Annotated in this window: 113 protein-coding genes and 2 pseudogenes (1 of these 115 cut by a window edge); 43 read left to right on the forward strand and 72 right to left on the reverse strand. The window is 59.9% G+C overall.

The features are described from left to right. The first annotated feature begins 125 nt into the window (after window positions 1-125). The 3 genes from JL05_RS13410 to JL05_RS13420 all read left to right on the forward strand — a co-directional run bounded on the left by JL05_RS13410 (window position 126) and on the right by JL05_RS13420 (window position 1,073). Window positions 126-323: a glycine zipper domain-containing protein gene (locus JL05_RS13410; RefSeq protein WP_004935148.1), complete on the forward strand. Its 198-nt coding sequence runs from the start codon at window positions 126-128 to the stop codon at window positions 321-323. Window positions 324-337: 14 nt separating this feature from the next. Further along, on the forward strand, window positions 338-586 hold the full coding sequence (locus JL05_RS13415) for a GlsB/YeaQ/YmgE family stress response membrane protein (RefSeq protein WP_004935146.1): 249 nt from the start codon (window positions 338-340) through the stop codon (window positions 584-586). 94 nt (window positions 587-680) lie between these two features. Beyond that, window positions 681-1,073, forward strand: coding sequence for a YidB family protein (locus JL05_RS13420; RefSeq protein ID WP_004935144.1), 393 nt, complete (start codon window positions 681-683; stop codon window positions 1,071-1,073). Window positions 1,074-1,076: 3 nt separating this feature from the next. Here JL05_RS13420 and JL05_RS13425 read toward each other — a convergent pair whose 3' ends face one another. After that, window positions 1,077-2,009, reverse strand: coding sequence for a LysR family transcriptional regulator (locus JL05_RS13425; protein WP_033632694.1), 933 nt, complete (start codon window positions 2,007-2,009; stop codon window positions 1,077-1,079). Between the two features lie 110 nt (window positions 2,010-2,119). Here JL05_RS13425 and JL05_RS13430 point away from each other — a divergent pair. Further along, window positions 2,120-3,171, forward strand: a pseudogene (locus tag JL05_RS13430) (SDR family oxidoreductase). Window positions 3,172-3,215: 44 nt separating this feature from the next. On the opposite strand, the gene JL05_RS13435 reads toward JL05_RS13430, so the two are convergent. The 3 genes from JL05_RS13435 to JL05_RS24860 form a co-directional block, all read right to left on the reverse strand. Further along, entirely contained in the window at window positions 3,216-4,223 is a 1,008-nt protein-coding gene (locus JL05_RS13435; RefSeq protein WP_033632695.1) for an NAD(P)H-quinone oxidoreductase, read from the reverse strand. Between the two features lie 153 nt (window positions 4,224-4,376). Beyond that, a complete protein-coding gene (locus JL05_RS13440; protein ID WP_004935132.1) occupies window positions 4,377-4,586 on the reverse strand; it encodes a hypothetical protein in 210 nt (69 codons plus the stop codon). 511 nt (window positions 4,587-5,097) lie between these two features. Next, window positions 5,098-5,475 (reverse strand): hypothetical protein, encoded by a 378-nt coding sequence (locus JL05_RS24860; protein ID WP_049188334.1) that lies wholly within the window; start codon window positions 5,473-5,475, stop codon window positions 5,098-5,100. A 377-nt stretch (window positions 5,476-5,852) separates the two neighbouring features. Between JL05_RS24860 and cspE the strand changes: the two genes are divergently transcribed. Both cspE and dsrB read left to right on the forward strand, forming a co-directional pair. Continuing rightward, window positions 5,853-6,065, forward strand: coding sequence for a transcription antiterminator/RNA stability regulator CspE (gene cspE / locus JL05_RS13445; RefSeq protein ID WP_004935122.1), 213 nt, complete (start codon window positions 5,853-5,855; stop codon window positions 6,063-6,065). 320 nt (window positions 6,066-6,385) lie between these two features. Then, entirely contained in the window at window positions 6,386-6,586 is a 201-nt protein-coding gene (dsrB, locus tag JL05_RS13450; protein WP_004935117.1) for a protein DsrB, read from the forward strand. A gap of 217 nt (window positions 6,587-6,803) precedes the next feature. Here the strand turns inward: dsrB and rcsA are convergent, their stop codons facing one another. Continuing rightward, entirely contained in the window at window positions 6,804-7,433 is a 630-nt protein-coding gene (gene rcsA, locus JL05_RS13455; RefSeq protein ID WP_004935115.1) for a transcriptional regulator RcsA, read from the reverse strand. 797 nt (window positions 7,434-8,230) lie between these two features. On the opposite strand from rcsA, the gene JL05_RS13460 reads away from it, so the two are divergent. Then, the gene (locus tag JL05_RS13460; RefSeq protein WP_079007628.1) at window positions 8,231-8,872 is read left to right on the forward strand and encodes a GNAT family N-acetyltransferase; all 642 of its coding nucleotides are present in this window, start codon (window positions 8,231-8,233) and stop codon (window positions 8,870-8,872) included. A gap of 13 nt (window positions 8,873-8,885) precedes the next feature. On the opposite strand, the gene JL05_RS13465 is transcribed toward JL05_RS13460, so the two are convergent. Beyond that, complete coding sequence (locus tag JL05_RS13465) at window positions 8,886-10,301, reverse strand: pyridoxal phosphate-dependent decarboxylase family protein (RefSeq protein ID WP_033633632.1); 1,416 nt, start codon at window positions 10,299-10,301, stop codon at window positions 8,886-8,888. Window positions 10,302-10,402: 101 nt separating this feature from the next. Here JL05_RS13465 and JL05_RS13470 point away from each other — a divergent pair, with 101 nt between their 5' ends. Further along, on the forward strand, window positions 10,403-11,278 hold the full coding sequence (locus tag JL05_RS13470; protein WP_033632696.1) for a LysR substrate-binding domain-containing protein: 876 nt from the start codon (window positions 10,403-10,405) through the stop codon (window positions 11,276-11,278). On the opposite strand, the gene JL05_RS13475 is transcribed toward JL05_RS13470, so the two are convergent. Beyond that, a complete protein-coding gene (locus JL05_RS13475) occupies window positions 11,275-12,660 on the reverse strand; it encodes a CoA transferase (protein WP_033632697.1) in 1,386 nt (461 codons plus the stop codon). The two genes, JL05_RS13470 and JL05_RS13475, sit on opposite strands and share 4 nt — an antisense overlap. Window positions 12,661-12,721: 61 nt before the next feature. Then, window positions 12,722-12,883, reverse strand: a complete 162-nt coding sequence (locus JL05_RS25580) for a hypothetical protein (protein ID WP_162837997.1) — start codon at window positions 12,881-12,883, stop codon at window positions 12,722-12,724. Window positions 12,884-13,317: 434 nt separating this feature from the next. Here JL05_RS25580 and JL05_RS13480 point away from each other — a divergent pair, with 434 nt between their 5' ends. Next, window positions 13,318-14,016 carry an MgtC family protein gene (locus JL05_RS13480; protein WP_004935097.1) on the forward strand — a complete coding sequence of 233 codons (699 nt, stop codon included), beginning with the start codon at window positions 13,318-13,320 and terminating at the stop codon, window positions 14,014-14,016. Between the two features lie 245 nt (window positions 14,017-14,261). After that, window positions 14,262-16,961 (forward strand): magnesium-translocating P-type ATPase, encoded by a 2,700-nt coding sequence (gene mgtA, locus JL05_RS13485; protein ID WP_033632698.1) that lies wholly within the window; start codon window positions 14,262-14,264, stop codon window positions 16,959-16,961. 48 nt (window positions 16,962-17,009) lie between these two features. On the opposite strand, the gene JL05_RS13490 is transcribed toward mgtA, so the two are convergent. From JL05_RS13490 to JL05_RS13505, 4 genes are all read right to left on the reverse strand, one after another. Beyond that, the gene (locus JL05_RS13490; RefSeq protein ID WP_004935091.1) at window positions 17,010-17,783 is read right to left on the reverse strand and encodes a DUF3307 domain-containing protein; all 774 of its coding nucleotides are present in this window, start codon (window positions 17,781-17,783) and stop codon (window positions 17,010-17,012) included. 2 nt (window positions 17,784-17,785) lie between these two features. Further along, window positions 17,786-18,382 carry a hypothetical protein gene (locus JL05_RS13495; protein ID WP_033632699.1) on the reverse strand — a complete coding sequence of 199 codons (597 nt, stop codon included), beginning with the start codon at window positions 18,380-18,382 and terminating at the stop codon, window positions 17,786-17,788. Between the two features lie 212 nt (window positions 18,383-18,594). Continuing rightward, the gene (locus JL05_RS13500) at window positions 18,595-18,774 is read right to left on the reverse strand and encodes a hypothetical protein (RefSeq protein ID WP_004935085.1); all 180 of its coding nucleotides are present in this window, start codon (window positions 18,772-18,774) and stop codon (window positions 18,595-18,597) included. Window positions 18,775-18,869: 95 nt separating this feature from the next. Continuing rightward, window positions 18,870-19,979, reverse strand: a complete 1,110-nt coding sequence (locus JL05_RS13505; protein WP_004935083.1) for a YbdK family carboxylate-amine ligase — start codon at window positions 19,977-19,979, stop codon at window positions 18,870-18,872. Window positions 19,980-20,130: 151 nt separating this feature from the next. Between JL05_RS13505 and JL05_RS13510 the strand changes: the two genes are divergently transcribed. The 3 genes from JL05_RS13510 (at window position 20,131) to arsC (ending at window position 22,262) form a co-directional block, all read left to right on the forward strand. Next, a complete protein-coding gene (locus tag JL05_RS13510) occupies window positions 20,131-20,457 on the forward strand; it encodes a metalloregulator ArsR/SmtB family transcription factor (RefSeq protein WP_033632700.1) in 327 nt (108 codons plus the stop codon). A gap of 69 nt (window positions 20,458-20,526) precedes the next feature. Further along, a complete protein-coding gene (locus JL05_RS13515; protein WP_004935077.1) occupies window positions 20,527-21,816 on the forward strand; it encodes an arsenic transporter in 1,290 nt (429 codons plus the stop codon). Window positions 21,817-21,830: 14 nt separating this feature from the next. After that, entirely contained in the window at window positions 21,831-22,262 is a 432-nt protein-coding gene (arsC, locus tag JL05_RS13520; RefSeq protein WP_033632701.1) for a glutaredoxin-dependent arsenate reductase, read from the forward strand. Window positions 22,263-22,284: 22 nt separating this feature from the next. Here the strand turns inward: arsC and benD are convergent, their stop codons facing one another. From benD to JL05_RS13575, 11 genes are all read right to left on the reverse strand, one after another. Further along, window positions 22,285-23,067: a benzoate diol dehydrogenase BenD gene (benD, locus tag JL05_RS13525; RefSeq protein WP_033632702.1), complete on the reverse strand. Its 783-nt coding sequence runs from the start codon at window positions 23,065-23,067 to the stop codon at window positions 22,285-22,287. A gap of 2 nt (window positions 23,068-23,069) precedes the next feature. Continuing rightward, the gene (benC, locus tag JL05_RS13530; RefSeq protein WP_031300652.1) at window positions 23,070-24,095 is read right to left on the reverse strand and encodes a benzoate 1,2-dioxygenase electron transfer component BenC; all 1,026 of its coding nucleotides are present in this window, start codon (window positions 24,093-24,095) and stop codon (window positions 23,070-23,072) included. A 15-nt stretch (window positions 24,096-24,110) separates the two neighbouring features. Further along, window positions 24,111-24,608, reverse strand: a complete 498-nt coding sequence (benB, locus tag JL05_RS13535) for a benzoate 1,2-dioxygenase small subunit (protein ID WP_033632703.1) — start codon at window positions 24,606-24,608, stop codon at window positions 24,111-24,113. Further along, complete coding sequence (locus JL05_RS13540; protein WP_033632704.1) at window positions 24,605-25,981, reverse strand: Rieske 2Fe-2S domain-containing protein; 1,377 nt, start codon at window positions 25,979-25,981, stop codon at window positions 24,605-24,607. Before JL05_RS13540 ends, benB begins: the two co-directional genes overlap by 4 nt. Before the next feature lie 95 nt (window positions 25,982-26,076). Beyond that, window positions 26,077-27,006 carry a catechol 1,2-dioxygenase gene (catA, locus tag JL05_RS13545; RefSeq protein WP_021505768.1) on the reverse strand — a complete coding sequence of 310 codons (930 nt, stop codon included), beginning with the start codon at window positions 27,004-27,006 and terminating at the stop codon, window positions 26,077-26,079. 83 nt (window positions 27,007-27,089) lie between these two features. Continuing rightward, on the reverse strand, window positions 27,090-27,380 hold the full coding sequence (gene catC, locus JL05_RS13550; protein WP_015378320.1) for a muconolactone Delta-isomerase: 291 nt from the start codon (window positions 27,378-27,380) through the stop codon (window positions 27,090-27,092). A 17-nt stretch (window positions 27,381-27,397) separates the two neighbouring features. After that, entirely contained in the window at window positions 27,398-28,513 is a 1,116-nt protein-coding gene (locus tag JL05_RS25385) for a muconate cycloisomerase family protein (RefSeq protein ID WP_015378319.1), read from the reverse strand. A gap of 3 nt (window positions 28,514-28,516) precedes the next feature. Next, complete coding sequence (gene pcaD / locus JL05_RS25390) at window positions 28,517-29,278, reverse strand: 3-oxoadipate enol-lactonase (protein ID WP_033632705.1); 762 nt, start codon at window positions 29,276-29,278, stop codon at window positions 28,517-28,519. An 8-nt stretch (window positions 29,279-29,286) separates the two neighbouring features. Beyond that, the gene (gene pcaF, locus JL05_RS13565; protein WP_033632706.1) at window positions 29,287-30,489 is read right to left on the reverse strand and encodes a 3-oxoadipyl-CoA thiolase; all 1,203 of its coding nucleotides are present in this window, start codon (window positions 30,487-30,489) and stop codon (window positions 29,287-29,289) included. Further along, on the reverse strand, window positions 30,467-31,147 hold the full coding sequence (locus JL05_RS13570; RefSeq protein ID WP_033632707.1) for a 3-oxoacid CoA-transferase subunit B: 681 nt from the start codon (window positions 31,145-31,147) through the stop codon (window positions 30,467-30,469). The genes pcaF and JL05_RS13570 overlap by 23 nt, the downstream gene beginning before the upstream one ends. Before the next feature lie 10 nt (window positions 31,148-31,157). Further along, window positions 31,158-31,844: a 3-oxoacid CoA-transferase subunit A gene (locus JL05_RS13575; RefSeq protein WP_021505764.1), complete on the reverse strand. Its 687-nt coding sequence runs from the start codon at window positions 31,842-31,844 to the stop codon at window positions 31,158-31,160. 243 nt (window positions 31,845-32,087) lie between these two features. Here JL05_RS13575 and JL05_RS13580 point away from each other — a divergent pair, with 243 nt between their 5' ends. Continuing rightward, on the forward strand, window positions 32,088-32,921 hold the full coding sequence (locus JL05_RS13580; protein ID WP_033632708.1) for an IclR family transcriptional regulator domain-containing protein: 834 nt from the start codon (window positions 32,088-32,090) through the stop codon (window positions 32,919-32,921). A 10-nt stretch (window positions 32,922-32,931) separates the two neighbouring features. Here the strand turns inward: JL05_RS13580 and JL05_RS13585 are convergent, their stop codons facing one another. From JL05_RS13585 to fdhD, 3 genes are read right to left on the reverse strand one after another with little or no spacing between them, the layout of a single operon-like run. Beyond that, the gene (locus JL05_RS13585; RefSeq protein WP_033632709.1) at window positions 32,932-33,894 is read right to left on the reverse strand and encodes a Dyp-type peroxidase; all 963 of its coding nucleotides are present in this window, start codon (window positions 33,892-33,894) and stop codon (window positions 32,932-32,934) included. A 34-nt stretch (window positions 33,895-33,928) separates the two neighbouring features. Next, window positions 33,929-34,846: a bestrophin family protein gene (locus JL05_RS13590; protein ID WP_033632710.1), complete on the reverse strand. Its 918-nt coding sequence runs from the start codon at window positions 34,844-34,846 to the stop codon at window positions 33,929-33,931. 58 nt (window positions 34,847-34,904) lie between these two features. Further along, complete coding sequence (gene fdhD / locus JL05_RS13595) at window positions 34,905-35,747, reverse strand: formate dehydrogenase accessory sulfurtransferase FdhD (RefSeq protein WP_033632711.1); 843 nt, start codon at window positions 35,745-35,747, stop codon at window positions 34,905-34,907. 296 nt (window positions 35,748-36,043) lie between these two features. Here fdhD and umuD point away from each other — a divergent pair, with 296 nt between their 5' ends. The 3 genes from umuD (at window position 36,044) to JL05_RS25835 (ending at window position 39,561) form a co-directional block, all read left to right on the forward strand. Then, entirely contained in the window at window positions 36,044-36,478 is a 435-nt protein-coding gene (umuD, locus tag JL05_RS13600) for a translesion error-prone DNA polymerase V autoproteolytic subunit (protein WP_015378308.1), read from the forward strand. Window positions 36,479-36,480: 2 nt separating this feature from the next. Then, a complete protein-coding gene (umuC, locus tag JL05_RS13605; protein ID WP_238545849.1) occupies window positions 36,481-37,833 on the forward strand; it encodes a translesion error-prone DNA polymerase V subunit UmuC in 1,353 nt (450 codons plus the stop codon). A 378-nt stretch (window positions 37,834-38,211) separates the two neighbouring features. Beyond that, complete coding sequence (locus JL05_RS25835; RefSeq protein WP_033632712.1) at window positions 38,212-39,561, forward strand: colicin-like pore-forming protein; 1,350 nt, start codon at window positions 38,212-38,214, stop codon at window positions 39,559-39,561. A 52-nt stretch (window positions 39,562-39,613) separates the two neighbouring features. Here the strand turns inward: JL05_RS25835 and JL05_RS13615 are convergent, their stop codons facing one another. The 4 genes from JL05_RS13615 to JL05_RS13635 all read right to left on the reverse strand — a co-directional run bounded on the left by JL05_RS13615 (window position 39,614) and on the right by JL05_RS13635 (window position 43,409). Beyond that, window positions 39,614-40,030 carry an RbsD/FucU domain-containing protein gene (locus tag JL05_RS13615; RefSeq protein ID WP_019453017.1) on the reverse strand — a complete coding sequence of 139 codons (417 nt, stop codon included), beginning with the start codon at window positions 40,028-40,030 and terminating at the stop codon, window positions 39,614-39,616. Window positions 40,031-40,079: 49 nt separating this feature from the next. Next, on the reverse strand, window positions 40,080-40,844 hold the full coding sequence (locus JL05_RS13620) for an SDR family NAD(P)-dependent oxidoreductase (RefSeq protein WP_021505753.1): 765 nt from the start codon (window positions 40,842-40,844) through the stop codon (window positions 40,080-40,082). A gap of 21 nt (window positions 40,845-40,865) precedes the next feature. Next, window positions 40,866-42,101 carry an MFS transporter gene (locus JL05_RS13625; RefSeq protein WP_228392596.1) on the reverse strand — a complete coding sequence of 412 codons (1,236 nt, stop codon included), beginning with the start codon at window positions 42,099-42,101 and terminating at the stop codon, window positions 40,866-40,868. Window positions 42,102-42,371: 270 nt separating this feature from the next. After that, entirely contained in the window at window positions 42,372-43,409 is a 1,038-nt protein-coding gene (locus JL05_RS13635) for a LacI family DNA-binding transcriptional regulator (protein ID WP_033632715.1), read from the reverse strand. Window positions 43,410-43,704: 295 nt separating this feature from the next. Here JL05_RS13635 and kynA point away from each other — a divergent pair, with 295 nt between their 5' ends. Together kynA and sbmC are read left to right on the forward strand one after the other, a co-directional pair. Continuing rightward, window positions 43,705-44,547: a tryptophan 2,3-dioxygenase gene (gene kynA, locus JL05_RS13640; RefSeq protein WP_015378298.1), complete on the forward strand. Its 843-nt coding sequence runs from the start codon at window positions 43,705-43,707 to the stop codon at window positions 44,545-44,547. 22 nt (window positions 44,548-44,569) lie between these two features. Continuing rightward, a complete protein-coding gene (sbmC, locus tag JL05_RS13645; RefSeq protein WP_033632716.1) occupies window positions 44,570-45,037 on the forward strand; it encodes a DNA gyrase inhibitor SbmC in 468 nt (155 codons plus the stop codon). Between the two features lie 188 nt (window positions 45,038-45,225). Here sbmC and JL05_RS13650 read toward each other — a convergent pair whose 3' ends face one another. The 34 genes from JL05_RS13650 to JL05_RS13810 all read right to left on the reverse strand — a co-directional run bounded on the left by JL05_RS13650 (window position 45,226) and on the right by JL05_RS13810 (window position 84,757). After that, window positions 45,226-47,154, reverse strand: a complete 1,929-nt coding sequence (locus JL05_RS13650; RefSeq protein ID WP_033632717.1) for a type VI secretion system Vgr family protein — start codon at window positions 47,152-47,154, stop codon at window positions 45,226-45,228. A 142-nt stretch (window positions 47,155-47,296) separates the two neighbouring features. Further along, entirely contained in the window at window positions 47,297-48,742 is a 1,446-nt protein-coding gene (locus JL05_RS13655) for a serine/threonine protein kinase (protein ID WP_033632718.1), read from the reverse strand. Window positions 48,743-48,791: 49 nt separating this feature from the next. Further along, complete coding sequence (gene tssH, locus JL05_RS13660) at window positions 48,792-51,449, reverse strand: type VI secretion system ATPase TssH (RefSeq protein WP_033632719.1); 2,658 nt, start codon at window positions 51,447-51,449, stop codon at window positions 48,792-48,794. A gap of 56 nt (window positions 51,450-51,505) precedes the next feature. Then, on the reverse strand, window positions 51,506-52,576 hold the full coding sequence (gene tssG / locus JL05_RS13665) for a type VI secretion system baseplate subunit TssG (protein WP_033632720.1): 1,071 nt from the start codon (window positions 52,574-52,576) through the stop codon (window positions 51,506-51,508). Beyond that, window positions 52,573-54,459 (reverse strand): type VI secretion system baseplate subunit TssF, encoded by a 1,887-nt coding sequence (gene tssF, locus JL05_RS13670; protein ID WP_033632721.1) that lies wholly within the window; start codon window positions 54,457-54,459, stop codon window positions 52,573-52,575. The genes tssG and tssF overlap by 4 nt, the downstream gene beginning before the upstream one ends. Window positions 54,460-54,463: 4 nt before the next feature. Further along, window positions 54,464-55,039, reverse strand: a complete 576-nt coding sequence (locus JL05_RS13675; protein WP_004934985.1) for a type VI secretion system baseplate subunit TssE — start codon at window positions 55,037-55,039, stop codon at window positions 54,464-54,466. A gap of 2 nt (window positions 55,040-55,041) precedes the next feature. Next, on the reverse strand, window positions 55,042-55,863 hold the full coding sequence (locus JL05_RS13680) for a type VI secretion system accessory protein TagJ (protein WP_274519001.1): 822 nt from the start codon (window positions 55,861-55,863) through the stop codon (window positions 55,042-55,044). Between the two features lie 15 nt (window positions 55,864-55,878). Further along, window positions 55,879-56,865 carry a hypothetical protein gene (locus JL05_RS13685; protein ID WP_033632723.1) on the reverse strand — a complete coding sequence of 329 codons (987 nt, stop codon included), beginning with the start codon at window positions 56,863-56,865 and terminating at the stop codon, window positions 55,879-55,881. 28 nt (window positions 56,866-56,893) lie between these two features. Continuing rightward, window positions 56,894-57,667, reverse strand: a complete 774-nt coding sequence (locus JL05_RS13690; RefSeq protein WP_033632724.1) for a PP2C family protein-serine/threonine phosphatase — start codon at window positions 57,665-57,667, stop codon at window positions 56,894-56,896. Continuing rightward, window positions 57,667-59,406, reverse strand: a complete 1,740-nt coding sequence (gene tagH, locus JL05_RS13695) for a type VI secretion system-associated FHA domain protein TagH (RefSeq protein ID WP_033632725.1) — start codon at window positions 59,404-59,406, stop codon at window positions 57,667-57,669. The genes JL05_RS13690 and tagH overlap by 1 nt, the downstream gene beginning before the upstream one ends. Window positions 59,407-59,575: 169 nt before the next feature. Continuing rightward, window positions 59,576-59,938, reverse strand: coding sequence for a hypothetical protein (locus tag JL05_RS13700; RefSeq protein ID WP_033632726.1), 363 nt, complete (start codon window positions 59,936-59,938; stop codon window positions 59,576-59,578). A 192-nt stretch (window positions 59,939-60,130) separates the two neighbouring features. Beyond that, complete coding sequence (locus JL05_RS24870; RefSeq protein ID WP_238545850.1) at window positions 60,131-60,466, reverse strand: T6SS amidase immunity protein Tai4 family protein; 336 nt, start codon at window positions 60,464-60,466, stop codon at window positions 60,131-60,133. Window positions 60,467-60,535: 69 nt separating this feature from the next. After that, window positions 60,536-60,871 carry a T6SS amidase immunity protein Tai4 family protein gene (locus JL05_RS13705; protein ID WP_050501245.1) on the reverse strand — a complete coding sequence of 112 codons (336 nt, stop codon included), beginning with the start codon at window positions 60,869-60,871 and terminating at the stop codon, window positions 60,536-60,538. 16 nt (window positions 60,872-60,887) lie between these two features. Continuing rightward, a complete protein-coding gene (locus JL05_RS24875) occupies window positions 60,888-61,682 on the reverse strand; it encodes a lysozyme inhibitor LprI family protein (RefSeq protein ID WP_033632728.1) in 795 nt (264 codons plus the stop codon). A gap of 13 nt (window positions 61,683-61,695) precedes the next feature. Continuing rightward, window positions 61,696-62,526: a pesticin C-terminus-like muramidase gene (locus JL05_RS24880; RefSeq protein ID WP_230857992.1), complete on the reverse strand. Its 831-nt coding sequence runs from the start codon at window positions 62,524-62,526 to the stop codon at window positions 61,696-61,698. 67 nt (window positions 62,527-62,593) lie between these two features. Further along, on the reverse strand, window positions 62,594-63,076 hold the full coding sequence (locus JL05_RS13720) for an Hcp family type VI secretion system effector (RefSeq protein ID WP_004934962.1): 483 nt from the start codon (window positions 63,074-63,076) through the stop codon (window positions 62,594-62,596). 264 nt (window positions 63,077-63,340) lie between these two features. Next, window positions 63,341-63,724, reverse strand: a complete 384-nt coding sequence (locus tag JL05_RS13725; RefSeq protein ID WP_050501246.1) for a Rap1a/Tai family immunity protein — start codon at window positions 63,722-63,724, stop codon at window positions 63,341-63,343. 67 nt (window positions 63,725-63,791) lie between these two features. Further along, on the reverse strand, window positions 63,792-65,297 hold the full coding sequence (gene tssC, locus JL05_RS13730; protein WP_004934958.1) for a type VI secretion system contractile sheath large subunit: 1,506 nt from the start codon (window positions 65,295-65,297) through the stop codon (window positions 63,792-63,794). 3 nt (window positions 65,298-65,300) lie between these two features. Then, window positions 65,301-65,837 carry a type VI secretion system contractile sheath small subunit gene (gene tssB / locus JL05_RS13735; RefSeq protein ID WP_015378282.1) on the reverse strand — a complete coding sequence of 179 codons (537 nt, stop codon included), beginning with the start codon at window positions 65,835-65,837 and terminating at the stop codon, window positions 65,301-65,303. Window positions 65,838-65,959: 122 nt separating this feature from the next. Next, window positions 65,960-66,991, reverse strand: coding sequence for a type VI secretion system protein TssA (tssA, locus tag JL05_RS13740; protein WP_033632729.1), 1,032 nt, complete (start codon window positions 66,989-66,991; stop codon window positions 65,960-65,962). 23 nt (window positions 66,992-67,014) lie between these two features. Next, on the reverse strand, window positions 67,015-67,734 hold the full coding sequence (gene tagF / locus JL05_RS13745) for a type VI secretion system-associated protein TagF (RefSeq protein WP_004934950.1): 720 nt from the start codon (window positions 67,732-67,734) through the stop codon (window positions 67,015-67,017). Between the two features lie 18 nt (window positions 67,735-67,752). Continuing rightward, entirely contained in the window at window positions 67,753-71,388 is a 3,636-nt protein-coding gene (gene tssM, locus JL05_RS13750) for a type VI secretion system membrane subunit TssM (RefSeq protein ID WP_033632730.1), read from the reverse strand. Beyond that, the gene (locus JL05_RS13755) at window positions 71,388-72,590 is read right to left on the reverse strand and encodes a DotU family type VI secretion system protein (protein WP_004934945.1); all 1,203 of its coding nucleotides are present in this window, start codon (window positions 72,588-72,590) and stop codon (window positions 71,388-71,390) included. The genes tssM and JL05_RS13755 overlap by 1 nt, the downstream gene beginning before the upstream one ends. 21 nt (window positions 72,591-72,611) lie before the next feature. Beyond that, a complete protein-coding gene (gene tssK, locus JL05_RS13760) occupies window positions 72,612-73,958 on the reverse strand; it encodes a type VI secretion system baseplate subunit TssK (RefSeq protein WP_033633635.1) in 1,347 nt (448 codons plus the stop codon). Window positions 73,959-73,998: 40 nt separating this feature from the next. Next, a complete protein-coding gene (tssJ, locus tag JL05_RS13765) occupies window positions 73,999-74,529 on the reverse strand; it encodes a type VI secretion system lipoprotein TssJ (protein WP_050501247.1) in 531 nt (176 codons plus the stop codon). Between the two features lie 29 nt (window positions 74,530-74,558). After that, on the reverse strand, window positions 74,559-75,059 hold the full coding sequence (gene tagV / locus JL05_RS13770) for a type VI secretion system accessory protein TagV (RefSeq protein ID WP_033632731.1): 501 nt from the start codon (window positions 75,057-75,059) through the stop codon (window positions 74,559-74,561). A 48-nt stretch (window positions 75,060-75,107) separates the two neighbouring features. Next, complete coding sequence (locus JL05_RS13775) at window positions 75,108-75,500, reverse strand: DUF4150 domain-containing protein (RefSeq protein WP_004934933.1); 393 nt, start codon at window positions 75,498-75,500, stop codon at window positions 75,108-75,110. Window positions 75,501-75,516: 16 nt separating this feature from the next. Next, window positions 75,517-76,152: a DUF3540 domain-containing protein gene (locus tag JL05_RS13780; protein ID WP_004934929.1), complete on the reverse strand. Its 636-nt coding sequence runs from the start codon at window positions 76,150-76,152 to the stop codon at window positions 75,517-75,519. Between the two features lie 30 nt (window positions 76,153-76,182). Then, entirely contained in the window at window positions 76,183-77,250 is a 1,068-nt protein-coding gene (locus JL05_RS13785) for a pentapeptide repeat-containing protein (protein ID WP_021504098.1), read from the reverse strand. Continuing rightward, window positions 77,247-79,799: a DUF2169 family type VI secretion system accessory protein gene (locus JL05_RS13790; protein ID WP_033632732.1), complete on the reverse strand. Its 2,553-nt coding sequence runs from the start codon at window positions 79,797-79,799 to the stop codon at window positions 77,247-77,249. Before JL05_RS13790 ends, JL05_RS13785 begins: the two co-directional genes overlap by 4 nt. A 171-nt stretch (window positions 79,800-79,970) precedes the next feature. Next, window positions 79,971-80,471: a hypothetical protein gene (locus tag JL05_RS13795; RefSeq protein ID WP_015378272.1), complete on the reverse strand. Its 501-nt coding sequence runs from the start codon at window positions 80,469-80,471 to the stop codon at window positions 79,971-79,973. A 101-nt stretch (window positions 80,472-80,572) separates the two neighbouring features. Continuing rightward, window positions 80,573-80,962 carry a DUF3592 domain-containing protein gene (locus tag JL05_RS13800; RefSeq protein WP_004934914.1) on the reverse strand — a complete coding sequence of 130 codons (390 nt, stop codon included), beginning with the start codon at window positions 80,960-80,962 and terminating at the stop codon, window positions 80,573-80,575. 10 nt (window positions 80,963-80,972) lie between these two features. Further along, window positions 80,973-83,312 carry a type VI secretion system Vgr family protein gene (locus JL05_RS13805; protein ID WP_033632733.1) on the reverse strand — a complete coding sequence of 780 codons (2,340 nt, stop codon included), beginning with the start codon at window positions 83,310-83,312 and terminating at the stop codon, window positions 80,973-80,975. 512 nt (window positions 83,313-83,824) lie between these two features. Next, window positions 83,825-84,757 carry a LysR family transcriptional regulator gene (locus JL05_RS13810; protein WP_033632734.1) on the reverse strand — a complete coding sequence of 311 codons (933 nt, stop codon included), beginning with the start codon at window positions 84,755-84,757 and terminating at the stop codon, window positions 83,825-83,827. 97 nt (window positions 84,758-84,854) lie between these two features. Between JL05_RS13810 and pcp the strand changes: the two genes are divergently transcribed. Continuing rightward, the gene (pcp, locus tag JL05_RS13815; protein ID WP_004934904.1) at window positions 84,855-85,502 is read left to right on the forward strand and encodes a pyroglutamyl-peptidase I; all 648 of its coding nucleotides are present in this window, start codon (window positions 84,855-84,857) and stop codon (window positions 85,500-85,502) included. Window positions 85,503-85,536: 34 nt separating this feature from the next. Here pcp and JL05_RS13820 read toward each other — a convergent pair whose 3' ends face one another. From JL05_RS13820 to ydgT, 3 genes are all read right to left on the reverse strand, one after another. Then, window positions 85,537-86,568 (reverse strand): NADPH-dependent curcumin/dihydrocurcumin reductase, encoded by a 1,032-nt coding sequence (locus tag JL05_RS13820; RefSeq protein WP_033632735.1) that lies wholly within the window; start codon window positions 86,566-86,568, stop codon window positions 85,537-85,539. 84 nt (window positions 86,569-86,652) lie between these two features. Then, window positions 86,653-87,072 carry a universal stress protein UspC gene (uspC, locus tag JL05_RS13825; protein WP_016927278.1) on the reverse strand — a complete coding sequence of 140 codons (420 nt, stop codon included), beginning with the start codon at window positions 87,070-87,072 and terminating at the stop codon, window positions 86,653-86,655. A gap of 197 nt (window positions 87,073-87,269) precedes the next feature. After that, window positions 87,270-87,485, reverse strand: coding sequence for a transcription modulator YdgT (gene ydgT, locus JL05_RS13830; RefSeq protein ID WP_004934895.1), 216 nt, complete (start codon window positions 87,483-87,485; stop codon window positions 87,270-87,272). 1,344 nt (window positions 87,486-88,829) lie between these two features. Between ydgT and flhD the strand changes: the two genes are divergently transcribed. The 17 genes and pseudogenes from flhD (at window position 88,830) to JL05_RS13920 (ending at window position 105,569) form a co-directional block, all read left to right on the forward strand. Continuing rightward, window positions 88,830-89,180: a flagellar transcriptional regulator FlhD gene (gene flhD / locus JL05_RS13840; protein ID WP_004934891.1), complete on the forward strand. Its 351-nt coding sequence runs from the start codon at window positions 88,830-88,832 to the stop codon at window positions 89,178-89,180. Further along, window positions 89,180-89,764 carry a flagellar transcriptional regulator FlhC gene (flhC, locus tag JL05_RS13845; protein WP_016927281.1) on the forward strand — a complete coding sequence of 195 codons (585 nt, stop codon included), beginning with the start codon at window positions 89,180-89,182 and terminating at the stop codon, window positions 89,762-89,764. Before flhD ends, flhC begins: the two co-directional genes overlap by 1 nt. Window positions 89,765-89,909: 145 nt before the next feature. Continuing rightward, window positions 89,910-90,800, forward strand: a complete 891-nt coding sequence (gene motA, locus JL05_RS13850; protein WP_015378266.1) for a flagellar motor stator protein MotA — start codon at window positions 89,910-89,912, stop codon at window positions 90,798-90,800. After that, window positions 90,797-91,861 (forward strand): flagellar motor protein MotB, encoded by a 1,065-nt coding sequence (gene motB / locus JL05_RS13855; RefSeq protein ID WP_033632737.1) that lies wholly within the window; start codon window positions 90,797-90,799, stop codon window positions 91,859-91,861. Before motA ends, motB begins: the two co-directional genes overlap by 4 nt. After that, window positions 91,858-93,861 carry a chemotaxis protein CheA gene (gene cheA, locus JL05_RS13860; protein WP_033632738.1) on the forward strand — a complete coding sequence of 668 codons (2,004 nt, stop codon included), beginning with the start codon at window positions 91,858-91,860 and terminating at the stop codon, window positions 93,859-93,861. Before motB ends, cheA begins: the two co-directional genes overlap by 4 nt. A gap of 32 nt (window positions 93,862-93,893) precedes the next feature. Beyond that, window positions 93,894-94,394, forward strand: coding sequence for a chemotaxis protein CheW (cheW, locus tag JL05_RS13865; RefSeq protein WP_004934876.1), 501 nt, complete (start codon window positions 93,894-93,896; stop codon window positions 94,392-94,394). Window positions 94,395-94,587: 193 nt separating this feature from the next. Next, a complete protein-coding gene (gene tsr / locus JL05_RS13870) occupies window positions 94,588-96,258 on the forward strand; it encodes a methyl-accepting chemotaxis protein (protein WP_033632739.1) in 1,671 nt (556 codons plus the stop codon). 76 nt (window positions 96,259-96,334) lie between these two features. Further along, window positions 96,335-97,959 (forward strand): annotated as a pseudogene (locus JL05_RS13875) (methyl-accepting chemotaxis protein). A gap of 28 nt (window positions 97,960-97,987) precedes the next feature. Continuing rightward, complete coding sequence (gene cheR / locus JL05_RS13880; RefSeq protein WP_025159837.1) at window positions 97,988-98,860, forward strand: protein-glutamate O-methyltransferase CheR; 873 nt, start codon at window positions 97,988-97,990, stop codon at window positions 98,858-98,860. Beyond that, entirely contained in the window at window positions 98,860-99,909 is a 1,050-nt protein-coding gene (locus JL05_RS13885; protein WP_015378262.1) for a protein-glutamate methylesterase/protein-glutamine glutaminase, read from the forward strand. Before cheR ends, JL05_RS13885 begins: the two co-directional genes overlap by 1 nt. 102 nt (window positions 99,910-100,011) lie before the next feature. Beyond that, window positions 100,012-100,401 carry a chemotaxis response regulator CheY gene (cheY, locus tag JL05_RS13890; RefSeq protein WP_004934862.1) on the forward strand — a complete coding sequence of 130 codons (390 nt, stop codon included), beginning with the start codon at window positions 100,012-100,014 and terminating at the stop codon, window positions 100,399-100,401. 10 nt (window positions 100,402-100,411) lie between these two features. Further along, complete coding sequence (cheZ, locus tag JL05_RS13895; RefSeq protein ID WP_004934858.1) at window positions 100,412-101,056, forward strand: protein phosphatase CheZ; 645 nt, start codon at window positions 100,412-100,414, stop codon at window positions 101,054-101,056. Window positions 101,057-101,181: 125 nt separating this feature from the next. Further along, the gene (gene vapB, locus JL05_RS13900) at window positions 101,182-101,415 is read left to right on the forward strand and encodes a type II toxin-antitoxin system VapB family antitoxin (protein ID WP_004934853.1); all 234 of its coding nucleotides are present in this window, start codon (window positions 101,182-101,184) and stop codon (window positions 101,413-101,415) included. After that, window positions 101,415-101,813: a type II toxin-antitoxin system tRNA(fMet)-specific endonuclease VapC gene (gene vapC, locus JL05_RS13905; protein ID WP_019452963.1), complete on the forward strand. Its 399-nt coding sequence runs from the start codon at window positions 101,415-101,417 to the stop codon at window positions 101,811-101,813. The genes vapB and vapC overlap by 1 nt, the downstream gene beginning before the upstream one ends. A 129-nt stretch (window positions 101,814-101,942) precedes the next feature. Next, on the forward strand, window positions 101,943-103,094 hold the full coding sequence (gene flhB, locus JL05_RS13910) for a flagellar biosynthesis protein FlhB (RefSeq protein WP_021504091.1): 1,152 nt from the start codon (window positions 101,943-101,945) through the stop codon (window positions 103,092-103,094). Further along, on the forward strand, window positions 103,087-105,165 hold the full coding sequence (gene flhA / locus JL05_RS13915) for a flagellar biosynthesis protein FlhA (protein WP_033632740.1): 2,079 nt from the start codon (window positions 103,087-103,089) through the stop codon (window positions 105,163-105,165). The genes flhB and flhA overlap by 8 nt, the downstream gene beginning before the upstream one ends. Beyond that, window positions 105,165-105,569 carry a flagellar protein FlhE gene (locus JL05_RS13920; RefSeq protein WP_033632741.1) on the forward strand — a complete coding sequence of 135 codons (405 nt, stop codon included), beginning with the start codon at window positions 105,165-105,167 and terminating at the stop codon, window positions 105,567-105,569. Before flhA ends, JL05_RS13920 begins: the two co-directional genes overlap by 1 nt. 2 nt (window positions 105,570-105,571) lie before the next feature. Here the strand turns inward: JL05_RS13920 and JL05_RS13925 are convergent, their stop codons facing one another. From JL05_RS13925 to flgA, 5 genes are all read right to left on the reverse strand, one after another. Further along, window positions 105,572-105,874 carry a helix-turn-helix domain-containing protein gene (locus JL05_RS13925; protein ID WP_033632742.1) on the reverse strand — a complete coding sequence of 101 codons (303 nt, stop codon included), beginning with the start codon at window positions 105,872-105,874 and terminating at the stop codon, window positions 105,572-105,574. Then, a complete protein-coding gene (locus JL05_RS13930; RefSeq protein ID WP_033632743.1) occupies window positions 105,871-106,242 on the reverse strand; it encodes a type II toxin-antitoxin system RelE/ParE family toxin in 372 nt (123 codons plus the stop codon). Before JL05_RS13930 ends, JL05_RS13925 begins: the two co-directional genes overlap by 4 nt. 229 nt (window positions 106,243-106,471) lie before the next feature. Then, entirely contained in the window at window positions 106,472-106,906 is a 435-nt protein-coding gene (locus JL05_RS13935) for a flagella synthesis protein FlgN (protein ID WP_004934835.1), read from the reverse strand. Window positions 106,907-106,945: 39 nt separating this feature from the next. Continuing rightward, window positions 106,946-107,257, reverse strand: a complete 312-nt coding sequence (gene flgM, locus JL05_RS13940) for a flagellar biosynthesis anti-sigma factor FlgM (RefSeq protein ID WP_004934832.1) — start codon at window positions 107,255-107,257, stop codon at window positions 106,946-106,948. A gap of 129 nt (window positions 107,258-107,386) precedes the next feature. After that, window positions 107,387-108,040, reverse strand: coding sequence for a flagellar basal body P-ring formation chaperone FlgA (gene flgA, locus JL05_RS13945; RefSeq protein ID WP_033633637.1), 654 nt, complete (start codon window positions 108,038-108,040; stop codon window positions 107,387-107,389). Between the two features lie 160 nt (window positions 108,041-108,200). Here flgA and flgB point away from each other — a divergent pair, with 160 nt between their 5' ends. The 6 genes in view from flgB to flgG are tightly spaced (at most 54 nt apart) and all read left to right on the forward strand, a layout consistent with a single transcriptional unit that may run on beyond the window. Next, complete coding sequence (flgB, locus tag JL05_RS13950) at window positions 108,201-108,614, forward strand: flagellar basal body rod protein FlgB (protein ID WP_033632744.1); 414 nt, start codon at window positions 108,201-108,203, stop codon at window positions 108,612-108,614. A gap of 5 nt (window positions 108,615-108,619) precedes the next feature. Next, on the forward strand, window positions 108,620-109,024 hold the full coding sequence (gene flgC / locus JL05_RS13955) for a flagellar basal body rod protein FlgC (protein WP_004934826.1): 405 nt from the start codon (window positions 108,620-108,622) through the stop codon (window positions 109,022-109,024). 13 nt (window positions 109,025-109,037) lie between these two features. Then, on the forward strand, window positions 109,038-109,715 hold the full coding sequence (gene flgD / locus JL05_RS13960; protein ID WP_033632745.1) for a flagellar hook assembly protein FlgD: 678 nt from the start codon (window positions 109,038-109,040) through the stop codon (window positions 109,713-109,715). A 54-nt stretch (window positions 109,716-109,769) separates the two neighbouring features. Further along, on the forward strand, window positions 109,770-110,993 hold the full coding sequence (gene flgE / locus JL05_RS13965; RefSeq protein WP_033632746.1) for a flagellar hook protein FlgE: 1,224 nt from the start codon (window positions 109,770-109,772) through the stop codon (window positions 110,991-110,993). 12 nt (window positions 110,994-111,005) lie between these two features. Further along, window positions 111,006-111,761 carry a flagellar basal body rod protein FlgF gene (locus JL05_RS13970; RefSeq protein WP_033632747.1) on the forward strand — a complete coding sequence of 252 codons (756 nt, stop codon included), beginning with the start codon at window positions 111,006-111,008 and terminating at the stop codon, window positions 111,759-111,761. Window positions 111,762-111,779: 18 nt separating this feature from the next. After that, on the forward strand, window positions 111,780-112,237 hold the 5' portion of the coding sequence (gene flgG, locus JL05_RS13975) for a flagellar basal-body rod protein FlgG (protein ID WP_004934819.1). The gene runs 325 nt beyond the window's last position; only the first 458 of its 783 coding nucleotides appear in the window; the start codon lies at window positions 111,780-111,782; its stop codon lies beyond the right edge, outside the window.

A 112,237-nucleotide genomic window follows, 5' to 3' on the forward strand; every position in this document is an offset into this window, starting at 1 on the left:
GCCGCCGGAAGCCTCCGCATTGAGCGGCAGCGGGCAGATTGCCCAGAGCAAGATCGCGGAGCGGATGGTGCCTGGCGCGAAACATGTGACGAAATTCTCAGAGGGTTGGTCTGTAAGGATTTGACATGTCATATGAAAATGACGATCTAAACGGTGTTGAGCAACCGAGCGACTACGTGAAAACCACCGCCTGCGAAGTGAGCAGCGGTGTAAAAGCAGCGCTCGAGCAATCATGTGCCTGCCTCAAGGATAACCCTTGGGCGGGGATAGGCGCCGGCGCCGTCGTGGGCCTGGTAATAGGATTTCTGTTAGGCAAAAGGTAATAGGGAGAGTAAAGATGGGCATCATTTCCTGGATCATTTTTGGTTTAATCGCCGGTATCCTGGCCAAGTGGATTATGCCGGGCAAAGACGGCGGCGGCTTTATTGTGACCGTTATATTGGGGATCGTGGGCGCCGTCGTCGGCGGCTATATCAGCACCTTCTTCGGTATGGGCCGCGTTGACGGTTTTAACCTGGGCAGCTTTGTGGTGGCGGTCATCGGTGCCCTGGTGGTGCTTTTTGTCTACAGGAAGATCAAAGGCTAAGCAGCCGTTGCTCAACAGGGTCGCCGCGGCGGCCCTTTTTCGTGAAATCAATCCGGCGGTGCGGCGCGGGCCGTACCCGCTAAAGGGGAATATCATGGGTCTGTTCGATAGCGTATTGGGTAACATTCTGGGCGGCGGCGCCAACGGTGGTAAAGGTATCGACTACATCGCCATTATGCAGTGGGTCGAGCAACAAGGCGGCCTGCAGGCCATTTTGGACAAGTTCCGTCAGGGGCAGTTCGGCGATATCGTCGGTTCCTGGCTCGGCAATGGCGAAAATCAGCCGATTACCGGCGACCATGTGCAGCAGGCGTTGGGTAGCGACGCCATCAACCAACTGGCTGAAAAGCTGGGCATCGATCCTGCACAGGCGTCCAGCACCATTGCACAGTTCTTGCCAACGGTCGCGGATGCCGCCTCACCAAACGGTGAAGTTCAGCAAGACAGCAACGAGCTGGGCGATATGGTCGGTAAACTGTTCAAATAATGATTAGGCTCCCGGCGTCTGGCCGGGAGCATTCACTCCGTTAATTCCCTCGATCGCCGTCAACGCCTGCTGCAGATGCGCCACCCAGGCGCGCACTTTCTCCGGAATAAAACGTAAAGCGGGGTAGACCGCGTGCAGCGCCATGGGCGGGTAGCGGTATTCCGGCAAAACGGGCACCAGTGCCCCCGTCGCCAGCTGCTCGGCGATTAACGGCCGTTGGGCGCCGCCGATACCGGCTCCAGCCTCAATGGCGGCCAGCAGCGATAGCGTATTGTTGGCGCGGAACGTGGGCCGCACTGCAACCATCTCGGGGCCGTGCGGCCCGAACAGAGTGAGCGTATCGCCGTCGTTCAAACCGCTGTAACGAATGTGCGCATGTTTAGCCAGCTCCGCCGGCGAACGTGGAGCGCCATACTTGGCCAGGTAGGCCGGTGACGCCACCAGCAGGCGTTGCAGCTCGCCCAAACGTTTAGCCACCATGCCGGGCGCATGCAGTTCACCGAAACGCAGTGCCACGTCGATGCCTTCGCCGATCACGTCGGCGCGACGATCGTCCAGCAGCAGCTCGATGGCGAGGTTCGGATGACGTTGCTGGAAAGCGATGGCCAGCGGCGTGACGTGCAACTGCCCGAACCCGGTCGGGGCATGAATGCGCAGATTGCCCTGTAACTGGTGGTGCTGGCCGTGCAGCGATTCTTCCGCTTCGTCGACCGCCGCCAGAATCGGTTTGAGGCGCTGATAATAACTGCTGCCGGCATCGGTCAGGGTGACCGCCCGGGTGCTGCGAAACAGCAGTTGTGCCCTGAGTTGCTGCTCCAGGCCGGCGATTTGCTGACTGACCGCCGGCTGCGTCAAACGCAGATCGCGAGCGGCGGCCGACAGGCTGCCCAGCTCCGCCACCCGCATAAAGGTTTTCATTGCGTTCAGCTTATCCATGTCGATCTTGCCTCTAGATTTTTCTTATAAGTGTTAGTGTAAACACTCTTCTACCGCAAGTATTGCTAATCAATGACACTCAGGGTATCGACAACCTGAGGAGTGGCAAGATGAATACAAAGCGACAGGCATTGGTGATCGGCGCCAATGGCGTGATTGGGCGCCGATTGATTGAGGAGCTGACCGGCCAGGGCTGGCAAGTGGTGGGCGTCTCGCGCCGGGGGGGACAATCGGCGCCGGGGGTGCGCCACCTTCAGGTTGATCTGCTGGATGCGGCGGCGACGCGCGACGCGCTGCGGCCGCTGAGCGCGATTAGCCACGTTTTCTATGCCGCCTATCAGGATGCGCCGGACTGTGCGGGGCTGGTGGCGCCGAACCTGCAGATGTTGCAACACGTTGTCGAAGGGCTGGAGCCGATCGCGCCGGCGTTGGAGCACATCAGTTTGATGCAGGGTTATAAGGTGTATGGTGCGCATTTGGGGCCGTTTAAAACGCCGGCGCGCGAAAGCGATGCCGGGCATATGCCGCCGGAGTTTAACGTGGCGCAGCAGCAGTATCTGGCGCAGCGGCAGGTCGGCAAACGCTGGCGTTGGAGCGCCATCCGTCCAAGCGTGGTGGGGGCTTCTCCCTCGGCAACCCGATGAATCTGGCGTTAAGCATCGCGGTTTACGCGTCGATCAGCAAAGCGCTCGGGCTGCCGTTGCGCTTCCCGGGTAAACCGGGCGCTTACCACAGCCTGCTGGAAATGACCGACGCCGGGCTGTTGGCGCGCGCCACGCTGTGGGCGGCGACCGAACCTGTGGCGGCCAATCAGGCGTTTAATATCAACAACGGCGATCTGTTTCGCTGGAGCGAGATGTGGCCGAAAATCGCCGCTTACTTTGGGCTGGAATGCGCGCCGCCGCTGCCGATGTCGCTGGAGATCATGATGACGGACAAAGCGTCGCTGTGGCGGGAGCTGGCGCAGCGGCACCAATTGGCCGAACCGGACTATCGCGCGGTGGCCGGCTGGCGTTTCGCCGATTTCGTCTTTTCCTGGGACTATGACATGTTCGCGGATGGCAGCAAGGCGCGGCGCTTCGGTTTCCACCAGTTTGTCGAAACCGAAGCCATGTTTTTCTCACTGTTCGATGAGTTCCGCCGCCGCGGCATCATTCCCTGAACGTGGCATTGGTTTCCCCGCAGCACCGGCCGCGGGGAATGGGCTCAGAACGTCAGCATGATCTTGCCGATGTGCTCGCTGGACTCCATCAGCGTATGCGCGGCGGCGGCTTGCTCAAGCGGGAAGGTTTTAAAAATTTGCGGTTTCAGCACGCCGCGCTCCAGCAGCGGCCAAACCTTTTCGCGCAGATCGGCGGCAATCTGCGCTTTGTCCGCCACGCTGCGCGAGCGTAGCGTCGACCCGGTATGGGTCAGGCGTTTCAACAGCAGCGGCATCAGATTGAGCTCTTTCACCACGCCGTTTTGCGTGCCGATTTGTACGATGCGGCCTTCCATCGCTGCGGCCTGATAGTTTTTGGCGACATAATCGCCGGCGATCAGGTCGACGATGACGTCGGCGCCTTTACCGTTGGTGGCGTCTTTGGTGCGTGCGACAAAGTCTTCGCTGCGGTAATTAATCGCCACGTCGGCGCCCAGCGCCAGGCTGGCCTGACGTTTCTCTTCGGAGCCGACGGTGGTGATCACCTGGGCGCAGAAGGCCTTCGCCAGCATGGTGGCGACCGTGCCGATACCGGAGGTGCCGCCATGGATCAACACGGTTTCGCCGGCTTTGAGATGACCGCGCTGGAACACGTTGACCCAGACGGTAAAGAAGGTTTCCGGCAGCGCGGCGGCCTCGGTCAGGCTCAGCCCCGCCGGCACCGGCAACGCATTGCTTTCATGCACGGTGCAGTATTCCGCATAGCCACCGCCGGCGATAAGGGCGCAAACCCGATCGCCGAGCGCGAAGTGGGTCACGCCTTCACCGATGGCCACCACTTCGCCGGCAATTTCCAGGCCGGGGATATCCGAGGCGCCGGGCGGTGGCGCATAGTTCCCCTGGCGCTGCAGTACGTCGGGGCGGTTAACGCCGGCGGCGGCGATTTTCACCAGAAGTTGGCCCGCTTGCGGAGCGGGCACCGGGCGTTCGGTAACGACCAGAACGTCGGGAGCGCCCGGTTGGCTGATTTCAATCGCTTTCATCGTGCCGGGCAGCGCTGCATTTGTTGACATGGTTACTCTCCTCATCGTGGCGGACGTGGTTATCAGGCGAAACGTCCGCAATAAAGTCTGCTGTTAGCTTAGCGAAATCGAATGAGGCGCGCGTGGTTGAATAGAGCGGTTTTGCGAGGAAGAGGCGAAGCCGCCGCGATGGGCGGCAGGGCATTAATCGTTAGGCGGGATGCGGAACCCTTTTAACGAGACGATGAAGTGTTCTTTTCCTTTGGAGATTTTGGCGCCTTTATCGCACCACAGGCTGGCAAGCTGGAAGAAGTCGTCGCTGCCGATATCGTAAGCCAGTTCGATTTTCTTGGCGGTGCCGGCGCGGATGAGTTTTTCTGCTTCCTGATGGTTTGCAGCTTTAATTATGGTCATGGGCGAAATCCTTGGTGTTAAGCCAGAGCGGATAAACGCGAATCATCATATGGCCATAATGTGACAATTTTGTGATGAAAGCATGACAGCCCGCGAAGGCGCGGCGCGCGATGTGCCAGGCCTTCGCGGTGAAAGCGCGCTGTCGGTTACCGATCGTGCGGGCGGACGAGTGTGCTTTTTTTCTGAGATTTTAAATGCTTGTAGAGGGCGAAGCCCGTAATGCCGGCCAAGACGGCCAGGAGGGCAAGGGATCCTGTGGCCATGAACGTTACCTCCGAATAAGAATGGCAAGGAGGCGTATTTGTGACATTCATCACTTTGTGGGGCAATGAGAGCAATCTGTAATCGGAAGACGCTTTGAGGGATAGGCAAAAAAAAAAGCGCCTATAGGGAGGCGCATAAAGATTTGCAACACAGCTTGTTGTGTTCAACACCAGGAGGAGTGGTGAACTGAGGCATATTCTATGCAGCGGCAAAGGAGGCTGATATAGGTATTACTCCGAAAGCGCCACTACCACTCATACCCCAACTGAATGTTGTAATCGGGATCCTTATTGGTGGAATAGGGATCAGACTGGCGGCGGCGATCGGTTTTCTTCACCGGGCCTTCATACGCGGGATAAGGTTTGGCGCGCGGTTTGCTGCAGCCAGGATGATCGCACTCAATATCGACGCGAAAACCGCTTTTATCTCTCGCCTCTGTCCAGGCAATCGGCGGTTTTCCCGTTTTGGGTGCCGGCCCTGAGGGGGCAGGCGGCTTGGGCGCGGGAACCATGCTGGGGTCGGGGGCTTGATAATTGAGCTCCAGTGCACTCTGCGGAGCGCTGTAAGCGGCAAAGGCCAGCAGGGCGGCGGCACTGACAGCCGGTAATGTAAGCCATCTCGGCATGGTGAATCTCCCTGAATGATTTCGTCAGGCAACTATAAAACAGCAGAACGAGAATTACTATCATTTGCCTTGGGCGTTACGGGCGAGCCAGGCGGCGGCACTATCGGCAGACAGGGTCAAATCCTGTGCGTTTAGCCGAGATTAGCGTCCCATCGCGGCGAAAAAGGTTGCTATTGCCGCTCGCTCATGAGTTAATGATGTCGGCCTGTGGTACAGACCTATTTATGCACGACATTTTGAGTAAAGTAGTTCAAATTTAAAGCGTTATCCCGGATAGCCCTTCTCTGACGAATTTCCTTTCCAGTGCCTCCATAAGTAACTGATGACCGGCTACCTCGCCCATGGCGGCTTACATTTATTATTGAAGGAAATTAGACATGTCTAACATGATCAAAGGTCAAGTGAAGTGGTTCAACGAAGCTAAAGGTTTTGGTTTCATCACCCCAGCAGACGGCAGCAAAGACGTATTCGTACACTTCTCTGCTATCCAGGATCAAGGCTTCAAGACCCTGGCTGAAGGCCAGAACGTACAGTTCTCTATCGAGAATGGTGCGAAAGGTCCATCTGCGGCTAACGTTACCGCTATCTAATTGGCGTTTCCCGCTGATTGAAAAGAACCCGCTGCGGCGGGTTTTTTTATGCCTGCAATTTGGCAGCGCGCAAAAAAAAGCCCGCAAGTCTGCGGGCAAAAGTTCCTTGTTACTTCTTCATTTGCGAGCGCTTCTCTGGGGGGGAAACGCCTGAAGACAGGCTACGCGAGGCCGGCTTAAGATTCTGCGGCCAAACCGTTAAGAAAGTGAAAATCCAGGCGGCTGCTACGCTGATAGCAGAGGCCGGCAGGGCTGGAGCGGTGTCCATCGCCTCCGGTTTTGTAATACACTGACGGCAATCGCAAATAAGGGAGAAGGGTATGCAAGTTAACGATCGAGTGACGGTAAAAACAGACGGCGGCCCGCGGCGTGAAGGCGTCATTCTGGCCGTAGAGGTGTTCAACGAAGGCACCATGTACCTGGTTTCTCTTGACGACTACCCGGCGGGCGTATGGTTTTTTAATGAGATCGACAGCCGTGACGGCACGTTTGTGGAGCCCTGTCGCGAGCATGGGCAGTAACTTGGGCTAATCTCATTAATTTGCTAATGAAATTGTCCATTTTGAGATTATTTCATTGCGGTAAGATTTTTTTTATCGACGGCAAAAAAATACCCGTTGCGCTAGCGGGGGATAACGCAACAGGTATTTTTTTGTGGTTCCAGCGGCTGCTATCCAGATGACATTATCACCGGGTATTTAACGGCTGGTAAAACAGAGCGGGGGCGTTCTCTGTGGTTCAGCGGCTATTGACGAATATTCCACTGGTCAATGTATCGGTCAAACGAACAACGTGATAAATGATCTGCTTGTTGTGCGTTTTTATTTTCCGCTTGATGTTTCCCTTGTGGGAAGAGACCGTTTTGGCCTTTATTTGCATCTGGTCTGATATCTGGATGGTGCCTTGACCGGACATCCACATGCGTAACATGTTTGATTCAGTCTGGCTCAGCGTTACCGGCGTTTGATCCAGAGAGGATTTCTCCGTACGGAGGGACGTTCTCTCGAGATAGTGGCTAAGTAGCTGATTCATAGTCTCTGGCTTGATGGATTTTGACGATATGATGACGTTCTTGCGAACATATAAATAATCGTCGAAATGTACGTTGGTAATGGCCATGAAGATGAAGAATAACGTATCCGGGTGCAGTGAAATCACCCGTTTTATTCGCTCGGTGGCGTTTGCTTCGTGGATGAAGCAGTCCTCGTTAATAAACACCAGGCTCGGATTCAACTTGCTGCATTTTTCATGCAGGCTGTCAATGTCCTCGATGGCATTAATATGGCGCTTCTTCACGCCATGCGAAGTCAGATAGTCGGTTAACCCCAATCTGGTATAGCTGCATGAATCCATGATAATCGTTGGCATATCGCACCCCCACTTAAATCCGTTTTACTGCGGTAATATGAAAAAAAGCCTAAAAAGCCGAAAGGCAAAATGGAGCAATAATTCAGTGTAGCGAGTGTTCTATCAATAAACACGGCGTCACTCAATGATATTTTCATACTAAACTTATTAATTGCATGAATCTATAAGTTTGGCTTAAGTCAGAGCGATCTGCTGCTCGTCCAGCTTCGGCATGTTGAGCCTGATCTGCGCTTGGCGCCCGTGCCTGTCTGCATTGCTTGCCGCGAATCTGTTCATCATGTCACGAAACAAAATTTTAGTTTGCTAGGAAAAGTCTTAAAAAAAATTCATGTGTCGTTTTTTTGAAGTCTTTCAGCGCATTTTTTGAGTGATTAAAAAATGCCCTTCCTGAGGTTATTTTATTTTTTTGTTTAAAAATCATTAAGTTGTGTTGGTTTCCTGCTTTCCATGCTAATGATTAGCACTTCTTTTTTTATCATAACGGCAAACGAAAGTTAACATTATGGCCGGAATGTGTAGCTTATTTGTTGCTATAAATCACCGTTTTACAATGAGTTATCTGGATATTTATTTTACATGAAATAATTTTCGTGAATGTTTAACGGTGATTGAGTGATTTCTCTAAACTATCATCCTGCTGCCCGATCCGCAGGGGAGGAATGGCAGGTCGGAGTTGTCTCTGGCCCGCGTTGGTTTTAACTTGCCTCTCCACCTTTCAAAAACAGGATGTCGCGGTGAGACGGAATCAGTATGGGCAGCCGATAGGCGAAGCCCTCCCTCATTGGCAGCCGGCAGGCATGCCCGGGCACTCGCCACTGCAAGGGCGGTTTTGCCGCCTCGAACCGCTTAACCTCGAGCGCTGGGGGGAGGCGCTTTATCAGGCTTATCAATCCGCCGAGGACGATCGCGACTGGACTTATCTGTTCTGGGAACGGCCGCAGTCGCGCGCAGATTTCCAGCGTTATCTTCAGGCTCAGGCGTCCAGCGCTGACAGAAACACGATGGTAGTGATCGATCAGTCAAACGGGCGTGCGGTGGGAAGCTGCGCTTTTTTGCGCATCGATCCTGCCAACGGCGTGGCCGAACTGGGCACCATCAACTGGTCGCCGCTGATGAAGCGCAGCGCGCTGGGCAGCGAGGCGATTTTCCTGATGCTGCGGCATCTGTTCGACGATCTTGGCTACCGGCGATGCGAATGGAAATGCGATAGCCTCAATCTTCCTTCACGCCAGGCCGCCGAGCGCTTGGGTTTTCGCTATGAAGGCACCTTCCGCCAGGCCGTCGTCGTCAAAGGACGCACGCGCGACACCGACTGGCTGTCGATCGTCGACGGGGAATGGCCGGCGCGGCGCGCGGCGTTTGCCGCCTGGCTGTCGCCGGATAATATCGGCGATGACGGGCGGCAAGAACGGCGTTTGCAGGCCTTCCAACTCGGGTAATACGCCGCGCGCGTTAGGCCGTTTCCGCCAGGCAATGGCGCAGCGAGTCCAACGCCAGCCGGATGTCCTGTTCCTCCGTCATCCAGTTGACCAGTGCGGCTCGGATCCCCGGCTGACCGTTATAACGCGTAGGGGTGCAGCACACCACGCCGTGTCGGCTCAGGCGCTCGAGAAAGCGATCGCGCGCCGCCTCGCTGTCGCCCTGTGGATGGCTGAGTGCGAAGCAGACCACGTTCAAATTCACCGGCGCCAGCAGCTGGAAACCGTCATCGGCTGCCAGCGCCGCCCCCAGCGCCTGCGCCAATCGGACGTTGCGCTCGACGATATCCCGTATGCCGCTGCGGCCATAGGCTTTCAGCGTCAGCCAGAGCGGCAGGGCGCGGAAGCGGCGCGAATTCTCCGGCGTCAGATGCAGATAGTTGTCTGGCCGCAATGTCGGTGCTTCCAGGTAGGCCGAATGGTTCTGAAATACCTGCATTTGCAGATCCAAATGGCGGGTAAATTGGATCGCGCTGTCATAAGGCACGTTCAGCCATTTGTGTGCGTCGACAGTGATGGAATCGGCATGCTGCCAGCCCTCAAGCCTTGGAGCGTATAGCGGCGAGCAGGCCGCCACGCCGCCAAATGCCGCATCGACATGCAGCCAAAATGGATAACGTTCCCGCAGCGTCAGCAGACGCGGCAGGTCGTCGAACGCGACGGTGTTGACCGTACCGGCGCTGGCCAGCACCAACGTTGGCTGGCCGGCGCCGGCGGCGAGCTGCCGTTCCAGTGCTTCCATATCCATGGCTTCTGAGTCCGGCAGGCTGGCGATGGTCGTCAGCGCCTCGCGGCCGATACCGAGCATGCTGAGCGCCTTCACGCTGCTGGAATGTGGATTGGCCGACAATACCCGGATGGAACCCAGCGCCGCCAGGCCTTGTTGGGCGATATCTACGCCGTGCTGTTGTCCCAGCCACTGCCGGCCAATGGCCAGCCCGGTGAAATTGGCCATGGTCGCGCCGCTGACCAGGCTGCCGCTGAACGTTTCCGGCAGGCCCAACAGGGATTTCAACTGTGTCACGGCCGCCAGCTCGATCGTGGCTGCGATGGTATCATGGCTGAGTAGGCTATTTTGGTCTGTCACGCTAACCAGCCAGTCCGCTGCGACCGCCGCCGGGGTGCCGCCGCCGGTGACGAAGCCGAAATAACGCGGGCCGGCGCTGGCGGAAATGCCGGCCTGATAACGTTGCCAAAAGCGCTCCAGCGCCGCCAGGGCGCCTTCGCCGTTTTCATCTAGTCGATCGTCGCCCGGTTGCAGCTGCTGATGCTCGAGCGGCGGGCAGACCGAGCGTTGCTGCAGCCCGGTCAGAAAATCTTCCGCCAACTGGCGAGTGTGGTCGAGGATCTGCGGAAACTGTGCGAGGTCTTGTTGTAAACGTGGGTGCATGGCGGCTCCGAAAGCGTCAGGGATGATGGGGTAAACATAGAACATTTGCCTGCCGGTCAAAATCGATGAAAAATAACCTTTTTGGATAGCCTGGTTAACCAATGATGAATGAACGCATTCCCCTGCATGTCTTGCCGACCTTTGCGATCGCCGCCAGGTTGGAAAATTTGCGCGCCACGGCGCAGCAGGTGCATTTGACGCACGGTGCGGTCAGCCAGCAAATTCAGTTGCTGGAGCAGGCGGTCGGCTATCCGCTGTTTGAACGGCGCGGGCGCGGCGTGCGCCTGAATGCGGCCGGGAAAGAGATGCTGGCGGCGGTGGAACCGGCGCTGCAGGCGCTGCAGCAGGGTATCGCCCGCGCCCGGCGTGCGGCGACAAGCCAGACGCTGCGCATCAGCGTGTTGCCGTCTTTTGCCCATTATTGGCTGTTGCCGCGTCTGCCGGCATTCCATGAAGCCTGCGCCGATATTGCGCTGGATATCGATGCGTCGCTGGCGCTGCAGGATCTGTCGCAGCGTGGGTTTGATGCGGCGATCCGCATCGGCAGCGGTCAGTGGGCGGGGCTGCAGGCGCAGTGTATTGCGTCGGGCGACGTGCTGCCTGTCGCCTCGCCGGATATGGCGCGAGAATGGGGGGCGGCGTTCGAGAACGGTGGCGAAGTTCCCTTGCTGGAACACGACGTCAGTCCCTGGCGCGATTGGTTTAATGCACAAGGGCGCTCGCTGTGCGGGCGGCAACAGGCGTTGTTCAACGATGCCGGATTGTTGATTCGCGCGGCGGAGCAAGGGTTTGGCATCGCGCTGGCGAAAAAGCTGCTGGTGCAGGATGCCCTCGACGCCGGGAGACTGGTGGCGTTGGCCGCGCCCTGTCGCCTGAGCGATGACGACGTTTATCTGGTGTGGCCGCAGACCGCCGGGCTGACGCCGGCGGTCACCCGCTTGCTGCAGTGGCTGCAGCAACAGTTGGCGGCGATTTAGCGGCGTAGCCATTCCGGCTGCGCGGTGCCGAGCGTGGTCGCCGGCAGCGCCCATTGCAGCGTCGTACCCTGCAGGCTTAGCGGGGCGCGCAGGCGTTGCGCGGCCCCCCAGTAAGTCAATTCCGTTTCCGGGTTCTCGTCGGCGGGGCCGGCCGGCGCCAGCGGTTCCGGCCGATAATCTGCCGAACAGGGATGCGCCAGCAGCAGCTGCGCCGTGCGCGCCAGCGACAGCCGCGCGTGGTAGCCGGTGCCGCGGCTCAGGCGCTGCGCCATACCGGTCAGCACCGCCGCCGCCATCAAATAGCCGGTGGCGTGATCCAGAGCCTGTACCGGCAACGGCACCGGCAAACTGGCGCTACGCCAAACCATGCCCGCTTCCGCCAACCCGCAGCTCATCTGTACCAGGCTGTCGAAACCGCGCCGGGTGCGCCACGGCCCGCTCCAACCGTAGGCATTCAGGCAGACGTCTATCAGGCCCGGCGCCAGCGCGCGCCTTTCCTCCGCGCCATAACCCAACTTCTCCAGCGCACCGGCACGGTAGCCGTGCACGATCACGTCGGTGTTTCTCAGCAGATGTTCAAACGTATGGCGATCGTGCGCATTGGTCAGGTTGAGGCGCGCGCTGCGCTTGCCCAGCATGACTTCGTGTTCAACGCCGGGCTCATCCCAACCGTAGGGATCGATGCGCAGCACGTCGGCACCCAAACCGGCAAGAAAACGCGTGGCGATCGGCCCGGCGAGAATGCGCGTCAGATCCAGCACCCGTACGCCGTGCAGCGGCCGGGCGACGGGAAGCGCCCAGCCCGGCGGTGGCGCTTCCGGCTGCAGCGAGGCGTGGATCAGCGGTTCGAGCGCTACGCTTTTGCCCTGAATATGTTGTCGCCACGCGGCCGCCGAGCGCATTTGGGCCGCGCAGCCGCCGGCTTCGATCACCGCTTCCTCCAGCTCGCTTTTTTTCCAGCCCAGCACGCGTTCCGCCAGCGTGCCTTTATCCGATGCCGAACCCAGCACTTGCTCCACCGCTCGCCGATGGTGCGGCGCATTGGTATGCAGGCGTATCCAGCCATCCGTCGTCGCATAGTCGCCGGCCAGCGCGTCCCAGGCCGCAGGCAGCGTCCACCCCAGCGGACGCAGCGTCCAGCCGAACCAGAGCGAGGCCAGGCGTTGATCGACCCAGACCTGCGGCGCGTTGGCTGCCTCGCGGCGAAGCAACTCGGCGCAGGCCAAACCGGCGGCGCTCCAGGCGGCGGTAGCCAATTCGGTTACGGGAAAAGCCGAAGGCAATGCGCCGGTGCCGCTTACGGTTAGCCGGTCGGCGGGGGCGGGGCGCTGCCCCAGGCTTTGCCAAATTTCGTCGAGCAGAGTGTGGATCAGAGGCGTCATCGGCCACTCCTTACGGGTTGTCGGAAATATAGCCTAGCGTAGCCCACCGCCGGCGACCTTGCTAAGGCGCAACGTCGAACGTGCGGCCATCGGCCAGTTTGGCGCGCAGGCTGCGGGCCGCTACGCCGGCGAATGGCTGCGCGCTGAAGTTGGCGGTCAGCGCTTTGTCCCACAGGGCCTGATGCAGCGGCCGGAAGGCGGCGTCGGCGCCCAATGTCGCCATCTTCTATTTGTGACATTGGAATATCATTGCGGTATTCCAGTTTATTTTTCGTTTAATAAATTGGCCTTTACTTCATTACCCGACGTCACTATACTCAGCCAAAATTTCGGTGGAGAAACCCAATTGGACAGTTGTAGTTGTAATAAAATAAATAAGGCAAGCTGACCAATTATCTTCTGATTTGTTGCTTGCCGTTATCGGCGGGCAGCACCCCTCTCCAGTTATTTCTGAGCTGTGCATACCCGAATAAGAAAACGTTTCCTGATGCCAAGTGGCTTCAGGCGAATTGAGTTGGACGTTATTATGGTATTCTGCAGCCACAGCCTTTTCCCTCCAGGCATGACACGCTGATTCGCTGATTTATTTTCAGCGCGTTTTCGCGTGTGCTAAACAGCACATGATTTTATCTCCTGTGGTTAATTAAGGGGAAAGTCATGGCTATGACTCCTTTCGTTTTAAATTTATTGCTGGCGATGTGCCTGGGCGCGGTGATTGGCGCCGAGCGCCAGTGGCGCCAACGCATGGCCGGCCTGCGCACCAATGCGCTGGTGGCGACCGGTGCGGCGGTCTTCATTCTCAGCTCTATGTCCACCGATCCGGCCAGCGCCGGCCGGGTGGCCGCGCAGATCGTCTCGGGTATCGGCTTCCTCGGCGCCGGCGTAATCATGCGTGAAGGGCTGAACATTCGCGGCCTCAACACCGCCGCCACGCTGTGGTGTTCGGCGGGGATCGGCGTCCTGTGCGGCCTGGGCCAGCATTGGGATGCGGTGGTCGCCACGCTGGTGATCCTGTGCGCCAATATCCTGCTGCGCGAGGCCGCGCAGCGCATCAACCTGCAGCCGCACCAGCAGGCGACCGATCTGGAACTGTGCTATCGCATTCAGGTGACCTGCGGCGAGCAGGATGAAATTCTGGTGCGCACCCTGATTCTGCAGGCGCTGAACGGCGTCGCCTTGCGGCTGCAATCCTTGCGCAGCGCCGATATTGCCAGCCCGGGGCAATTGGAAGTGTGCGCGGAAATTACCGCTACGCCGGCCGCGCAAAAAGAAATTGAGGGTATTGTTTGCCGCGTCAGTCTGGAAAAAAGCGTGAGTGCCGTGCGTTGGCGCGTCGCGTCCGAATTACCGGTCTGAGTAATAATATAAATATTGATTAACTTGATTATATGTTCGGTTTTATTCATGAGTACCTTGAATAACGCGGAGCATTAAGGAGGCGTTATGGACGATGACCCCGGAAGGGAAATGATTCTTGCGTGGCTGACAGGGTAATCACGCTATTCAGTCACGCTAATTAAAAAAATTCCACTCTGCGCAGAGTCACCTGTTTATCGGGCGGGATCTCCCTGTGCGCAGAACGAAAATAAGAGAATAGCGTTATGACTCAGATTAATGAAAGAATGCGTCGCCGTGATAAAGACGCGGTGACCTACGCCATTGCGCAAGAGGCGACCAACAGCATCGCCCAAACGCTGGCGAACCTGAAGTGCAACCGCAACGGCTTGACCCAGGACGATGCCGATGAGCGGCTGGAGCAGTTCGGCGCCAACCAGGTCGCCCACGACAAGGCGCCGCATGCCTTGATTCAGTTGATCAAGGCCTTTAACAACCCGTTTATCTTCGTGCTGATGGTGCTGGCTGCGATCAGTTTCTTTACCGATTATTGGCTGCCGCTCCAGAGCGGTGAAGAAACTGAACTCACCGGCGTCATTATCATTCTGACCATGGTCACGTTGAGCGGGCTGCTGCGGTTTTGGCAGGAATACCGCACCAACAAAGCGGCGGAAGCGTTGAAGTCGATGGTGCGCACCACCGCTACGGTGCTGCGCCGCAGCAGCTACAGCGCGCATCCGCTGACGCTGGAAGTGCCGATCCGCGAACTGGTGCCGGGGGATATCATTCAGCTCTCCGCCGGTGACATGGTGCCGGCCGACGTGCGTCTTATCGCCTCGCGCGATCTGTTCATCAGCCAGGCGATTTTGACCGGCGAAGCGATCCCGATCGAGAAATACGATGCCATGGGCAACGTGGCGCAGAAGTCGAGCGAAGGGGAAGTGTCCAGCGAGAACGCGCTGCTTGAGCTGTCCAATATCTGCCTGATGGGCACCAACGTCGCCAGCGGCACCGCCACGGCGGTGGTGGTGGCAACCGGCGGGCGCACTTACTTCGGCTCGCTGGCCAAGTCGATCGTCGGTTCGCGGGCGCAAACCGCGTTCGATCGCGGGGTGAACAGCGTCAGCTGGCTGCTGATTCGCTTCATGCTGGTGATGGTGCCGGTGGTGTTGCTGATCAACGGCTTCACCAAAGGCGACTGGAGCGAGGCGGCGCTGTTCGCACTGGCGGTGGCGGTCGGCCTGACGCCGGAAATGCTGCCGATGATCGTCAGCTCCAACCTGGCGAAAGGGGCGATCGCCATGTCACGCCGCAAGGTGGTGGTGAAGCGCCTGAACGCCATTCAGAACTTCGGCGCCATGGACGTGCTCTGCACCGACAAGACCGGCACCCTGACCCAGGATCGCATCATTCTCGAGCACCACATCGACGTCACTGGCGCCAGGGATAACGAGGTGTTGCACCTGGCCTGGCTGAACAGCTTCCATCAGAGCGGCATGAAGAACCTGATGGACCAGGCGGTGATCCGCTTTGGCCGCGGCAAACCGGGGATCGAAGCCCTGGGCCGTTTCAGCAAGGTGGATGAGCTGCCGTTCGATTTCGTGCGCCGCCGTTTGTCGATCGTGGTGGCGGACGAAAATGGCACGCAGCAGCTGATCTGTAAGGGCGCGGTAGAGGAGATGCTCGAGATCGCCACCCACGTGCGCGAAGGCGACAAAACGCTGGAACTGGACGACGCGCGCCGTGCGGCGCTGCAGGCGCTGGCCCGCGAGTATAACGAAGACGGTTTCCGCGTGCTGGTGCTGGCGACGCGCGAGCTGGATGCGCAGCGCCCGGCCGAACCGCTGAGCGTGGCCGACGAGCGCGACATGGTGGTGCAAGGGCTGCTGACTTTCCTCGATCCGCCGAAGGAGAGCGCGCAGCAGGCGATCGCCGCACTGCAGGAAAACGGCGTGACGGTGAAGGTGCTGACCGGCGACAACCCGGTGATCACCTGCAAGATTTGCCGCGATGTCGGGCTGGAGCCGGGTGAGCCGCTCTCCGGGCTGCAGATTGAACAGATGGATGACGAAGAGTTGGCGCGCGAAGTGGAACAGCGTACGGTCTTCACCAAGCTGACGCCGCTGCAAAAATCGCGGGTGCTGAAAATGCTGCAGAGCAACGGCCATACCGTCGGCTTCCTCGGCGACGGCATCAACGATGCGCCGGCGCTGCGCGATGCCGACGTCGGCATTTCGGTCGACACCGGCACCGACATCGCCAAGGAGTCGGCGGACATCATCCTGTTGGAAAAGAATCTGATGGTGCTGGAAGAGGGGGTGATCAAAGGGCGCGAGACCTTCGGCAATATCATCAAGTACCTGAACATGACCGCCAGCTCCAACTTCGGCAACGTGTTTTCGGTGCTGGTGGCCAGCGCCTTCATCCCGTTCCTGCCGATGCTGGCGATCCACCTGTTGATTCAAAATCTGATGTACGACATTTCCCAGCTGTCGCTGCCGTGGGACAAGATGGACAAAGAGTTCCTGCGCAAGCCGCGCAAGTGGGATTCCAAAAACATCGGGCGCTTTATGCTGTGGATTGGGCCGACCTCGTCGATCTTCGATATTACGACCTATGCGCTGATGTGGTACGTGTTCGCCGCCAACAGCGTAGAACACCAGGCGCTGTTCCAGTCCGGCTGGTTCATTGAGGGGCTGCTGTCGCAAACGCTGGTGGTGCATATGCTGCGCACCCAGAAGATCCCGTTCATTCAGAGCACCGCGGCGCTGCCGGTGTTGCTGACCACCGGGTTGGTGATGGCGCTCGGCATCTACATTCCGTTCTCACCGCTCGGCGCCCTGGTTGGCCTGCAGCCGCTGCCGTGGGAATACTTCCCGTGGTTGGCCGCAACGCTGGTCAGCTACTGCGTGGTCGCGCAGTTGATGAAGCGTTTCTATATCCGCCGCTTTGGCGAGTGGCTCTAAGCCGCCTCGGCGTTCACTTCGGGGGCGAAATTTTTCGCCCCCGCACCGCTACAGCAGTTTGTTGACCAGCAGGCCGAGCATGATGGTCAGCGTGAAGGAAAACAGCGTGCCGAGCAGCACATACTCGGTACGCATCTTATCGTCGCTCTGGCGCAGATCGCCGAAACGGAAGATAGATTTGGCCGCCAGTAAAAAACCGATCGCCGGAATTTGCCCCAGCAGCACGAAGGTCAGGATCAGCGTTCTTTCCAGGTAGCCAATCTGTTTGCCCGCGCGCAGCAGCGAGTCGTTGTCGGCCTTGGCCGAAGGCGGCATTTGCGGCGTCCAGTGCGCCAGCAGTTGCCCAATCAGCAGGCTCATCGGCAGATAAATCAGGCTGTAGGCCACCAGCACCAGGCCGGTTTGCCAACGCCCCAGCTGCCGCCCCAGCGCGGCGAGCAGTTCACCGGCATTCGGCGTCAGCCCCAGCCACAGCAAGGCGATCACCGCCAGATGCAATCCCTGATCGAGCAGAAAGCTGCGGGCCGGGCTCAGACGGTTCATCGCGGTGACTTTCAGCAAATCGATCAGGTAGTGGCTGACGGCGATGGCCAGCAGGCTGGCCAGCACCTGCAGTGAAGAAAGCCCGCCGTGCAGCAGGCCGAAACCGGCCACCGCCCAGGCGGCCAGCACCCCGTGCAGCAACGCGTGCAACAGCAGAAAACGCGAACGCGCGCGATGTTGGATTTTATCTTCCACCCAACTCAGCGGCTGCAGCGGAAAATCCGCCAGCAGATGGACGAGCAACAGCCAGGCCAGCAAAGGCGCATAGGTCAGATCCATGGTCAGACGATCCTGTTAATGGCGTGAATAAACCGCATGATTTCCTCGTAGGCCGCGCGTTTCAGCGCGGCGGAGACCGTGGAGGCGGCTTTTTGCAGCTGGTCCGCCACGGCGGCGCCGCTGTCGGCGAACATTCTCGCCTGAACGATGCGCGCTTCGGCCTGTGACAGGCGGCCAATCACATGATCTAACATCGGCAGCAGATCGCTGACAATGGTGTTTGTCCGATCGTTGTCGGTTTTCAGAGCCAGCCGGCAATTTTTTGCCATGGCGTCCAGCGCGCTGCCGGAGTTGATAAAGGCGCTGCCGTAACCGGCGGCGTCGGGCCGTTGGCTACCCAGCCCGACGGCGATGCGCGCATCCCAGTGCGCGGCGCCCATCGCCCGCAGCGCGAGGCGTATGTACACCGCCAGCAACAGCCCGTCCTCCGGGGCGGCCTGCGCCTGGAAGGCATCGCCGCGAAAGATTTCCACCTGATGCAGCCGCCCGTCACGCCGCAGCCGATCGAGCAGGTTATGCAGCCCATTGAGGTAGTTGACGGTGTCTGATCGGCGGGAATCGACCAGATCGCCGCTGATTACGCTGATTGGCGTCGGCATGGCGTGTTCCATTATTTGCGGAGGGATGACTATAAATTCGCACCTGGATACGAATATGTCAATAATTCGCCTCTAGGTACGAATTTATGGGGTTTTCGCCTGTGAGGGCGAAACGGGCAGGATGAGGAACGTGGGATGAACGGCCGGGAATGCGCGGGCCTGCCAGGCTCGCCACCGGCGGCGTAGAGGGGAAATGGCCGGCAACCGGCTGTTCAGAAGCTTTTAACCAGCACGTCACGCGGCATTTCGCTGCCGTGTTTCAGCAGATGCTCAAACGATCGCTCGCTGCTTTTCAGCTGCTGCAAAAACTCCTGCGGCGACAGATCGTGCTTTTTGCCGCTCATGTAAGCCAGCGCCAGTTCTTTTGCCTGATAGCGGGAGAAGTTGTACATGGTGTCCTCGATACGGTGAATGTCAGTGCTCACGATTGTAGCGAAAGAGCACATAATGAACAGCGGCTTTGGCGTATGGAATCGATAGCCGAAACTTAACTTGCAGGCTGCAACAGCTCATCGCACAGGCGCTTGATCACCTGAGCTTGCGGCAGGCCGTTGTGCAACATCTGGCGGATATGCTCCGAATCGCTGATGCCCTGGCGGACATGGCGCTCGACGGCCTGCAGCAGGGCACGATCCTCCCGTCGCTCGGCAAAACCGCTCAGCGCTTCGAGAGTGTGCAGGATGTGGGCGGTCAGGCTGCTGCGGCGCAGCGTCGCGGGATCGACGTATTCGGCGGCAAAGCCGCTGCGATAGGCGTTGATCTTGTTGTAATTGGTGAAGGCATCGTATTCCGGCGCGATCGGTGAGCGGTGCTGCAACAGAAAATCGGCCAGCAGGCGGCAGTAACCGACCAGCAGCACGGCGTGGGTGAGGCGCAGCGGTGTATCGCAGATGCGGATCTCTACCGTGCCCAGCTCCGGTTTTGGCCGCGCATCCCAGTAAATATCCTTGACGCTTTCAATCACGCCTGCGGCATTCAACCGTTCGTAGTAGGCGTTGAATTCATGCCAGCTGTAGATGTGTTCCAGGCATCCGTAGTTGGGGAAGGAGTTCTGGGCGCTGAAGCGGGAACTGGCAAAGCACGTGTCGACCCCCTGATACAGCGGCGACGAGGCGCTGAGCGCGATCAACTGCGGAAAGTAGGGCGTCAGCGCATGGCACAGGTACATCGCTTCGTCCCCGTCGTTGACGCCGAGGTGAATGTGTTGGCCGAACACGCAGGCCAGCTTGGAGAGATAGCCAAAACGGCTGGCCAGCTGCCTGTAGCGCGCGTTGTCGCTGATGACCTGCTTGCGCCAGTCGTTGCTCAGGTGGCGGCCACCGCCGCAGACGTCACAGCCCAGGCGCTGCGCGCTGCGTCGGACGGTATGGGTCAGGGCGCGCAGCTCGGTGTGCAGCTCATCGAGATCGCGGTGCACCGAGCTGTTCAGCTCCACCATCGATTTGGTGAGCTCATGCTTGACGCGCCGGCGGTCGCCGACCGCGCTGACCACCCGATCGGCTCGATCCGTAAGGTCGTAGTGCTCGGCATCGACCAGCTGTAACTCTATTTCGGTGCCGATGGAGAGCCTTTCCGAACGTTTGAATGTGAGCGGCATGGTACCTCCTTCCTGCAAGAACGGCATAAAGATAAGTATATGTCTCGGTGAGGAGGGCAACGTTTTGCATTTTATATTTGTTTTTTCGCATGTGAAGCTGGTATCTTCACGAGCGAGTTGTGGTGAAGAGAAAGGTTAACGGGAGTGTGACATGTCGTCATTGACGCCGCTGAAGCTGTTTAAAAACCTGTCTGACGAGACGCGTCTGACCTTGGTGCTGCTGTTGCGCCACGCCGGTGAACTGTGCGTGTGCGAGCTGTCGGGCGCACTGGCGCTGCCGCAACCCAAGATTTCAAGGCATCTGGCGATGCTGCGTGAAAGCGGGCTGCTGCTCGATCGGCGCGAGGGTAAATGGATACATTATCGCCTGTCGCCGCATATGCCGGCCTGGGCGGCGGCGATTATTGAGCAGGCTTATCAGTGCCGGCCAGAACAGATGACGGAGTTAGCGCAACGCGTGGCGAAAGGTTGCCCGTAACGGTAAAAAATTTACGCAAACACATATGAAAAATCGAATATGTAAACTTAAAGGGGCGGAAGGACAGCGATGATAGTGGCAGGGGCGATCTTTATTCTGACGTTGATCTTGGTCATCTGGCAACCGAAGGGGCTGGGTATTGGCTGGAGTGCGTCGATCGGGGCGGGATTGGCATTATTGAGCGGCGTGGTGCACGTCGGCGACATCCCCGTGGTATGGCAGATAGTCTGGAATGCGACTGCGACCTTTATCGCCGTCATCATCATCAGCCTGTTGCTGGATGAAAGCGGCTTTTTTGCCTGGGCCGCCTTGCACGTCGCGCGCTGGGGCAACGGCAAGGGCCGCTGGCTGTTTACCTATATGCTCCTGTTGGGCGCGGCGGTGGCGGCGCTGTTCGCCAATGACGGCGCCGCGTTAATCCTCACGCCGATCGTGATCGCCATGCTGTCGGCGCTCGGTTTTCGTCCTGCGGCGGTGCTGGCTTTCGTCATGGCGGCGGGTTTTATCGCCGATACCGCCAGCCTGCCGCTGGTGGTGTCCAACCTGGTGAATATCGTTTCGGCGGATTTCTTCCACTTGGGCTTTACGGAGTATGCGGCGGTGATGGTGCCGGTCAACCTCGTCGCCGTGGCGGCGACGCTGGTGATGTTGCATTTGTTCTTCCGCAAGGATATTCCGCCGGGCTACGCGTTGACGCGTTTACCGGTACCGCGGGAAGCGATCCGCGATCGCGCGACGTTTCGAGCCGGTTGGGCGGTATTGGCGCTGTTGCTGATCGGCTTTTTCGCCCTGGAACCGCTCGGCGTGCCGGTGAGTTTGGTCGCCGCCTGCGGCGCGCTGGTGCTGCTGGCGGTAGCGAAACGCGGGCGGGCGATCGATACCGGCAAAGTGCTGCGCGGGGCGCCCTGGCAGATCGTGATTTTCTCGCTGGGTATGTATCTGGTGGTCTATGGGCTGCGCAATGCCGGCCTGACCGATCTGCTGTCCGGCGTGCTGGATGCGCTGGCGCGGCAGGGGCTGTGGGCGGCGACGCTCGGCACCGGCTTCCTGAGCGCGTTTCTCTCTTCCGTCATGAATAACATGCCGACGGTTCTGGTAGGGGCGCTGTCGATCGACGGCAGCAGCGCGGAAGGCGTCATCAGGCAGGCGATGATTTACGCTAACGTCATCGGCAGCGATCTCGGCCCCAAAATCACCCCGATCGGCAGCCTGGCCACGTTGCTGTGGCTGCATGTGTTGGCAAGGAAAAACATCGTCATTACCTGGGGCTATTACTTCCGCGTGGGACTGGTGATGACGCTGCCAATTCTGTTCGTCACCCTGGCCGCGCTGGTGCTGCGGCTGTCCGTTTTGCCATAACCGGAGCAACTGACATGAGCGACATCAAAATTTATCACAACCCGGCCTGCGGCACGTCGCGCAATACGTTGGCGCTGATCCGCAACAGCGGCGCTGAGCCGGAGGTGATTCTGTATCTGGAAACGCCCCCCAGCCGCGAACGGTTGATTGCGTTGCTGGCCGACATGAACATGACGCCGCGCGCGTTGTTGCGTAAAAACGTCGAGCCTTACGCCGAGCTGCGGCTGGACGACGGCGCCTGGAGCGACGATCAACTGATCGACTTCATGGTGCAACAGCCGCTCCTGATCAATCGCCCCATCGTGGTGACGCCGCTTGGCACGCGCCTGTGCCGTCCGTCGGAGGCGGTGTTGGAGATTCTGCCGGATCCGCAGCGCGGCGCCTTCAGCAAAGAGGACGGCGAGCCGGTGATCGACGCGCAGGGCCGCAGGATAACCAAAGGCTGATCGCTGCGGCCCTGCGCCTGTTTCATCCCAAATCGCCGCCGGCGACCGGCAGCACCGTTCCGTTAATGTAACTGGCTTCGGCGCTGGCGAGGAACAGAATAGCGGCGGCTTGTTCATCGACGCTGCCGTAGCGGTGCATCAGACTGCTGTCGAGCGTTTGCTCAACCACCTGCCGATACCACCGTTCCTCCTGCTGCGTCGGGGATTCGCGGTTGCGTGGCGTCAGCCGCGGCGGCGCTTCGGTGCCGCCCGGCGCCGTGGCGTTGATGCGAATGCCGGCTCCAGCGTATTCAAAGGCCAGTGATTGGGTCAGGGCGTTGACGCCGCCTTTGGCTGCGGAATAGGGAACGCGATTGACGCCGCGCGTGGCGACCGAAGAAACGTTGACGATCACTCCGCTCCCCTGCGCCAGCATATGCGGCAACGCGGCGCGGCAACCCCATAGCGTCGGGAACAACGAGCGCCGAATCTCCGCCTCAATCTGTTGCGGCGCATAGTCGGCAAATGGTCGCGCCCAGATGGTGCCGCCCACATTGTTCACCATAATATCCACGCGCCCAAAGTGCTGTTGCACCTGATCCAGCGCCTCGCGTGCTTCTTCCCAGTGCTCCAAATCGGCCTGCAGGGCGATGATATCGGTGCCGCGTTCGCGTAAAACGGCTACGACCTCCTCCAGATAGGGGGTGCGATCGATCAGCGCCAAACTCGCCCCTTCCCGAGCCGCGCGTTCGGCCACCGCTTTGCCGATGCCTTGAGCGGCACCGGTTATCGCCATTACCTGGCCGCTGAAACGTGACTTATCCATGGTCAACTCCTCTGATCGGCCTGGCTGGGGGCGAACTTCTCATAATGGAAGCTATTCGGGATAAAGGCGCGTCGCTGGAAATCGCCAAGCACCGCTTCCACCATCGGCGGCGGCCCACACAGGTACACGTCCAGGTCACCCTTATTGAGCAGGCTTTCGTCGAGATGCTGGGTGACATAGCCTTTATGCGGCGACAGCGACACCTCACTGGCTACACAGCTCAGATAGCTGAAATTCGGCAGGCGCCGGCGATATGTCTCCAGCTGTTCCAGCTTGACCAGATCGTGGTCATGGGTGACGCCGTAGATCAGATGCACCGGCTGTTTGCTGCCGCCGAGTGCCAGATGTTCCAGCATGGAAAGGAACGGCGCCAGCCCGGTGCCGCCGGCCAGAAATAACATTGGCCGCACCGGCGTGCGCAAATAGAAACTGCCCTGCGGGCCGCGCAGACGGATCGCGTCGCCGGGTCTCGCCTGTTCAGTCAGATAACGGCTCATTATGCCGCCGGGCACGTTACGCAGCAGAAAAGAGAGTTGCCGGCTACCGGGCGGCGAACTGAACGAATAGGCGCGGCTGACCACGCTACCGGGAACGTCGATATTCACATATTGTCCCGGCAGGAACGCGATGCCCCGCTCATCATCCAGCGTCAGGCAGAACTCGATGGCGCTGTCCGACAGGGCGGTGGCGGAGGTGACGGTGGCGGTAAACATTTCGCTGGCGGTTTTACACATCGTCGAGGGCATCGGCACCTCAATGACGCAGTCCGAGAGCGGCACCATCTGACAGGTCAATACCCGCCGCTGTGCGGCTTCCTGCTCTGACAGCGCCTCTTCCAGGTAGTCATCGCCCAACTGATACTCTCCTTGCTCACAGTGGCATTTACAGGTGCCGCATACGCCGTCCGAGCAGTCCATCGGCAGGTTGATCTTTTGTCGGTAGGCGGCGTCGAGTACTCTTTCATTCGGATTGCATTGAATAAAGCGGCTGACACCGTCTTCAAAATTAAGGGCAACGGTAAAAGACATACCTCACCTCCTGTATTAAAGATGATAAATATCAATAACATGATTGATATAGTCATTATCCAGACGAATTTTTTTGCGCTTAATTTGCAGCGCATCCCCGGTAAGATCTATCCACAAACGGGTTGAGCCGAAATAAGTGTCCGTGTGGTTGTAGCGGTGATAGAAGGTGGCCCAGTGGTAGTTCACCTCGGCCTGTTCCGCACCGGAGGATAACAGCTCCACGTTGCTGATAAGATGCACCGTACGCGGCTCCGGCATGCTGCTGGCGGCTGAGCGTTCGGTTTTTATGCGGTAAACGCGATCTTCCAGGCCTTCGCGATTGGCGTAATAAATCAGCGAAATCTCGCTGTGGGGATCCGTCGTCTGGCGATCGTCGTCAGCCCAGGCCGGCATCCAATATTCGACCTGCGGATGGTAGCAGGCCAGCCAGTCATCCCACTGCCGGTCATCCAGCAGGCGTGCTTCGCGGTACAGAAATTGTTCCACCCGCTGTTGCAGGTTACATGTACTCATTGCGCCACCTCGTCGTTTCGTTGCTGGCGCTCCAGCTGGCGCAGCAGAATGTTTTGCCAATGATGATGCTGACTGAGATACAGGGCTTCATCTTCCGGGCGGGGGCCGGTCATGTCAGGCACGATCCCCAGCGCTTTGGCGTTGTCGTCAGCCTGGCCCTCCAGCCAGCGGGTAGCGCCGCGGCTCAGATCGCTCCAGGGCATGTTGCCGGCGTTGAACCCCAGCTGGCAGGCGCGGAATTCCTCCAGGTCGTCCGGCGTACCCATGCCGCTGACGTTGAAGAAATCCTCATACTGACGAATGCGCAAGGCTCGCTCGTCGGCGTTTTCGCCCTTCGGCGCAAAGCAGAATACGGTCACTTCGGTTTTATTGACGGCAATCGGGCGCACTACGCGCAACTGGCTGGAAAGCTGGTCCATGATGTACAGATTGGGGTAAAGGCACAGGTTGCGGGTTTGGTTCACCATCAGGTCGGCACGGTGTGCGCCGAACGCGTCGTTCAAACGGGTGAAGTGCCGATAAATGGGGCGCGACTCCGGGTTCAGCACCCGGGTCCACAACAGCAGATGACCATTCTTGAAGCCGTAGGCTCCGCCGTCGTTTTTTGACGACCAGCAGTTGGCGTCCATGGTTTGGGTGCCGCTGGCGGCATCCCGATGCGCCATGGTGGAGACATAGTTCCAGTGCACCACGCTGACGTGGTAACCGTCCGCACCGTTCTCCATCTGCAGTTTCCAGTTGCCGTCGAAGGTGTAGGAGGATGAGCCGCGCAGAACTTCCAGCCCGCTCTCAGCCTGATCGATGATGAGATCGAGGATCTGCCGCGTTTCGCCCAAATAGTCCTCCAGCGGTTGCACCTCATCACTCAGGCTGCCGAACAGAAATCCGCGATAAGACTCAAAACGCGGCAGCTGCTTCACATCATGTGAGCCGTCCTGCTTGAAACAGGGAGGATAAGCGCCGGTTTTCTCGTCCTTGGCTTTCAGCAGGTGGCCGGCGTTATTGAAGGTCCAGCCGTGGAAGGGGCAGGTGAAGGTACTTTTATTGCCGGCCTTGCGGCTGGCCAACATCGCGCCACGGTGCGAGCAACTATTGATCATGGCATGCAGCCGCATGTCTTTGTCGCGCGTGATGATCACCGGCTGACGCCCAATGGTGAGCGTGTAATAATCGCCTGAGTTGGCGATTTGGCTTTCATGCGCCAGATAAATCCAATTGCCTTCGAAAATGGCTTTCATTTCGAGTTCAAACAGCGCCTCATCGGTAAAAATACCGCGATTGCACTGATATATGCCATTTTCTTTATCAATAATTAAAGCGTGATTTATTTTTTCTTTCAGCTTGGATATTGTCGGATTCAATAATGAATGCATATTCATGGCCTCATGGAAAATGGATAGACGGGGCAGTGGGCAATCAATAACCGATTGCCCGTTATTAGCGTCGCTATTCTTTTGTGCGAAAAATATTAATCTTGCAGCGCGCGAGGGCGATTTATTCTGTTCTGTTCGATGCGGTCCGCCGCGGCATAAAGCGTAAAATCAAACTGCACTTCGGTATGCGGGCCGGGCAGATCGCGTTTTGCCGCCAGCGCCGGATCGGTGATTTTCACCGGGTTGGCGATCAGCTCATCGCGGGTAGCGAAAGCGAAGTCATCCCACAGATAACGGTCGCCATTGAGATTGATTTGCGTCGTCAGGTGTTTATGCGCCGGTGCGGAGACGAAGAAATGAATATGCGCCGGACGGTTGCCGTGGCGCCCCAGTCGATTGAGCAAAGCCTGGGTGGGCCCGTCGGGTGGACAGCCGTAGCCCGACGGCACGATGCTGCGCGCCGCGTAGCGGCCATCGGCGTCGGTGGTTATCCGCCGGCGCAGGTTGAAGCCGCTCTGCGATTTATCGAAGAAAGAGTAGTTGCCCAACGTGTTGGCGTGCCAAATATCAACCACCGCCCCCGCCAGCGGCTTGCCGTCGGCGCCTTTGACCTGGCCGTGCAGCCACATCACCTCGCCGTCGTCGTCGCCGTCATCCATCCGCGCGAAGCCGGCGCTCACTGGCGCATTGGCCACATACAGCGGCCCCTCGATGGTGCGTGGCGTACCGCCGCTCAGCCCTTGTTGGCGCTCGCGCTCGTCGTCGCGCAGATCGAGGTAGTGTTCCAGCCCCAAGCCGGCGGCCAGGAGCGCCGCCTCTTGACGTTCGCCCAAGACGTGCAGATAGTTGATCGCCTGCCAGAATTCTTCAGGGGAAATATCATAGCGATCGATGAGCTGACAAATATCGCCCAGCAGATGATGCATGATTTTTTTGAAACGCGGATCACCGTTGTCATTAGTAAAACCGCTGCTGATTTCCAGCAATTTGATAATGTCTTGACGTTGATTGAAGGATATAGACATTGCGAATTCCTCATTGCTTATAATGTAGGTTATACAGAGAACAGGAATTAACAGCTAACCTTGCGGGTTATTATCCCGGTATTTTATTTGTCATCGTCGCGGATCGATGACGGGTGTCGGCATAACGCCGTTACGCGAATTTTCATATAAGGGTAAAGCGGCAGGGCGAATAACAGCTCGTGCAGCTCGGCATTGCTTTCCACATCGAAAATGCTGACATTGGCGTAGCTACCGGCTACGCGCCAAAGATGTCGCCATTTTCCGCTCGCCTGCAGGGTTTGCGAATATGCTTTTTCGCGCGTTTTTATTTCGTCGGCGAGCGCTTTAGGCATATCGAGCGGTAATTTCACGACCATTTCAACTTTGAATAGCATGGCGTAGTCCCTCGTGGTTATTTGCGTCGATAAAAGCGCAGTTTGTCTTCATCGATATCGACCCCCAGGCCCGGGCCTGACGGCAGACTGACGTGACCGTTGGCGAAACGCAGCGGCGTGGTGACCACGTCGTCTTTCAGCAACAGCGGGCCGAACATCTCGCTGCCCCAGTCCAGCTTCAGCGTCGACCAGGCGTGCAGCGAGGCGACGGTGCCCAGCGTGCCTTCCAGCATGGTGCCGCCATAGACGCCGACTCCGGCGGCCTGTGCGACCTGCGCCAGTTTCAGCGCCTGCGCCGGGCCGCCGGCCTTGGCTATCTTCAGCGCGTAGGCGCCGGTAAAGCCGCCCGCAGCCAATGCATAACCGTCGTGAGCGTCGGCCACCGCTTCGTCGGCCAGGATCGGCAGAGTGAAGCGCTGACTGAGCCGGATTAACGCCGTGCGATCCCATTGCGGCACCGGCTGTTCGACCAGATCGATGCCGATCTGCTGCAGCGCCGCCATTCCGCGTACGGCGGTGGCGGCATCCCAGGCCTGGTTAACATCGACGCGAATGCTGATCTCCGGCCCCAGCGCTTGCTTGATAGCCTGGGTGTGGCGCAGATCTTCCTCCAGTGGCCGGGCGCCGATCTTCAACTTGAAGGCGCGATGACGGTCTTCCGCCAACAGGCGTTGCCCTTCGATGATATCTTGCTGCGTATCGCCGCTGGCCAACGTCCACAGCACCGGCAGGGTGTTGCTGAGCGCGCCGCCGAGCAGGGTGCTGACCGGCAGGCCGAGGCGTTTGCCCTGGGCATCGAGAAAGGCGGTTTCCAGCGCCGACTTGGCAAAGGTATTGCCCTGGACCTGGCCATTCATCAACGCAACCAACGGCGCCAGACCGCTGAAGCTTTTGCCGCTCAGCAGCGGCGCGAGGTAGCCGTCGATCGCCGACTTGATCCCCTCCGGGCTTTGCGGGCCGTAGCTCAGCCCGCCGATGGTGGTGGCTTCCCCCCAGCCGATCAGGCCGTCGGCGCAGGTCATGCGCACCAGCGTCAGCGTTTGGCAGCCCATCGTGGCCATCGACAATTTGTGTGGCCGAATAGTGGGAATATCCACCAGCCAGCTGTCGATGCGTTCAATGCGAAGTTCCATGCTTCATTCCTTTTCAGTAAGAAACTCGACAACGCAGCGGTTGAAGAGATCCGGACAGGCGATGTTGGAAATATGCGATGTCGGCAACCGCCGCAGATCGGCGAGTGGCGCATTGGCGACTAAAAACTCGGCGTCCGCCACCGTCGTGACCGGATCTTGCTCACCGGCAATCACCCGCATCGGCCGCGTCATCAAGGCAACCTCGGCGCGCAGGTCGGCCTGCGCCAGCGCCTCGCAGCAGGCGGCGTATCCCTGCGGATTACCGGCCGCCAGGGCCGCCACCAGCGCAGCCACCTGCTCGGGGTGGCGCTGCGCGAATGCCGCGCAGAACCAGCGCGCGGGTGAGGCGGCGGCGATCGGCGCCAACCCGTGTTTCCGTACCTGCTGCGCGCGTTGTCGCCAGCCTTCGGCGTTGCCGATGCGGGCGGCGGTATTGGCGACCACCAGCCGTCCGATGCGCTCGGGGTGATAACGACTGAGCCAGAGCCCGGTCAATCCTCCCATCGAAATGCCGCAAAAATGGGCGTTCGGCGCATCCAAATGGTCGAGCAGGGCGATGACGTCTTCAGCCAACTGCTGCAGTTGCAGCGGCGCTTTCGCCAACGGGGTGGCTCCGTGGCCGCGCTGGTTGTAGCGCAATAGGCGAAAGCGTTCGGTCAGCGCCGCCAACTGCGGTTGCCACATCTCGAAGGTGGTGCCCAGCGAGTTGGACAGCACCAGTAGCGGTGCGTCGGCCGGGCCGTCGAGGCGATATTCAATATCCATGATTGACCTCATACCCGTTCGATAATCAGTGCAATGCCCTGGCCGACGCCGATGCACATGGTGCACAGCCCGTAGCGCCCGCGCGTTTTTCGCAGTTGCCAGGCGGCGTTCATCACCAGCCGGCCACCGGAGGCGCCCAGAGGATGGCCGAGCGCAATCGCGCCGCCGTTCGGGTTCACCTGCGGCGCATCGTCGCGCAGTCCCAGCTCGCGGGTCACCGCCAGCGCTTGCGCGGCGAAGGCTTCGTTCAGTTCGATCACGTCCATCTGTTCGAGGGTCAGGCCGGCAATATGCAACACTTTGCGCACCGCCGCCGCCGGTGCAAAGCCCATGATCGCCGGTTCGATGCCGGTGACGGCGCTGGCAATGATGCGTGCCATTGGCCGCAGGCCATGGCGAGCCACGCTGCGCTCGCCGGCCAGCAGCAACGCGCAGGCGCCGTCGTTCAGGCCGGATGCGTTGCCGGCCGTAATGCTGCCCTGCGGGGCGACCACCGGCCTGAGTTTTTCCAGTGCGGCTAAGGTGGTGGCGCGCGGATGTTCGTCCTGGTTGAAGGTCAGCGGCTCGCCTTTCTTCTGCGGGATAAGCACCTCGATCAGTTGGTCGCTGTAAAAGCCGCTTTCCTGTGCGGCGGCGGTGCGTTGCTGGCTGCGCAGGGCGAAGGCGTCCTGATCGCGACGGCTGATACCGAATTGCGACGCCACGTTTTCGGCGGTCTGCGGCATCGTGTCCACGCCGTACAGCGCCTGCATCTGTGGGTTGATAAAACGCCAGCCCATGGTGGTGTCTTCAATCTTCATCGTGCGGCTGAAGGCGCTTTCCGCCTTGCCCATCACATAAGGCGCCCGCGACATGCTTTCCACGCCGCCGGCGATCATCAGCTCGCTCTCGCCGGTTCTGATGGCGCGCGCCGCAGCTGCTACCGCATCCAGGCTGGATCCGCACAGGCGATTGATGGTGCAGCCGGGCACCTGCACCGGCAGGCCGGCGAGCAGCAGCGCCATGCGCGCGACATTGCGGTTGTCTTCCCCCGCCTGATTGGCGCAGCCGAACAACACGTCGTCCACCTGGCTCCAGTCGAGCGTCGGATGGCGTGCCTGCAGCGCTTTCAACGGCAGAGCGGCCAAGTCGTCGGCGCGTATGCCGGCCAGGCTCCCATTGAGGCGACCGAAGGGCGTGCGGACGGCGTCACACAGATAAGCTGGATTCATGGCGCGGTTCCCCGTGTTGAAGGGTGAAAGTCAGTTCGACCGGGGTGACGTCCTGCAGTTGTTGCGGGGTCAGGCCGGCAAATATTTCACGCACCACCAGTCCCTGGGGAGTGACGTCCATCACCGCCAGATCGCTGTAGATGCGGTCGATGCAGCCGACGCCGGTTAACGGATAGCTGCATTGGCGGACGATTTTGCATTCACCCGTTTTGGTCAGGTGTTCGGTCATCACAAACACCTGGCGTGCGCCGATCGCCAGATCCATCGCGCCGCCGACCGCCGGAATCGCCCCCGGTGCGCCAGTGCTCCAGTTCGCCAGATCGCCGCGTTCGGAGACCTGATAGGCGCCCAGCACGCAAATATCCAGGTGGCCGCCGCGCATCATGGCGAAAGAGTCGCCGTGGTGGAAAAAGCAGCCGCCTTTCAGCAGCGTAACCGGTTGTTTGCCGGCATTGATCAATTCCGGGTCCTCTTCGCCCGGCGTTGGCGCCGGGCCCATGCCGAGAATGCCGTTTTCGCTGTGCAGGAAGATCTCTTTATCGGCCGGCAGATAGTTGGCGATCTGGGTTGGAATGCCGATACCGAGATTGACGTAGGCGCCTTCGGGAATATCGCGCGCGATGCGCTCAGCCAGCTGTTGATGGGTCAGTTTGCTCATGATGCGTTCCTTAAGCCGAAAGCTGGGCTGCACGGGGAGAAGAGGGCACCAGACGCTGCACGAAGATGCCGGGCGTGATGATGTTTTCCGGATCCAGTTCGCCCAACGGCACCATATGGTTGACTTCGACGATGGTGCAGTTGGCGGCCATCGCCATAATCGGCCCGAAGTTGCGCCCGGTTTTGTCATAGCGGAGGTTGCCCCAACGGTCGGCTTGTTCTGCCTTGATCAGCGCGAAGTCGGCCTTCAGCGGCAGTTCGAAAACGTATCGGCGGCCGTCGATCTCGCGGGTTTCCTTTCCTTCCGCCAATTGGGTGCCATAGCCGGTCGGGGTATAAAAACCGCCGATCCCGGCGCCGGCGGCCTGGATGCGCGCCGCCAGATTGCCTTGCGGAACCAGCTCCAGTTCCAACTCGCCGCGGCGGTAGAGGTCGTCAAACACCCAAGAATCTGCCTGCCGTGGGAAAGAACACACCACTTTGCGCACACAGCCGGCTTTCAGCAGAGCCGCCAGGCCAAAATCGCCGTTACCGGCATTGTTGCTGATCAGCGTAAGCGCGCGTGGCCGGCGACGGATCAGCGCATCCAGCAGTGCGTAGGGCTGCCCGGCCGGACCGAATCCTCCGACCATAAGGGTGGCGCCATCCGGAATATCTGCGACGGCGGCGTCTGCGGACGCCATGCTTTTATCTATCATCAGTTCTCCTCAAGGCTCGGTTAGGACGTTGCGCCAACAACCAGCGGGTTTGAAATTAACCTAGAGGATGAAAAAAGCATCAGCAAGTGCGAATATCAGAACATTGTGCGATTATCGGTGCATTGAGGTTTTAGGTCTGCATTTTGTGATGCAGGCGGCTAAATTGGCATCGGATGTGATACGCAGGGCTTTGCTGCCGTATTGAGCGTGTAAATTGAGAGCAGATACTAATGGGAGGCCTGAATGAGTGAAGTTCCTGAATTTGGCACCGAAGAACTGCGTCGGCTGCAGGAGATCGGTGATTTAAGCAACGACCAGTACAAGGGCGATCCTAATTTTATGGCCTCGCTGGCCAGAGGGCTGGAGGTGTTGCAGGCCTTCAAGCCACAGTATTCGCAGATGTCGGTGTCAGAGATCAGTCAACAAACCGGCATTCCGCGCGCAGCGGTGCGCCGTTGTTTGTATACCCTACGAGCGCTGGGATTCGTGCATTGTCCCGATGGGCGCCACTATCGCTTGCTGCCGCGTGTGCTAACTATCGGTCACGCTTATCTTTCCTCTTCCGAGCTGGCGAAGGCGGCGCAAAACTCGCTGGACTATCTCAGCAAATTGCTTAATGAATCCTGCTCGGTGGCGACGCTGGATGGCGATAACATTTTGTATATCGCCCGGGCCTCGGTTAAACGCATCATGACTATCGATCTGGGGCGCGGCAGCCGTCTGCCGGCCTATGCGACGTCGATGGGGCTGGTGTTGCTCAGCGCGCTGGACGAGGGAGAGCTGGAGGATTATCTGTCGCGGGTCACTTTCGAACCGCTGACCGAGTTTACCGTCACCTGTGCGGAGCAGCTGCAGGAACAGTTAGCCAGAGTTCGCAGACAGGGGTATGCCATCAACGATCAACAGTTAGAGATCGGCCTGCGTTCCATTGCGGTGCCGATGCATTCACGCAAAGGCGGGGTTGTGGCGGCAATGAACGTCGGCGTCAATGCGTCGCAGATCTCGGCGGCGGAGCTGCGCGAACGAGTGCTGCCGCAGCTGCAGCGCACGGCGATGGAGCTGGCGCTGCTGCTGTAGGGAGAACGGATTAATGCAGTTCGGCGCCGCTGCGATCGGCCAGCGCTTCCAGCAGCGGGGCGGAAGGCACGAAGAACAGGGTACCGGTCACCGCGCGGCTGAAATCGAGCAGCCGATCGTAGTTGCCGGCCGGGCGGCCGATAAACATGTTTTCCAGCATCTGCTCGATCGGCTGCGGGGAGCGCGCATAGCCGATAAAGTAGGTGCCGAACTCGCGCAGGCCGGGGCGGCCGAACGGCATGTTGTCGCGCAGAATTTTCACCTCGTTGCCTTGCTCGTCGGTGATGGTGGTCAGCGAACTGTGTGATGACGACGGTTTGACCGCTTCATCCAGCTCGATGTTGGACTGCTTATGGCGGCCGATGATCTTCTCCTGCGTTTCCACGCTGAGCGAATTCCAGCCCTGCATGTCGTGCAGGTATTTCTGCACCAGCACATAGCTGCCGCCGCTGAACGCCGCGTCTTCGTCGCCGATCACCGTGTAATCGAAGGCTTCATGCCCTTCCGGGTTCTCCGTGCCGTCGACGAAGCCGATCATGGCGCGCTGATCGAAGTAACGGAAGCCGTGCACCTCCTCGATCACCGTCACGGCGTCGCCTAGCTTGCCGATCAGCTGAGAGGCCAGTTCAAAACACAGATCCATTTCATCGGCGCGGATATGCAGCAGGATATCGCCGGGCGTGGCAACGGCGACGCGTTCCCCGCTGCCGATCGGGCTGAACGGATGCAGCTGGCGGGGGCGCGGCGCGCCGAACAGCGTATCCCAGGCCTCGGAGCCGAAGCCGCAGACGCAGGTGAGGTTGCCCGCCGGCGCGCGTTTGCCGACCGAACGCACCACGGCGGCGATGTCGCCGCACCAGGCGCGAACCGCCGCCAGATGGGCGGGAACGGGCGACAGGGTGGCGACGATAAAGATGGCATGGCGCGTCACCGGCGTGAATACGGCTTGCGGCAGGGGGGTATTTGCATTCATTGCATTCGGCTCCAGTGTGTTCGGGTGAAATAGCTCAGATCAAATTAAAGTGCTCGTCGGGTTTCATCGGCGGTGGCAGCGGGCTTTGGCCATTCATTTCCAGCAGGTTGCGCTCAATGGTGTTGCAAATGGCGTTTAACGGCAGATGGTTGGCCGACACGCCGAACGGATCCTCCAGCTCTTCGGCCAGTGAGTCCCAGGATAAGAAGGTATAGGAAATGAACACCGAAACAAACGGTGTCATGTAATGCAGATCGGTCACCAGGGCAAAAGGCAACAGGCTGCAGAACAGGTAAACGGTGCGCTGCAGGATCAGGGTATAGGCGAACGGCACCGGGGTGCTGGCGAGCCGTTCGCAGCCGCCGAGGGCGTGGGACAGCTCGCTCAGCTTGTTGTCGAGCAGCTCGAAAGTGATGTCGCTCAATAGCCCCCGTCGGCGCAGCTTGCCGATCTCCTGGCCCAGCATCAGCAGGATGCGGTTGGTCGGCATCGGGCTGGCGATCACTTCGGCCAGCTCTTTGCTGCTGAGATTGTGGTACAGATCGGCGGTGGGATCGGTGGCGCGCAGCTGATGCTTCAGGCTCCAGCTGAAGGCGATCAGCAGCTTGGCGACCTTTTGCTGCACCGCCGGTTCGTCCGGCAGCAGGCTTTTGATCTGGCGCAGCAGGGATCGCTCGGTAATCAGCAGCGAGCCCCACAGGTTGCGCGCCTCGACAAAGCGGCTGTAGCCGGCATTATTGCGAAAGCCGAGAAAAATCGCGATGGCGATGCCCAGCAGGCTGAACGGCGCGATGGTCAAATGCACGCCGAGCTGTTCGTACCATTGGTAGCTGATCACCGCCACTATCGACATCAGCACGTTCAGCGACAGGCGAAAGGTGATCTTTGACAGCACGGAACCGTGCCAGGCGAACAGGCGAAAAAACCAGTTCTGGTGCGGGCGGATTATCATAACGTGGGCGCTTCCTGGTGTCCTGCTATTGAGAATAGTCGATTCTTATCCGGCGGGGTTAGGCCGCCGTTGTCGATTGCCAGAGCCGCTGCGGGTGCGTATAGACGGTGGCGCGCCCCGGCTTGCTGAAGCCCACCAGCGTGAGGTTGCTGCGCTCGGCCACCTCCACCGCCAGGCGGGTGGCGGCGGAAACGGCGAACAGGATCTCGACGCCGCACATGGCGGATTTTTGCACCATTTCGTAGCTGGCGCGGCTCGACACCAGCGCCGCCCCTTGCAACCACGCCTGTTGGCTGCGATAACCCAGCAGTTTGTCGAGCGCCACATGGCGGCCGACGTCTTCACATCCGCCGTTGAGCGCGCCGTCCGGCTGGATCCAGGCCGCCGCGTGGGTGCAGCCGGTCAGTTTCCCCACCGTTTGCACTTCCTGCAGCTGCGCCAACGCCCGATCGAGCAGCGCCAAATCGAAACGCTGCGTGAAAGGCAGCGGCGCGATGGGCTGAGCGACCTCCTGCAGTTGCTCGACCCCGCAGACGCCGCAGCCGGTGCGGCCGGCCAGGCTGCGGCGCTTCTCTTTCAGCTGCATAAAGCGGCGGCTCGAGAGTTCCACATGCACTTCAATGCCATTGCAGGCCGGTTGCTGGCGGATGTCGTAGATATCGTCGGGGGAGGCGATGATGCCTTCGGACAGCGAAAAACCGATGGCGAAGGCCGCCAGGTCTTTCGGCGTCGCCATCATCACCACGTGGGAAATGCCGTTGTACACCAGGGCAACCGGCACTTCTTCCGCCAGCCAATCTTGTTGCGCCTGAGCCAGATCGTTGCGCTGCCAGACCGCATGGCGAGACAGGCAGGCCTGTTCGATGTCGTCGGTTTCTGCGAGGAGTAGGTGCTTGTTCATAACGTTCTCGTGACCGTCGGTGACGAGGCGCCGACGGGGATGAATGCTTATTGAGCAGGTGTGGGCATTATACAGGATTCTGATCCCGCTCGCGTAGGGAATCACGCCCTGCAGGTTATCCACAGTTTTAGTGGATAACGTGTGCGCAAGGCAGAGTGAAACCGTTAGCAGGCGTAAAAAAAAAATCACTCAGAAAATTATTATATTACGCGGGAAAGCGCGATCCGCAGGGGGATTTGGGGTTGCGCGCGTTCGCGTTTTGTTTATGCTTTACTGTATAAATATACAGTTTGGTTATGATTATGCTGAGCAATTCAAGGTTGTATGCTTTTTCACCAGGTGAGTCTCTGACGTTACCGCTGTTTGCCGATCGCGTGGCCTGCGGCTTTCCTTCCCCGGCGCAGGACTATGTCGAGAGCCGGCTGGATATCGGCAAGCTGCTGGTGCGGCATCCCAACGCCACCTACTTTGTACGCGCCAGCGGCGAGTCGATGATCGACGGCAATATTCAGGACGGCGATCTGCTGATCGTCGACAGCGCCCTGACGCCGGAACACGGCAATATCGTGATCGCCGCCGTGGACGGTGAATTCACCGTCAAAAAACTGCAGCGCTACCCCGACGTGCGGCTGTTGCCGATGAACCCCGCCTATGCGCCGATCGTGTTCAACGACGAGGCGCAGTTGGAGATCTTCGGCGTGGTGACCTTTATCGTCTACGCGGCGCTGTAACCATGTTTGCCCTGGTAGACGTCAACAGCTTCTACGCCTCCTGCGAAACCATCTTTCGGCCCGACCTGCGGGGGCGGCCGGTGATCGTGCTGTCCAACAACGACGGCTGCGTGATCGCCCGCAGCGCCGAGGCGAAGGCGTTGGGCGTGTCGATGGGCGCGCCTTATTTCAAAATCAAAGAGGAGATGCGCCGCCGCAACGTCGCGGTGTTTTCCTCCAACTACGCGCTGTACGCCGACATGTCCCGCCGGGTGATGGACACGCTGGAGGAGATGGCGCCGGCGGTGGAGATTTATTCGCTGGACGAAGCCTTTCTGCGGCTGGACGGCGTGGCGCACTGCGAAGCGCTGGAACCGTTCGGCCGGCGGGTGCGCGATCGCATCCGGCGCGAGCTGCATTTGACGGTCGGGGTCGGCATTGCGCCGAGCAAGACACTGGCTAAACTGGCCAACTTCGCGGCCAAGAAATGGCGCGGCACCGGCGGCGTGGTGGATTTATCCGATCCGGTGCGCCAGCGCAAGCTGCTGGCGTTGATCCCGGTGGAAGAGGTGTGGGGCGTGGGGCGCCGCCTGACACGCCAGCTGCAGGCGATGGGGATCCACACCGCGCTGCAGCTGGCGGATTGCGATACCCGGCTGGCGCGTAAAACCTTCAGCGTAGTGCTGGAGCGCACGATACGTGAACTGCGCGGCGAATCGTGCCTGCGGTGGGAAGATGAGGCGGCGGCGAAAGAGCAGATCATCTGTTCCCGCTCGTTCGGCCAGCGCTTGACGCATTACCCGCATATGCGCGAGGCGATCTGCAGCTACGCCGAACGCGCCGCCGAAAAGCTGCGGCAGGAAAAGCGCTACTGCCGTAACGTGTCGGTGTTTATCAAAACCAGCCCGCATTCGGCGGGCGAAGGCTATTACAGCAATATGGGCACCGCCCGGCTGCAAACCCCGAGCAACGACAGCCGCGACATCATCGCCATGGCGGTGCGCGCGCTGGAGAGCATCTGGCAGGAGGGGCGACGTTACCTGAAGGGCGGCGTGGTGCTGGGGGATTTCAGCGCCGCCGCCATGGCGCAGATCGACCTGTTCGACGACTGCCCGCCGCGCCGCAACAGCGAGCGGCTGATGGCGACCCTCGATCGCCTGAATCAGGAAGGGCGCGGGCGCGTATGGTTCGCCGGGCAGGGGATCGTCAAACCGTGGCAAATGAAGCGCGAAATGCTGTCGCCGGCCTACACCACCCGGCTGGCGGATATCCCGCTGGTGCGGCTGGGGGAGCGGGAGCCGCGTGATGCCCCACGGGCTGCTGCGCGGCCCAATCCGTCGAGACCTAAGGGAATAGGCGATAATAAGGTAGGGTAAGTATGGCATGATCTGATGGCCGACGAGCTTCACCGCGTTTACTCCCCCGAGTTCAGAACCCGGATGCGTCGCTGGCCGCCTGGCGGCTGAGCGCGTACAGCCTCTCTTATTCACCATTCGCCGTTTTGCGCTGTTTGATCACATATGTCCCTTGGATATTTCAGTCTCTAACGCCTGTATTGCAAAAGGCGCGCATGCGTTGGCTCGTTGATTGTTTCACCGACCAGACAGCCGCCATCCGTTGTCCTTATTTCTGCAGTTTTTTATAAATGACGGGCAGCTAAAAACGGTTTGCCGATAGGGATAATGCGCGTGTCAATCCGCGTTAAACGAGAATATCGGCATCTTAAAAATAAAACGAAATAAGGATGAAAGCATATGCCTGGATTTAATTATGGTGGTAAAGGAGATGGGACTAACTGGAGTTCTGAACGCGGTACGGGCCCTGAGCCGGGGGGTGGCGATAAAGGCCATTCCGGCGATCGCGATCGCGGCGGCGCCGGCGTTGGCAACAGCCCGGAACAGCAACAGATAGCGGCGATCCAAAACGATCCGGCGCTGCGCATGAAGCTGGAGGCGGTGATTAAGGCGGCGCGCAGAATTAACCCGGATGCGAAATTGCATATTGAAAGCGTCAGCCCATCCGGCACGCTGAGCCTTTCCGCCACCGGTTTGACGGCCGAGCAGGCGAAGCACATTGGCCTGGGGGGGCTGGTGATGGGGGTCAACGCCAAGGGGGTGACAGTGGCGATCGGGGATATCGAAACCGGCCATGCGCGCAAGCCCTCAACTCCTGGCAAAGGCGGCAACAATGGCCTGAATGCCGGGCAGATCGGCGCCTCTTCGTTAGGCAGTTTCGTGACAGACTCGCATCGCGATCGGCCCGTCAGCGGCTGGCATGGCAACGGCAAAACCGGCGAATTCTCGACGACCCGCACGACCGGGAGTTACTACGGTTTTCATCATTTGAAGGTGGAAAAGCAAGACGGAGTGGCGACCTACAACCTCTACTATAAGGCCAATAAGAACCGGCCCGCGTTTATCGCCGTGGTGAGAGGGGATAACCTGAATGCCATGGAGGTGAAATATGCCAACGGCAAACCGGTAAAATCGCCCGGCTCGGTAAAAACGATCGTTAAGGAATTCGTCGAATATCAAAATGCGGAATTAAAAGCCATCAAGGATGGCGTCAGCCTGGCCGCAGGTATCAATAAAGATATTGCGGAAAAGATCGGCGCGAAATACGCCAAACTCGCCAAGGATTTGGAGGCGGGAATACAAGGAGAATATATCCGCAACGTGCAAGATGCGGAGAAAACCTACGAGCAATTGACGAAGGGCCTGAACAAAAAGCTTAAGGCGCAGGACAAAGCGGCGATTGTCACCTGGCTGAAAATGATCGATGCGGAACAGTATGCCCGCAATGCGCGGGTATTGGGCAAGGTCTTCACCGGGGTGGATTGGGCGATCAAAGGCGCGGATCTGGTAAACGCCGCGATTGAAGGTTTCTCAACCGGCAACTGGAAAGCGTTCCGCAACCAGCTCGAAGCGTTCGGGTTGTCGATCGGCGCAGGGTATACGCTCTCCGCTATCGCCGCGTTTTTCGCGCCGACGCTGGTGTCGTCGACGGTGGGCATTTTCGCCTTCGCTTACCTGTTTGGCTGGGCCACCAGCTATATCGATGCGGAACGTGCGGGGGAGCTGGAGAAGTGGGTCGCTGACCTGTAACGGCATGAGGGGGCTGGCCCCCTCATTTTACCCCTCACACCCTCTACCTCTTTTACACCACCGGCGCCACCGTCAGCAGCAGATTGGCGAAACGGCGCTGTTCGCCGGAGGCGATCACCAGCAGCGTTCGATCCGATTTGACCGCGGCGTAAAACGCCTCGCGCGGCAGGTGTTCGACCGGGCAATGTGCCGGCAGCAGCTGCCGGTATTCGGCTTCGATGGTGTTGGTGAAGTCCGGCGGGCAGGCCATCAGCGCCGCGCTTTCCACGTTGATGCAGGCCAGCAGTTTTTCCAGGATTGGCGGGGCGGCGAGCGTGCCGGGCGCCAGGTTCAGATAGACCACGGTGGCGTCTTTCGGCGCGTGCGTCACGCAGGCGTAGTTGCCGTCGGCGATCAACACCTGGGTTTTATGCCCGCATTGCGCCAGTGCGGCGAGCAGCGGCGGGTGAGTGATGGCGGATTTGATCATAAAGCGATTCCTGAATGGGCGGGCGGCAAGCGCGCCGCCCGCAGCTGAATTACATGCGGTAGATGCCGCCGTTGATGTCGAGAGTCGCGCCGGAGATGAAACCGTCGTATTCCGCCGCCAGGAAGGCGATGGCGCGCGCCACGTCGTCCGGTGTGCCTGCGCGGCCCAGCGGGATGGCGCGAACGGTTTCCTCCGCCGATGCCTGGGTGGTGTGGCGATTGTGGAAACGGGTGCCGAGGATCAGGCCGGGCGCCACCGCATTCACCCGGATGCCGTGCTCGCCCAGCTCCGCCGCCAGCGAGCGCGTCCAGGTGAGCACCGCGCCCTTGGTGGCGGAATAGACCAGCGAGCCGGCGTGCCCGCCGGCGCGGCCCGCCTGTGAGGCCAGGTTAACGATGCTGGCGCCGTCCGGCGCCGCTTTCAGGTGCGGCAGCGCGCTCTGGGTGACGTTCAGCATGGTGGTCATGTTCACGTCGATCACGGTTTGCCAGAAGGCGCGGTCGATCTCGCCCAGCCATTTGCGCCCGACGATGCCGCCGACGTTATTGATCAGGATATCGATGCCGCCGAGCAACTCGGCGCCGGCCGAGACGCAGCGCAGCGTTTCGTCGGTGTCGATGAGATCGGCGTAGCCGTAGGCGGCCTTTTGCCCCAATGAATGGGCCAGCGCCACCAGCGCTTTGGGGCCGCTTTCGTCGCTGTGATAGTGAAAATAGATGTCGCACCCGGCCTTGATCAGTCGCTCCGCGGTGGCGCGGCCGATGCCCTGTTCCGCCCCGGTGATAAAGACCTTTTTGCCCGCAAGATCGCCCATGATTGACTCCTTATTGGTTCGTTAAGAATTGATGACGCCTTCACGCTGTTTGGCGCAGTAGAAAATGCAGATCAACCCGGTGGCCAGCAGGCACGAAGCCAGGAAAAACAGCCCCGGCGCGCTGCTGCCGGTCAGATCGTTCAGCACGCCCACCGCATAGGGGGCGACGAAACCGCCGATATTGCCGATGCAGCTCACCACCGCCAGTCCGGCGGCCGCGGCTGCGCCGGTGGATATGTTGGCGGGCATGGACAAAAACGGCGGCACGGCGGTGTAAATGCCGATGGCGGCGATGCACAGGAATGACAGCGCGACGAACGGATCGTATTTAAAAAATGTCACCGCGCCCATCAGGCCGATGGCGGCGATCACCATGCTGAGGCCGGCGAACACGCCGAGTTTTTTGGTTTTGCTGGCCCACAGACTCCACGGATAGACCAGCAGCGCGGCCAGGCCGTAGGGAATGAGCGCCAGCAGGCTGACGCGGAAGATATCGCCGCCGGAAATGGCGCTGATGATCGACGGCAGCCAGGTGCCGAAGCCGTAAATGCCGCACACCATGCCGAAGTTGAGCAGCGCGTAGAGCAGGTATTTCTTGTTTTTAATCCCTTTCAGGAAGTCGCCCAGCGTGATTTTAGAGCCGGATTTGGAGCGGCCGGCGTTGCTCATCAGCCAGGCCTTTTCCTCCACGTTCAGATAGCCGACATCCTTGGGCGAGTTCTTGATCAGGAATGGGATCAACAGGCCGATGACGATCGGCGGCAGCCCTTCGAGGATGAACAGCAGCTGCCAGGGGGCGAACCCGAACCAGTCATGCTGAATATTGAGAATAAAGCCAGAAATCGGCGAGCCGACCGCGTTGGACAGCGGTTGGACGATGATGAACATGCCGAGAATTTTAGTGCGGTACTTTTCCGGGAAAAACACCGTGAAGTAATACACCACCGAGGGAAAGAAACCGGCTTCGCACACGCCCAGCATAAAACGGCAAATATACAGCTCCAGCGGCGTGCGCACAAAACCGAGCAGGGTCGCGAAGATGCCCCAGGAAATTAATATTCTGGCGAACCAGATGCGCGGGCCGAATTTTATGGTGCCGGCGTTGCTGGGTATTTCAAACAGGAAATAGCCGATAAAGAAAATCCCGGAGGCGAAGCCGAAGGCCGAGGCGGTCAATCCCAAATTATCTTCCAGCGCTTTGGCGGCGTAGGCCATATTGTTGCGGTCGAGAAAGGCCAGGAAATACAACAATATCATGAGGGGCACAATATGCAGCGTCAATTTCCTGATGGCGCTGCGTTCAATATCCTTTGGCATTATTTTTTTCATCATGGTTTTTCCCATGTGGTTAATCGGAATAATAGCGGCCCGGCCCAAAGCAATGAGCGGAGAGCTGAATAACGACGTTGCGTGCATAAAAGCGTCGCGCCGTTTATTTATTGCGACGATTCTATTTTTTCTGCTTTTAGCTGTAACGATCCGGACGATGCCGACTGCGCATCGTCTGGGAAAGCCGTTTTTACTCTATTAACCGGCGGTTTTGACCGAGCGCCGGCTGATGACCGTCGGCGGGAAGAGAAACTCGCCGGGCGGTTGCGAATCATTGTTGATGCGGCCGATCAGGCGTTCGACCATCAGCTGTGCCATCTCCGCCAGCGGCGGCCGGACTGACGTCAGCCCCGGTTCGGCCAGGCCGGCCAGCGCGATATTGTCGATGCCGATCACCGAGATGTCTGCGGGCACCTGGACGCCGGCGGCGCGCAGGCCCACCATCAGCCCGATGCCCAACGCATCGTTAATCGCCACGATGCCGTCCGGGCGCGGCGCCAACGCGAGAACGCGCGGCGCCAGCGTCAGCCCCAATTCGAACATTTCCGTGTCGCCGTAGGCGCTGGTGGCCTTGCCTTCGATCACCCGTTGGCGTTCACTCAGGCTGTGCCCCAGGGCGCTCAGAAAACCGTCGATCTTGTGGCTGCGCCCGACGGTCAGCGTCGCTTCGGTGGCGAACACGATGTGTCGGCAGCCGCGTTCGAGCAGGTGCTGTGCGGCCAGGCGCCCGGCGGCGATATTGTCCATCGACACGCTGTCGAACAGCCGGTTATCGGTGGCCATCGGCTCGGCAAACGGGCTGTCGTAGCTGACAATCTTCATGCCGCGCTCGGCGGCCCGAACAAAATGGGTCTGGCGAATGTCGCTCGCCGCCACGATGATGCCGCGCACGCCGTGCAGGAACATATCGTCGATAAACGCGGCCTCCTCCTGCTCCTGGCGGTAGGCGTTGCCGAGCAAGACCCGGTAACGGTGAGCCCGCGCCGCGCCGTCGACCGCATGCGCCAGCGCCGAAAAGCTCGGGTTAACGATCGACGGCAGCAGCAGGCCGATGATTTTCGCCTGCGGCGCGGGTGCCGCCGCCGATTGAGCCGGCCGGTAGCCCAGGGTCGCCATCGCCCGTTCGATGCGCTCACGGGTCTGCGCGCTCATCTGGTGACTGCGATTATTCAGCAGGTTCGACACGCTGCTGATGGACACGCCGGCCAACCGCGCCACATCACGAATATTTGCCATTTGCCGATACCTTGCTGCCTGCCGTTAGCCTGCAATCTATAAGGGAAGCCGGCCGCAGGCAAGCTGCAACCGGGGCGGCGCGCGCATGGGATCGCGCATTTGTGAGAGTCGTCAGGCGGCAGCCGTGTTGTTTACTAAACAACAACGGGGGTGGGGCACTGTGTTAACGCAGATGAGTGAGATCTGCGAAGCATCTCTCGTTTATCGCCCTTCGGGGCGGCGGGTTCTGTACTATTGTTTTCTCTTTGCGGCACGTTCCAGGCCGATGGGGCGCTGGGCGCAACGGAGATCACAGATGAACAAACGGGAATTAGAAAGCGCGATTGTCACCGATTTTTCCAAACGCATGAGCTATGGCGACTACCTGTGCCTGGACCAACTGCTGGACTGCCAGCACCCGCTCTCCAACCCGCCGCATCATGACGAAATGCTGTTCGTGATACAGCACCAAACCTCCGAACTGTGGATGAAACTGATGCTGCACGAGCTGCAGGCGGCGCTGCGGCTGGTGCAACAGGACAAACTCAGCCACTGTTTTAAAATCCTCGCGCGCGTCAAACAGATCCAGCGGCTGCTGTTCGAGCAGTGGGCGGTGCTGGAAACGCTGACGCCGTCGGAATACGTCGAGTTTCGTGACGTGCTGGGCAGTTCGTCGGGCTTCCAGTCGCACCAGTACCGGTCGATCGAATTCCTGCTCGGCAACAAGAACGCCGCCATGCTGGCGGTGTTCAGCAACGACGCGGAAAAGCACGCCGCGCTGAAGGCGATCCTCGAAGCGCCGAGCCTGTACGACGAATACTTGCTGTACCTGGCGCGCCACGGCTTGCCGATCCCGCAGGAGTGTCTCGAGCGCGACTGGACGCAGCCCTATCAGCGCAACCCGGATCTGCTGCCGGCGTTTAAAGTGATCTACGACAACCCGCAAACCTACTGGGAAGCCTATGAAATGGCGGAGAAGCTGGTGGATATCGAAGAGAGTTTCCATCTGTGGCGTTTCCGCCATATGAAAACGGTGGAGCGGATCATCGGCTTTAAGTCGGGCACCGGCGGCTCCAGCGGCGTCAGCTTCCTGAAAAAGGCGTTGGATCTGACCTTTTTCCCCGAGTTGCTGGATGTGCGTACCGAAATTGGTGCCTGAGACATTGTGAGGGGGAAGGGCGATGAGCGTGAGGATTATCGATAAGGCGGCGGAGAAGGTGGTGGGAGTGAGAGTCGTGGGGCCGTATCCGCAGACCATCCCGCAGGGCTCGCAGCAACTGCTGGCATGGCGGCAGCGCCACGACGTGCCGTTCGGCAAATGGCTGGTGCTGTACTGGGACGATCCGGCGGAAGTGGTGCCGGAAAAGCTGCGCGCCGACGTGGTGATGAGCGTGGCGGACGATTTCGCGCTGCCGGCGGGCAGCGCGGGCGTCACCGTGCAGACGCTGCCCGCCGGGCAGTATGCGGTCTACCACGTGCGCATCAGCGATGGCGATTTCGAGCGGGTGTGGGGCGAGTTCTATCAGAAGCTGCTGCCGGCCAGCGGCTACCAGCCGGTTGAGGGGGTGAGCTATGAACACTATCTCAACGACTGCGAGGCCGACGGCTATTTCGACCTCGAGATTTACCAGACGGTGAAGAAGTGGTGAGGGGGAAATGATAGAGAGGGCTGAATCGATGGGCGGTACAGATTCAGCCCGTTGTGTTGGCTTAACGTCGGTGATTTTGCCGCCAGCCTATTCATCTCCTTGCCAAAAGGGGTTACAGCGGACGGCGTTTTTGCCGGTACTGCCGCCCGAGGGGCGGCGTTAACCGGCTTTCCTGGCGTACCAATTACCTACTCTTTAGGGAACAGCTGATCGACGGCGCTCTGGATCGCCGCCTGATGGCCGCCGCCTGGTGCGGCGGTGCGTGCGGCGCCGCCGGGCTGGTTGAGATCCAGCTGGCCGCCGGTATTGATCGCGCCATCCTCTTTCACCGTGATATTGAAACTGGTGCCGGTGATGTTGATTTGGCCGTCCGCCAGCAGTTCGATCACGCTTTCGCCGCATTCGAGCCGCAGCGATTCGCCGGAGCCGAGGGTAAAGGCGTTGACTACGGCGTCGCTGCGCGTTTTGCCGGTCAGCGCGGAGGATTCACCTTTGACACCGGTCGCCTGATTGAGCACTACCCGTTTGATCTGGTTACCGCCCACCAGGTGGGTGTGGTCGTTAGCGATGGTGTGGCTCTCATCGTTTTTCACCTGGGTGTCCATGTTGCGTTCCGCCTGGATCCACACCTGTTCGGCGCCGGCCTTGTCTTCGAAGCGCAGGGCGTTGGCGTTGTCGGCGGTGCCGTCCTTGGTGCGGCTCATAAAGCCCATCTGGGTGGCGGCGGCCGGCAGCGCCCAGGGCGGCATGCTGGCTTCGTTATAGACGCGCCCGGTGACGATCGGCCGATCCGGATCGCCGTTGATAAAGTCCACCACCACTTCGTCGTTGACGCGCGGGATCTGCACGCCGCCGTAGCCCTGGCCGGCCCAGGCGCTGGAGACGCGCACCCAGCAGGAGCTGCCGTCGTCTTTTGGCCCGAAGCGATCCCAGTGGAACTTCACCTTGATACGGCCGTATTTGTCGGTCCAAATCGATTCGCCGGCCGGGCCGACCACCCGGGCGGTCTGCGGTCCGTGGGTTTTCGGCCAGGTAGCCTGCTGCGGCGGGTGCCAGGGCACGTCCGCCGGCAGCACGGTGAAGTCGATGCGGTGTTCGCTGCTCTGATCGTCGCCGCTGGCGTAGCGGTTCTCTTTCAGATGGTAGTTGGCCTGCAGCGTCAGATATTCGCGGTTGTCGTCGGCGTGCGGGGCGTTATACAACGTAAAGGTGCTGCCGGGGGCGATGCCCAACGCGGTGGCGGAGCCCCGAATTTGCTGATGCTCGGCCTGCCAGGCCTCCTGGCGCACGCGGGCGTAGAACTCGCCCTGCTGATGCTCGGTGTAGCGGCCCGGCCAGTCGTAAACGTCGATCTGCCCCGGCGTGGGTGAGACCGGGTTTTGCCGCGCCTGGAACAGCCAGGCGTTCGGCTTGCGAAAATCGTAGTCGTCCAGGCTGTAGATGCCCGGCGTGACGCGATCGGACAACGTCCACTGGCTGATGCCTTCCTCGCTGGTGCTGCCGCCAGACGGTGTCAGGTGGTAGGGGATCATCTCGTAGCCGGGATAGGGCTGGTGGTGGTGGGGCGCATCCCCGAGCACCAGCGTGTGTTTGCCCATCTCGTGTTTGAAATAGTAATAGATGCCCTCCAGCTCCATCAGGCGGCTGATGAAGTTGAAGCTGCTTTCGTTGTACTGCACGCAGTAGCCCCACAGGCGATAGTCGCCGGTCAGCTGATCTTCCAGCTGCACGTTGTGCTCCGCCAGCAGGGTCTTGACGATCTGCGGCACCGTCTGTTCCTGGAAGATGCGGAAGTTGCGGTCTTTGGTCATCGGCCACAGATCCGGCTGCACGTGCAGGTTATACACCGCGTAGCGCGTGCCGCCGATCTCTTCGCTGCTGACGGCGATGGCGGTGATCTTGCCGTTCAGGTAGCGCGGGGCGCTGAGAAAGCCCTGGGTCGGGATCTCCAGCGTCAGCGGTTGGCCGAGCAGCGCTTTGCGATCGAGCCGCGCGTCGGTGCTCAGCAATTCAATAGAGAAGTCGAAAGGAGTGGAAAGCGCTTCGATGCCGTCCAGCGAGCGGAACAGCAGTTGATCCTGGCCCAGCGGCGTGTGCGCAATAATGCGATCCAACATGAGAACATCCTCTGTGATTGACGTCATCCCCTGCATACTCCGGCCGTTGCAGCGGCTTTGCCGCGCGGCCAATGAGGGGGCGGTGGTGCGTCAGTCTCATGAAATAGGGAAAACCCCGCCGCGGCGGAGTTTCAGAACGGGATTAACCTGCGGTGGCCGGGTTGACCAGCCAGGTGCCGGCGGTGTCGATGCTGAGCTGCTGGCGGCGCAACCGATCGTTGTGGCGGATCTCCAACTGATAGCGGCCCGGCGCCAGGTTCAGGCTGGCGAAGCCGTTTTCGCCCGGCGTCACCTGCTGCGGCTTGCCGTCGAGGCTGACCTGTTCGCCCGGCTGCAGTTTGAAGTACACCAGCGCCACCGGCTGCGGTGGCGGCGCCGCTTTTTCAGGTTCCGCCGCTGCAGGCTGCGCGGTTTGCGGCGCGCTCGGCTGCTCCGTCAGGGTTTTCTGCGCCGGTGACGCCACGGTGTTTTGGGCGACGGCCTGGGCATCGTCCTTGCCGCCGCTCAGCCAGGCGATCGCGCCGATCACCAGCAGCGCGGCGACGCCGGCGCCGGCCATCATCGGGCGCGAGAATTGGGTGCCGCGCGCGGTAACGGCGCCGGCGGCGGCCGCAGCGGCGGCCGGGTTGGCGGCGACCAGCAAGTTCTCCGGCGCGGCGGCCGGGGTGCTGATGATTTCGTTTTCATCGGCGATCGGCAGATGCAACAGCTCGGCCATTTCATCGATGGTCTGCGGGCGGTCTTCCGGCTTCAGCGCCAGCGCGCGATCGACGGTGCGCAACAGCTCCGGCGAGTAGCCGGCGGGGCGGCGCTCGGCCAGCGGCTGGTAGCTGTCTTCGATGCTGCGCACCACGCTGACCGGCGGCGGCGAACCGACGATCAGCGTGTGCAGCACGGCGCCGAGCGCGTAGATATCGGTCCACGGCCCCTGTTCGCCGTCGCTGTTCTCAGTGTACTGCTCGATCGGCGCGAAGCCCGGTTTGAGCATGATCTCCGTTTCGTCCGACAGGTTGCCGATCTCTTTGCGCGCCGACCCGAAGTCCAGCAGCACCGGCAGCTGGCTCTCCTGGATTTGGATGTTATCCAGCGAAATGTCGCGGTGCAGATAGCCTTCCTGATGGATGGTGTTGATGGCGCTGAACAGCGGCGGCAGCAGCCGACGGATCCACGCCTCGTCGATTTTTTCCGGCTGCTGCGCCTGCAGGTTTTTCAGCGTGGTGCCGCTGTAAAACTGGGTGCCCATATAGGCGGTGCCGTTCTCTTCCCAGAAGCGCAATACGTGCAGCAGGCCGGGATGCGAGAAGCGCGCCAGCAGACGCGCCTCCTGAATAAAGCTGTTCAGCCCGGCCTGGAAAGTTTTGCTGAAGCGCTCGCCGCGCAGCCCGATGCTGAGATCGTCGTTGCGTTTCGCCAGCGAGGTCGGCATGTACTCCTTGATGGCGATGGTGCGTTCCAGTTGGTGATCGTAAGCGCGGTAGACGATGCCGAAGCCGCCTTCGCCGATCGCTTCCTGGATCTCGAATTCGTTGAATCGATAGCCGCTCGGCAGGCTGTTCGAATTCGGTTTGGTTATCCCGGTTCCCGACATAGTGATGACTCTCTGTGTTCAAAGGGCCGCCGTCTCGGCGGCCGCGGCGTTATGCCTGAAATTGACAAATGAATTCGTGGTTCTGCAGCGCGATATGCAGCTGGCGATAGCGCTGGTCGTTGGCGCTGCCGGTCAGCAGGGTGTGGCTGATCTGCGGCAGCAGGGTGTTGGTCAGGATGGCGTCAACCATGCGGCCGCCGGACTCCACCTCGGTGCAGCGGCTGACGATCTGCTCGATGACCGCGTCGTCGAAGGTGCAGACGATGTCGTGATTCTCCGCCAGGCGGCGCTGAATGCGGCCCAACTGCAGGCGCACGATGTTGCCCAGCGTGGCGTCGGTCAGCGGGTAATACGGCACCACCAGCAGACGGCCAAGCAAGGCGGCAGGGAACACCGACAGCAGCGGCTGGCGCAGCGCGCCGCTCAGCGCCTCCGGCTCCGGCAGCAGCTCCGGATCGCTGCACAGCCCGGCGATCAGATCGGTGCCGACGTTGGAGGTCAGAATGATGATGGTGTTGCGGAAATCGATATGACGGCCTTCGCCGTCCTCCATCCAGCCCTTGTCGAACACCTGGAAGAAGATCTCATGCACGTCCGGATGCGCCTTCTCGATCTCGTCCAACAGCACCACGCTGTATGGGCGGCGGCGCACCGCCTCGGTCAGCACGCCGCCTTCGCCGTAGCCGACATAGCCCGGGGGCGCGCCTTTCAGCGTCGAAACGGTGTGCGACTCCTGGAATTCGCTCATGTTGATGGTGATGACGTTCTGCTCGCCGCCGTACAGGGTTTCCGCCAGCGCCAGCGCGGTTTCGGTTTTGCCGACGCCGGAGGGCCCGGCCAGCAGGAACACCCCGACCGGCTTGTTCGGATCGTCCAGCCGCGCCCGTGAGGTGCGCACCCGGCGGGCGATCAGATCCAGCGCATGGCGTTGGCCGATCACGCGCTGGTTCAGGGTGTCGGAGAGTTGCAGCACCGCTTCAATCTCGTTTTTCACCATGCGGCCCAGCGGGATGCCGGTCCAGTCGGCCACCACCGCCGCCACGATGTTGGCGTCGACGGCGGCGAAGATCAGCGGCGCTTCGCCCTGCAGCGCGCTCAATTGCTGCTGCAGCTCGCTCAGTTGGGCGCGCAGCGCGTCGGCGTCAGGGCCCGCCTCCGTTTCTTCGCCGGCAGGCTCCTCCGCTTCCTGCCGGTGCAGCTGGGCGCGCAGCGTGATGATCTCTTGGATCAGCGTCAGCTCTTGCTGCCAGCGCTCGGTCAGCTGTTCGAGCTCCAGGCGCAGCGCGGTCAGCTGAGCTTCAATCTCCTGCGGGCGCAGGGGATCGCCGATGCCGACCTTGGCCTCGCGGCGGGCGATATCCAATTCGATCTGCAGCGCATCGATGCGATGGCGGCAGTCTTCAACCTGGGCGGGCTCGGCGTGTTGGCTGACCGCCACGCGCGCGCAGGCGGTATCCAGCAGCGCCACCGCCTTGTCCGGCAACTGGCGGGCCGGAATATAGCGATGGGACAGCCGCACCGCGGCATCCACCGCTTCATCCAGCAGCAGCACGCGGTGGTGTTGCTCCAGCGGGCTGACGGTGCTGCGCAGCATCAGCAGCGCTTTGTCTTCGCTCGGTTCGTGCACCTGCACCACCTGGAAACGGCGGGTGAGCGCCGGGTCTTTCTCGATGTATTTCTTGTATTCCGACCAGGTGGTGGCGCCCATGGTGCGCAGTTGGCCGCGCGCCAGCGCCGGTTTCAGCAGGTTGGCGGCGTCGCCGGTGCCCTGGGCGCCGCCGGCGCCGATCAGGGTGTGAATTTCGTCGATAAACAGGATGATTGGCGTCGGGCTGGACTGCACTTCGTCGATCACCGCCTGCAGCCGTTTTTCAAACTCGCCCTTAACGCCGGCGCCGGCCTGCAGCATGCCGATGTCCAACAGGCACAGCTTCACGTCGCGCAGCTGCGGCGGCACGTCGCCAGCCACGATGCGCAGCGCCAGGCCCTCCACCACCGCGGTTTTGCCGACGCCGGCCTCGCCGGTCAGCAGTGGGTTGTTCTGGCGGCGGCGCATCAGGATATCGATGATTTGCCGGATCTCTTCATCGCGGCCGGCCACCGGGTCGATCTCGCCGTCGCGCGCTCTGGCGGTCAGATCCTGGGCATACTGCGCCAGCACGCTTTCACCGCTGCGCGCCGCGCCGGATGCGTTCTCGGCGCGGCTTTCCGCCGGCGCATCCTCGGCGTTTTCCGCCGAGTGAGCGGTAATGGCGGCGAACTGCTCCATCAACAGATCGGTGTTGATGCGCTCGAACTGCGGGGAAATGGCCTTCAGCAGATGGCGCAGGCTGTAGGTTTTCAGAATGCCGAGCAGCAGGTGGCCGCCGCGGATGCGCGCCGCGCCGAATTTCAATGAGCCATAGACCCAGGCGCGTTCTACCGCGCTGTCGATGTGCTCGGACAGATCGGAGATGGCGCTGGCGCCGCGCGGCAGGCGATCGAGCGCCTCGACGATGTCGCGCGCCAGCTGCGCCTCGTCCAACGCGAAGTGGCGGACGATCTGCTGCAGATCGCCGTCCGGCGATTGCATCAGCTGATGCAGCCAGTGCGCCAGTTCGACGTAGGGGTTACCGCGCAGCTTGCAAAACGCCGTCGCACTTTCCAGAGAGGTGAATAACAGGCTATCCAGTTTGCCAAATAATACCGAGCGGCTGATTTCAGACATGGTTTTCCTCAGGTCTCAGGGTGGCCTGGCGCCGCAGGGCGCCGGCCGAAATAGGGTCAGAACGGGTTTTCCAGCGGTTCAGGGCTGAAGATCAGATCGTCGAGATCGCGCTGTCGCCGATGGTCGGCCAGCCAACTGCTCAGGCCCAATCGCTGCGCGCCGCCGAGCTGGATGCCGTGCGCCTGTTCCTTCGCCAGGATCAGGCGCACTTCCCAGACGAACTCGATGCCCAGATATTGGCGCACCCAGTCGCGCAGTTGCCGGCACAGATCGGCGCCCGGCAAGAAACGGTCATAGTCCTGCTGCGGCATCGGCCCCAGCTCGATGCGGAACTTGTGCTGGATATCGCGCACCGCGATGCCGAGAAAGGCCGACTCGCCGAGCCGCGGCGCGCCGCGTCCGGCCTTGAGCCGCGCCTGCTCGCGCGGCTCCACCCGCAGCCAGTGCGGCACGTTTTCGACGATGCGCACCGGCACCTTGAAATACTGCTGCAAAATCTTGCTCAGGCCTTCCGGATCGCGGCTGTGGCGAATCAGATGACCGGCCATAAAATGCTTGGCGTGGGCGTTGATGCTGTCGCGCTCTTGCTGCGCCGGCTGGCCGATGCCGATCAGGCTCGACAGGTACTCGTCGAAGCGCCGGTTGTCCGGGCGATCCAGCGATACCGTCGGCTGCGCGTCGGCCCAGGCGCGGTAAAACAGCAGCGTCAGGCGGTGATGGAACAGGTTGGTGAACGCCAGCAGGGTGGTGTCCTGATGGTGATACACCCGTTCGCGCACGTATTCGGTCAGGTGCAGCGGCAGCGGCCCGTTGGGGCCGAACAGGCCGAAACTGAAGATCGAAACGTCGTGCAGCGAGCCGTTGGCGCGCGGCGTCACCTGCGCCAGCGTGGAGGGCGCGAACGACAGCGACGGCTCCTGGCCCAGGCGCAGCATCTCGTGGCGCGGCAGCGGCGCGCGCCCCAGCAGGTAGGGTTGGCCGCCCTGGGCGTCGATGCGCCGCAGCAGCTGAAACAGATCGTGTTTGTAAGGCGCGCTGCGCAGCCGCGGCCAGAAGTCGTCCGGCAGGCGATACAGCGCGTTGATCTGCGGCGGCGCCAGTTCGGTGGCGATCATTTCCGCGCTCATATCAGCGTCCTTTTGCCCATGCGCGCCTGCCAGTGGGCGATTTCGCCGCGCTGCTGGCTGGAGAGCGTCATCTCGGTGAAGGTGTTCATCGCCACCAGGCGCGAGAACAGGCGCTCCAGCACGCTGCCGAGCAGGTAAGGGCTGTTGCCGGAGAACGCCTGTTCATCGACCGTCAGATCGATGGCGATGCCGCGTGCGAATACGATGGGGCCGGGCTCCGGCACACGCCGATAGACCGGCCGCAGGTTGCAGTGGCGCACGCCCTGGATCTGTTTGGCGATCGCCGGCTCGCTCAGGTTGCCGTACAGCCCCAGCAGCTGGCGCAGGCTGGCGGCGCCCTGTTCCGGATCGCCGTCCATCATGCTGAGGTAGTTCAGCTGCAGCTGGCTGATCAGCCGCCAGGTGATCATCCCTTCGGCCAGCGCCGGGCGCGGCGGGGTGGGGCCTTTGCGCAGCGAGACCTGCTTGATCGGGATCGAATCGGGCATCACGAAGTTGCCCTGATCCTGTTGCAACAGCATCAACGGCAGGTCGCGGCTGGTGCACAGCACGTCGGCGGTGAGGTATTTCAGATCGCTGTGCCACGGCGATTGCCGTTCGTCCACCAACGACACGAACACTTCTGAACCGGCATAACCGGTGCGGGTGCCGTAGCGGCGGGCGTGTTCCGACAGCGTGCGCTGTTCGCGCCGCAGCGAGAAGTAGGCGCCATAGTTGCCGTCGTCCGCGCTCAGGGTGCTGTAAAACGGCCGAAACTCTTGCTCGTAGCGTTTTTCGCTGGCGCTGCCGCCGAGCCGCTGCACCGAAAACACTTCGTAATCCAGCGGCCGGATATTGTCGACCACCAGATGGTATTCGTGGTTTTTTTCGTTGATCGCGATGCGTTCGGCGACCTTCGGAAACAGGTTGATCACCGGCGTGCAGTGCAGCGCCAAATGGGCGGCGTCGACCACCCGTTCCAGCGCGGCGTCGTGCCGATCCAGCAGCACCACGATCTCGAACTGGCGCAGCCCCTTTTTCCCTTCGCGCACGCTCTGCAGCAGCGGACGCAGACCGTTGACGCTGAAGAACTGGAAGCGCGCCGGGAAGGCGAAATACTCCTGCAGCAGCCGGTAGCCTTCAAAGTTGCGCAGGTCATTGGGCAGCAGCGCCTGCTCGGCGGCGAAGCCCTCCTGCCGCAGCCCGTCCAGCGCCAGCGCCCGCCGCTGCGGTTGCGGTTCCACCGTTTGGCAGACAAGCCCGACGCTGTGCTGCATCAGCAACTCCAGCAGCTGCTGCGCCTGCATGTCCGGCCCGGCCAGGTAAAACATCAATTGATCCAGCTGCAGATTGTTGAGCGTCACACTTTCGTAGCACTCGAGGCGAATGCGCAGCGCGCTGACGCAGCCGCTGTGCTGCAGCCCCAGCGAGGCCAGCGGGATATCGGCCGGAATGCCGCCCAGCTCGACGCCGGCGATGCGCACCGGCTGCAGCGTGACGTCATGCGCCGTGGTGTAACTGCAGGTGATGCCGCTTTTCTTCAGCGTCTGGCTGTCCATCATGGTGCCGCGCGGCACCACGAAGCCGTTGCTGATATCGCCCTTGCTGCTGTCCGGCTGCAGTTCGGCGATCGCCATCGACGGCGTCGGCGACAGGTAGTTGGGGTAGATGATCTCCAGCAAGCGCTGAGAAAAACGCGGGAACTCGGCGTCCATTTTCAACTGCACGCGCGAGGTGAGGAAGGCGAAGCCTTCCATCAGGCGCTCGATATAAGGGTCTGCCACGTCGATGCCGCGCATGCCGAGACGGCCCGCGACCTTCGGGTACTGTTCGGCGAACTCGGCGCCCATCTCACGCAGATAGGCCAGCTCGCGGTTGTAATAATCTAACAGTTTACTGTCCATCGCCTTACCCTATGTCTTTCAGATCGAAGTGGCCGTTTTCCAGATCCACGTCGGTACGGAACAGAAACTCCAGCGGATAGGGCACGCACCACAGGCGGCCCTTGATTTCGATCGACAGCACGTTGTGCAGCTCCAGCGAGCCGGTATCCGAGATGCAGCGCACCTGCAGCCCCTCGGGCAAAATGCGCGGCTCGAAATGGAGAATGGATTCGGTCAGCGCGCGCTGAATGTCGAGCCATTCGATGTCCGACATGCGCTTGCCCGCCAGCGAGGCGATGCCGTAATTCAGGGTGGAGCGCCGCACCTGCGGAAAATCGCCGAGATCCAGATTGGATTCGCTGTTGACGCAGTTGAACAGCCACTGCAGATCGCGCAATACCCGGCGGCGCAGCTCGCTGTGCGACACCAGGTTGCGCACCTGCGCCTCCTGCTTTTTCTGCGGTTCGTCGTCGGTCAGCATATCGAGCAGCACCGGCTGCATTTTGTCGCGCGAGGTCAGGCGTTCGCTGTCCTGACGATAGCGATAGCCCTGGTGGCGCAGATCGCCGCCGTCGTAGTGGGGTGGGCGCTTATCGTTCATGGTCAGGCGCTCGCGTCGAAGCTCAGCTGCCGCAGGCTGTGCAGTGGGAATTCATCGCTTTCGCTGAGCCAGGTTTTCAGGCCCAGCCCCGCATAGTGGGTGCCGTCGCCCAGCGGTTGCCATTCGGTGCGTTTGCCGAGCAGCAGCGCGTCGTCGCTGCCTTCGGGTAGCGGGTAACGGGCGGGCAGTTGGCACACCTGTTCGCGGCCATCGGTCAGGCGCACCAGCGCATGGCTCCACACCAGGTCGATGGCGCTCTGCGGCGCCTGAAACTGGATCGCGGCGATGTCGGCAAACGGCAGCCAGTAGTAAACGCCGTTCAGCGCCAGTTCGCATACTGGCCCGAGGCGGCCGTCACAGTCGGTCAGCCAGTCGAAACGCAGCTGCCGTTCTTGTTCGCCTTCGGCCAGCGTTAACCGCCCGGCGCCGGCCGGGGCGGCCTCCAGCGCTTCATCGCGCAGCGCCTGGGCCTGTTCGGCCGCCCCTTGCACATCCTGATGCAGCGCCTGCACCATTAGTTTCAGCCAAGGCTGATCCTGCCGCAGCAGCGCCGGCGCGGCCGTGCCGGCAAACACCGCTTGGCGTTGCAGCTCGGCGTTGACTGACTGCATCAGCAGCAGCGTGGTCGGTTGGGCGATCGGTTTCAGCGCCTGCCAGGATTTCAGCTGCGCGTTGGCGCGCGTCCAGTTGCCGCTCAGGCACAGCAGTTGCACCAGCGCGGCGCGCAGGTCGGCATCCGCCGGTTTCGCCTTGATATCGTTTTCGACGGCGGTGATGGCCGCGCCGATCGACTGGCCTTGCAGCATGCTTGCTAATGATTTCACAGGCTTTCCTTATAATCAGTGAGTGGCGCCGTTAACCGACAGATAGCTGCCGCTGGCAGGATCAACGCGGTCTGCGGCCAGCTTTTCCACCAGTTTGAAAGTCAGCGGGGCGGGGGCGCTCAGCAGCGGCTGCCAGGCGGTTTGCGCCTGCTGCACGCGCTGTTTGATCTTGTTCTCGTCGGCGGCGTCGACGCGCGGCATTTCAACGATCGCTTCACCGTTGAACGCCCAGGCGTGCAGCTTCGGTTCGAAGTTCAGCAGCAGGAAGCTGCCCGGCGCCTGCGGGTTGCCGCCCAAAATGAGCCGTTGGGCGTTGGCGCTGACGACGGTCAGCGCGCGATCGCCGCCGTTAACCTGCGCCAGCGGGTAACCTTGTAGGAACCACAGCGTCGGCGTGAGGGTTTGGCCGCCCTGTTGCAGCGTGACCGCGCCGCTGCCCTGCAGCCAGCCGTCCTCGCCGCAGCGCAGCGCGGCGCCGGCGGGAATGAACAGCGAGCCGCCGTTGGCCTCGTCACGCCAGAAGGTGCGGAAGTGGCAGCCCTGCGGCAGGCTGAAACGCTGAGCCGGCGCGCTGTCCGCCTGCGGAGAAGTCACGGCCACCGCCGCAGGGATCGCCGGTTGCGGCGGGGTTTCCTGCGGCTCGGAGGCCTCTTGTTTGACCACCGGTTTCCAGCCGCGCGTTTTGGCGGCTTCGCCGCTGGCCAGTTTCTCTCCGCGCTTGTCGGTCAGCGTCCAGGGCAGGTGGCCGGTTTTCGGGCACTGCTTTTCCAACAGATTGCCGACGCGCGGCAGAAAGTCGTTCAGCACCGCCGGATCCTGGCTTTGCGCCGAGACGATACGCAGCGGGATGCTTTTGCCGCACCAGCTTGCCGGATTGCTGTTTTTGACGTCATCGATAAACACTTCCAGCTTCTGGCTGGGGGAGTAAACCAGGCGATAGTTCATCGCCTGCGCGGTCGGCACCGCCATCAGGGCGACGAGCCCCGGCATCCAATATTTCATAGTGAACCTTGCTGTGAATGTGCGCTGCTCAGTCGCGGCTCAGAAACCGCTCCGCATCCGCCAGCGAATGCAGCAGGGTGGTTTCCTGCGGTGAGCCAATCCAGACGGCGATAGCGCTGTAGTTATCGCTGTTATTGTTTTTCTTCCATGCCTGCTGCATCAGGGCGATCCACTCGCTGGGGGAGTTGACCATGTGCAGCGACTGTTCCAGTTCGGTCTGGCTGAAGCTGTGCCAGAAGCCGTCGGTGCACAGCAGGAAAACGTCGCCGTCTTCCAGCTGCAGCACGTCACTGTACGTGGCGTCGCGCTCTTCGTTGAGCCCCAGCGCGAAATACAGCAGGTTGCTGTTGATGCCGTTGGTCTGGTAGCCGGCGTCCTGCATCTGTTGGATCAGGCTGTGGTCGGTGGTGACGGCATGCAGGTAGCCGCGGCGGAACAGGTACAGGCGGCTGTCGCCGGCGTGCGCCCAGTAGGCCAGCTGGTAATCGCGATCGATAAACAGACTGACCAGCGTGGTGCCCATCTTGCTGTATTCGTCCGACTGCCGCTGCTGCTGGTGGATGGCGGCGTTGGCGCTGGTGATGTGCTGACGAATGCTCTGGGCGTTCAGGTGCTTTTCGCCGTCGAAGTTTTGCAAAATGGTGTCGCGTGCCAGTTTGGCGGCGATATCGCCGCCCGGAAAACCGGCGATGCCGTCGCACACCACGAAGCAGGCGGCGCGGTTGCCGAGCACCTCGCCGGTCTGATCCTGGTTGGAGGCGCGGCCGCCCTGGTTGGAGGTAGAGGCTATGGTGATATTCATTACGCGTCCGGTTTGGTCTGTGAGTCTTTGTATTGATTCACTTCAACGTCATAGGCGTGCAGGAAGGCTTCGCCGAACAGGGTGTGGAAATCGTCCTCGATTTCGCCGGAGGTTTGCTGATAGTTCTTCACGAAGTAGTCCCACAGCGCGGCCTTGCGGTTGGCGGGCAGCGACAGACGCGGCGCCACGCCTTCCTTGCGCGCTTCTTCTTCGAGACGCTCCGGGTTAAACGACTGCAGCATGGCGGCGATGATGGCGCGAATACCGGCGATCATCCCCAACTGGTGCGCCTGCAGGTCGATCAGCGCGTCGCGCACCGCCTGCTCCGGCGGCATAAAGCCCGGCATCTGGCTGCCGAACATCTGCATCAGCACCGTTTTGCCCGAAGGCAGCAACTTGAACGGGTTGTTGGCTTCGTCGAGGATCATGGTCATCTCGGCCTTCACGCCGCGCTTGAGGATCGAGCGGGATGAGAGCAGGGCGACGGTGCCTTGCGAGAATAGGCTCAGCAGGCGCCCGGCCAGGCGGATCTGTTGTTCGTCGAAATGCGGCTGCGGCTGCAGATCGTCGAGACCGATGCCTTGCAGCAGCGCCGCCAGCAACGGTCCTTCCAAGGTGTCGCCATTCGGCGCGGCAGCGTGCTGCCGCTGGGCGGACTGGTAGGCAACCGGATCGATGCCCAGGCGGTTGCCCTGGCGCGGACGCGGCGGCTGCGCAGGCGGCTCCTGCGGGCTGAACTGCGGCGCGGGTTGGGATTGCGGTTCGGGCATCTGCACGGGCGGCGGCGTTGGCTGAGGGCGCGGCGCTACCGGCTGTGCGGCGGCCGGAGCCGGTGCTGGCGGCGGGGACGGTGGCTGTACCGCTTCCTCCGGCTGAGCCAGCGGCACGGCGCCGCCCATCAGCAGCCCCAGCGGATCGTTGCTGTTCAGCGTCTCTGGCGAAGCGGGCGCGGATGAGCCGCCGAACAGCGCCAGCGGATCCAGCTCTTGTTCCGGTTGCTGCGCATTTCGGGCCGGTGTTGCCGGACGCGTCGGCGCAGCCTGCTCCGCCAGCAGCGCGCTGGGGGTGGTGTCGGCCAGAATGTGTTCGCGTTCAAAAGTGGTGTCGGTATTGAACAGCGCCGCCGGATCGGTTTGCTGTTGCTGCAGTTGGCGCAGATCGACCTCGCCCGCCAGCTGCGCCAGCGGATCGGCCGGGTTCAGCTCGCGAGTGGAGGTATCCAGCAGCGGATGATTATCCGGGCTGGCGACCGGCGGCGGTGCGGCGGCCGCCGGCGCGTTCGGCGTAAACTCTTCCACCAGGCTGTCCCAGATTTCGTTGGGGATTGGCGCGGCGGATGGTTCTTTGGCAGCGGCAACAGGGGCTGCCGCCGCAGCAACGGCGGCGACCTTGGCCACCGGTTGAACCTGTGGCGCGGCGTGTTGCTGCAGCGCGCTGACTTCAATCTGGTAATCGTCGATGCCGAGCACGTCGCCATCCTGCAATTCAACCTGGCGGCCGCGCTCCAGCGGAATGTCGTTAAGCAGCACGCGGGTGACGTTGCCGCGGTTGGTGATGCGGCATTCGCCGTCAGCGGAAATATGCACGATAGCCTGCAGGCGGGAAATGGCGCGCTCTTCGTCCGGCAGCACCAGGTTGTTGTCCACGCTGCGGCCGATGGTGCCGCCCGGCGGCAGAAAATCGCAACTGCTCTGCGGCGGAACCTGGCCGCTTTTATTTTTTACAATGGAAAATCGCATAAGGCATTCCTGCTGATTAGATCTTATGGCCAGACAGTGGAACTCGATAACTGGATGAGTTTGACTTAATTTCTTTCCTAAGAGAGATCTTTGAATGTGAGTGACTAATTTTTGGGTTAACGCATTATATGATCGAAAACTTCAATGTAATAACGTGAGGCTGTATATGTCAGGTGATGTCTTTGCTATTATTCGCATTATTCTTAGTCTTTCTTTTGTAATAGAGGTTAGTTGGTAATTGAGACAGGTAAGTAAAGGCGAATATAATACTGGCGTACCACACCTCATCATAGTCTTGAAATTTTATATTGAGCATTGGATCTAGTATCTCAGAACCATAGTTAAACACTAAACCCTGGATGATGCTTGCAAATAAATTCACTATGGTAGCCATCACAAAAAGAGAATAGGATTTTTTATTGTTGGTTTTTTGTTTTAGGTGATAAAGCCCGACAAATACTAAGACTGACAGGAAAAAGTATAAAAACACAAATGAGTAAGAGTAGGTGGAAAGTGTGACGTCATCGATCACTGTTTTTTCCTTATCCCAATGCTCTAAAATTCCATATGGTTTGTACTGAGTAATAGAAAGCCAAGGAATATTTTCCCAATGACTGATGATTAATGGTGCCGGTATATTTTCAAGTAATAAATTATAAGTGATAAAAATGTAATTAATTTGAGGATGATGGCTGCAAAAAAATGAATTCTATCACTGCGGCTATTACTTTGAGTAACGTTCAAAAATGGTTTCAGCTTCACTGGCGTTCTGCAGTGAAAGACAATCTAAAGTGTAGTAAGTCCCTTGAACTGAGCCTTGGCTGTTTTTATTTGCGTACTGTTCAGCCAGTTTTTCACCTTGTTCAAATGCATCCATCGGCAGTTTACTCAATTCTAAATAGGCGGAAGCGGAACGGAAGGCGTCTTGTTTGGTTTTTTCTGAGTCAGTAGACTTCCCAATGCAACGGCTGACTAACCAATTTTTATATAGTGCCTCTTGCGATAAAGCATTGAGCGAGTTTTCAGCAAGGGCTACATGGCTTCCGAGCAGCAGAAACATTAAAAAGTACGTGTATCTTCTCATCCGAGATAACCTTTGATATGAGCCGTCGTTTGAGCAACTCTGATATCAGTTGTCGTCTTTCCCTTGGTATTTCTTGATGATAGCTTGCAACGCTTGGCTATGTACAAGATCGATGCACTTGGCCATCGTCATCGGCTCTCCAGACATGCTGTCATAGGGCTTTGCCAGAAATTCTTTTGCCAGCGCCCTGACAGCGGTATGCGCTTCCAGAGAATAATCGCCGAACTCCATGTAACCCCGAGCGGCGGCGGCGGCATCGTTTTTGACTTCTTTTGCTGAGTACCCCTCGGCGATGCAAACGCTAAGCGCGTAGTTTTTGAGGTACTCAGCAGGGGAATACTTTCCGTTGGCGGAAGCTTCAGTATTCAATACCGCCAACATGAGTAGGAATACAGTTTTAATCGTATGATGTGAGTTCATCGATTCGTTTTTGCATGGTATCGGCCAGGCAGTCTTTGTCATCACGGCATTTATCCCTTTGCAGTAACCAAGATTTTTGCGTGCTGTTTAAAGTGGCTACCAGTTTTTTATCTCCTGCATCGGCCGCCTGCTTTTTTGCCAACAGCCAAGCTTGAGAAACGCTTTTGTCATAGGCGGATAAATTGAAGTCTGAGCAGATAGTTTTTTCAACAACGCTTGTAGATTTAGCACAGTCGAAAGACGCTGCAGGTTTAGGATCTTTCGGTAACCGTTCTAATTGCAGTAGCGAACCATCGTACCAATTAACCAGCATTTTTTGTGGATTGAGAGCGGCAAAGCTGGAGCCTGCACCATTATCGGCTGGGCCGAATGATCCGGAGTGACAAGCGATCTTGAAAAGAGAGACTTCTGCTTGGCCGTTTTCTTTCAATGCATAGTTTTTAGCCGAGATGCTTTTATCTCCGCCCATCGACTTGCCGATGAATTGATTTAGCGTGCTTCTCTCAATAGTTAAGGTTGGCGCTGTGCAGACGTCTTTTTCCGGCAGATTGTTTTCTATTGATTGAGCGGAAATATTGATCACTCTTCCTAGTAATCGAGGGTCGTTAAATTGATAGCTAAGCGTGCGGGTAGTCTCATTGTCTATGTTGACCTGAGTCACTTGCCATAAGCCATCAATAGTTGATGATGTTGGGGCATTAACGTTTTTTTCTGCTGCACATGCAGTAAGTGAGAAAAATACGCTACTAATTAAAAATGCAGATAATTTCATTGTGGCGAATTCCTTAGCGATAGTTTCCATTTAAATAGAGCTCGACTTCGTAATTTCTTCTGTTTATCAGCCCTTTCATCACTTTTCCACCTGAGGTAATGGCACGTTTTATTTCTGTCATTGCATCAGATATTTTGCTCTGATTAATGAATGCTGCGACGTTGTTGAGTCGACCACCTGGATTATAAGCAAAGGAGACTAACGCATCAAACTCTTGTTGTGTGAGTGGAACAAGAATTTTATTCCTAACAGCTCTTTCATAGGCAGGTACTATAAATTTAAGTAGTTCCGTTTCCTGTGTGTCGGTTAAAACCACTAAATTGTGATTTTCTTTCGCGAAATCTTTAGCTTGCTGATGATGTAACCCGGCGGCTGCACTGATTTTATCTGCAGTTGCGTTGTCTAATCCAATCGCGATCATGGTATTTTTTATTGATTCTATAGAGCGAGCTTTCATATCATAACCCGGCCCCAGAGTGACCCCGCTTGCACCGCCAGGCCAATGTAGGTGGTTACTTACTCCGCGCCATGCTTCAATGTTAAAGATAAACCTTAAACCGCTTTGTGAAATGCCCATAGCTCCGGGACCTTGACGACCTGCACTACCACCGATAGGAGGTTGTGGTGCTCGAGTTTCGACGTGTGAACCCAGGGCTAAGAATGTTTTTCGACCAGCGATGCCGTCAACATGCAGACCTTTTTTACGTTGCACTTTTTTTACTGCTAATTCAGTCTTTAGACCGAATATGCCATCAGAGTTAAGAATAGCCCCCTGTTTATTAAGCAATTCTTGCAATGATTTTACGTGATTTCCTCTGTCACCTTTTCTAATCGCTTTCATCATGATTTCCTTATCTAAAAAACATCGCTTGCCAAACCAACCTCCCCATAATGGGGAGGTTGTATAACAATTAAGCTTCGCGGTTTTCCTTGATGTTCCAACCTGCGCTGCTTTCGGCGCCTTTGCCGCCTTTGTCGCTCTGCTCCCAGTACTGCTGTTTCACTTTCGCCGCCTGGAAGGAGTAGGTGACGCCCACGGTGTCTTCGCCGCCTGCACCAGTGTACTGCACGGCGGTGACCAGCACGTCTTCCAGGGTGATTTTTGCGTATTCAACCTGGGTGCCGCCCGCCTTGCAAACCGACAGCTCAATCTTGGTCAGGTGTTTGCCGCTTGAGCAGTGTTTCAGCAAGGCCGGGGTTGACTTGTCGATCAGCGCGTTGACGTGCAGATCGTTGAAGCACACTTTACCGGCGCCGCCGCCGCCGCCAACGCCCATATTGCCTGGTTGAGAGGCGCCCCAGGAGAAAGAAGTAATGTCGGTCCAGCCTTTGTGATTCGAATCTTTGGATTCGCCGCTGGCACCTTCAACTTTCAGGAACATATCAATAGCCATAGTTTCTTCACTCTTTATTAAGGGTTAACAGTAGTATTAACGTTACGTTGAAAAACTCAGGTAATAGCAGCAGGAATTGCAAGTGTGGTAATGCATTACCAATTTATATCCTTGTGCCATGCACCTTCTTAAATACCGAAAACTATCGGTACGGGTTACCGAGCCATTATTAAAATGATAATGGCTCAATGCTTAATTATTTCGCGTTGTCTTGGTTCCATGTTCGTTCTGGGTTGCCTACGATAAGCTGACGATATAAAGGTTTCATGCTTTGCCTCCTTTGCAGGGGAAGCGAGTCGCCAGAGCCTCTTCAATCAGGGGGGCAGCCCTTTCGTGCAGGCGCGCAGCGGGAAGTTTATTAAAGAGTTCGAACACAAACTCCTGCAGAGTGGCGGTTTGTAGCTGGCTGTATTGGCACCAGCTTTTTCCTTCCGTCGCGTCCAGCACGCCCAGCAAATAAATTCGCGCTTTCTCTTTTTCCTGTTTATCTGTACTGCGATAGAAACGGAAAAAGTCGCTGCCTGGCAGATTGACATCATCGGACGTCAAATGCGCTATCGATGTCTGCTCTGCGGAAGCTGGCGGCGCGGCGGAGAGCGAGCAGACGACCGCCAACAGCGATGCCAGATAAAACCGCTTTGCCTTCATCTTTCTTTCCCTGTGATGAGGTTAATGTATCAGCCAGGCCGCACTACCGCGGCCTGACTTCAGTCCATCAGGACGCGTCGTTTTGTTTCAGCGAAGGCAGCTTCGACACCAGGCGCAGGGAGACGGTCAGGCCTTCCAGCTGGTAGTGCGGGCGCAGGAAGAACTTGGCGCTGTAGTAGCCCGGGTTGTCTTCGATCTCTTCCACCTGCACTTCCGCCGCGGCCAGCGGTTTGCGCGACTTGGTTTCCTGCGAGGAGTTGGCCGGATCGCCGTCCACGTAGTTCATGATCCAGTCGTTCAGCCAGCGCTCCATGTCGTCGCGCTCGCGGAAGGAGCCAATTTTGTCGCGCACGATGCACTTCAGATAGTGCGCGAAGCGGCAGCAGGCGAACAGGTATGGCAGGCGCGCGGAAAGCTGGGCGTTGGCTGAGGCGTCGGCGTCGTAGTATTCCGCCGGCTTCTGCAGCGACTGCGCGCCGATAAAGGCGGCGAAGTCGGAGTTTTTGCGGTGCACCAGCGGCATAAAGCCGTTTTTGGCCAGCTCGGCTTCGCGGCGATCGCTGATGGCGATCTCGGTCGGGCACTTCATGTCCACGCCGCCGTCGTCGCTCGGGAAGGTATGGCACGGCAGGTTTTCCACCGCGCCGCCGGATTCCACCCCGCGAATGGCGGTGCACCAGCCGAACTCTTTGAACGAACGGTTGATGTTGGCGGCCATGGCGTAGGCGGCGTTGGTCCAGGTGTAGTTGCCGTGGGTCGCGCCGTCGGTATCTTCTTCGAAGTCAAACTCGTCCACCGGATTGGTGCGGATGCCATACGGCAGGCGCGCCAGGAAGCGCGGCATCACCAGGCCCAGGTAGCGCGCGTCTTCCGATTCGCGCAGGCTGCGCCAGGCGGCGTATTCGGTGTTCTGGAAAATCTTGGTCAGATCGCGTGGGTTGGAGAGCTCCTGCCAGGACTCCATCTGCATCACGCTCGGTGCGGTGCCGGCGATGAACGGGCAGTGCGAGGCGGCGCCGATCTTGGCCATTTCGCCCAGCAGCTCCACGTCCTGCGGGCTGTGATCGAAGTAGTAGTCGCCCACCAGGCAGCCGAACGGCTCGCCGCCGAACTGGCCATATTCTTCTTCGTAGATTTTCTTGAAGATCGGGCTCTGATCCCAGCCCACGCCTTTATAACGCTTCAGCGTGCGGCCCAGCTCCTGCTTGGAAATGCTCATGAAGCGGATCTTCAGCATCTCGTCGGTTTCAGAGTTGTTGACCAGGTAGTGCAGGCCGTGCCACGCGCCTTCCAGCTTCTGGAAATCGTCGTGGTGAATGATCTGGTTGATCTGCTGCGACAGCTTTTCGTCGATTTCCGCGATCAGCGCCTGGATGGTGCGATAGGCGTCGGAAGAAACGGTGACGGTATTTTCCAGCGCCTGCTGCGCCAGAGTTTTCACCGCGTTCTCGACCGCTTCTTTGGCCTGATCGGTCTTCGGCCGGAACTCTTTGTTCAACAGCGCGCTGAACTCATCGCTGGAAAAAGTCTCGGTGGTTTGCAACGCATTTTGTTGCTGAGGCGAGTTGCTCATCGATTAATCCTCACGCTCGTTGTTGTCATCGTTAACCGCCGGCTTCGGCGCGTCGGTCAGGGATTTCAGCAGCGCCGGGTTTTGCAGGATCTTGGAGATCAGCTCCTCGGCGCCGTTCTTGCCGTCCATGTAGGACAGCAGGTTGGAAAGCTGGGTGCGGGCATCCAGCAGATTGTCCAGCGCGTCGACCTTGCGGGCGATAGCGGCGGGGGAGAAGTCTTCCATGCTTTCGAAGGTCAGATCGATGTTCAGCTTGCCTTCGCCGGTCAGGGTATTGTCAACCTGGTAAGCGACGCGCGGCTTCAGCGATTTCATGCGCTCGTCGAAGTTGTCGACGTCGATTTCCATGAACTTGCGCTCTTCCACGCTGGCTTGCGGATCGACCGCTTTCCCCACCAGATCCGCCATCACGCCCATCACGAACGGCAGCTGGATTTTGCGCTCTGCGCCATAAATTTCGACATCGTATTCAATCTGTACGCGCGGCGCGCGGTTGCGGGCGATGAATTTCTGCCCGCTGCGGGATTTCGAGTTTGACATGATTTACTCCATCTAATGGCGATTGGGAACGCGCCTCGTCCGGCTGGGAGAGTCAGGTTCTGATTCGGGTCTGCGCAGGGGCAGACGGTATCGGGTGTCGTCAAGAGAACAAAAGTCGGCGGCTAGCTGTTCTCCTCGTGGTCGGGGCGACCGAGAATGGTCTCCAGTTGGTTAAGCCCATCGGGCGCCAAATCGCGGACGATTTGCATAAAGTCCAGCGCAATCAGCCGCTGGACCCGATCGATCATCAGCGGCGCCGGGTGGCTTGGCTCATGAAGACGAAAATAGTTTTTCACCTTGTCCAGCATCAGCTGGGCGTCGTCGCGCGACTGGATCTGCGCGCTGCGCCAGTTGAGTGGGGCAGAGGCGCTCTGCACGGCGGCCGGTGGTTGCTCAGCGGCGGTTTCCTGTGTGGCGTCCGCTTCGGTGGCGGCCGGGGCCTCGCTCTGGCCGGCGAGCGCCACCAACGAAAAGACCTTGGTCAGCGCGCTCATTTCCGGCAGCGCGCTTTCACCCAGATGGCGGGTCACTTCGCTGCGGATGGCGGCCAGGGTGTTGGCGATGTGCATCACCAGCGCGCCTTCGGGGCGATCCTGCTGCGCCAGTTCATCCTGCAGCCGCGCACGGCCGCCGGGAAAGTTGGGGCACTCTTGCTTGCTGCCGTCGAGCAGGGCGCCCGCATCGCGCAGCGAGATTTCACCGGCGGCGCTTTTCAGCAGCGGCGCGGCGCGCACGCTGGCGGCCAGCGCGGCCTTGTCGCCAAGGTCGGCCAGCGCGTTGATGCGAAACAGCGGGTCGGCCTCGCCGTCGAACTCCAGCGGCGGCTGCAGAGCATCCCAGTAGCGGAGTATCGCCTGGTGGATCAGCGTCAGCCCGTCGGCATAGCCCGGCAATCCGCGCAGCTGGGTCCAGGCGCGGGTGAGATACAGCATGACGCGCAGGTCTTTGGTGCGTGCCAGCAGCGAGCTTGCGAGGCGCTCGACCTGCACCCAGTCCGGCGCCTCTTCCGGAATGATGGTGCTGCCGAACTGTTGTTCGGCCTTGCCGGTGGCGGCGCGCGCCATGGCCAGAAAGTCGGCGTCGTATTCCAGGTTGTCGCCGCAGGGTGTGTCCGCGTCAACCGGGGCCAGCAGGGTATCGGTGTCGATAGCCATAAAATTTCCTTCAACGAGCGATGTTAATCAAACATTTGCGGGTACTGGCCGCCGCGGCCGGGGCGCGCCCAGCCGTTGGGCTCGAACAGCAGTGAAAACAGCTGCACGGTGAGGTTGCCGCTGTGCACGTGGGTGTAGAGCGGGTGTCCGTCGGCCTGGTTGGTCCACCAGAAGCTGGTGTACTGCGCCGGATCGAAACAGTCGGCGGCCTGTTGCCAGCCGAGGCCCGGTACGTCCGGATGCTGGAACCCGATAATCGACAATATCTCGGAGTCCGCTTCCGCCGGCGGGCTGGGCAGCGCCGGGATCGCCTGCAGCGTGCGGTCGATCTGTTCGGCGGAGAAGCCGTTGCGCACACCGTTCAGCAGGGTATGGCCGAGCTGTTGGTACCAGCTCGCCGCCATGTTCAGCTGTTGCGGGCGCCAATCCTGTTGGCTGAACAGGCGCAGCGCGCAGATGGGGTAACGCCGCCCGACGCGGTCGCGCGCCGGCAACAGGCAGCCCATCTGCACGTACTGGCTGCCGAGCGTGGCGGGGATCACGAAGTTCCACACCGGCGCGTTGCTGAACGGGTGATCGTTTGGCCCCTGCGCATCGCGCTGCAAATTCACCAGCCCGTTATGGAACCAGTGGGCCCAGTTGTTGATCACCGGGTCAGGCAAACGGCGTTGCAGGAAGTCACCGGCGGAAGGAAGTTTGCCGTACCAGCCGATGCTCGTCGGGGCGCTTGAATCAGTGCTCATGGTCATGTCCTTTCGGGGCTACGGGCACGAGAAGGCCGGCAGTTGGAACGGATTGCGAATGCTGTTGGGCGTGAACTCCAGCGTGACGCGGTGGCCGTCGAGATTGAACGTCGCCTGACGGCCGAGGCCGCCGGTGCCCGAAGACTGCGCCATATCCACCAGGCGGTTCAGCGCCCACGGCCCGCTGGTCACCAGGCTGGCGGTGGTGCCGTTGGCCAGCGCCAGCTGCAGATGCACCTGGTTGGTATTGCGGGTGCCCGGCCAGCTGACCACCAGCGGTACCTGCGGGCCGTGGCTGTATTTGAACAGCTGCCCGTCGATATCCAGCGTCAGGTTGAGGATGTCGTTATCCATCCGCACCGGCCGCACGGTCACGCGGTACGAGGGCGTCGCGGTACCGTTGGCGAAGAAGGCGTCGCGGATGCGCTGCGCCTGCTGGAACGAACGCAGGATGCCTTCGCCGCCGGGCAGCGTCTTGCCGTCCACGCCGGGGGTAAAGCGCCAGTTGGCGCGGGTAGTGTCGACCTTGCCCTGCAGGTTGTCGCGGAAGAAGCTGTCCATCAGCCCGCTGTTCGGCGCGAACATGCGCGCCAAATCGTCCGGCGTCACTTCCTGGCGCGCCCGGGCCACCAGCGGATAACGCCCGGCGATCGCCTGGCGGCAGAAGCTGCCGACCTCGAAGCTGATGCGCTTTTTCACGTTCTCCATCTCTTTGCGCTGGGTGTCGCTGCTGGCGCCGATCGCCAGTGACAGCAGCATCTGTTTGAACGGCACCGGCAAGCGGCCGGACTCGGCCTGCAGGCGCGGGATGATGTCGCTCGGCGGCGCCGACATGCCGCTGTTGGCCGCGCCTTGCACCGCCGTCAGGTAGCTGTACAGCTCATCGACCTGTTTCAGCACGCTGTCGAAAGGGATCGCCTTATTGCCTTCGCCCTGGCTTTGCGCCAGCTCCAGCAGCGGCGCGAAGTGCGCCATCACCAGCTGTTCCGGCTGGGCCGACACGTCGCCGTCGGCGTTGGCCGGCCGGTTGGTGAACAGCGCCTCCAGCGTGCGGTTGGCGTTTTGATTCAGCCTGTCTTCGGTTTTGGCCAGCAGCGAGCGGGAATCGGCGTCGCTTTTCTCGTCGCGCAGGGTGACGTTTTTGCTGACGTTGACCAGCAGGTTGCGCATCGGCGACGGGTTGCCTGACAGCAGGCGCGCGCTGCTGATGCGCTGGGTCAGGTTGCCGATGTTGGCCAGTTGGATATCCCCCAGCAGCTCATCCCAGGCGCTGATGAAATCCTGCATGTACAGCTGGCGGATGGTCTTGGTCAAATCGGCGCTCTTCTGCTCCGGCGTCTGGCTGTTCAACACCCAGACGTCTTCCTTGCGCAGGGTATCGGTCACCGGATCGATGTTGTCGTTGAACGCTTTCCAGTACCCTTGCGAGGTGAACAGGCCCGGCACGCCGTCGGTGACCGGTTTGCCGCTTTTGCGGCTGAACGCCAGCTCGGTCTGCGGGCCGGCCAAATCGACCAGGCTGACCGGCTTGATGTCGGTCTGTTTCAGCAGCAAGCGCTTGAGGCGGCCATAGACGCGCTGCGACAGCGGCGCCCGATTGATGGCGGCCTGCGCCTGCGCCACCAGCTGTTCATCTTTGGCGTAGGGCGAGGCCTGGATCTGCGCATCCAGCAGTTGGCTCAGGTGCCATTCGATCTGTTGCAGCTGTTTTTGGGTGCTGCCCTGCGGCAGGTTGCGCTGCAGGTTGAGCATCACCCAGGCGCGCAGGAATTTGCCGTCGTACTGCTTCGGCAGGTACAGCATCTGGTAGGCCTTCAAAGCTTCATAGCTGAAGTCCGCGTCGCCGTGGTTGTCGTTGCGCAGCGTGGTGGCGATCTGTTGCGCCACCTGCGGCAGCAGCAGCTCTTTCAGCGCTTTTTGGTACAGGGCATTGCCGGCGTCACCGACCTGATCGCCGCGGAACAGCCCCATGCGGTAAGTGAACGGCGGATCGTCCAGCGAAAAGTTCTGGCTGTCCGGCAGGTGCAGCAGGCTGTTGAGGAACGGCAGCAGCGAGAACATGTCGCCGTTGCCCACCTGCGTCAGGTTTTGCCCCTGGCGCTCGACGCCGGGCACCTTGGCGGCCACTTCCGCCAGGTAGGCCTTGTTGTTGCCGTAGCTGGTGAACCAGAGCATCGCCAGCACCGCCAGGATCACCGCCAGCGCGATGTAACCCGCCCAGTGCAGGGCGCGGTTGCGGTATTCCCACCAGCGGTTGCTGCCCGCCAGCCCGGACTCCTGGAAGATCACCGATTCCAGCGTCTCTTTCAGGAAGAAGCTCTGGCCCTTGGCCGCCGGGATCGGCGTTTCCTGGCCCACGCTGTCCCAGGCCGCGTTGGCCTGCGCCCCTGAGTTGGCCGTCGGCAGCTGCAGGTAGCGGTTCAGTTCGCCCATCACCCGGTCGAACGGCAGCCCCTCTTGGGTGCCGCTGGTGAAATAGATGCCGCGCGGGGTAAAGCGGGTTTCAAAACTGGAGGTGGCGAACACCTGTTCCAGATAGTGGCCGAGCAGCGGGCGCAGCGCGGCGAATTCCTGCGGGAACAGATAGCTTTCGGCGCGTTGGCGCGCGTCGTGCTCCATCAGCAGCGTATCCGGCAGCGCCGCATCCAACCGTTGTTGCAGCAGGGCGTATTGCTGTTCGAAGGCGGCGTTCAGGTTGAAGTCCGGCTGCCGCGAGCGTTCGTAAGGGAAGGTGAATCCCCAGATCTGGTCGCGCTGCGCTTTGTCGAAGCTGCCGAAATAGGCCATAAAGCCGTTGAGCAGGTCGGTTTTGGTCACCAGCACATAGACCGGGAAGTGAATGCCCAGCTGTTCGTGCAGTTCGATCAGGCGTTTGCGCAGCGCGCTGGCCTGGGCGGCGCGCGCTTCGGCGCTGTCGCTCAGCAGATCGGCGACGCTGATGGTGACCATCACGCCGTTGATTGGCTGGCGGGTGCGATATTTTTTCAGCAGCGCGACGAAGCTTTGCCATTCGCCGGCGTCTTCTTCGCGCTGGCTTTCCTGGGTGGTGTAGCGGCCGGCGGTGTCGAGCAACACGGCGTCGTTGGTAAACCACCAGTCGCAGTTGCGGGTGCCGCCCACGCCGCGCAGCGCGGATTTGCCGAAGCGATCCGCCAGCGGGAAGTGCAGGCCGGAATTGACCAGCGCGGTGGTCTTGCCGGCGCCGGGCGCGCCGATGATCACATACCACGGCAGTTGGTACAGGTATTGGCGGCTAAAGCGGGTCATCCAGCGGTGTTTGCCGTCGCCCTGGCCCGGTGCGAAGCGCGCCTTTTTCAGCAGCTGCGCCGCTTCGTCGAAGCGCTGCGCCAGCTGATCGTCTTGTTTAACCTCTGGCTTGCCGTCTTCCGCCGGCACCGTTTCGGCGGCGCGCAGGTTGCTCAGCAGGCGGCTGTTGAACCAGGCGCTGTAGAGGCGCGGGATCAGGCGGCACAGGAACCAGATCAGGTAGATGACGCCAATGGCGATCTGGCGGTTAAGTTCCGGCTCCAGCGGGCGATAGTCGCCGATGGCCACCAGCGGGCCGATCATCCAGATGATGAACGCCAGCGCGGTAATGCCGACAAAGCCCCACAGCAGGCGGCTGGTGATGATGGAGAATAACGTACTGAGCATTACTTTCCGGTTCCTTGCGGCAAGCCGTTGATTTCCGCCTGGGTGTTTTCCGGGGCGACCAACAGCGTAATTTCTACCCGGCGGTTCAACGCGCGGTTCACTTTGTTATCGTTCGGCGCGACGGGGTTGCTCTCGCCGCGGCCCTCGGCCTTGACCCGTTGCGGGTTGGCGAGGTGTTTTTGCAAGCGGGCGCTGACCGCTTCGGCGCGCGCCAGCGACAGCTCCCAGTTGGAGGCGAAACGGGCGCTGCGGATCGGCAGGTTGTCGCTGTAGCCGGTGACCAGGATCTTGCCGCTGACGCCGTTCATGGCGGCGGCGATGCGGTCGATGACCGGGATATAGTTGGCGCGCACCGTGGTGGCGGCGGAGTCGAACAGCCCGTCGCCTTTCAGGATCACCACGCTTTGCTGCGCTTCGTCGCGCACCACCACCAGCCCTTCGGCGATCTCTTTGCGCAGGAAGCTTTTCAGGCTCAGCGTCGGCGGCGCGGCCGGCGCCGGGTTACCGATCGCCACCTGCGGCAGATTGGTTTGGTAAATCGCCGCCAGCACCGGGCTGGTGTTGTCGCCCAGCCGCCAGTTGAGGGCGATGAACAGCAGCGAAGCCAGGAAGCCGGTCAGCGCCACGCAGGCCCACAGCGGCACCAGCGGCCGCCACAGTTTCTGCTGTACCGGCAGATCCAGCGCATGAGGCGACAGCGGCGGGGCATAGCCGCCGCGCACCGTCCGGATCAGCTGCAGCAGGCGCTGCTTCATGGTTTCCAGCTGAGAACGGCCGTTTTCCATGACCCGATAGCGGCCTTCAAAGCCCAGCAGCAGGCAATAATTGATCAGTTCCAGCAGGTTGATGTGCTCACGCGGGCTCTGCGACAGCTTGGCCAGCAGCTGGAAAAACTTTTCGCCGCCCCAGGTTTCGTTATGGAAGGTCACCAGCAGCCCGCTGCCGGACCACACGCTGTTGCTGCCCCACGGGGTCAGCGCCGCCGCTTCATCCAGCGCGGTGCACAGGCAATAACGCGCGCCGATGATCACTTCGTACGGCAGATTGGCGCGTTGGCCGCGGATCTCGAAGCGGCGCATTTCGTCGATCAGCTGTTGGCGCAGCTGCGCCGGGTTGGCGTGCGTGGCCGACTGGCGGATCTGCGAAATGGCGTTCAGCAGCGGGTTGGCGGCGTCCACCAGCGGATTGGCCGCTGGCGCCATGCTATTTTCCTGAGTCATAGGTTACCGGTCCGTATGGCTGCGAATCGCCCAAAATTCCATGTCCAGCCCCGGGAACTCACCGGCCAGATGCAGGGCGAAGGCGCTGGATTTTTCCATCTGTTTCCACAGGTCGCCGCCTTTTTCCAGCTCGAAATAGGTGTAGCCGGCGTGATAGGGGATCTGACGCGGCGCGGCGGGCATGGTGCGCAGGCCGATGCCCGGCAGCTGCAGCTGCACCAGATCGCGGATGCGCGTGACCGGGGCGATCTTCATCTGCGCCGGGAAGTGGGTCAGCAACACCTCGGCGGCCACGTCGGCGCGCACTGCCAAGACGAAACCGAAGTCGCGCATCATTTTGGTGTCCTGCACGGTAGCGACGTTCAACCCGTGGGATCGTTCGACCAGCGTCAGCTGAATGGCGTTGTCTTCCAGCACCACCGACAGGCCCTGACGCAGCAACAGCATCAGCTTACCGAAGCACAGCGCCAGGTTGTCGTGGTCGTACACCGGCAGGCGGCCTTCCGGGGTGCGCTGCGCCGAGAAGCTGGCGAGCTCTGTGGCGAACTGCAGCCAATCGGCGAACAGGCGTTCCGGGTGCAGATGGTCGAGGTGATAGGCATGGCTCACCTGGCCAAGATGACGGTTGATCAGCTGCAGCAGCATGAAATCGACCATTTCGGAACTGCCGCCGCGGCCCGGCTGCAGCAGGCGTTGGCTCATCTGCTGGCTGCGCTGCTGCAGCAGGCCCTGCAGGTCGTTGATGAAGGTTTTCAGTACCGGGTTGCCCTGGCAGTTCAGCATCGGCGGGATTTGCGCCGTATCAAGACGCAGGCTGTTGTCGCCGCGCTTTTCCAGCACGCGGGTAACGCCGAGCGCCGTCCATTCGGCGTTCAGCTCGCTCTCCAGCATCAGCCGCAGGCGCAGGCGACCGAATTGCAGCGCCGCGCTGCCCACCGAGACGGCGTTGAGATCGTCGACTTCGTTCTCGTAAGCCAGATAGCGCGCCAGCGCCTCCGGGCTTTCCTGAAAGATCACGTCTTCACGCCCTGCGCGGTAAGTCGGCAGGGCCAGCACCACGTTTTCACCGGTCTTGTTTTCGGTGATGCTCAGCGGCGCGGGCGCCTGCTGGGCACCGGCAAAGCGAAACGGCGTGCCGTCCGGCATGATGCCGCTGGCGGCGTTGAGCGCAATCTTGCCCTGGCGCAGCAGCGTTTGGTCCAGATCCAGGGTCAGGAACCCCCAGAAACAGCCGCTGTGGGCCTGGCCCCAGTTGCGCATATAGCCTTCGAGATAGTTTTCCGCCTGCTGGAAATGGTGAGGGCGTAAAAACATCCCCTCAGTCCAGACAACCTTATGAGCATCTTTCATCATCACACCTATAGTTACTTCGCTTCAGCGCAGCGGTAGATCAGTCGACCTTTTTTACGGGGCGCAGGCCATTCACGCCCGCGACGATATGCGCTTCCAGCTCATCCGGCGAGAATTGCCATACCTTGTAGAAATTGGTTTCGGTGGGTTCCGGCAGCGGCAGCGAAATGCGCCAGGCCTTGCCGTCCAGGTTTTGATACTCGGCGATCACGCCGATGTAACGCGCGTCCAATGCGCTTTGCCCGCTGAGCGTCTTGCCGGTCTGGCCCGGCGTCAGGAAGAACTGATCGCTGTCCAGCAGGCTATTGCCGAGCACGCTTTTGGCGTCGTTTTGCAGACTGAAGAAGTCGGCATCCATGAATTCCGCATCCGAACGCAGCAGCAGCACGCGAATTTTTATCGGCGCCGGTTGCGCGCCGGCGGCGGCGTTGACCTGGCGATCGGCATCGAACACCAGGCTGTAGCGCGACGGCACGCTTTTGGCGGAAGACATGCAACCGCCGAGCGCCAACGCGCCCAGCAGCAGAAACAGCATCCCGCACCAGCGGGAAGCGATAGGGGTCGTCATCATGGGAATCTCGTCGCCCGCAGGCGTACTGACTACTGGAGGATCCAGGTGGCTGAGCCGGCGTTTTTACACGCCTTGCTGTCGCCGCCGACTTTGACGCAGTCCTGTTTGGCGGCGCGCGCGCGGCGCGGCAGATCTTTGCGCAGCGTTGATTTGTAGCGCGCTTCCGGCACGCCGGCGTTGGCCTGGATATAACCCACCAGGTCGCCGCCGCGAATGGCGGAGATCGCCAGCCAGTTGTTTTCCACTTCGCCCAGCGCGTAGAACGCGGCGGCGTTGTCCAGGCTGCCGACGGCGGTGCCGGTATAATCGGGGCTGCTCATGATGCTGGCGGCGTACAGGCTGCGGTATTCCTCACCGATCGGCTTGAACTGTTTCGGCGCGCTCACCGCGGCGCGGTGTTTTAGCGTGACGCCATTGACTTCACTGCTGACGATGGCGTCGTTATTGAGCGCCGGCGGCGGTGGCGGCGGGGTGGAGCAACCGGCAAGCGTCAGGGCGGTCAGCAGCGTCAGGGTAATCCGTGTTTTCACAATGTCCTCTTTTTCTTGATTGAATGGCTGTGTAATAAGGCGCCGTCATCAGGGCGCAAGCAGCAACACTTTTAATTGGCTCGGCACGATGCGCATGCCGAGCGCGTTGGTCGAATTCTGCAGGCTGAGGCTGGTCAACCGGGTGGCCGGGGTGCCTTTGAGCAGCACGGTAAAGGCGCCGGTCAGGTGGCGGGACGGCCCCATCACCGTGCCGGAAGCGACGCCGGTGGCCACGCCGGGGTTGTCGCCGTTGGTCAGGGGCGTCACCGTCGCCATGTTGTGCGCCGGGGTGCCGACGAACAGAATGTTGAACGCATTCGGGATGGCGGTCGGCGCCAGGGCGATATCCGGGTAAGGCACGGGCACCGGCGCCGGGCTTGGCGTCAGACAGACGTCGGGAAACGCCAGGTCCACGCCGATCATTTGGCTGTTGGCAAACATAAAAGGCCTCCGCAGGTTATCCGACGTGGATTTGTTCCGAATCCAGCTTGGTGATGTCTTTCGAGGTAATCAGCGTGTTGCGGGCATGAATGCGGGCGTAATCTTCCGCCTGGTAATCCAGCTGCCCGGCGCGCACGTGCTCGGTCTGGCGCACTTTGCGAAACAGCGAATGGCTGATCTGGCTGACCGAATGCCACAGCGACTCGCAGCGTTTGCCGACCAGGCGGCTGAGACTGACGAAGGCAGACAGCTCTTCGCCGCTGTATTTCATCTTGTCGACGTGGCAGTCGCCGCTGTTCGCTTGCAGCGTCATGGCGTCGCCGCTCAGGTTCAGCGCCTGCGCGCCGTGCAACGACAGCGAGCCGTTCGGCGTTTCAATGTGCAGATCGCCTGCGACGCAGAGCCGCGCCGCGCTTTGCGGCTCTGCGCGTTCGAGGACGGCGATCGCCCACAGCTGGTGGCCGCAGCCGGCGACCAGCACGTTATCGCCGAGGGCCGGCGTCAGCAGGCAGCTCGCCGCCCGGCGGCAATGCCAGCCGCGGCCTTCGCACTCCACCACCAGGCTGCCGTCCGGCAACAGGTTGACGACCAGGCCGGCGGCCTGCTGGGGCGGTGCGATGTTGACGGCGCGAGTTGTGTTGGCAACGCTCATGGTGATCCCCTCGTGAAGTGGTCAATGCATTCAGATTCGGCTCTGGCGCTGTGCGCTCCAGGTTTCGGCGGCGTACAGTTCTTCGTCGCGCTCGAGGATCCCGCTGCGATCGCCCCAGCGCGTTTGCTGCTGGTGGGCGCGGTGCATGCGGGTGCGCATAAAACGCGCGCGCCGGAAATCGGCGGCGCCGATGTCGGCGTAACAGAAGTCGGCGTAGGTCAGGTCGCTGTCGCTGAAATCACAGCGCGCCGCGCGGCTGCGCTGGAACACGCATTGATACAGGCGCGCCTGGCTAAAGTTGGCGGCGTCCAGCGTCGCTTCGCTGAAGATCGCCTGATCGAACTGCCCGCTGCGGCACTGCGCGTGGGTCAGATTGGCCTCCAGCCACAGTGACTGCTGCGCTTGCACGCCCGTCAGGTTGGCGCGCAGCAGCGAAGCGCCCTTGAAGTTGCTTTGACGCAACGTCGCCTGGCTGAAATCGACGTCGTCCAGTTGGTTATCGGTAAACTGGCAGGCGATGAGGCGCTGCCCGGCATAACTTTTGCCGCGGTGGTCACATTCGAAAAACGTGACGCGGTCGAAATCAACCCCTTCAAACCTTGTTTCACAGAGATTTAATCGAAAGAACGTGACAAGTGACAGCCTCGTATGACTTAAATCTGCGCCGTCGAGCGGGCTTTCGTAAAAGGTGGTGCGATCGTGCTGAGTGGCGGAAAAATTCGCGCCGGCCAATTGGCATGACATCCAGTGGCTTTGGTTGAGCGACAGCCGGCTAAAGTCGCTCTGTTCAAGCCGGCAGCCGTTGAACATCGTCAGTTCGATATGGCTCTCGCTGAAGCGGCCGCCCGCCATGGCGCACTGATTGAAGGCCGTTTGCTTCAGGTTCGCTCGCGCAAATTGAGCGTGTTCGAGCCGGCAATCGCTGAAGACGCTGTCGCGCAGATCGCAATCGGAGAAGTTCACGCCGTTCAGGTTCAGTTCGTTGAACATGCCGCCGGCCAAATCCATACCGGCGAATGACAGGCCGTGCAAATCCTCACCGGCAATCAGCTCGCCGCGTTTCACGCGCTGGCGTATCTGCTCAGGTTTTGACGTCATACTTCCTTCCCGTTGTGGCGAGGCAATGTTTTCACCCTGGCGGTATAGGCACCGTCGAGCCGGGTTGCCTGATCCACTTGCGACTGCGACAAATCGGCCCGGAACAGATTGGTGCCCTGCAGATCGGCGCCTGACAGCACGCATTTTTGCAGGATCGCCGCGATGAAATTGGCGTCGCGCAGGTTAGCCTGGGACAGATCGCAGCGAATAAACAGGCTGCCGCTGCCGTTGGCCTGACGGAAATCGGCCTCGTTCAGCCGGGCTTCCGACAGGTCGCAGTTGTCGAGGCGCGCACGGCTGAAATTAGCCCGCTGCAACGGCATCTGGCGCAAATTGCACTGGTTCAGCGTCGCGTCGCCGAAATCCGCCTGCGGCAACAGCGTCTTTGCCGCGAAGGCGCAGGCGGTGAGGCGTGCGGCGCGGAAGCTGAGGCTTTGCGTCTCGGTATCAACCCAGGCGCAGCTCTCTAGCCGCGCCCGATCGAAGTTCACCGCCAGCAGCCGGCATTTGACGAAGCTGACTTTGTCGAGCCGGGCGTGGCTGAATGTCAGCTGCTCCAGTTGCAGCTCCATCAGCGTAATGTTGGCCAGCGTGGCGCGGTTGAAGTCACACTGCCCGAGCAGGGTTTCGTACCCCAGCAAGTCGCGTAACGACGCCATCGTGAAATCGCAGCGTTGAAACAACGTTTGCTGGATGTTGGTTTCGTGCAACTGCGCGCCGCCGAAATCCGTCGCTTCACATTTCGCCAGGGCCAAGGAGGCGTGGCTCAAATCGGCCTGCTGTAAGACGGCGCCGCTGAGATCGGCGCGCGCCAACATCGCCTCGCGAAGATCGCAACCCACCAATTGGGTTTGGCGCAGATCGGCGTTTTCCAGCAAAGCGCCGCGCAAGTTAGCCTGGCAGAGATCCATGCCGGACAGATCGGCGCCGGTGAGATCCAGGCCGCTGAGATCCTTATCGCGCAGCATGGCGGCGGCGACACGTTGGCGAATGATTTGCGCCAGATCGCCACGCAGGCGCAGTGCAGGGCTTTGCGTCTGTGCCGACATTAAATACATTTGGTGCAGCGCGCGCTCGCTTTCCCCCAGCTGTTTGTCGCTAAATGCGTCGGGATGCCTGCGCGCCTCCTGGAACAGCAGATCGCGTTGCTGCTGGTAGCTTTCCGCACCGGATGGCGGAACGTGATCCCCACCGGGGTTGAGCGGATCGATACCCTCGGCTTGCGTCAGCTTGAGCATGTCCTGATACTGCGCCTCGGCCTGGCTTTCCAGACGCTCGACGAATTCGGCGAGCTGGTCCAGCTTCGGCGGCGCCTCTTGCGACGGGCGCGGGAAAAGTTCATCAATGTCTTGCCCCTCGCGCAGCAGACGCTGGCGATGCTCTTCGCGTTGCTGGTGCTCGTAGGCGGCGATATTTTCCGCCATCGGGCTTTGCTGCGTCGGCGTTTCCGTATCCAGCCAGGCGCCGATGCACGCCTCCGGCAGCAACTCTTGCTCACGAAAAGCGTGCAGAGCACCCCGTTCTTTATCCAGCCGCTGGGCCAATACCTGCCGATAATGCGCGGTGGAGCGGGGCTCGCCTTCGGTTTCCAGGGCCGGCATCAGCTGCATCACGTCGGCCGCATCGTCTTCATTGATGCGCGTGCTGCCCTGATAAATCAGCAGCATCTGTTCCCGATGGGGGAAGAACCAGACGGTGGTGTGGCGCATCGCGATCTCTTCGAAATGCGTTTCGCCGCCGCGCAGCCGGTTGATGAAGCAGCGTGCGCGCCACGGCGGCAAATGCCCTTGCTGCACCGGGTCTGAAGGGTGCATGTTCCAAATCCGATAGGCGGCCCGGGGCGGCAAGCTGTCGCGTTGAGGAAACTGCTGATCGCTTTCCGCCATGTTGAACAGGCGCCAGTCGATATCGTTGGCGAAGCCGGGAAAGCCGTTTTTCAACCAGTCGGCGTCGTAGTTTTTGCCGATGCGGGAGAAGCGGCGCGGCCAGGTGATATCCAACGCGTCAAAGCTTGCCGGTTGCGCGCTTTGCCGAGAAGACGCAAGGCGCCCCTGTAGGGATTCAACATTGGGTAGGCGATGGATGCGGCCTTGCGGAAATGTTTCTGGGGTGGCGCCGATGCCGTGCGGATTATCGGCGAACTGTGCGCCGCCGTAAGCCCGGCGCCAGTCCAGACGCATTTCTGCAAAAGGGAGGGGAGTAGAGGGACGATCGTTGATCCAATGGCGATCGCCGAAAACCACCAGCGTTTTTTCCAGCGAATCAAGCTGGATCTTCACGGCGCAAGCGGTTTTGTCTTGTTGATGATGGGTGTAGGCATTGCCGGTGGCGAGAAACTCCGCGCAGGCTTTTGGGATAGCCAAATCGAGCACGCCGCCGCTCAACGTGAGTTCGTCGGCGGCCAACTGCCACAACTCCGGTTCGGGACGCAGGCGCGGGGCGGCCCCCATGTCGGCCAAGGCCAAAACGGAAACGCCCAGATGGTTTTGCCCTTGCCAAGAGAAGGGACGATGAAGCGCGCTGAGGCGCAGAGGTTTTACGACTTTCATTGTGTGTGTAAAGCTTCCTGTGGATATCAGCCGGCAGCCAGGCTGCTTGCTCAAAAACAATCCGTTTTTCGGTTTAATAGATATCAGGCTATGTCACAACAGATGAAGAAAACGATGCGGCGTTCAGAGCCGATCGCCAATGCGGGGAGCGCCCCGCTTCGAAATGGATGATCAAGAGGACAGTGCGTTGTCCTTTCCGCTTATTCCACGAGCCAGCAGCACGGCGGCCACGGACAACGCCGCGGCGATCGCCTTGGCGATCAATTGGCCGGCGCTCTCCAGGTGATAGGGCGCAAAGAAGCCGATGTCATTGGTGCCCAGGATCAGCAGCGCGGCGAGCGCCGCAAAACAGGGCAGCTCTATCGCCAGCGCCAGTCTGCCGGTGGGCGCCGCACCCAGGTAACTCATCAAAAAGCCGGGAAAAATCAGCAATCCGATCAGTTCTGCGGGGGCATTTACCGCAGACATCACCTGCTGGTTGTATTTCAGGAGCGCCAGCATCAGCGCGACAAAGATCAGCAGCCGCACAGGCAACGTGGCCGCTCGGTTGGCCGACAAAAAGGTTTTGCCGATCGCAGCGAGCAATACGCAGCCAACCAGGATGCCAAAGAAGGTAAACAGGACTTGCCCCCAGAGGCTGTCCTGCGTCGAAAAGGCAATGAACGTGCCCATCGTGACACTTCCTTATGCAAGGTGATTTCGCGAACTGATGAACGATAAGCCGTTTACGGAACGTTGAAATCGGATCGCGTGATTGAAGGGATGCTTTTCGCTCAAAGTCGGGAAAGCTCTTCGATCACCGCTTTTTTGGGATTCTTCGGATCGTACTTTATCGCGATGAAATGGCCCGGCTGATAACGCGGCAGATCCACGACGCTGATCGGGCCTTTCGCCACGGCCGTATGGTTTTTCCCGTCTTGGGCGATGTACTTGACTTCGACTTCGCAGACCGGCCGATTCCCGTCCCACAGGTTGGTCTGGCGAATGCTGACGATTTGCCCTGAGGCGGAAATACCGTTCTCCATCACGCTGAGGGAAGAACCGATATGTTTGAAATAACCCCAGATATCGACCGTGATGAATTTGAAAAAGCCCACCAGGCTGAGAATGGGAGCCAATAAAATCAAACCGATAACGGTGAAAACATTTTTGGCCTTCGACATGGGAGTCCCTTTACAAGAAGATCGCCAGCGCCTTGGTGCTCAATCGTAAGGCACCGTTGGTCACCAGCGCGCCAAGCTGCGTGAACGTCATGGGATCATTACTGAGCTTGAAATTGGTTTTGCTGATCGACAGCGGGTTGTGCGAGATATCCAGCATCGTGTGTTTCAGGCTGGCTCCTGTCAACGCAAGATTTGAACCGTAAAAGGCGAAGTTGGCTCCGGTCGCCACCCATTTCAAGCCGTGGCAGTTATCTTTCCAGCTCGGAGTTTGCACCGATACGCCGTCCGCGCTGGTGATATTGATCGTTTTCGCCTTGATGGTCAGCGTGCCGGTGATCGTGGTGCTCTGATCGTTTTTGTAGGTCTCGGTGACATCCCCGGTTACGGTGGCGGTTTGGCCGCCGCCTTTAATCGTCAATTCCTGCCCGCCGGCGGTGATGGTGGTGTGCTGCCCGCCGGAGGTGATGTTGACCGTCTGCCCTTGCTTGATGGTGCTGGTCTGTTGCCCCTCGGTAATGTCGAGGGTCTGGTTGCCTTTCACCGTGACATGCTGGGTTTGCGTAATGTTTTGCGTCTGCGCGCCGTCGAGCTTGAAGGACTGATTGCCGGTGATGTCGATTTTATCGCCGCCGTCGATAATCGTCAGGTCGCGGCCGCCTTTGATGTTCACCGTCTGGTGAGCGTTCAGGTTGGCGGTTTCCAGCCCATTGACCGTTGTGGTGCGTTTCGCTTTGTACAGGAACGTGGCGTCGCCGGTGACGGTGTCGTCCTGCTGGCGACCGATGGTGGTGGTGCGACTGCCGTCAATATTGACGTTCTTGTCGTTCTCCACCGTCATGTTCATGTTGCGTTCGGCGTGCATGTCGAAAGATTCGTTGCCGGGCGAGTCTTCCAGGAACAGGAAGCTGGCGTTGTCGACGCCGCCGCCTTTGCTGCGGCTCATAAAGCCCATTTTGGTGGCGTCGCCGGGCAGATCCCACGGTGGCATGCTGTCTTCGTTGTAAACGCGGCCGGTGATGATGGGGCGATCCGGATCGCCGTTGATAAAGTCGACCACCACTTCCTCACCGACGCGCGGGATCTGGATCCCGCCGTATTTCCAGCCGGCCCAGGCGCTGGAGACGCGCACCCAGCAGGAGCTGGTTTCGTTGCCGCTGCCGTGGCGATCCCAACGGAATTTGAGTTTCACCCGGCCATATTTATCGGTCCAGATGCTTTCGCCTTCCGGGCCCACCACTTCGGCAGTTTGCGGGCCATGGGTTTTCGGCCAGGGCGTGGTGCGCGCCGGGCGCCAATTGATATCCGCCGGAACGACCTGAAATTCGGTTCGCTGTTCGCCGACGTCGTTATCGTTGCTGGCGTAGCTATTTTCCTGCATGAAGTAATGTGCGCTGACCACCAGGTAGGTGCGGTTGTCTTCCATACGCGGCGCCTGGGTCAGTTGAAAACGATAGCCGGGCGCAATGCCCTGCGAATTGCCTTCGCCGCTCATCTGCTCATGCTGCGCTTCGAACTCCTGTTGGCGAACCTTGACGTAAAACTGGCCATGGGCGTGATCGGTATAACGGCCGGGCCAGTCGAACACCTCGGCTTTGTCCTGAGCGAATGAGGCGGGATTTTGCCGGGCCTCCAGCAACCGCGCGCGCGGCTTGCGAAAATCGTAGTCATCCAGGCTATACAGGCTGGGCGTGATGGCGTCAGAAACGCTCCAGCTGTTGATGCTGTCTTTGTTTTCCACCAGGCCGCCTTCCGCGAGCTGATAGGGAATGCTGGCGTAGCCGGCGAGTTCCTGATGGGCCGCCGGCGCGTCAGCCAGCACCAGCGTATGGCCGTCTTGCTGGTGCGTGAAATAGTAATAGATGCCTTCGTGTTCCATCAGACGGCTGATGAAATCGAAATCGCTCTCCTGGTACTGCACGCAGTACCCCCAGATGCGGTAGTCGTAACTCAGGCGGTTATCGATTTTCACCTGATACTGCCCCAGCACCTGAGTCAGGATGTCGGGAACGGTCTGTTCCTGGTAGATGCGAAAATCGCGGTTTTGCGTCAGATACCACAGCGTGGGGCGCAGCACGGCGCGGTAGATATAGTAACGGTTGCCGCCGGCTTCTCGTCCGGAGAGGGTCATGCGCGTGATATTGCCGTTGAGATAACGCGGCGCCAACGGATTGCCCCGCAGTTCCAGCGTAATTTTTTGTCCCAGCAGCGCTTTCAGATCGAGCCGATTGTCGGGGCTGAGCAGCTCGACGTCGAATTCGAACAGGCCGGCCAGTTTTTCCTCACCGGAAAGGCTTCTGAACAACAGCTGATGGGCGGGCAAAGGCGTGTGCGCAATGATAAGACGATCCATACTATTCCCCGGTTTAGGCATAGCTACCGCACGAGAATTGACGCGCGATCCCGATGGCGTATCTGTCACGAATGGAGACAGGAACTGACGAAAGATTTAACAAAGTTTACACAAAGGCACGATTTGTGCAGTCTACAATAGAGCACTGCATTTGCAAAATAGCCTTGTGGATCAATGCTCAATTCGTTAACTCGCTCACGATCTTGTTTTTTATTATTTAAAACATATAGATGCGCATAGATCATTTTTTATCTCAAATTATTGGGGAATTGGTAATACCAAAAAGTAAATTTGTAACACATAAGCCAACGTGCTTATAAAACAACTCTTTTTTTGCGTAAAAAAAGTCACTGACTGTTTTTTATCCTTACCATTTGCCAGTTAAAGATGATCAAATATATAAATTTGGCGAATGTTAATTCGGATGATTCCTATTTGGTGGGCGTTCCAGGGCCCACCGACGGGCCTGGGAACATGCGTTTGAACGGTTGAAAATGCAGCGAATGTCGCCGTTAGCGTGGAGAGAAGGCGAAGGAGAGTTGCCCGATAAGCTCGCAGAGCCAGATTAAAGCCGGGTCGCGTTGCGCCTGCCGGCCGGCGATCAGCTCAATGGGGAAAGGCGCGATGGCCAGCTCGTCAGGCAGCGGGAGAATGCGTACGCGTTGCGGATCGGAAAAATGCCGGGCCGCGCTGGCGGCCAGCGTGGCGATCAGATCGCTGTCGGCGACCACCGCCGGCAGAGCGGCAATGTGTGAAAAGGTCACGGCAACGCGCCGTTGGCCGCCGATTTCCGCCAGACGCCGGTCGACCAACCCTCTGGCAGAGCCGTCGTCTGCCGGTGCGTACAGCCCATGCGGCAGGCTGAGGTAGCGCGCCAGATCCCAGCGGCCATCCGCCAGCTGTGGGTGTGAACGGCTGGCGATACACACCAGATGTTCTTCAAACAACGTGCGCACATAGTGGCTTTCCGCACCGGAAAGGTGCCCTCCCAGCGCGATATCCACCTCCCCGCTATCCAACTGACGGTAAATATTGTGGCGATCCAGGCGCGAAACGCGAATATCGATGCCGGGTGCGGTCTGACGCAATCGACTGATGATGGCGGGCAGCAGCAAGATATCGGCATAGTCGCCGGCCGCCAGCGTAAAACGCCGCTGCCCGGCGGTGGCCGGGTCGAAACGGGCAGGGGGCGCCAACGCCAGATGGATCTGTTCAAGCACCCGCTGTATTTGCGGCATCAACTGGTGGGCGCGCGGCGTGGGGGCCATGCCGCCGCCGCTGCGAACAAACAGCGGATCGTTCAGAAGAATGCGCAGCCGCGCCAATGCATTGCTGACGGAAGGTTGCGCGCGATTAAGACGCCGGCCTGCGGCGGTGACGTTGCGCGTCTGATACAACGCATCAAACACCACCAGCAAGTTGAGATCGACGCTGGATAAATTCATTTTATGAATACTCTATATACAGATAATCCATTTCCAGAATCATACTGCGTTCTTTAGGCTGGAAGTACACGAATTTAGCCTTCAATCAGGGGAAATGATGAACAAAGTTTTGATCACCGGCATTGAGCCGTTCGAGGGGGATGCGGTGAATCCCTCCTGGCAGATTGCGCAGGCGTTGGCCGGTGAACATATTGCCGGCGCGGAGATTGTGGTGCTCGAGCTACCTTGCGTATTGGGCGTAGCCAATCAGCGGTTGATCGCGGCAATTGAGGCATTGCAGCCGCTGGCGGTGATTTGTCTGGGGCTGGCCGGCGGCCGGGCCGAGATATCCCTGGAACGGGTGGCCATCAATCTGATCGATGCCCGCATTCCCGACAATGCCGGTAAACAGCCGATTGACGTGCCGGTGGTTGCCGGCGGGCCGGTGGGCTATTTCAGTACGCTGCCCGTCAAGGCCGCGGTGCAGCAACTGCGCCGGCAGGGGATCCCCGCGGCGGTCTCTTATACGGCAGGCACCTACAACTGCAACCACATTTTTTATGGTCTGCGTCACTATCTGGAGACGCAGCATTCGCGGGCCAGGGGCGGGTTCGTGCATATTCCGTACAGCCATGAACTGGCGGCAGCGCACCCGGGCAAGCCGAGCATGGCACTGGCGACGATGGTGGAAGCGGTGCGCACTGTCGTTCAGGTGACGCTGACGGTAGAGGAAGATGTGCGATTCGGCGACGGCGCCGTACATTAAAAGCAGGGCGCGGCGTACCACGCCCTGCTACGGATTATTCGTCGGCGACGTGGATCACCAATTTGCCGAAGTTTTTGCCCTGCAGCAGGCCGATAAACGCCTGTGGCGCCTGCTCCAGCCCGTCGACGATGTCTTCGCGGAACTTGATTTTCCCCTGTTCGACCCAACTGCTCATTTGTTGCAAGAACTCGTCAAAGCGTGAGCCGTAGTCGTCGAAGATGATAAAGCCCTGCATACGGATGCGTTTGCGCAGGATCAGCCCCTCCAGCAGCGGCAAGCGGTCCGGCCCCGCAGGTAACCCGGTGGCATTGTAATGGGCGATGATGCCGCATACCGGAATACGCGCTTTGGTGTTCAACAGCGGCAGTACGGCGTCGAACACCGCCCCGCCGACATTCTCGTAATAGATGTCGATACCCTGTGGGCAGGCGGCGGCCAACCGTTCGGCAAAGTCTGGGGCGCGGTGATCGATACAGGCGTCGAAACCCAACTCTTCCACCACATAGCGGCATTTTTCCGCACCGCCGGCGACGCCGACGACGCGGCAGCCTTTCAGTTTGCCGATTTGGCCGACCACCGAACCAACCGCACCGCTGGCGGCGGCCACCACCAGCGTTTCACCCGCCTGTGGTTGGCCGATGTCGAGCAGCCCCATGTAAGCGGTAAAACCGGGCATGCCGAGCACGCCCAGTAGGCGGGAAGGGTGCGGCAAATGCGGGCCGAGGTTGCGCAGGCCGCTGCCGTCGGACAGCGCATATTCCTGCCAGCCGTCATACCCCAATACCCAATCGCCGACGTTGAAATCGGGATGCTGTGAGGCCGCCACGCGCGATACCGTACCGCCCACCATCACCTGACCGATCTCCACCGGCGGCGCATAGGAGGGGGCATCGCTCATGCGTCCGCGCATATAAGGATCCAACGACAGATATACGGTGCGCAGCAGCAGTTGGCCGGCGCCGGGTTGCGGTGCGGGGACGGTATCGAGACGGAAGTTCGCCGCTGTCGGTTCGCCTTTCGGACGCGAGGCCAGCAGGAAGCGGCGGTTCTGTTGAGAAGGGGACATCGAAAGCTCCTTTGTGGTGCGGCAAACAAGGTCCGTTAAGCCTAGTGCAGGAGCGCTGAGGCGACGTGACCGAATGTGCTTAGCTCAGAGCGGAACGATCAACACGTCGATATGACTGATATTGATAAAGCGGGCGGCGGAACAGGAGACTTTGTTCATCATGCTGTCTCGGTGATTGCCGCAGAGCAGCAGGTCAAACGGCTGACGGCGGCTGGCGAATGCCAGGCTGTCACCCAGCTCGCCATGCACGATCAGCGTATCGGCGATAGGGTAGCCGGCGCGTTGGCGCAGTTCCTCCATAAACAGCCGGGTTTCTTCTTCCATCAGCGAGCGCAAATCGCCCAGCATCGGCCCGGCGAAATTATTGTACATTTCCGGATTGGCGAGGGTGCTCAACAGGGTGATGCTGCCGCCGTAGGGGCGAACGATGGAGACGGCCTTTTCCACCAGGCGGTGGCTGTCAGGGGCAACGGCGACGGTAACCAGAACGTTTTGATACCCCATATCCGACTCCTTGTTGTATCCATCGTGTTTCAGGCTGCTGCATCGGCGGCCTTGGTGGAAGTACTGCGTCGGATAAAGGGTAGAACCTGGCGGGGGGAATAAATGTGTTTCATATCACGCGCGGCAATAAAAGCTGAATGTGCCCCGGTTATATAGCAATAAAAGATAAAACCGTTGCCGCACGTAATTTCACTAAATTAAAGCACCTGTGCCCACAGCGTTTTCGGCACCTTGCCCAGATCGAACAATTTACCGGCAACCAGCTCGGCGCGACGGTGGTCGGCGGCACGGTACATATTGCTCATTTCCGTATCGTTTTCAATGGAGTAGTTCAGTTTGTCGTACACCTTCTCCAGGCTGTCCAAAGAGGAGCATTTACGAAATGTCAGCAGATATTCGAGCGTATCGGTCATGATTAAAATATAGCCTGTTAATAGTTAAAGCCGGGTGAATAACACATAGCGACTCACGGCGACGCCGTCGAGGCAGCGATGTACGACCTGACAAAAATCATTTCAATTAGATAAATTGCACTGGGTAATGATGTCGCGCCGCCCGTAGCGGCGCTTTGGTAAATCATAATATGCCAGTGCGCCGTCAGCAATCTCAGCCTGCTGATTAATGGAGAAATAGGGAAAGTCTCAGGGCGGTTGACGGCCGACGCGTCGTCGTTCGTGCTGTGGGCAAGCGCACGGTGCCATGCCGGGCCTCTTTTGGGTGATTTTTTCACCCGGCCGTGGCGCCGTCGCGGCATTGGACGATGTTTGTCGCCGCTGCTTGCGTTGAAAAGCCGTTTTTTTCGATGAAAAAATATGAACAGTAAAACAAAACTGCGTTTTATTTTATGACAATGAAGTAATGAAAGCCAAAGCCATGTAAATAATCTCTGGGGGGAGGGGGAATTATCTCGGCGTCAGAAAAAGAAATAAAAAGCATTAAAGTTTTATGAATTGCTGCCGATATAACGTTTTGGGGGAATTTAACTCAAAAAAAGCACTCTTGCATCGTGCTAATACGGAAACATATCGTTACGTCTGTTGGCTTGTTCACTACGCCTGCGAATCATTGATAAGCCATAATCACCTGATGTTGAAAATTAGAACAGCCTCAGGCTGAAGGCTTAAGTCAAATCCGATAGCTAATAACCTCATAGTTTACATTGGTTATTTTTCAGCTTGGATATTTTTTAGCAACTCAAATGGTTATTTATACTGAGTTTGTTGCCTATATGCAGATTTTTGTTCTGTTATTTTGGTTTGGTGATGCTTTTGTTCGAATTGATCTAAAAAAGATAATTTTTTGGCGGATAAACATTGTTTTTAAGACGTTTTTTTACCTATGGCTGTTTTGTGAGCAAAATGACGGTCAATAAGTGAGCGTATTTGGGCGTATTTGGCTTAATTATTTTTTATTTTTGTGATCTATGTCACATTGTATTTAAAATTGCCTCTCACTTACATTGTGTGTGCTAATGGTTCGGGGGTAGAGTTGCGCTGCTTTAGGAATAATCTTATTAAATTTGTAAAAATAGTTTCATGGTGACTAAACACTATCGAAGCAGAATGCTGTACATCCATACACGTTGGTTTACGCTCGTAGCAAATACTGAACAGTGGTCGAATTTAGCGATTGTCGAAAATTATAGCAGTCGTTTTTGAGAGATTAATTTGCCAACTTTGGGAAACAACCCAAGTCACGGGCGATAAAATTTATCACCCAGCGTATGTTTTTAAACATAGTCTGTCGGGATGGGGAATATGGGTACGTCTGAATTACTTAAGCATATTTATGACATCAATCTGTCATATTTACTTTTAGCACAGCGTTTGATCAACGATGAAAAAGCGTCCGCAATGTTTCGCCTGGGTATTGATGAAACCATGGCCGATGCGCTGGCGCAGCTGACTTTGCCGCAAATGGTTAAACTGGCCGAGACCAACCAGCTGGTTTGCCACTTCCGCTTTAACGAAAGCCAGACCATCGAACGCCTGACCAAAGAGTCGCGCGTCGACGATCTGCAACAAATCCATACCGGCATTTTGCTATCAAGCCATTTACTGCAAGAGCTATCGAGTAAAGACGCTAGCCCGACGAAGAAAAGAGCCTGATGATGGTTGAGAAAAGTATCGTTCAAGAAGCCAAGGACATTCAGCTCGCCATGGAGCTGATTTCGCTGGGAGCCCGATTGCAGATGCTGGAGAGTGAAACCCAGCTCAGCCGCGGGCGCTTGATTAAACTTTACAAGGAGTTACGCGGCAGCCCGCCGCCAAAAGGAATGTTACCGTTCTCAACCGACTGGTTTATGACCTGGGAACAAAATATTCACTCGTCGATGTTTTACAACGCTTACCTGTTTTTGATGAAAAGCGGGCAGTGCAGCGGCGTGGAGGCGGTGATCAAAGCCTATCGCCTCTATCTCGAGCAGTGTCCGCAGCAGGCCGGCGAGGCGCCGTTGCTGGCGCTGACCCGCGCCTGGACGCTGGTGCGCTTCGTCGATAGCGGCATGTTGCAGCTTTCCGCCTGCAGCTGCTGCGGCGGCGCATTTATCACCCACGCGCACCAGCCGCTGAATGGTTTCATCTGCAGTTTATGCCAACCCCCATCCCGCGCCGTAAAAAGACGTAAACTTTCGCCGCAACTGGCCGATATTATTCCTCAACTGCTGGACGAGCAGGTCAAACGCGCCATCTGAGCCGCCACGTTGCCGGCTCTCGGCAATGAATACCGACGTGTGATACGCAGGGGCGGCATGCCGCCCCCAGACATGCAGCCTGGTCTGTCGCGCCAGGGCGCGTTTGCCCCACCTTCCATCCACATTGTTAATTTAAGGAATGCGTGTGCTAGTTATTTTGGGTTATCTCGTGGTATTGGGTGCGGTGTTTGGCGGCTACCTGATCGTGGGCGGTCATCTCGGGGCGTTGTATCAGCCGGCGGAATTTCTGATTATCGGCGGGGCGGGCGTCGGCGCCTTCATCGTCGGCAACAACGGCAAAGCGATCAAAGCCACGCTGCGCGCGCTGCCGCGGCTGATGCGCCGTTCCAAATACAACAAAGATCTGTATATGGATCTGATGGCGTTGCTGTTCCGTCTGCTGGCCAAATCGCGCCAGCAGGGCATGCTGTCGCTCGAGTTCGATATCGATAATCCGCAAGAAAGTGAAATTTTCTCTAATTATCCGCGCATCCTTGCCGATAACACTCTGGTGGAGTTCATTACCGACTATTTACGGCTGATGGTGAGCGGCAATATGAATGCGTTCGAGATCGAAGCGCTGATGGACGAAGAGATCGAAACCTACGAGCAGGAAAGCGAAGTGCCCGCCGGCAGTCTGGCGATGGTGGGCGACTCCTTGCCGGCGTTCGGCATCGTCGCGGCGGTGATGGGGGTGGTGCACGCCCTGGCTTCGGCTGACCGTCCGGCCGCTGAACTGGGCGCGCTGATCGCGAACGCCATGGTCGGTACTTTCCTCGGCATTTTGTTGGCCTACGGCTTCATCTCGCCGCTGGCGACGTTGCTGCGCCAGAAGAGCGCCGAAAACGTCAAGATGATGCAGTGCATCAAGGTCACGCTGTTGTCGAGCCTGAACGGTTACGCGCCGCAGATCGCAGTCGAGTTTGGCCGCAAAACGCTGTATACCACCGAACGTCCTTCTTTCGTTGAGCTGGAAGAACACGTGCGCCGCGTGAAAGCGCCGGCGCAGCAGGCGACGGAAGAAGAAGAAGCATGAAACAGAATCATCCGGTCGTTCTGGTCAGAAAGCGCAAGTCGCATCATGCCGCCCATCACGGCGGCTCCTGGAAGATCGCTTATGCCGACTTTATGACGGCGATGATGGCGTTCTTCCTGGTGATGTGGCTGCTGGCGATCGCCAGCCCGCAGGAGCTGACGCAAATCGCCGAATATTTCCGTACGCCGCTCAAGGTTGCCCTGACCAGCGGCGACAAGAGCAGTTCCGAGAGCAGCCCCATTCCTGGCGGCGGCGACGATCCTACGCAGCAGCACGGCCTGGTGAAAAAACAGGTCGATTCGCCGGACTCGCGCGCCGAAGAGCTGCGCCTGAACAAGCTGCGCGAAAAGCTGGATGAGTTGATTGAGTCCGATCCGCGCCTGAAGGCGCTGCGCCCGCATCTGCTGATCAACATGATGGACGAGGGGTTGCGCATTCAGATTATCGATAGCCAGAACCGGCCGATGTTCAAAACCGGCAGCGCGCAGGTCGAGAGCTACATGCGCGATATTCTGCGGGCGATAGCGCCGATCCTTAACGACCTGCCGAACAAAATCAGCCTGTCCGGCCACACCGATGATATCCCTTACGCCACCGGCGAGCGTGGCTACAGCAACTGGGAACTGTCGGCCGATCGCGCCAACGCCTCCCGGCGCGAGCTGATCGCCGGCGGCCTGGCGGAAGGCAAGGTGCTGCGGGTGGTGGGCATGGCGGCCACCATGAGCCTGAAACAGCATGGCGCCGATGACGCGATTAACCGTCGCATCACCGTGCTGGTGCTGAACAAGCAAACGCAAGAGGGCATCGAGCACGAAAATGCCGAAAGCAACGCGATGGATATCGCCCAGCCGGACAGCCTGAAGCAGCTGGCGCCGTCGGCGACCGCACCGGCCAGCCAAACGCCGGAACCCTCGGCGACGGCCCCGGAACCGGTGGCGCCAACGCCAGGCGCTCCACCGCAGGCATCCCCGGCGATAGCACCGGCCGATCAGGCGCCGGAACCACCGGCGTCCGCACCCGCACCGACTAACCGCGACTCACAGCCAGAGGTGACCCCGTGAGCATGGACATTAGCGATTTTTATCAGACCTTCTTTGATGAGGCAGACGAGTTGCTGGCCGACATGGAGCAACACCTGCTGGAGCTGGATCCGCTGGCCCCCGATATCGAGCCGTTGAACGCCATCTTCCGCGCGGCGCATTCGATCAAGGGCGGCGCGGCGACCTTTGGTTTTTCGGTGCTGCAGGAAACCACCCACCTGCTGGAGAACCTGCTGGACGGTGCAAGACGCCAGGAAATGAGCCTGAGCACCGAGATTATCAACCTGTTTCTGGAAACCAAAGACATTATGCAGGAGCAACTGGACGCCTATAAAACCTCGCAACAGCCTGACGCTGAAAGCTTTGAATACATTTGTCAGGCGCTGCGCCAGCTGGCGTTGGAAGCGCAACAGCAGCAAGAGGCGCCTGCGGCTCAACCGGCCGTTCAACAGCCTGTCGTTAAGCCATCGGCCGCGCCGGCGGCGATCGAGGGCGGCATGCGCATCAGCCTGAACGGGCTGAAAGCCAGTGAAATCCCCTTGATGTTGGAAGAGCTGGGCAACCTCGGCGAGGTTAAAGATCCGCATCAGACGGAACACAGTCTGGACGTGACGTTGCTCACCTCCGCCAGTGAAGACGACATCAGCGCCGTGTTGTGCTTCGTGCTGGAACCGGAACAAATCAGCTTCTCGACGCCGACCCAGAGCGAACCGGCCATCGCAGAAGCGGGCTTACCGGAAGTGGCCGCCTTACCGGAGCCTGCGCCGGTCGCGAACGCCGCGCCGCCTGCCGCGAAACCGGCCGAAGCGCCAAAAGCGCGCGCCAAGGCGAGCGAATCCACCAGCATCCGCGTGGCGGTGGAAAAGGTGGATCAGCTGATTAACCTGGTGGGCGAGCTGGTGATCACCCAATCGATGCTGGCGCAACGCTCCGGCACGCTCGATCCGGTGAACCACGGCGATCTGCTGAACAGCATGAGCCAGCTGGAGCGTAACGCGCGCGATCTGCAGGAATCGGTGATGTCGATCCGCATGATGCCGATGGAGTACGTCTTCAGCCGCTACCCGCGGCTGGTGCGCGATCTGGCCGGCAAGCTGAATAAACAGGTGGAGCTGACGCTGCAGGGCAGCTCGACCGAACTGGACAAGAGCCTGATCGAACGCATTATCGATCCGTTGACGCACCTGGTGCGCAACAGCCTCGATCACGGTATCGAAGAGCCGGCTACCCGTATCGCCGCCGGCAAGTCGGCGGTGGGCAATCTGGTGCTGTCGGCCGAACACCAGGGCGGCAACATTTGTATTGAAGTCATCGACGACGGCGCCGGGCTCAACCGCGAAAAAATTCTCGCCAAGGCGGCTTCGCAAGGGCTGGCGGTCAGCGACAGCATGAGCGACGAAGAGGTCGGCATGCTGATCTTTGCGCCGGGCTTCTCCACCGCCGAGCAGGTGACCGACGTTTCCGGCCGCGGCGTCGGCATGGACGTGGTGAAACGGAATATTCAGGAGATGGGGGGCCACGTCGAGATCCGTTCGCAGGCCGGTAAAGGCACCACCATCCGCATTCTGCTGCCGTTGACGCTGGCGATCCTCGACGGCATGTCGGTCAAGGTAAACGACGAAGTCTTTATTCTGCCGCTGAACGCGGTGATGGAGTCGCTGCAGCCGCAGGCGGAGGATTTGCATCCGTTGGCCGGCGGCGAGCGTGTGCTGCAGGTGCGCGGCGAATACCTGCCGCTGGTGGAGCTGTATCGGGTATTCGAAGTGGACGGCGCCAAAACCGACGCCACGCAGGGCATCGTGGTGATCCTGCAAAGCGCCGGCCGCCGCTATGCGTTGCTGGTAGATCAGCTGATTGGCCAGCATCAGGTGGTGGTGAAGAATCTGGAAAGCAACTACCGCAAAGTGCCGGGCATCTCCGCCGCGACCATTCTGGGCGACGGCAGCGTGGCCTTGATCGTCGATGTCTCGGCGTTGCAAACCTTGAACCGTGAAAAGCGTCTGACGGACGCCGCCGCATAATAATGAGTTTATTGATTTAAAAGGTGAATGATATGGCAGGATTGGCAGCCGTCAGCAAATTGGCTGGCGAAACGGTAGGGCAAGAGTTTCTGATTTTTACCCTGGGCAACGAGGAGTACGGCATCGACATCCTCAAGGTGCAGGAAATTCGCGGCTACGATCAGGTGACCCGCATCGCCAACACCCCGGCGTTCATCAAGGGCGTCACCAACCTGCGCGGCGTGATTGTTCCTATCATCGATCTGCGGGTGAAATTTTCGCAGCAAAGTGTTTCCTACGATGAAAACACCGTGGTGATCGTGTTGAACTTTGGCCAGCGCGTGGTGGGCATCGTGGTTGACGGCGTCTCCGACGTGCTGTCGCTCACCGCCGATCAGATCCGTCCGGCGCCGGAGTTCGCGGTGACCCTGGCGACCGAATATCTCACCGGCCTCGGTTCGCTGGGCGAGCGCATGCTGATCCTGGTGGATATCGAAAAGCTGCTGAGCAGCGAAGAGATGTCGCTGGTCGACAGCGTGGCGAAAAGCGTCTGATTTCAGACTCAAGGGGCGGGGCGCCGCCCCTTTAATCTTCATTTTCCCTGATCTGTCGCGATGGCCTCAGCCGCGCTCGGAACCCCCACTAAAAATAGTTACTTTCCCGCATAAAGTTTTGCCGCACGGCGCCGATAACTCTCACATTCAACGTCATCAGAGCCTGTCTGCGCGGGCTTCAACAAGGGAAATCATGTTAAATCGTATGAAGGTGGTCACCAGCCTGTTGCTGGTGTTGGTGCTGTTTGGCGCCTTGCAGTTGATTTCGGGCGGACTTTTTTTCTCCTCGCTGAAAAGCGATAAGGAAAACTTTACCGTCCTGCAAACGATCCGCCAGCAGCAGCTGCAGCTGAGTGAAAGCCGCGTTGACCTGCTGCAGGCGCGCAACTCCCTGAACCGCGCCGGTATCCGCTACATGATGGATACCAACAAGATCGGCAGCGGCGCCACCATTGATGAACTGCTGGCCAAGGCGAAGGAAGAGCTGGGTGAAGCGGAAAGACACTACGCCGCGTACGAGAAAATTCCTCAGGACCCGCGCCAGGATCCTCAGTCGGCGGAACGCCTCAAGCAGCAGTACGATGTGCTGTACGGCGCGCTCTCCGAGCTGATCCAACTGCTGGGCGAAGGCAAAATCAACGCCTTCTTCGATCAGCCTACGCAGAGTTACCAGGACAACTTTGAGCAGAGCTACAACGGTTATCTGGAGCAAAACGGCAAGCTGTACCAAATCGCGGTTGACGGCAGCAACAGCTCCTACAACTCGGCCATTTGGACGCTGATCGTGGTGCTGGTGGTGGTGCTGGCGGTGATCGTACTGGTCTGGACCGGTATCCATCACATCCTGGTGCGCCCGCTGAACCGCATGATCGACCACATCAAACAGATCGCCGCCGGCGACCTGACTCAGCAGATCGTCGTCAACAGCCGCAACGAAATGGGCGTGCTGGCGGCCAGCCTGAAACACATGCAAAGCGAACTGATCGAAACCGTCAGCGGCGTGCGCCAGGGTGCGGACGCCATCTACAGCGGCGCGTCTGAAATCGCCGCGGGCAACAACGATCTCTCCTCCCGCACCGAGCAGCAGGCCGCTTCGCTGGAAGAGACCGCCGCCAGCATGGAGCAATTGACCGCGACGGTGAAACAGAACGCCGAAAACGCCCGTCAGGCTTCACAGCTGGCGCTGAGCGCTTCCGAAACCGCGCAGAAAGGCGGCAAGGTGGTGGCCAACGTGGTGCAGACCATGCACGACATCGCCGGCAGCTCGCAGAAGATCGCCGATATTACCGGCGTGATCGACGGTATCGCCTTCCAGACCAACATCCTGGCGTTGAACGCCGCAGTGGAAGCGGCGCGCGCCGGCGAACAGGGTCGCGGCTTCGCGGTGGTGGCCGGTGAAGTGCGCAACCTGGCGCAGCGCAGCGCGCAGGCGGCGAAAGAGATCAAAGGCCTGATCGAAGACTCGGTCAGCCGCGTCGATATGGGCTCCGTGCTGGTGGAAAGCGCCGGGGAAACCATGGGTGACATCGTCAACGCCGTCACCCGCGTGACCGACATCATGGGCGAAATCGCCTCGGCTTCCGACGAGCAGAGCCGCGGTATCGATCAGGTTGGCCAGGCGGTAGCGGAAATGGACCGCGTGACCCAGCAGAACGCCTCGTTGGTGGAAGAATCCGCCTCGGCGGCGGCGGCGCTGGAAGAACAGGCCAGCATGCTGACCCAGTCGGTAGCGGTATTCCGCCTGAGGTCGGAAGGCCAGGAAGAGTTTAAAGCGCCTGTCACCAGCAAGGCGACGGTAACACCGGTAATCAATCATAAGAAAATGAACGCCAGCGATCTGCAGGATAACTGGGAAACGTTCTGACCGGTATCGGGCCTCTCTCGCAGAGGCCCTTTTCCCTACGTAGGCCGGTCGCCGGCCGGCTGCAAGGAGGTTCACAGTGTTTAACCGAATCCGTATCTCTACCAGCTTGTTCCTGTTGTTGATGACCTTCTGCGTTCTGCAGTTGGCCAGCAGCGGCCTGTCGTATTCCGCGTTTCGCTCCGATAACCACAACCTCGACATCATCACCCTCGGCAGCCAGCAGCGCGATTCGCTCAGCCTGAGCTGGGTGTCGCTGTTGCAGGCGCGCAATACGCTGAACCGCGCCGGCACCCGCGCGGCGCTGAAACTGCCGCAGGAGCAGGTGAACGAATTGATGAGCAGCGCCCGCAGTTCGCTGCAGAAGGCCGATCTCTATTTCAATCAGTTTATGGCGGTTGAACGCAGCAGTGAACAGCAGAACCAGCAGACGGCCACCACCAAGGCCAGCTACGAGCGGCTGCGCGGCGCGCTGCGTGAGCTGATCGGTTTCCTGGAAAAGGGCGAGCTGCAGGCGTTTATGGATCAGCCGACGCAGAAAACCCAGGACCTGTTTGAGGCTGACTTCGTGCAGTACCTGCAGTTGGTCAACGGTGACATCAGCGAGGCTCGAGACGCCAACCAATTCTCCTTCACGCTGGCGGGCCTGATGCTGGCGGGGCGGTCTTGATGCTGATCGTGGTGACCGGCAGCGCCATGTGGTGGTTGCGCACCATGTTGGTACAGCCGCTGAACCAAATCCGCAGCCACTTTGAACGCATCGCCGCCGGCGATTTGGCGACGCCGATTCAGGTGTATGGCCGCAATGAAATCAGCATGTTGTTCGCCAGCCTGCAACGCACGCAGCAGTCACTGATCGGTACCGTCGGCGCGGTGCGCGACGGTGCGGAGTCGATTCTGATCGGCCTGCAGGAGATCGCCGAAGGCAATAACGATCTCTCTTCCCGTACCGAGCAGCAGGCCGCTTCGCTGGAAGAAACCGCCGCCAGCATGGAACAGCTGACCGCGACGGTGAAACAGAACGCCGACAATGCGCGGCAGGCCTCTCAGCTGGCGCGCGACGCTTCGGCCACCGCGGCCAAGGGCGGCGAACTGGCCGGGGACGTGGTCACCACCATGCACGATATCGCCAACAGCTCGCAGAAAATCGGCGCCATCACCAGCGTGATCGACGGCATCGCCTTCCAGACCAACATTCTGGCGCTCAATGCGGCGGTGGAAGCGGCGCGCGCCGGTGAACAGGGGCGCGGTTTCGCCGTGGTCGCCGGCGAAGTGCGCAACCTGGCGAGCCGCAGCGCGCAGGCGGCGAAAGAGATCAAGGTGCTGATCGACGAATCGGTCAGCCGCGTCAAACACGGCTCGGTGCTGGTGGAAAATTCCGGCGCCACCATGCAGGACATCGTGCGTTCGGTGACGCGCGTCACCGACATCATGGGCGAGATCGCGTCGGCTTCGGATGAACAGAGCCGCGGCATCGAGCAGGTGACGCAGGCGGTGACCCAGATGGATCAGGTTACCCAGCAGAACGCCGCGCTGGTGGAAGAGTCCGCTTCTGCCGCCACCGCGCTGGAAGAGCAGGCCATTACCCTGGCCGACGCGGTCGCGGTATTCCGTCTGGCGGACGATAACTTCGTCGCGCCAGGTAACAGCAACAACGCAGTTTCACCCGTGGTAAAGGAAGCCCAAGATTGTCAAACCGCATAAGCAGCACGTTTTACTCCGGTGAGGCGGCATGAAACAGGCGCCGTCAACTTCTAACCGGGATACTGCGTCGATGTTGACGCAAATGGTGCAGCGCCTGCCGCTGTCGGACGTGCATTTTCGCCGTATCAGCCAGTTGATTTATCAACGCGCCGGCATCGTGCTGGCGGAGCATAAGCGCGAGATGGTTTACAACCGCCTGGTGCGCCGGTTGCGGCTGTTGGGATTGCACGATTTCGGCGATTACCTGGCGCTGCTGGAAAGCGATCCGAACAGCGCGGAATGGCAGGCGTTCATCAACGCATTGACCACCAACCTGACGGCATTTTTCCGCGAGGCGCATCACTTCCCGATCCTGGCGGAGCATGCGCGCTCGCGGCCGAACGGTTACAGCGTCTGGAGCACCGCGGCCTCGACCGGCGAAGAGCCGTATTCGATCGCCATCACGCTGAGCGATGCCCTGGGGCAGCGGGCCGGCAGTTGCCAGGTCTGGGCCAGCGACATCGATACGCAGGTGCTGGAAAAAGCGGAGGCGGGCGTTTACCGCCAGGAAGATCTGCGCACCCTGACGCCGACCCAAATGCAGCGCTATTTTCTGCGCGGCACCGGTCCGCATCAGGGGCTGGTGCGCGTGCGGCCGGAGTTGGCGGCGCGAGTGAACTTTCAGCCGCTGAATCTGCTGGCGCCGGAGTGGGCGCTGCCGGGGCAATTCGACGCCATTTTTTGCCGCAACGTCATGATCTATTTCGATAAGGCGACGCAGGAGCGCATCCTGCGCCGCTTCGTTCCCTTGCTTAAGCCGGGGGGGCTGATGTTCGCCGGCCACTCCGAGAATTTCAGCCAGATCAGCCGGGATTTCTACTTGCGTGGGCAGACCGTGTATGGGCTGACCAAGGAGAGGTAATGAGTAAAATCAGAGTGTTATGCGTAGACGATTCGGCACTGATGCGCCAGCTGATGACGGAAATCGTGAACGGCCATGCCGACATGGAAATGGTGGCGACCGCGCCGGATCCGCTGGTGGCGCGCGATCTGATCAAAAAATTTAATCCTCAGGTGCTGACGCTGGACGTCGAGATGCCGCGCATGGACGGGCTAGATTTCCTCGAGAAGCTGATGCGCCTGCGGCCGATGCCGGTGGTGATGGTCTCTTCGTTGACCGGCAAAGGCTCGGAAATCACGCTGCGCGCGCTGGAACTGGGCGCGGTGGATTTCGTCACCAAACCGCAACTCGGCATTCGCGAGGGCATGTTGGCCTACAGCGAGCTGATTGCCGAGAAGATCCGCACCGCGGCCAGAGCGCGCCTGCCTCAGCGCTCCAGCAGCCCGGCGCCGGCGATCCTCAGCCATGCGCCGCTGCTGAGCAGTGAAAAACTGATCGCCATCGGCGCCTCCACCGGCGGCACCGAAGCGATCCGCCAGGTGCTGCAGCCGCTGCCGGCCACCAGTCCGGCGCTGTTGATCACCCAGCACATGCCGCCGGGTTTCACCCGTTCGTTCGCCGAACGGCTGAACAAGCTGTGCCAGATCACGGTGAAAGAAGCGGAGGACGGCGAGCGCGTGCTGCCGGGCCACGCTTACATCGCCCCGGGGGACCGCCATCTGGAGCTGACGCGCAGCGGCGCCAACTATCAGGTGAAGCTGCATGACGGCCCGGCGGTCAACCGCCATCGCCCATCGGTCGATGTGCTGTTCCGCTCGGTGGCGCAATACGCCGGCCGCAATGCGGTGGGGGTGATCCTCACCGGCATGGGCAACGACGGGGCGGCGGGGATGCTGGAGATGCACCGCGCCGGGGCTTATACCCTGGCGCAGAACGAGGCGAGCTGCGTGGTGTTCGGCATGCCGCGCGAGGCGATCGCCAGCGGCGGCGTCAGCGAAGTGGTCGAGCTGGACAGAATGAGCCAGCGAATGCTGGCGCAGATCGCCGGCGGCCAGGCATTGCGCATTTGATTTCAGTCCGCAGGGTCTTCCCGGCGGCGATATGACCCAGGTTCGCCGTGCGGCGGCCTGCGGTGTTGCATCATTAAACGGTTAACTATTTCAGGAGTAACAATGGCAGACAAGAACCTCAGATTTCTGGTTGTGGACGACTTCTCCACCATGCGTCGCATCGTCAGAAATTTGCTCAAAGAGCTGGGCTTCAACAACGTCGAAGAAGCTGAAGACGGTGCGGATGCGCTGAACAAGCTGCGCGCCGGCGGTTTCGACTTCGTGGTGTCCGACTGGAACATGCCGAACATGGACGGGCTTGAGCTGTTGCAAACCATCCGCGCCGACAGCGCGCTGGCCGCGATGCCGGTACTGATGGTGACCGCGGAAGCCAAGAAAGAAAATATCATCGCGGCGGCGCAGGCCGGCGCCAGCGGTTATGTAGTGAAACCATTTACGGCGGCGACGCTGGAAGAAAAGCTCAACAAGATTTTTGAAAAATTGGGCATGTAAGGAGAGGGCGATGAGAGACATTCCAATGCCTGCCAGCGATGCAGCGACCGCGGGAGAGATCATCTCCCGCATCGGCCAACTGACCCGAATGCTGCGCGACAGCATGCGCGAACTGGGGCTCGATCAGGCGATCGCCCAGGCGGCAGAGGCGATCCCGGATGCGCGCGACCGTCTTGACTATGTCGTAACCATGACGGCGCAGGCGGCGGAACGGGCGTTGAACTGCGTGGAGGCGGCGCAACCGCGCCAGGCGGAGCTGGAATCCGGCGCCAACGCGTTGAAAGGGCGCTGGGACGAGTGGTTCGCCAATCCCATCGAACTTGACGACGCGCGTTCTCTGGTCAACGACACGCGCCAGTATCTGGATCAGGTGCCGGGCCATACGGCCTTCACCAACGCCCAGCTGCTGGAGATCATGATGGCGCAGGACTTCCAGGATCTGACCGGTCAGGTGATCAAGCGCATGATGGACGTGGTGCAGGAGATCGAAAAGCAGCTGCTGATGGTGCTGATGGAAAACATGCCGGAGCAGCCGGTGAAGGAAAAACGGCCGAACGACAGCCTGCTGAACGGCCCGCAGCTTGACCAGAACGGCGTCGGCGTGATCGCCAATCAGGCGCAGGTCGACGATCTGCTCGACAGCCTCGGTTTCTGAGGACTTTCGGGGCGCGCGACGGCGCGCCCCGAAAGTTGCGCAGCGTCGCGCAAAGATTGGAGTATATAGCGTTGCTATATACACTGTGGCGATTATAATTTGTACTCCAGTTAAAGGAGGTCGCCATGACGTTAGGTTCTGTCTTTACCAATAATCGGACGCAGGCCGTGCGTTTGCCTGCAGAGGTGCGTTTCCCCGATACCGTTTCTAAAGTGACCGTCCGCGTAGTGGGCAAAGAGCGCATTCTTGCGCCGGTGGAGAATACCTGGGACAGTTTCTTCTGCGCGGAAAATGAGGTGAGCGATGACTTCCTCAATGAACGTGCCGGGCAACACCAGCGCGAGCGGGAAGAACTTTGATGTTCAGCCATATGCTGGACACCAACATTGTTATCTATGTCATCAAGCGCCGGCCGCTGGAAGTGCTGGAGGCGTTCAATCGCTATGCGGGCAAAATGGTCATTTCGTCGGTCACCTATGGCGAATTGGTTCACGGAGTGGAGAAAAGCTCGCGTCCGGCGGTTAACGCCAGAGTGGTTGAGGATTTTGTCTCCCGATTGGACATTCTCGATTACGGCGCCAAAGCGGCTTCGCACTACGGCAACATTCGGGCTGCGCTGGAACGTCAGGGAACGCCTATTGGCGTAAACGATCTGCATATCGCCGGGCATGCGCGCAGCGAAGGATTGATTCTGGTGACCAATAACCGACGCGAATTTGAGCGCGTTGATGGCTTACGGCTGGAAAATTGGCTGTAACGTCTCCCCCTTGATTGCCTCATCCCCTAAATAACCCGCCTTTTTCCCCGTTGTTCCCCCAATGACATCGCCATTTTTTTGGCATGCTGACCGCCATTCTTTACCCTCCCGACACAGGAACGGCGTTTCGTGGCTGAAGACAGCGATCTGGAAAAAAGCGAGGCCCCCACGCCCCACAGGCTGGAGAAGGCGCGTGAAGACGGCCAGATCCCGCGCTCGCGCGAGCTGACCTCGGTACTGATGCTGCTCTCGGGCCTGGCGATTATCCTGATGTCCGGCAGCAACATGGCGCAACAGCTGGCGGCGATGCTCACGCAAGGTCTGAACTTCGATCACGGCATGGTCAGCAACGATAAACAGATGCTGCGCCAATTGGGCATGTTGCTGCGCCAGGCGGTGCTGGCGCTGCTGCCGATCATGGCGGGGCTGGTGCTGGTGGCGCTCGCCGCGCCGATGTTGCTGGGGGGCATTTTGTTCAGCGGCAAGTCGATCAAGTTCGATTTGAAGCGGCTGAACCCGCTATCCGGGTTGAAGCGCATCTTTTCTACCCAGGTGCTGGCCGAGCTGCTGAAAGGGATCCTGAAAGCGACGCTGGTTGGTTGGGTGACCGGCCTCTATTTGTGGCACAACTGGGCGGCGATGCTGCATCTGATGACCCAGCAGCCGCTCGATGCGCTGGGCAACGCGCTGCAGATGATCCTGTTCTGCGGTTTTCTGGTGGTGCTGGGGCTGACGCCGATGGTGGCATTCGACGTGTTTTATCAGCTGTGGAGTCACTTCAAGAAGCTGAAGATGACCAAGCAGGATATTCGCGACGAGTTCAAAGACCAGGAAGGGGACCCGCACGTCAAGGGACGCATTCGTCAGCAGCAGCGGGCGATCGCCCGGCGCCGCATGATGGCCGACGTGCCCAAGGCGGACGTGATCGTCACCAACCCGACGCACTACGCCGTCGCGTTGCAGTACAACGACAAAAAAATGAGTGCGCCGAAAGTGCTGGCCAAAGGGGCTGGCGAAATCGCCTTGCGCATTCGCGAACTTGGCGCGGAACACCGCATCCCGATGCTGGAGGCGCCGCCGCTGGCGCGCGCGCTGTATCGGCACAGCGAGATCGGCCAGCATATTCCGGCCACCCTGTATGCCGCGGTCGCCGAGGTGCTGGCCTGGGTGTACCAACTGCGCCGCTGGCGGCGTGAGGGCGGCCTGATCCCGAAAAAACCTGAACGTTTACCGGTGCCGGAAGCACTGGATTTTGCAAAAGAGAGTGACTCTGATGGCTAATTTGGCCTCCCTGCTTCGTTTGCCGGGCAATTTTAAAGATACGCAGTGGCAGGTGCTGGCCGGCCCGGTGCTGATCCTGCTGATCCTGTCGATGATGGTGTTGCCGTTGCCGGCGTTTATCCTCGACCTGCTGTTTACCTTCAACATCGCGCTGTCGATCATGGTGCTGCTGGTGGCGATGTTCACCCAGCGCACGCTCGAATTCGCCGCCTTCCCGACCATCCTGCTGTTCTCCACATTGCTGCGTTTGTCGCTCAACGTCGCGTCGACGCGCATCATCTTGCTGGAAGGGCACACCGGCTCCGCCGCCGCCGGCCGCGTGGTGGAAGCCTTCGGCCACTTCCTGGTGGGGGGCAACTTCGCCATTGGCATCGTGGTGTTCATCATCCTGGTGCTGATTAACTTCATGGTGATCACCAAAGGGGCGGGGCGTATCGCCGAAGTGGGCGCGCGCTTCGTGCTGGACGGCATGCCGGGTAAACAGATGGCGATCGACGCCGATCTGAACGCCGGCCTGATCGGTGAAGACGAAGCGAAGAAACGCCGCGCCGAAGTGACCCAGGAGGCCGACTTTTACGGCTCAATGGACGGCGCCAGTAAATTCGTGCGCGGCGACGCCATCGCCGGCCTGATGATCATGGTGCTGAACGTAGTCGGCGGCCTGTTGGTCGGCGTGGTGCAACATGGCATGGAGCTGGGGGCGGCGGCGGAAAGCTATACGCTGCTGACCATCGGTGACGGCCTGGTGGCGCAGATCCCGGCGTTGGTGATCTCCACTGCCGCCGGCGTCATCGTCACCCGCGTCGCGACCGATCAGGACGTCGGCGAGCAGATGGTTGGCCAGCTGTTCAACAATCCGCGCGTGATGCTGCTGAGCGCCGGGGTGCTGGGGCTGTTGGGCCTGGTGCCGGGCATGCCGAACCTGGTGTTCCTGCTGTTTACCGCGGCTCTGCTGGGCCTGGCCTGGTGGCTGCGCGGCCGTGAACAACAGGCGCCGAAGACGGTAGAGGCGCCGGTGATGCCAGAGAATCCGCAGGCCGCCGAAGCCAGCTGGGCCGACGTGCAGTTGGAAGACCCGCTGGGGATGGAAGTAGGCTACCGGCTGATTCCGATGGTCGATTTTCAGCAGAACGGCGAACTGCTTGGGCGTATTCGCGGTATCCGCAAGAAATTCGCCCAGGACATGGGCTATCTGCCGCCGGTGGTGCACATTCGCGACAACCTGGAACTGCCGCCTGCCAGCTACCGTATCCTGATGAAAGGCGTCGAGATCGGCAGCGGTGAAGCGCAGCCGGGCCGCTGGCTGGCGATCAACCCCGGCAATGCCATAGGCGAGCTGGCGGGTGATAAAACCGTCGATCCGGCCTTTGGGCTCGAGGCGGTATGGATCGACAGCGCCTTGCGCGAACAGGCGCAGATCCAGGGCTTTACCGTGGTGGAAGCCAGCACCGTGGTGGCGACGCACCTCAATCACCTGATTGGCCAGTTCGCCAGCGAGCTGTTCGGCCGCCAGGAGACCCAACAGCTGTTGGATCGCGTGTCGCAGGAGATGCCGAAGCTGACCGAAGACTTCGTGCCGGGCGTGGTGTCGCTGACGACGCTGCACAAGGTGCTGCAAAATCTGCTGGCCGAGCGCGTGTCCATTCGCGATATGCGCACCATCGTCGAAACGCTGGCGGAACATGCCCCGGCGCAGAGCGATCCTTATGAATTGACCACCGTGGTGCGAGTGGCGCTGGGCAGGGCGATCACGCAGCAGTGGTTCCCGGGCAACGGCGAGATTCAGGTTATCGGCCTGGATACCCAGTTGGAGCGTCTGTTGCTGCAGGCGTTGCAGGGCGGCGGCGGTCTGGAGCCGGGGCTGGCTGACCGTCTGCTGGAGCAGGCGCGTCAGGCGCTGCAACGGCAAGAGATGCTCAGCGCGCCGCCGGTACTGTTGGTTAACCATGCGCTGCGTCCTTTACTGGCGCGCTTCCTGCGTCGCAGCCTGCCGCAGCTCGTGGTGCTGTCCAACCTGGAGATCAACGACGATCGCCAGATTCGCATGACCTCGACCATTGGAGCCGCCTGATGAAACGCTGTCTGTCCTTGTTGTGTTTGCTGGCGCCGCTAGCCGCCGGCGCGGTGTCCGGCTCCTGGGTGGCTGAAGGGGCGGGGGTCACGCTGGAACAGGGCGGGATGCGCGATGAATCCGCCGCTTTGCGGCCGCCGAACGCGCTGCCGGATGCCCATGCGCGCATCACCAGCGTCAGCTGGCGCTACCGTTTGCTGGGGCCGGAGCCAGTGGGGCTGCAGGCCCAGCTTTGCACGGTAAACCGCTGCATTCCGCTCGGCGGCGGCAGCGGCAGCAGCATCGGTCTGCAGGGCGAGCCGGCCAATGCGGAATTGCGCTTTGTCTATTACGTGCAGTCGCAAGGCGGGCTGAATCCGCCGCTGCGGGTGATTGGCAATCAGGTGATCGTCAATTATCAGTAACATCAGGCCAGAATTTGCAGGCCGTTGCGTTCCACCAGCGTCAGCAGTTTCATCGCGGCGGAGTTCGGTTGCGCTTCGCCGCGCTCCCATTTCTGCACCGCCTTTTTGCTGACGTTGAGATACAGCGCAAACACCGGCTGACTGACGTTTTCCCGTTCGCGCAACGCGCGGATCTCGGCCGGCCCGAACTGCTTCACCGGCCGCAGGCACAGCATGTCGAAAGTGCGCATGGTCACGTCGTCGACGAAACCGGCGCGGTGCAGGCCCTGAACTTCCTGGTGGATCGATTTCAGCATCTTGCTCATAGTTGTAACCTTATTAATTCCCCGCAGTTGACCAGCTGATACAGTCTGAATGGTGAATAATCCAGATACAGCGCCGCCAAATGCCGCCAGGAAATTAACTCCTCCTGATTGATGTTGTCTCTTTCGTTTTTGGCAAAGCCATACATGAAAAAAATCCTGCCTTCATTTGCCGTTGCGATTAATACCCGATACCCGCGCCGTTTCCCACTCCCCATCCGGGCGAGGCGTTTTTTGTAAACGCAACCACCGAGATTGGCGTCATACAGCTGATTTTGCATCTCTCGCGCCGCTTTCACTATCGTGGCATCACTGATGCGTTCATCGCCGGCAAATGTCTGGAAGGCTTTTGTGAGATAAATGTCGGTCATTCACTCTCCGTGTGAAAATATACCCTTAATGGGTACAGATCAAGATGTTTAACGACCGAGCTAAGATGACGAAACAGGCAGTGATAGGGAACAGGTAAATATCCGTTCTGCGCAGCCTGGCGCATAACGTTAAGGGAATTCAGGAGGTGATAGGGAGAAAATGCGACGGGATGCGCAGAAGCCGGTGAACGCATGCCCGGTGATAGGCTCACCGGGCAAATGAGTCAGGTCAAACGCCGATTTTTCTGCCGAGCAGGCTGCCGGCGTGCGACTGGCCGTCCGGGCCATACAGCGATTTGTTGTTTTTGCTGAGGATGGCCAGCGCCTGAGCGTTATGGTCGATCTGCTGATTGAGCAACAGGCCGTTGTGCTGGTTCTTTTCGCGCAGCGTTTGGCTCAGCAATTGAACGCGCTGCCAACGATCGGCCAGGGGCGCTTGGCTGGCATAGGGGGCGCGTTGTCCGCAGGTTTTTTCCTGCCCCAGGCGTTGTTGTTCGAGATAAGCGACCGTCGCCAGCAGTTGGCTTTTTGCATCGGTGACGCGCTGCAAGGCCACGCCCGGCAACTGGCCGGAGCACAGCAAGTCGTGCTCTTCCTCCAGCACGCCATTGAGCGCCTGCAGCGTTTCCAACAGTTTATCCAGCAGTTGTGCCAGCTTTTCCATAGTAATGACTTATCCTTTACCGCTACTCGCCGCGCGCTGTCAGTCGCGTCCGGCGATCCATTGAACATCGCTCTGCGCGTCTTGCAGCAGCGCATCGGCGATTTTGCCGGCGTCCATCTTCAGTTCACCGTTGCGGATCGCCTGTTTGATGGCCTCGACCCGACCCATATCGATATCCTGGGTGCCAGGCTGCATCAGGCGCGCCTGCGCCTCGCTCAGTTTGACCTGCGTGCCGCTGACGGCGGTTTCGGCCACGGCGGCCTTGCGCGGTTGGAGCGGGTTGTCGGCCGGGGTTTCACGCGGTTGCACAGTGGAAACCGGCTGTAACCGCTGGGTGCGATCGATACTCATGGTCCATCTCCGTTTACGCCGTGACCGCTCGCGGGCGACGACGCTGCAATGAAAGTGTTGCGGCCCTGGTGGCCAATAAAATGCTGCTTGATTTGTCTTATCGGCAAGGTTGGCGGAACCTTTACTTTTTTATAACGTAATGCGGATCGCGCCGTCGTCCCCGACCACGCCGCTGACGATCTGCCCGGAGGCCATGCGTACCCGCACGCTGTCTTCGGCGGCGGCGTTGTTCATCGCTTTACCTGCACCGCTGATGCTGAATCCTTCGCCCTGGGCGTTGACCTGCACCGGTTGCCCAGCCTTGATAATCCAGGCGCGGCGCAGCATGGCGAGGGTCAGCGGCTGACCGGGGCTGATGTTGCGCAGGCTGACGGCGCCTAGCGCTTTGCCCGCTTCGGTCAGCGCGCGCGGCGGCAGGGTATCGAGCCGGCCTTCTTTCAACGCCAGATCCGCCGCCGTCAACCGGCTGCCGGCGCTGATGCCGCGCGCCGAAACGAGATAGCGGCCGAACACCTGCACCTGCGTCTGGATAAAACGCCTCTCCTGGCCACAGCGCGCCGAAATGCTGACGTTGCCGCCGATCCGCGCGTTGGGCGACAGCGACAGCTGCGGCAGTTCGCAAGCGGGCCATTGGTTCGGCGGCGTGCGCACCCGCACTTTTACCTGTACCGGTTCGCCGCTGAACTTGCCTTGGATGAAGCTTTCGATTTGCGTCGCCAGATCGTCGGCGCGCGCGTTCAGACTGCATAGCAGGCCGATAAGCAGCAGCATTTTACCTTTCATCGTCATCTTCTCAAGCTTCATCGGGATACGCGTAAGTGTACCCGCAGCGCGCGCAGGCTAAGCAGATAAATAGCGCCCCATTTTGCGTTTATTCCCGCGATAGGGTGGCGCAGGGGGCGTTTATGCTGTCGACTCCAAATTCTAACCTCGCGGAGGGAGCATGCTCGACAAACTGGACGCGGCTCTGCGCTTTGGCCAAGAGGCGCTGAACTTGCGCGCCCAGCGGCAGGAAATTCTGGCCGCCAACATCGCCAACGCAGACACGCCGGGTTATCAGGCGCGGGATATCGATTTCGCCAGCCAATTGAACAAAGTGCTGGAACAGGGGCGCGTCAGCGGCAACGGCATGGCGCTCAACCTGACGGCGGCGCGCCACATCCCGGCGCAGACCCTGCAGCCGCCGCAGCTCGATCTGTTGTACCGGGTGCCGGACCAGCCGTCGATGGACGGTAACACGGTGGACATGGATCGCGAACGCACCAATTTTGCCGATAACAGCCTGAAATATCAGACCGACCTGACGCTGCTCAACGGTCAGATCAAAGGGATGATGTCCGTGCTGCAACAAGGATAAGGCGCATGTCTTTACTGAATATTTTTGATATCTCCGGCTCGGCGTTATCGGCGCAATCCCAGCGCATGAACGTCAGCGCCAGCAACATGGCCAACGCCGACAGCGTGACCGGCCCGGACGGCGAACCTTACCGCGCCAAGCAGGTGGTGTTCCAGGTCGCGGCGGCGCCGGGGCAACCGACCGGTGGCGTGCGCGTCGCCCAGGTGGTGGACGATCCGGCACCCGAGCGCCTGGTGTATCAGCCGGGCAACCCGCTGGCGGACGCCAAGGGGTATGTGCGCATGCCGAACGTCGACGTGGTGGGGGAAATGGTCAACACCATCTCTGCTTCCCGCAGCTACCAGGCCAACGTCGAGGTGCTCAACACCACCAAGTCGATGATGATGAAGACCCTGACGCTGGGTCAATAACCGGAGATATTCCATGTCAGTCTCCCCGACGACCAAGCCGTCGCTGGACGATACCGTCCTCGGCGCCAATGGCAAAAATACCAACAGCCAGGATCTGCACAACAGCTTCCTGACGCTGCTGGTCGCGCAGTTGAAAAACCAGGATCCGACCAATCCGATGCAGAACAACGAGCTGACGTCGCAGCTGGCGCAGATCAACACCGTTCAGGGTATCGAAAAGCTTAACACCACGCTGGGGTCGATCTCCGGCCAGATCAACAGCAACCAATCGCTGCAGGCCACCGCGCTGATCGGTCACGGCGTGATGGTGCCGGGCAACAACATTCTGGTCGGCAGCAAGGACGGCAAGGTCAGCACCACGCCGTTCGGCGTGGAACTGGAGCGCGCCGCCGATCAGGTGACCGCCACCATCACCAACGCCAGCGGGCAGGTGGTGCGCACCATTGAAATTGGCGGCCTGACCGCCGGCGTGCACGCCTTCACCTGGGACGGCTCGCTGGATGACGGCTCCACCGCGCCCGACGGCGCCTACAAAGTGGCGATTAACGCCAAAGGCAACGGCGAGCAGCTGGTGGCGCGCAGCCTGCACTTCGGGCTGGTGAACGGCGTGATCCGCGACGGCAACGGCGCCAAGCTGGATCTCGGCCTGGCGGGCAACGCCACCCTGGAAGACGTGCGACAGATCTTATAACCCTAAGCATCAGGCTCAATCGGACGATAGCCTGACCACTATTCGGAGAATAACATGGCCTTTTCTCAGGCAGTCAGCGGCTTGAACGCGGCAGCAACCAACCTGGACGTGATCGGTAACAACATCGCCAACTCCGCGACCGCGGGCTTCAAATCCGGCAGCGTCTCCTTTGCCGACATGTTCGCCGGTTCGCAGGTCGGGCTGGGCGTCAAAGTGTCCGGCATCACCCAAAACTTCAAGGGCGGCACCACCACCGGCACCAGCCGCGCGCTGGATGTGGCCATCAACGGCAACGGTTTTTTCCGCATGCAGGATAAAGACGGCGGCATCTTCTATACCCGCAACGGCCAGTTCAAGCTGGACGAGAACCGCAACCTGACCAACATGCAGGGCCTGCAGCTGACCGGCTACCCGGCGGCCGGCTCTCCGCCGACCATCCAGCAGGGCGCCAACCCGGTGCCGCTGAGCATTCCTGAAGGCATGATGAACGCCAAGGCGTCCACCTCCGGCGAGATGGTGGCCAACCTGAAGTCCACCCATAAAGTGCCGGAGAACAAGACCTTCGATCCGACCAAACAGGACAGCTACAACTACGTCAACACCATCACCGCCTACGACTCGCTGGGCAACGCGCACAACATCAACGCCTACTTCGTGAAGACAGCGGACAACAAGTGGCAGGTCTATACCCAGGACGGCAGCGCGGCGCCGGTTGATGCCGGCACCATGGAGTTCAGCACCAGCGGCAATCTGGTGAAAACCACCAGCACCAACGGCGCGCCAGGCGAGTTCAGCATGGTGATCCCGATGGCCGCCAAAGACGGCGCGCCGGCGCAAAACTTCACCCTGAGCTTCGCCGGCAGCATGCAGCAGAACGTAGGCAGCGACTCGGTGAGCAAGGTGGCGCAGGACGGCTATGCCGCCGGTGAATACACCAACTTCCAAATTAACAACGACGGCACCGTCGTTGGGATCTACTCCAACCAGCAGACTCAGGTGCTGGGCCAGATCGTCATGGCCAACTTCTCCAACCCGGAAGGGCTGGCGTCGCAGGGCGATAACGTTTGGCAGGAAACCGGCGCGTCCGGCCAGCCACGCGTTGGTCTGTCGGGCGGCGGCGGCTTCGGCAAGCTGACCAGCGGCGCGCTGGAGTCATCCAACGTCGATCTGAGCCAGGAGCTGGTGAACATGATCGTCGCACAGCGTAACTACCAGTCCAACGCCCAGACCATCAAGACGCAGGACTCCATCCTGCAGACGCTGGTTAGCCTGCGCTGATAGGGCCGAGTTATGGATCACGCGATTTATACCGCGATGGGCGCGGCGCGCCAAACGCTGGAACAGCAATCCATTACCGCCAACAACCTGGCCAATGCGTCGACGCCGGGCTTTCGCGCCCAGCTTGCCGCGTTGCGCGCGGTGCCGGTCGACGGTCCGAGCCTGGCGACACGCACCTTGGTGACTGCCTCGACGCCGGGCGCCGACATGAGCCAGGGCGCGCTGAACTACACGGCGCGCCCGCTGGACGTGGCGCTGCAGCAGGATGGTTTTTTGGCGGTGAGCCTGCCGGGCGGCGGTGAGGCTTACACCCGCAACGGCAACATTCAGATTTCCTCCACCGGGCAGTTGACGGTGCAGGGGATGCCGCTGATGGGCGACGGCGGGCCGATCGAGGTGCCGCCGTCGGCGGAGATCACCATCGCGGCCGACGGCACCATTTCGGCGCTTAACGCCGGCGATCCGCCGAACACCATCGCGCAGATTGGCCGCCTGAAGCTGGTGAAGGCCGATGCGCGCGAAGTGATGCGCGGTGACGACGGGCTATTCCGCCTGACGCCGGAAACTCAACAGCAGCGCGGCAATCAGTTGCAAAACGATCCGCAGGTGCGGGTGATGCCGGGCGTGCTGGAGGGCAGCAACGTCAAGCCGATGGAGACCATGGTCGACATGATCGCCAACGCCCGCCGTTTTGAAATGCAAATGAAGGTCATCCACAGCGTGGATGAAAACGAACAGCGTGCCAACTCACTGCTCTCAGTGAGCTAAGCAGCAAGGAAATAACCGATGATTCCATCCTTATGGATTGCCAAAACCGGTCTGGACGCGCAGCAGACCAACATGGACGTGATCGCCAACAACCTGGCGAACGTCAGCACCAACGGCTTCAAGCGCCAGCGTGCGGTATTTGAAGATCTGCTGTACCAGACCATGCGTCAGCCGGGCGCGCAGTCTTCCGAGCAGACTACGCTGCCTTCCGGTCTGCAGATCGGCACCGGCGTGCGTCCGGTGGCGACCGAGCGCCTGCACAGCCAGGGCAACCTGTCGCAGACCAACAACAGCAAAGACGTCGCCATCAAGGGGCAGGGTTTCTTCCAGGTGATGCTGCCGGACGGCACCCAGGCCTACACCCGCGACGGGTCGTTCCAGATCGATCAGAACGGCCAGCTGGTCACCTCCAGCGGTTTCCAGGTGCAGCCGGCGATCACCATTCCGGCGAACGCGCTGTCCATCACCGTCGGCCG

Origin of the sequence: Serratia nematodiphila DZ0503SBS1 (genome assembly GCF_000738675.1) — a bacterium.
Classification (GTDB): domain Bacteria; phylum Pseudomonadota; class Gammaproteobacteria; order Enterobacterales; family Enterobacteriaceae; genus Serratia; species Serratia nematodiphila.

Coding starts and splice junctions, on each gene's coding strand:
- flgM (WP_004934832.1), bottom strand. CDS start 107,257: ATGAGTATCGATCGCACCCAGCGGTTACAGCCGGTTTCCACTGTGCAA.
- JL05_RS13540 (WP_033632704.1), bottom strand. CDS start 25,981: ATGCATTCATTATTGAATCCGACAATATCCAAGCTGAAAGAAAAAATA.
- flgA (WP_033633637.1), bottom strand. CDS start 108,040: ATGAAAGGTAAAATGCTGCTGCTTATCGGCCTGCTATGCAGTCTGAAC.
- JL05_RS13505 (WP_004935083.1), bottom strand. CDS start 19,979: ATGCCGCTCACATTCAAACGTTCGGAAAGGCTCTCCATCGGCACCGAA.
- flhC (WP_016927281.1), top strand. CDS start 89,180: ATGATGGTTGAGAAAAGTATCGTTCAAGAAGCCAAGGACATTCAGCTC.
- JL05_RS13780 (WP_004934929.1), bottom strand. CDS start 76,152: ATGAGCGTTGCCAACACAACTCGCGCCGTCAACATCGCACCGCCCCAG.
- motB (WP_033632737.1), top strand. CDS start 90,797: ATGAAACAGAATCATCCGGTCGTTCTGGTCAGAAAGCGCAAGTCGCAT.
- tagF (WP_004934950.1), bottom strand. CDS start 67,734: ATGAGCACTGATTCAAGCGCCCCGACGAGCATCGGCTGGTACGGCAAA.
- mgtA (WP_033632698.1), top strand. CDS start 14,262: ATGACTCAGATTAATGAAAGAATGCGTCGCCGTGATAAAGACGCGGTG.
- JL05_RS13440 (WP_004935132.1), bottom strand. CDS start 4,586: ATGACCATAATTAAAGCTGCAAACCATCAGGAAGCAGAAAAACTCATC.
- JL05_RS13500 (WP_004935085.1), bottom strand. CDS start 18,774: ATGTACAACTTCTCCCGCTATCAGGCAAAAGAACTGGCGCTGGCTTAC.
- tssB (WP_015378282.1), bottom strand. CDS start 65,837: ATGTCAAACTCGAAATCCCGCAGCGGGCAGAAATTCATCGCCCGCAAC.
- tsr (WP_033632739.1), top strand. CDS start 94,588: ATGTTAAATCGTATGAAGGTGGTCACCAGCCTGTTGCTGGTGTTGGTG.
- JL05_RS13420 (WP_004935144.1), top strand. CDS start 681: ATGGGTCTGTTCGATAGCGTATTGGGTAACATTCTGGGCGGCGGCGCC.
- JL05_RS13755 (WP_004934945.1), bottom strand. CDS start 72,590: ATGGCGCCAGCGGCCAATCCGCTGGTGGACGCCGCCAACCCGCTGCTG.
- flgC (WP_004934826.1), top strand. CDS start 108,620: ATGTCTTTACTGAATATTTTTGATATCTCCGGCTCGGCGTTATCGGCG.
- sbmC (WP_033632716.1), top strand. CDS start 44,570: ATGAGCGTGAGGATTATCGATAAGGCGGCGGAGAAGGTGGTGGGAGTG.
- pcaD (WP_033632705.1), bottom strand. CDS start 29,278: ATGGATATTGAATATCGCCTCGACGGCCCGGCCGACGCACCGCTACTG.
- JL05_RS13460 (WP_079007628.1), top strand. CDS start 8,231: ATGCCCGGGCACTCGCCACTGCAAGGGCGGTTTTGCCGCCTCGAACCG.
- cspE (WP_004935122.1), top strand. CDS start 5,853: ATGTCTAACATGATCAAAGGTCAAGTGAAGTGGTTCAACGAAGCTAAA.
- cheW (WP_004934876.1), top strand. CDS start 93,894: ATGGCAGGATTGGCAGCCGTCAGCAAATTGGCTGGCGAAACGGTAGGG.
- JL05_RS13425 (WP_033632694.1), bottom strand. CDS start 2,009: ATGGATAAGCTGAACGCAATGAAAACCTTTATGCGGGTGGCGGAGCTG.
- JL05_RS13690 (WP_033632724.1), bottom strand. CDS start 57,667: ATGAATATCACCATAGCCTCTACCTCCAACCAGGGCGGCCGCGCCTCC.
- JL05_RS13490 (WP_004935091.1), bottom strand. CDS start 17,783: ATGGATCTGACCTATGCGCCTTTGCTGGCCTGGCTGTTGCTCGTCCAT.
- tssK (WP_033633635.1), bottom strand. CDS start 73,958: ATGAAAGATGCTCATAAGGTTGTCTGGACTGAGGGGATGTTTTTACGC.
- tssM (WP_033632730.1), bottom strand. CDS start 71,388: ATGCTCAGTACGTTATTCTCCATCATCACCAGCCGCCTGCTGTGGGGC.
- flgB (WP_033632744.1), top strand. CDS start 108,201: ATGCTCGACAAACTGGACGCGGCTCTGCGCTTTGGCCAAGAGGCGCTG.
- JL05_RS13590 (WP_033632710.1), bottom strand. CDS start 34,846: ATGATAATCCGCCCGCACCAGAACTGGTTTTTTCGCCTGTTCGCCTGG.
- tssA (WP_033632729.1), bottom strand. CDS start 66,991: ATGGCTATCGACACCGATACCCTGCTGGCCCCGGTTGACGCGGACACA.
- vapC (WP_019452963.1), top strand. CDS start 101,415: ATGTTCAGCCATATGCTGGACACCAACATTGTTATCTATGTCATCAAG.
- JL05_RS13675 (WP_004934985.1), bottom strand. CDS start 55,039: ATGAACGATAAGCGCCCACCCCACTACGACGGCGGCGATCTGCGCCAC.
- tssC (WP_004934958.1), bottom strand. CDS start 65,297: ATGAGCAACTCGCCTCAGCAACAAAATGCGTTGCAAACCACCGAGACT.
- JL05_RS13475 (WP_033632697.1), bottom strand. CDS start 12,660: ATGACGCCTCTGATCCACACTCTGCTCGACGAAATTTGGCAAAGCCTG.
- JL05_RS13885 (WP_015378262.1), top strand. CDS start 98,860: ATGAGTAAAATCAGAGTGTTATGCGTAGACGATTCGGCACTGATGCGC.
- JL05_RS13925 (WP_033632742.1), bottom strand. CDS start 105,874: ATGAGCAAGATGCTGAAATCGATCCACCAGGAAGTTCAGGGCCTGCAC.
- umuC (WP_238545849.1), top strand. CDS start 36,481: ATGTTTGCCCTGGTAGACGTCAACAGCTTCTACGCCTCCTGCGAAACC.
- benB (WP_033632703.1), bottom strand. CDS start 24,608: ATGAGTACATGTAACCTGCAACAGCGGGTGGAACAATTTCTGTACCGC.
- JL05_RS13585 (WP_033632709.1), bottom strand. CDS start 33,894: ATGAATGCAAATACCCCCCTGCCGCAAGCCGTATTCACGCCGGTGACG.
- JL05_RS13435 (WP_033632695.1), bottom strand. CDS start 4,223: ATGTCAACAAATGCAGCGCTGCCCGGCACGATGAAAGCGATTGAAATC.
- JL05_RS13515 (WP_004935077.1), top strand. CDS start 20,527: ATGATAGTGGCAGGGGCGATCTTTATTCTGACGTTGATCTTGGTCATC.
- pcp (WP_004934904.1), top strand. CDS start 84,855: ATGAACAAAGTTTTGATCACCGGCATTGAGCCGTTCGAGGGGGATGCG.
- tssJ (WP_050501247.1), bottom strand. CDS start 74,529: ATGATGACGACCCCTATCGCTTCCCGCTGGTGCGGGATGCTGTTTCTG.
- JL05_RS13510 (WP_033632700.1), top strand. CDS start 20,131: ATGTCGTCATTGACGCCGCTGAAGCTGTTTAAAAACCTGTCTGACGAG.
- arsC (WP_033632701.1), top strand. CDS start 21,831: ATGAGCGACATCAAAATTTATCACAACCCGGCCTGCGGCACGTCGCGC.
- umuD (WP_015378308.1), top strand. CDS start 36,044: ATGATTATGCTGAGCAATTCAAGGTTGTATGCTTTTTCACCAGGTGAG.
- tagH (WP_033632725.1), bottom strand. CDS start 59,406: ATGCGATTTTCCATTGTAAAAAATAAAAGCGGCCAGGTTCCGCCGCAG.
- flgD (WP_033632745.1), top strand. CDS start 109,038: ATGTCAGTCTCCCCGACGACCAAGCCGTCGCTGGACGATACCGTCCTC.
- JL05_RS13795 (WP_015378272.1), bottom strand. CDS start 80,471: ATGGGCACGTTCATTGCCTTTTCGACGCAGGACAGCCTCTGGGGGCAA.
- JL05_RS13465 (WP_033633632.1), bottom strand. CDS start 10,301: ATGCACCCACGTTTACAACAAGACCTCGCACAGTTTCCGCAGATCCTC.
- uspC (WP_016927278.1), bottom strand. CDS start 87,072: ATGGGGTATCAAAACGTTCTGGTTACCGTCGCCGTTGCCCCTGACAGC.
- JL05_RS13970 (WP_033632747.1), top strand. CDS start 111,006: ATGGATCACGCGATTTATACCGCGATGGGCGCGGCGCGCCAAACGCTG.
- JL05_RS13810 (WP_033632734.1), bottom strand. CDS start 84,757: ATGAATTTATCCAGCGTCGATCTCAACTTGCTGGTGGTGTTTGATGCG.
- flhD (WP_004934891.1), top strand. CDS start 88,830: ATGGGTACGTCTGAATTACTTAAGCATATTTATGACATCAATCTGTCA.
- JL05_RS13615 (WP_019453017.1), bottom strand. CDS start 40,030: ATGATCAAATCCGCCATCACTCACCCGCCGCTGCTCGCCGCACTGGCG.
- JL05_RS24880 (WP_230857992.1), bottom strand. CDS start 62,526: ATGATGAAAGCGATTAGAAAAGGTGACAGAGGAAATCACGTAAAATCA.
- JL05_RS25835 (WP_033632712.1), top strand. CDS start 38,212: ATGCCTGGATTTAATTATGGTGGTAAAGGAGATGGGACTAACTGGAGT.
- JL05_RS13725 (WP_050501246.1), bottom strand. CDS start 63,724: ATGAAGGCAAAGCGGTTTTATCTGGCATCGCTGTTGGCGGTCGTCTGC.
- JL05_RS13705 (WP_050501245.1), bottom strand. CDS start 60,871: ATGTTGGCGGTATTGAATACTGAAGCTTCCGCCAACGGAAAGTATTCC.
- fdhD (WP_033632711.1), bottom strand. CDS start 35,747: ATGAACAAGCACCTACTCCTCGCAGAAACCGACGACATCGAACAGGCC.
- JL05_RS13920 (WP_033632741.1), top strand. CDS start 105,165: ATGAAACGCTGTCTGTCCTTGTTGTGTTTGCTGGCGCCGCTAGCCGCC.
- JL05_RS13415 (WP_004935146.1), top strand. CDS start 338: ATGGGCATCATTTCCTGGATCATTTTTGGTTTAATCGCCGGTATCCTG.
- dsrB (WP_004935117.1), top strand. CDS start 6,386: ATGCAAGTTAACGATCGAGTGACGGTAAAAACAGACGGCGGCCCGCGG.
- JL05_RS25580 (WP_162837997.1), bottom strand. CDS start 12,883: ATGGCGACATTGGGCGCCGACGCCGCCTTCCGGCCGCTGCATCAGGCC.
- tssF (WP_033632721.1), bottom strand. CDS start 54,459: ATGGACAGTAAACTGTTAGATTATTACAACCGCGAGCTGGCCTATCTG.
- JL05_RS13620 (WP_021505753.1), bottom strand. CDS start 40,844: ATGGGCGATCTTGCGGGCAAAAAGGTCTTTATCACCGGGGCGGAACAG.
- JL05_RS13800 (WP_004934914.1), bottom strand. CDS start 80,962: ATGTCGAAGGCCAAAAATGTTTTCACCGTTATCGGTTTGATTTTATTG.
- kynA (WP_015378298.1), top strand. CDS start 43,705: ATGAACAAACGGGAATTAGAAAGCGCGATTGTCACCGATTTTTCCAAA.
- JL05_RS13470 (WP_033632696.1), top strand. CDS start 10,403: ATGATGAATGAACGCATTCCCCTGCATGTCTTGCCGACCTTTGCGATC.
- JL05_RS13720 (WP_004934962.1), bottom strand. CDS start 63,076: ATGGCTATTGATATGTTCCTGAAAGTTGAAGGTGCCAGCGGCGAATCC.
- JL05_RS13820 (WP_033632735.1), bottom strand. CDS start 86,568: ATGTCCCCTTCTCAACAGAACCGCCGCTTCCTGCTGGCCTCGCGTCCG.
- JL05_RS13685 (WP_033632723.1), bottom strand. CDS start 56,865: ATGAAATATTGGATGCCGGGGCTCGTCGCCCTGATGGCGGTGCCGACC.
- JL05_RS13930 (WP_033632743.1), bottom strand. CDS start 106,242: ATGACCGACATTTATCTCACAAAAGCCTTCCAGACATTTGCCGGCGAT.
- benD (WP_033632702.1), bottom strand. CDS start 23,067: ATGGATAAGTCACGTTTCAGCGGCCAGGTAATGGCGATAACCGGTGCC.
- catA (WP_021505768.1), bottom strand. CDS start 27,006: ATGTCTATATCCTTCAATCAACGTCAAGACATTATCAAATTGCTGGAA.
- JL05_RS13495 (WP_033632699.1), bottom strand. CDS start 18,382: ATGCCGACGCCAATCAGCGTAATCAGCGGCGATCTGGTCGATTCCCGC.
- JL05_RS13635 (WP_033632715.1), bottom strand. CDS start 43,409: ATGGCAAATATTCGTGATGTGGCGCGGTTGGCCGGCGTGTCCATCAGC.
- JL05_RS24875 (WP_033632728.1), bottom strand. CDS start 61,682: ATGAAATTATCTGCATTTTTAATTAGTAGCGTATTTTTCTCACTTACT.
- cheZ (WP_004934858.1), top strand. CDS start 100,412: ATGAGAGACATTCCAATGCCTGCCAGCGATGCAGCGACCGCGGGAGAG.
- benC (WP_031300652.1), bottom strand. CDS start 24,095: ATGTCTTTTACCGTTGCCCTTAATTTTGAAGACGGTGTCAGCCGCTTT.
- JL05_RS13580 (WP_033632708.1), top strand. CDS start 32,088: ATGAGTGAAGTTCCTGAATTTGGCACCGAAGAACTGCGTCGGCTGCAG.
- tssH (WP_033632719.1), bottom strand. CDS start 51,449: ATGTCTGAAATCAGCCGCTCGGTATTATTTGGCAAACTGGATAGCCTG.
- cheY (WP_004934862.1), top strand. CDS start 100,012: ATGGCAGACAAGAACCTCAGATTTCTGGTTGTGGACGACTTCTCCACC.
- JL05_RS13625 (WP_228392596.1), bottom strand. CDS start 42,101: ATGATATTGTTGTATTTCCTGGCCTTTCTCGACCGCAACAATATGGCC.
- pcaF (WP_033632706.1), bottom strand. CDS start 30,489: ATGAATCCAGCTTATCTGTGTGACGCCGTCCGCACGCCCTTCGGTCGC.
- JL05_RS13570 (WP_033632707.1), bottom strand. CDS start 31,147: ATGAGCAAACTGACCCATCAACAGCTGGCTGAGCGCATCGCGCGCGAT.
- tssG (WP_033632720.1), bottom strand. CDS start 52,576: ATGAGCGCGGAAATGATCGCCACCGAACTGGCGCCGCCGCAGATCAAC.
- JL05_RS13790 (WP_033632732.1), bottom strand. CDS start 79,799: ATGAAAGTCGTAAAACCTCTGCGCCTCAGCGCGCTTCATCGTCCCTTC.
- JL05_RS24870 (WP_238545850.1), bottom strand. CDS start 60,466: ATGTTTCTGCTGCTCGGAAGCCATGTAGCCCTTGCTGAAAACTCGCTC.
- JL05_RS25385 (WP_015378319.1), bottom strand. CDS start 28,513: ATGGAACTTCGCATTGAACGCATCGACAGCTGGCTGGTGGATATTCCC.
- JL05_RS13775 (WP_004934933.1), bottom strand. CDS start 75,500: ATGTTTGCCAACAGCCAAATGATCGGCGTGGACCTGGCGTTTCCCGAC.
- JL05_RS13655 (WP_033632718.1), bottom strand. CDS start 48,742: ATGTCGGGAACCGGGATAACCAAACCGAATTCGAACAGCCTGCCGAGC.
- JL05_RS13650 (WP_033632717.1), bottom strand. CDS start 47,154: ATGTTGGATCGCATTATTGCGCACACGCCGCTGGGCCAGGATCAACTG.
- vapB (WP_004934853.1), top strand. CDS start 101,182: ATGACGTTAGGTTCTGTCTTTACCAATAATCGGACGCAGGCCGTGCGT.
- JL05_RS24860 (WP_049188334.1), bottom strand. CDS start 5,475: ATGCCGAGATGGCTTACATTACCGGCTGTCAGTGCCGCCGCCCTGCTG.
- flhA (WP_033632740.1), top strand. CDS start 103,087: ATGGCTAATTTGGCCTCCCTGCTTCGTTTGCCGGGCAATTTTAAAGAT.
- JL05_RS13575 (WP_021505764.1), bottom strand. CDS start 31,844: ATGATAGATAAAAGCATGGCGTCCGCAGACGCCGCCGTCGCAGATATT.
- ydgT (WP_004934895.1), bottom strand. CDS start 87,485: ATGACCGATACGCTCGAATATCTGCTGACATTTCGTAAATGCTCCTCT.
- JL05_RS13805 (WP_033632733.1), bottom strand. CDS start 83,312: ATGGATCGTCTTATCATTGCGCACACGCCTTTGCCCGCCCATCAGCTG.
- flgE (WP_033632746.1), top strand. CDS start 109,770: ATGGCCTTTTCTCAGGCAGTCAGCGGCTTGAACGCGGCAGCAACCAAC.
- rcsA (WP_004935115.1), bottom strand. CDS start 7,433: ATGCCAACGATTATCATGGATTCATGCAGCTATACCAGATTGGGGTTA.
- catC (WP_015378320.1), bottom strand. CDS start 27,380: ATGCTATTCAAAGTTGAAATGGTCGTGAAATTACCGCTCGATATGCCT.
- JL05_RS13480 (WP_004935097.1), top strand. CDS start 13,318: ATGGCTATGACTCCTTTCGTTTTAAATTTATTGCTGGCGATGTGCCTG.
- cheR (WP_025159837.1), top strand. CDS start 97,988: ATGAAACAGGCGCCGTCAACTTCTAACCGGGATACTGCGTCGATGTTG.
- JL05_RS13410 (WP_004935148.1), top strand. CDS start 126: ATGTCATATGAAAATGACGATCTAAACGGTGTTGAGCAACCGAGCGAC.
- JL05_RS13935 (WP_004934835.1), bottom strand. CDS start 106,906: ATGGAAAAGCTGGCACAACTGCTGGATAAACTGTTGGAAACGCTGCAG.
- JL05_RS13785 (WP_021504098.1), bottom strand. CDS start 77,250: ATGACGTCAAAACCTGAGCAGATACGCCAGCGCGTGAAACGCGGCGAG.